The sequence below is a fragment of the Ruegeria sp. CDSA089 genome (assembly GCF_059612205.1).
The window spans coordinates 1-113,224 of sequence record NZ_JBXWQD010000007.1; the positions used below are offsets into that span (position 1 = coordinate 1).

The following is a 113,224-nucleotide window of genomic DNA, read 5'->3' on the forward strand; positions in this document are numbered from 1 at the left end:
ACCAGGATCGCGCCGTCCATCTGGGCAGCACCGGTGATCATGTTCTTGACGTAGTCGGCGTGGCCGGGGCAGTCAACGTGCGCGTAGTGACGGTTCTCGGTCTCGTATTCCACGTGGGCGGTCGAGATGGTGATGCCGCGCGCTTTCTCTTCCGGCGCACCGTCAATCTGGTCATACGCTTTGAAGTCACCGAAATACTTGGTGATCGCTGCGGTCAGCGTGGTCTTACCATGGTCAACGTGGCCAATCGTGCCGATGTTGACGTGCGGTTTTGTACGCTCAAACTTTTCCTTTGCCATGATGGCCTCCTTTTTCGGTAATGAAGGGAGCCCCTGACCGGAGCTCCCTCAAATCTTTGGTTATGCGTATTTCGCCTGAATCTCGTCCGAGATGTTCTGCGGAACCGGATCGTAGTGGTCGAACTGCATGGTGAACTGGGCACGGCCCGACGACATCGAACGCAGAGTGTTGATGTAGCCGAACATATTCGCCAGCGGAACGAACGCATCGATCGCGATCGCGTTGCCGCGCGGTTCCTGACCAGACACCTGGCCACGACGCGAGGTCAGGTCGCCGATGATACCGCCGGTATATTCTTCCGGGGTGATCACCTCGACCTTCATGATCGGTTCCAACAGCTTCGCGCCAGCTTTGCGCATGCCTTCACGCATACACATACGGGCCGCGATTTCGAACGCCAGAACGCTCGAGTCAACGTCGTGGAACTTACCGTCCAGCAAGGCAACCTTGAAGTCGATCACGGGGAAGCCAGCCAGCGGGCCGCTATCCATGACCGAGTTGATGCCTTTTTCAACACCCGGGATGTATTCCTTCGGAACGGCACCACCAACGATGCGGCTTTCGAACGAATAACCTTCGCCTGGCTCGGTCGGCTGGATTTCCAGCTTAACTTCACCAAACTGACCCGAACCACCCGACTGTTTCTTGTGGGTGTAGGTGTGTTCAACCGGCATCGAGATGGTTTCACGATAGGCCACCTGCGGTGCACCAATGTTCGCTTCAACCTTGAACTCGCGCTTCAGACGGTCAACCAGGATGTCCAGGTGAAGTTCGCCCATGCCCTTCATGATGGTCTGACCGGATTCCAGGTCAGTTTCCACACGGAAGGACGGGTCTTCGGCGGCCAGACGGGCCAGACCCTGGGACATCTTCTCTTGGTCGCCCTTGGTTTTGGGCTCAACTGCGATCTCGATCACCGGATCGGGGAAGGTCATGGTTTCCAGAACCACCGGATCCTTCGCGTCACACAGGGTGTCACCGGTGGTGGTGTCTTTCAGACCTGCCAGCGCGATGATGTCGCCTGCAAATGCTTCTTCGATCTCTTCCCGGTTGTTCGAGTGCATCATCATCATACGACCGATGCGCTCTTTCTTACCTTTGGTCGAGTTCAGGATCGAGTCACCCTTGTTCATGGTGCCCGAGTAGATCCGGGTGAAGGTCAGCGAGCCAACGAAGGGGTCGTTCATGATTTTGAACGCCAGACCCGAGAAGGCCATGTCGTCATCAGCACGACGGGCGATGTCACGAACTTCTTCCTCGTCGCCGGGTTTGAAGCCCATGTAATCAACAACGTCCAGCGGGCTGGGCAGATAGTCGATCACAGCGTTGAGCAGAGGCTGAACGCCTTTGTTCTTGAACGCCGAACCACCCAGAACCGGAACGAACGCGATGTCCAGAGTACCTTTGCGCAGCAGGGCGCGCAGGGTCGGAACGTCGGGCTCATTGCCTTCCAGGTATTCCATCATCGCGTCGTCGTCCATTTCGACGGCCGCTTCGATCATCTTGCCGCGCCATTCATCAGCCATGTCTTTCAGGCTGTCGCGGATCGGAGCTTTGATCCAGCTTGCGCCCAGATCTTCGCCCTGCCACAGCCACTCTTCCATGGTGACCAGGTCGATCAGACCTTCCAGCTCGGACTCGGCGCCGATCGGAATGCCAACCGGAACGGCGCGTGCACCGGTGCGGTCTTCGATCATGCGAACGCAGTTGAAGAAGTCTGCGCCGATCTTGTCCATCTTGTTGACGAAAACCATACGCGGAACCTTGTAGCGGTCAGCCTGACGCCACACGGTTTCGGTCTGGGGCTCAACACCGGCGTTTGCGTCCAGAACGCAGACGGCACCGTCGAGAACCGCCAGCGAACGCTCAACTTCGATGGTGAAGTCAACGTGGCCGGGGGTGTCGATGATGTTCAGGCGGTGCTTGGGGGTATCGGCGGTTTTACCGTCCTCGGTGCGCTCCCAGAAAGTGGTGGTCGCAGCCGAAGTGATGGTGATGCCGCGTTCCTGCTCCTGCTCCATCCAGTCCATGGTGGCTGCACCATCGTGCACCTCACCGATGTTGTGAGATTTACCAGTGTAATACAGGATACGCTCCGAGCAGGTGGTCTTACCTGCGTCGATGTGCGCCATGATACCGAAGTTACGGTATAGTTCGAGCGGATATTCGCGTGCCATTTTGGATAAGCCTCTGGATTACCAACGGTAGTGGCTGAAGGCTTTGTTCGCCTCGGCCATCTTGTGGGTGTCTTCGCGCTTCTTCACGGCAGTACCGCGGGACTGTACAGCGTCCAGCAGCTCACCGGCGAGGCGTTCTTCCATGGTGTTTTCGTTGCGACCGCGCGCGGCGGTGATCAGCCAGCGGATGGCCAGTGCTTCGCGGCGCTCGGGGCGTACTTCGACCGGAACCTGATAGGTTGCACCACCAACCCGGCGCGAGCGAACCTCGACCGACGGTTTGATGTTGTCGAGCGCTTCGTGGAACACTTCGACAGGTGCGCGCTTGATTTTGTTCTCAACGCGGTCAAACGCGTTGTAAACGATGCGCTCTGCGACCGACTTCTTGCCGTCGATCATCAGGTTGTTCATGAATTTGGTCAGAACCTTGTCGCCAAATTTGGCGTCAGGCAGGACTTCGCGTTTTTCGGCGGCGTGACGACGTGACATATCAGCCTCTCCTTCTTACTTGGGACGCTTCGCGCCGTATTTCGAACGACGTTGCTTACGGTCTTTGACGCCCTGAGTATCCAGAACACCGCGCAGGATGTGGTAACGCACACCGGGAAGGTCTTTTACACGGCCGCCACGGATCAGAACAACCGAGTGCTCCTGCAGGTTGTGGCTTTCACCGGGGATGTACGAGATGACCTCGAACCCGTTGGTCAGGCGCACTTTGGCAACCTTACGCATAGCCGAGTTCGGCTTTTTCGGTGTGGTGGTATACACACGGGTGCAGACGCCGCGTTTCTGCGGGCACTGCTCCAGGTGCATGGACTTCGAGCGTTTTACTTTGGGCTGCCGCGGTTTGCGGATCAGCTGTTGAATAGTTGGCATTCCGGTTTCTTCCCCGTTTTGCAACACACATGACATGCACGCGCATTGCGTGCGGTTAAACTTTGCTGCGCTCATGCGTCCACAAGCGCAAAACCCGCGAGCGTTCCCATTCCGAGGTGAACGTCGCGGTTGGTTATCAGAGGACGCGAACTGCAAAATTGTCCGGGTCTTGACCAGTCCATTACTGAGATCGGTTTTGGGGCGGCCCCCGGTACCGAGATGGGCGCGTAATAGGGGGAGTCGGCGCAAGTGTCAACAGTACACCGGACCCACCGCACGACAGGCCGCTTTGCGCTGATATATCCGGTCCGATTGTCGGCCGCCAGTACTGCTGACCGTTGCGAGTTTGCGACCGCAGGGGCATAGTCAGCCACAACGCCACGCACTACGGATGACCCATGCAAATCATCGGCCTGTGCCGCTTTTCCTACCCCGCTCATGGCGGCTTTCAGGTCGAACATGACACGATTGAGGAACGGCGCGCCTATCTCTACCACCCTACCCGGCTGGAAGAGAGGTTTCGCCTGTTCGAAACCACCACCCTGCCCTGTCTGCGCGAACAGACGGATGAGGATTTCCAATTGCTCATCGTGATCGGGGATTGCCTACCGAAACCCGCCTTTGATCGGCTGCACGACCTGACCACAGGCATGAAGCAGGTGCAGATCATCGCCCGTCGCCCCATGCGCCACCGCCGGGTGATGAAAGAGATCCTGAACGCTGCGCGTCACGACCCCAACGCGCCCTGTATCCAGTTTCGCCATGACGACGACGACGCCGTGTCGGTGGATTTCGTCGAACGGCTACGTATCGCCGCTGACGAAGGCGGTGCGCTGATGCGCAACCACAAAACGGTCGCCATCGACTATAACCAAGGGTTTCTGGCGCGGTTCGGGCCCGAGGGCATTCACGCCACGCAGGTATTTCAACCGCTGCTGGGGATCGGGTTTGCCATGTACGTTCGGGGTGGTAGCGATCTGACAATCATGAATTTCGGGCATCACCGGATCGGAAACTACATGCCGGTGATCAGCTATCCCGACGCGCCAATGTGGGTGCGCACACTAAATTCGTTCAACGATTCACCCCATGCCCGCAAAAGCAACACCCAGCTTGCCCCCCTGACCCTCGAACAAGAGGGCGAGTTCATCGCCCGCTTTGCCATCGATCAGGACGCCGTGCGCCGCGTTCACTCGGGTGGGTGAACGGCCCGCTCACGGAATAGGGTGAAAAGCCCGGCACCCACGACCAGCGCGGCACCTGCCATGGTTACAGCGTCTGGCCAGTCTCCGAACACGACCCAACCCAAACCCAGGGCCCAAAGCAAGCTGGAGTAACGAAACGGCGCGATGAACCCCACATCGCCCTCGCGCATAACCATGACGCTGAACAGATAGCCCATCAGTACAAACACCGCCGCCGTCCCCACCATCACGCCCGCTCCGGGCGAAACTGGCACCCAACCTGTTGATACGGTCGCAATCGAGGCCGAAACGGTGATGGTGACGCTTGTGGCCAGCGTCACAACCAGCGACGGCACCTCACTAGACATGCGCCGCGTGATTAGATCCCGCACCGTGACCGAGATCACGGCGATCAGCGCGTAAATCGCATAGATGCTAAACCCCTCCGGACCTGGTCGGACGATCAGCAGCATCCCCACAAACCCCATCCCGATAGCCAGAATGCGCCGCCACCCGATCTGTTCGCGAAAAAACAGAACCGCGCCCAAAGTCACGGTCAGCGGCAGCGCCTGCAAGACCGCCGTCACATTGGCAAGCGGCATATGCAACAGAGCGGTCAGGAAAAAGAACGTGGCCGACAACTCGGCCAGGCTGCGCGCTCCGATCAGCCACTTGTCATGCCGCGGGAAGTTCAGATGCAGCGCCCCCAGGTTGCGCGCCATGAGATACACAAGAACCGTCGCCAAAACCCCGCGCATGGCCACCATCTGGAACAAAGGCACTTCGGCACCTGCCAGCTTGATCAGCGTATCGTTGATGGTAAAGGCCGCCATACTGCCCATCATCAGTAGGGCGCCTTTTATGTTTGGGGTCATCCAAAGTATCCAAAACTTCCAAATAGAAGACATTGGCAAGATCACGTCAGTTCTTGTCAAGACGTCTTACCGCCAACCCATCGACGATATGCGAAGGAACAAAACACCTAGAAACTGGAAAATCATGTATACTGCTTTTGTTCAAACCGGTGCCTCGTAATGCGGAACGCTCGTCTGTTTGAAATCGGAGTAATCTCTGTCGGCGTTATCATTCTAACGCTCTCGATTATCTCGGCCGTTCTCTACTCAGTTTTGCTCGGAGCATTGCTGTGCATCCTGCTGACGGCTGCATTCGTATGGTATATCTATAACCACGACGCTTGGATCGTCAGCAGACTTTCTTCGGACGATAATCCGCTTATCCTGAATCTGTGCATGACGGGATTTGTTGGTCGGGTCCGTGCAATTACACGGTTTTTGCCGTCTTCACCCCGTTGTCGATTTTGCCTTGTGCCGTTTGAAGGATTGGGGAAAGCCCTTGGCATCAAACCTTCCTCCAAAAATCCCAACTTTTGCCAAAGCTGTTTCACAGCTTTGCCTGCCGTAACCATCAATCTTGAGGTCGGAATTCTATTCGCCGATCTTCGAGGTTTTACGGCCTGGTCTGAATCTCATGCCCCTGACGAGGTAACCCGCGTGTTAACACAGTTCTACGAGATCGCGACGCAAGAAATCACCCGCGATGACGCGATTGTGGAATATATCGGCGATCAGATTATGGCGATCTACCCCGTGCCATTGCCCTCACTAAGTGAGCACACGGCAGACAAGATGCTGGCAGCCGCAAAAAGGTTGGTGGCGGGTTTGGACAAAGGTAAGCTGCCACTTGATGTCGGGGTTGGCATGACACTGGGAACTGCAAACGTGGGTTCAATCCAGACCGGTGCAGCCAAAGACTTCACGGCGGTTGGTGACACTGTGAACATAGCCGCCCGCTTTCAAGCAGAAGCCGGACCGCGGGAACTGGTTTATTCCGAAGCCTTCTCTGAACATCTAACCAGTAAGCCTGAGATAGCCGAACAACGTACATTTAACCTCAAAGGCAAGGCTGATCCCGTTAAAGCGTATGTTTTGCGCGTTTGAATGAAGTCTGTCGCCTTCCAGCCCGACGCGTTTGCCGTTGACCCCAGAGGGCAAAAAAGGCCCCTGCAATTTTGCAGAGGCCTTTTCTACTTCTCTATTTTCTTGATTTATTCGCGGCTTTCGGGGGCGTCGACCACGATGTCCAGCTCATCCCCGACCATGTCGTCGTCGATAAGCGGCGCAGCCAAAGCAGCGGCGGCTTCGGCCTCTTCCCGGCGGGCTTCGATGACGACGTTATCGCGGGTCTGGGCGACCTGACGCACGGCCTGAGTGGCACCACCGGTACCGGCGGGAATCAGACGACCGACGATGACGTTCTCTTTCAGGCCAACCAGCTTGTCTTTCTTGCCCTGAACCGAAGCTTCGGTCAGAACACGAGTGGTTTCCTGGAACGACGCCGCCGAGATGAACGAACGCGTTTGCAGCGAGGCTTTGGTGATCCCCAGAAGGATCGGCTCGCCTTGTGCCGGACGACCACCGCGGGCGATGGTCTTCTCGTTGGCCGCGTCAAACTCTTGCTTGTCGACATGCTCGCCTTTCAGCAGGGTGGTGTCGCCTGAATCCAGGATCTCCCACTTCTGCAGCATCTGGCGCACGATGACCTCGATGTGCTTGTCATTGATCTTCACGCCCTGCAGACGATAGACGTCCTGCACCTCGTCGATCATGTAATCCGCCAGCGCTTCGACACCCATGATGGAAAGGATGTCGTGCGGAGCCGGGTTACCGTCCATCAGGTATTCACCCTTCTGGATGAAGTCCCCTTCGGCGACCGGGATGTGCTTGCCCTTGGGTACCATGTACTCGATGGTCTCCATAGAATCGTCCGCCGGTTCGATGCTGATGCGGCGCTTGTTCTTGTAGTCGCGGCCAAAGCGCACGTAACCATCGGCTTCTGCGATGATCGCGTGATCTTTTGGACGGCGGGCTTCGAACAGTTCGGCCACGCGCGGCAGACCACCGGTGATGTCCTTGGTCTTGGCACCTTCACGCGGGATACGCGCGACAACGTCACCGGCTTCGACGGTCTGACCGTCTTCGACCGACAGGATCGCATCCACCGACATCGGATAGTGAACCGGGTTGCCCGCATCGTTGCGGACCGGCTCGCCATCTTCACCGACCAGAATGATCTCGGGCTTGAGGTCGCTGCCTTTGGGGGCGGCGCGCCAGTCGATCACGATCTTCTGGGTCATACCGGTTGCTTCGTCGGTCTCGTCGCGGACAGCAAGGCCCGAAACAAGGTCAACGTATTTCGCAGTACCGGCTTTCTCGGCGATGATCGGCAGGGTGTACGGGTCCCATTCGAACAGCTTGTCGCCACGGGCAACGGTTGCACCATCCTTGACGAACAGCTTGGAACCATAGCCCAGCTTGAAACTGGCACGCTCTTCGCCGTGTTCGTCGTTGATAACCAGCTTCATGTTCCGGCCCATGACCAGGCTTTCGCCTGCGGCATTGATCAGAATCTGCGGGTTCTCGAACGCAACAACACCTTCCTGGTTGGCTTCCTGGAACGACTGCTGACCACCTTGCGCAACACCACCGATGTGGAAGGTCCGCATAGTCAGCTGAGTACCGGGTTCACCGATCGACTGCGCGGCGATGATGCCGACAGCTTCACCCGTGTTGACCATGGTGCCGCGTGCAAGGTCACGACCATAGCAGGTTGCACAGACGCCTTCCTCGGACTCACAGGTCAGAGGCGAACGGATGCGCATCGACGCAACACCGGCCTCGTCGATGGTGTCGGCCATACGTTCGTCGATCAGCTGACCTGCTGCGACGATCACCTCATCGGTGCCCGGACGCAGAACATCGTCAGCCGCCACACGGCCCAGCACACGTTCGGCCAGCGAGGCAACAACCTCACCGTCGTTCACGGCTGCTTCGGCTGTGATTGCACGTTCTGTGCCACAGTCGATCTCACGAACGATACAGTCTTGTGCCACGTCCACCAGACGACGGGTCAGATAACCCGAGTTCGCCGTCTTCAGAGCGGTATCCGACAGACCCTTACGGGCACCGTGGGTCGAGTTGAAGTACTCGAGAACGGTCAGACCTTCTTTAAAGTTCGAGATGATCGGCGTTTCGATGATGTCACCGTTCGGCTTGGCCATCAGGCCGCGCATACCGCCCAGCTGTTTCATCTGAGTGACCGAGCCACGCGCACCCGAGTGGGCCATCATGTAGACCGAGTTCGGTTCCTGCTCGGAGCCGTCCTCAGCCCGATCCGACGACGAGATCGTCGACATCATCGCCTCGGTGACGCGGTCGTTACACTTCGACCAGGCATCGACAACTTTGTTGTACTTCTCGCCCTGAGTGATCAGGCCGTCCATGTACTGCTGTTCAAAGTCCTTCACCTGACCGCGGGTGTCATCAACGATGCCCCATTTGTCATCGGGAATGACCATGTCGTCCTTACCGAACGAGATGCCCGCCTTGAACGCTTCTTTGAAGCCCATCGACATGATCTGGTCACAGAAGATAACCGACTCTTTCTGACCGCAATAACGGTAGACGGTGTCGATCACCTGCTGCACTTCTTTCTTCCGCAGCAGACGGTTGACCAGATCGAACGGCGCTTTGTTGTTCATCGGCAGCAAGGCACCCAGGCGCAGACGGCCCGGAGTGGTCTCATAGCGCTTCTGAACTTCGTTGCCTTCGTCGTCGATCTGCGTGATCCGCGCGGTGATCTTGGTGTGCAGGTGCACTTCGCCGGAATCCAGCGCGTGCTGAACTTCGTCGATCGAACCGAACACTTTGCCTTCGCCCGGCATGCCTTCACGTTCCAGGGTCACGTAGTAGAGACCCAGGATCATATCCTGCGACGGAACGATGATCGGCGCGCCGTTTGCAGGCGACAGAACGTTGTTCGTCGACATCATCAGAACACGGGCTTCCAACTGCGCCTCAAGGCTCAGCGGGACGTGAACGGCCATCTGGTCACCGTCGAAGTCGGCGTTAAAGGCCGAACAGACCAGCGGGTGTAGCTGGATGGCTTTACCTTCGATCAGAACCGGCTCGAACGCCTGAATGCCAAGACGGTGCAGCGTCGGCGCACGGTTCAGCATGACGGGGTGTTCGCGGATCACCTCGTCGAGGATATCCCACACTTCGGGGCGCTCTTTCTCGACCAGTTTCTTCGCCTGTTTCACGGTCGAAGACAGACCCTTGGCTTCAAGGCGCGAGTAGATGAACGGCTTGAACAGTTCCAGCGCCATCTTCTTGGGCAGACCACACTGGTGCAGCTTGAGTTCCGGACCGGTCACAATGACCGAACGGCCCGAGAAGTCGACGCGTTTCCCCAAAAGGTTCTGACGGAAGCGACCCTGCTTACCCTTCAGCATGTCCGACAGCGATTTCAGCGGACGCTTGTTGGCACCGGTGATCACGCGGCCACGACGGCCGTTGTCGAACAGAGCATCCACGGATTCCTGCAACATCCGCTTTTCGTTACGCACGATGATGTCAGGCGCGCGCAGTTCGATCAGACGCTTGAGACGGTTGTTCCGGTTGATGACGCGGCGGTACAGATCGTTCAGATCCGAAGTCGCGAAACGGCCACCATCCAGCGGAACCAGCGGACGCAGTTCCGGCGGAATGACCGGGATCACGGTCATCACCATCCATTCAGGCCGGTTGCCCGACTCGAGGAAGGATTCAACAACCTTCAGACGCTTGATGATCTTCTTGGGCTTCAGTTCGCCGGTTGCTTCGGCCAGATCAGCACGCAGCTGCTCGGCTTCGGCTTCCAGATCGATCTGGGCCAGCATCTCACGGATCGCTTCGGCACCGATATTGGCGGTGAACGCGTCCATGCCATAGGCATCCTGCGCGTCCATGTACTCTTCTTCAGTCAGCATCTGTCCGTAGGTCAGGTCGGTCAGACCGGGCTCGATGACAACATAGTTTTCAAAGTACAGAACGCGTTCCAGATCGCGCAGCGTCATGTCCAGCATCAGACCGATACGGGACGGCAGCGATTTCAGGAACCAGATGTGCGCAACGGGTGCTGCCAGTTCGATGTGGCCCATACGCTCGCGGCGGACTTTCTGCAGGGTGACTTCCACACCGCATTTCTCGCAGACAACGCCGCGATACTTCATCCGCTTATATTTGCCGCACAGACATTCGTAGTCTTTGATCGGGCCAAAGATACGCGCGCAGAACAGGCCGTCACGCTCGGGCTTGAACGTCCGGTAGTTGATGGTTTCGGGTTTCTTGATCTCGCCATAGGACCAAGACAGGATCCGCTCGGGCGACGCCAACGAGACCTTGATCTCGTCAAAGACCTTCGGGGGCGTCAGCGGGTTGAACGGGTTGTTGGTGATTTCCTGGTTCATTTGTTACCTCAAATCTTGCGGAAGGGGGGACGGGAGAAAGGGCAGCGCCCTTACTCCTCAACCTCCGCATCCAGGAGTTCCATATTCAGGCCGAGGCCACGGACTTCTTTAACCAGAACGTTGAACGATTCCGGTACGCCCGCTTCAAAGTTATCCTCGCCCTTGACGATCGACTCATAGACCTTCGTCCGGCCGGCGACGTCATCCGATTTCACCGTCAGCATCTCCTGCAGGGTGTAGGCGGCGCCGTAAGCTTCCAAAGCCCAGACTTCCATCTCACCAAAGCGCTGACCACCGAACTGCGCCTTACCACCCAGCGGCTGCTGGGTAACCAGGCTGTACGGCCCGGTCGAACGCGCGTGGATTTTGTCGTCCACAAGGTGGTGCAGTTTCAGCAGGTACTTGATGCCCACGGTCACGGGACGTGCAAACTGCTCACCGGTACGACCGTCGAACAGAACCGACTGACCGCTTTCCGAGAAGCCGGCACGCACCAGCGCGTCGTTGACGTCAGCCTCTTTGGCACCGTCAAAGACCGGGGTTGCGATCGGAACACCGCGGGTTACGTTGCCCGCAGCCTCGATCAGGCCATCCTCGTCCAGACCGGTGATGCCTTCTTCGTAGACATTCTCGCCATAGGCCAGCTTCATCGCTTCGCGCACAGGGGTCAGGTCGCCGGAACGGCGGTATTCACCCAGAGCTTCGTCGATATTCAGACCCAGACCGCGCGCGGCCCAACCCATGTGGGTTTCAAGGATCTGACCAACGTTCATACGCGACGGCACACCCAGCGGGTTCAGACAGAAGTCAACCGGAGTACCATCGGCAAGGAACGGCATGTCTTCCATCGGAACAACCTTGGAGATCACACCTTTGTTCCCGTGACGACCGGCCATTTTGTCGCCCGGCTGCAGCTTACGCTTCACGGCGATGAAGACTTTGACCATCTTCATCACACCCGGGGGCAGGTCATCGCCACGGCGGACTTTCTCGACCTTGTCTTCGAAACGGGCGTCCAGAGCGCGTTTCTGCACTTCGTACTGCTCGTTCAGAGCCTCAACGATCTGTGCGTCCTGCTCACCTTCCAGCGCCAGTTGCCACCATTGGCCGCGGGTCAGGGTTTCCAGCAGTTCCTCGGTGATTACCGAGCCCGGCTTGACGCCTTTCGGGCCTTTCACAGCGGTTTTACCCAGGATCAGGCCCTGCAGACGCGCATAGATGTTGCGGTCCAGGATCGCCAGCTCGTCGTCCCGGTCACGGGCCAGACGTTCGACTTCCTCACGCTCGATCTGCAGCGCACGCTCGTCTTTCTCGACGCCGTGACGGTTGAAGACGCGAACCTCAACGACCGTACCGTAGTCACCCGGTTTCACGCGCAGCGAGGTGTCGCGCACGTCAGATGCTTTTTCACCAAAGATGGCGCGCAGTAGCTTTTCTTCCGGGGTCATCGGGCTTTCGCCCTTCGGAGTGATCTTGCCGACCAGAATATCGCCCGGCTCAACATCCGCGCCGATGTAAACGATGCCCGCCTCGTCGAGGTTGCGCAGCGCTTCTTCACCGACGTTCGGGATGTCGCGGGTGATCTCTTCCGGACCCAGCTTGGTGTCACGGGCGGCGACTTCGAATTCCTCGATATGGACCGAGGTAAAGACGTCATCACGCGCGATACGTTCACTGATCAGGATCGAGTCTTCGTAGTTGTAACCGTTCCACGGCATGAACGCGACGACCACGTTCTTACCAAGCGCCAGTTCACCCATGTCGGTCGACGGACCGTCGGCAATGACCTCGCCCTTCTGGACGGTGTCACCCACCTTGATCAGCGGACGCTGGTTGATGCAGGTGTTCTGGTTTGACCGCTGGAATTTGCGCAGACGATAGATGTCAACGCCAGCGTCGCCCAGTTCCAGATCTTCGGTGGCGCGGATAACGATACGCTGGGCATCGACCTGGTCGATGATACCGGCGCGTTTCGCCTGAATCGCAGCGCCCGAGTCAATCGCAACCTTTTCCTCAATGCCGGTACCAACCAGCGGTGCCTCGGCCCGCAGCAGCGGAACCGCCTGACGTTGCATGTTCGAGCCCATCAGAGCGCGGTTGGCGTCGTCATTTTCAAGGAACGGGATCAGCGATGCAGCGACCGACACCAGCTGTTTCGGCGACACGTCGATCAGGTCAACATTCTCGCGCGGGGCAAGGGTGTAGTCACCGGCCTGACGGGTCGACACCAGATCGTTGATGAACTTGCCATCCGCATCCAAAGTCGCGTTCGCCTGCGCCACGGTGTGACGCATTTCCTCGGTCGCGGACATGTAGTGAACCTCATCGGTCACCTCGGCGTCTTTAACGACGCGGTAGGGCGTTTCGATGAAGCCATACTTGTTCACGCGGGCGAAGGTGGCCAGCGAGTTGATCAGACCGATGTTCGGACCTTCAGGCGTTTCAATCGGGCACATCCGGCCGTAGTGGGTCGGGTGAACGTCGCGCACTTCAAAGCCTGCACGCTCACGTGTCAGACCACCGGGGCCAAGCGCCGAGAGGCGGCGTTTATGGGTGACTTCAGACAGAGGGTTGGTCTGGTCCATGAACTGAGACAGCTGCGACGAGCCGAAGAATTCACGAACAGCAGCCGCAGCCGGTTTCGCGTTGATCAGGTCCTGAGGCATGACGGTGTCGATCTCGACTGACGACATACGCTCTTTAATCGCGCGCTCCATGCGCAGCAGACCGACGCGGTACTGGTTCTCCATCAGTTCGCCCACCGAGCGCACACGACGGTTGCCGAGGTGGTCGATATCGTCCACGTCGCCTTTGCCGTCACGCAGCTCAACCAGCGCCTTGATGCAGGCCACGATGTCTTCGCGGCGCAGGGTACGCAGAGTGTCAGGCGCGTCCAGTGCCAGACGCATGTTCATTTTCACGCGGCCAACAGCGGACAGGTCATAGCGCTCGCTGTCGAAGAACAGAGTGTCGAACAGGGCCGAGGCCGCTTCGACGGTGGGCGGCTCACCCGGACGCATGACGCGGTAGATGTCCATCAGCGCGGTTTCGCGGCTCATGTTCTTGTCCTGAGCCATAGTGTTGCGCATGTAGGGACCGACATTAACGTTGTCGATGTCCAGAACCGGGATGTCGGTGATGCCCGCATCCATCAGGTCCTTGACGGTGCCACCGATCAGGTCGCCGTCCTTGTCGTATTCCAGAGTCAGCTCATCACCGGCTTCGACATAGATCGCGCCGTTTTCTTCGTTGATGATGTCCTTTGCGACATACTTGCCGACGATGTTGTCGAAGGGAACTAGCAGGTCGGTGACGTTGCCTTCGTCTATCAGCTTCTTCACGGCGCGCGGCGTGACTTTCTTGCCCGCTTCGGCAATCACTTCACCTGATTTCGCGTCGATCAGGTCGTATGTCGGACGGGTCCCGCGCACACGCTCGGGGAAGAACGGCGTGACCCAGCCTTTCTTCTTGTCCAGCTTGTAGGACACGGTGTTGTAATACGCGTCCATGATCGCTTCCTGGTCCAGACCCAGTGCGTACAGCAGGGTGGTCACAGGCAGCTTGCGGCGACGGTCGATACGGGCGAACACGATGTCCTTGGCGTCGAACTCAAAATCCAGCCAGCTGCCGCGATACGGGATGATGCGACAAGCAAACAGCAGTTTACCGGACGAGTGGGTCTTGCCCTTGTCGTGGTCAAAGAACACACCGGGCGAGCGGTGCATCTGGCTGACGATTACACGCTCGGTGCCGTTCACGATGAACGTTCCGTTCGGTGTCATCAGGGGCATGTCGCCCATGAACACGTCCTGTTCCTTGATGTCTTTGACCGACTTGGCGCCAGTGTCCTCATCAACATCAAACACGATCAGACGCAGAGTAACCTTCAGCGGCGCGCTGTAGGTCATGTCGCGCTGCATGCACTCTTCGACGTCATATTTGGGTTTTTCCAGATCGTATTTCACGAACTCCAGCACGGAGGTTTCGTTGAAATCCTTGATCGGGAAAACCGACTGGAACACGCCTTTGATGCCTTCGCCATCTGTGGGCTGTTCTGCATCGCCGGAGCGCAGGAAAAGATCATATGAAGATTTCTGGACCTCAATGAGGTTCGGCATTTCCAAAACTTCGCGGATTTTGCCGTAATATTTACGAAGACGTTTCTGGCCAAGGAACGTTTGAGCCATGTCAGATGTCACCTTTCGATGTTCTCAGCGGGCAAAGACACCGTCGGGCCCCGGCATCTTGCACAATCGAGACGACACGTCCGGATCAATTCGTGGCCACCGTCCCGAAGGTGGCCTCCCGATCCGAAAACCGTGTCTTAGAAAACGCCCCAAGATATGAGGCCCTTTCTAAGACAGGTTCGGCTGGACCCGGATTTCTCTGGGCCCAGCCTGAATTTTCGGCGCATCAGCGATGCACCTGTCGATTGGCTTAGGCCAGCTCGACTTCGGCGCCAGCTGCTTCCAGCTTGGCTTTGACTTCTTCGGCTTCTGCCTTGTCAACGCCTTCTTTGATCTTGCCGCCAGCTTCAACCAGCTCTTTGGCTTCTTTCAGGCCCAGACCGGTGATGCCGCGAACTTCTTTGATCACGTTGATTTTCGAAGCGCCGGCGTTCTTCAGAACGACGTCGAATTCGGTTTTTTCTTCCTCAGCTGCGCCACCGGCGTCGCCACCAGCTGCAACCATTACGGCGCCGCCAGCTGCGGGCTCGATGCCGTATTCGTCTTTGAGGATGGTTTTCAGTTCTTGTGCTTCCAGCAGGGTCAGACCCACGATGCTTTCTGCGAGTGCTTTCAGATCAGCCATTTTATCAGCTCTTTCCGTTTACAGTGTGTGTTCCAACGTCAGGGAGTGTTCCCTACGCAGATCATTCAGTGCCAACCGCTTACGCAGCTTCCGCCTTCTCTTCGATGGTGGAAAGGATGCTTGCGATGTTGCTTGCAGGTGCGCCAATCGCGCCGGCGATGTTCGAAGCAGGTGCGCCAATGCAGCCCACGATCGAAGCAATAAGCTCCTCGCGAGACGGCATTTTCGAAACTGTTTCGACGCCTTTGCGGTCCAGAGCGTTCTCGCCCATTGCACCGCCAAGGATTTCGAACTTTTTGTTCTCCTTGGCGAAGTCCTCGGCCACCTTGGCTGCTGCCACGGGGTCCTCGGAATAGGTCAGAACGGTCATACCCGTCAGCAGGTCAGCGATGCTCTCACATGGCTTTCCGTCGAGGGCGATTTTGGCGAGCCTGTTCTTGGCAACACGCACGGCGCCACCCGCGTCACGAGCACGTGCGCGAAGGTCCTGCATCTCGGCAACTGTCAGACCGGCGTAGTGAGCTACCACTACGACGCCAGAGCTTTCGAAGATTTGGCCGAGTTCCTCGACCACTTTCTCTTTCTGGGCTCTATCCACAGTTCTCTCCAAGTTTGGGATGTTGGACATCCCGGCTCATATTTGCTGCGGTCGAAACCACAGCGTTCAGGTCCGTTGTTACGGGATTGGCCAAAATGCGCCCGAGGATCGCGACCCTCAGAATTCTTTGGTCTTACCCGTCTCAGGCAGGAGATTAAGGGGCCATATGGCACCACCCACCGTCTTGGACGAAACGAAATAAAGCGCACGACGAATCGCACGCTTTACTCCGCAAGTCTCTTTAGGGCAGATGGCGTGGGTTTCCAAGAGGTAAATTGCGGATTGGGCGCGGTTTTGCCATGGCATTGACAAGGGCTGCAACTGCCCGTCCATTGGGCAGATTATCAGACACGCCTGGACACGGTTCCCTCCAAGAATGCACCCTCTTTCGGACGAAGAATTTCACCGCGCCTCTCGCTATGTGGACGAGTTCGCCCGGCAAATCGGGGCCAATCCGGTTGGTGCGTTCGATTGCATCTACCGATCTCATGACTTTCCTGACACGCGTATGGTGATTAAACTGCGTGCTGCTCATGAGGTGTACGCCCTCAAGATCGACGTCGACTCCCCTGGCACCGGACGACTGAAACAGGAATTCGACCACCTCACCGCCTTGTCGGAGTATTTTTCACCTATGAAAGATTCCGACGTCGTGCACCCGGTCTATCTTTCGCCGTCTCAGGCGTTCTTTGTCACCCCCTTCATCGACCGACCAACCGCCGCAGACCTGATCCACAACAGCATAGATGACACCCAAGTCGCCCAGATCTATCGCCGCGCCGGCGCGTGGCTGAACGATCTACATTCTTTCCGTCCGTCCAAGGAGTACAGATTTCGCCCCAAATGGATGACTGACCTGATTGCAGAGTTAAACGCACAGGTTCCACCTTCGGTTCGAGCAGAAAGTGACGTCATGCTCAGGGTGCTGTTGGCCGAGATGGCTGGCCTGAGGGGCGCGCCCGAGACCCAGGTCCTGGCCCATGGTGATTTCCACAGCCAGAACCTGATTGTCGGGCAAGGGCAGATGGTCGGGCTGGATTTTACTGAAACCCGCGAAAAACTGGCGGTTTATGATATTGTAGACTTCTTGAAATCAGATGTATTCCGCAACGCGCCGACCGACGCCATTGACCGCAGTGGAATCGTGCAAGCCAACAAACAGATGTTCCTACGTCGATATCGCCATCCGTTCCGTATGGACGTCCTCGATTTCTGTCTGCGTGCCCGACTATTGATTGACTGGCTGTCCCTTTGGCAAGCTGATCACCCATATAGCGCCTATGATGAGGACAGGCGGCAAAGGCTCGGCGACCGGTTGCGTCTTGCGTTCCAAAAGCCCTGACTACACTGACGCTTTTTTGTAACGACATGGAAAGGTTTTGATATTTACCCTCTCGACCTGCACCAATATTTTGGTCCAGATTGCCTCGAAAAAATGATCCGTGATCCGGATCTTCAGCAGCTACAGGTGTTCGTATTCAATGGTACTTCGCAGCTTTTTTGCCCAGGATAGTGAAGCTCTGATCGTCACGTCCAGCCCCGACAGCTCGATTGAAGGCGATCCGATCATCAACAACTCGGACACCCCCGACGGAACGATTTTTGAATACTCCGGAGGCTTTGGCACCACTGTCACGCTGGATGACACCAGCGGAAGCCCTAACGTCTTCAACGATGACCAAGAAGCCGGGCACGTCATCACGGATGGTGGCGGTATCGTCGCCGACGGTACCCAGGTCGAATCCGAATCCATAATCGTTGTCCGCGCCCTCGACGAAAACGGAGTACCTACCGGCCCCGAGATCGAGATTTATGTCTTTTCGCAAAATGGCATCACCTCGGACGTTTGGGGGTTTGCAACATCCGAACCGCTGACACCCGGCACGTCCTACATCAAGATTTCCGGTTCCAACGCCGGGTCGTCTTCCTATGATGACTATATCCCTTGCTTTGGCCCCGGCACGTTGATCGAAACCGTCGATGGCGAAGTCGACGTAGCCCTGCTGAAAAAAGGTCAAATGGTCTGGACCCGCGACGCCGGGTTCCAACCCATTCTATGGATCGGCACAACCGAAGTGCAAGGCACCGGCGCCTTTGCCCCTGTCGTCATCGAAAAAGATGCGATTGGAAACAGCCGCAAGCTTATCTTGTCGCCACAGCACCGGGTACTCGTCTCGGCCCCCGTCACCGACATGCTGTTCGGCTCATCCGAAGTCTTCGTTGCCGCCAAACACCTGTGCGGCCTGCCTGGCGTTGAAATCTGCGAAATGGACAGTATCACCTACACGCATTTCATGTTCGACCGGCACCATATCGTTCGCTCGAACGGGGCACTGACTGAAAGCTATTTCTTTGGCGACACCGCCAAACACGCCCTGTCAGAGGCCCAACTGTCCGAGATTCTGACCCTGTTTCCAATGTTGAAATTCGGTGTCTCTGCTTTCGGCGAAACCGCGGCCGCGACCATCAGCGCTCGAGAAGCAGAGGTTCTGCGCGCTTACCTGTAAACGCAAAAAACCGGGCTGCATTTCGGCAACCCGGTTTCAAATCTGCATTGACGGAAGGGCTTATTCGCCCGACGCAGCCGCCACATCCAGGGTCACACCGGGGCCCATGGTCGAGCTCAGTGCGATCTTTTTCATGTAGGTGCCTTTAGCGCCCGACGGCTTGGCCTTGGCCACAGCCGAGACGAAAGCACGGACGTTTTCGGCCAGCTTGGCTTCGTCGAACGACGCTTTGCCAACGCCTGCGTGCACAACGCCGCCTTTTTCCGCCTTGAACTGAACTTCACCGCCTTTGGCTGCTTCCACGGCCGCTTTCACGTCCATGGTCACGGTGCCAACCTTGGGGTTCGGCATCAGGTTGCGGGGGCCCAGAACCTTTCCCAGACGGCCAACGATGGGCATCATGTCCGGGGTGGCAATGCAGCGATCGAATTCGATGGTGCCGCCCTGAATGGTTTCCATCAGGTCTTCTGCGCCAACGATATCCGCGCCTGCTTCTTTCGCTTCGTCCGCCTTGGGACCGCGCGCGAACACAGCAACGCGCATCGCTTTACCGGTGCCGTTGGGCAGACCGACAACGCCACGAACCATCTGGTCTGCGTGACGAGTGTCAACGCCCAGGTTCATCGCGATTTCGATGGTCTCGTCGAATTTCGAGGTTGCATTGGCTTTGACCAGGGCAACTGCATCTTCGACCGACAGGTTTTCCTTGCCGGCGACAGCTTCGCGCGCAGCGCGGGTGCGTTTACCAAGTTTTGCCATCTTACTTCACCTCGATGCCCATGGAGCGGGCCGAGCCCAGGATGATCTGCATTGCGCCTTCGATATCGTTGGCATTCAGATCTTTCATTTTGGCTTCGGCGATTTCGCGAACCTGCTTCGAGGTCACGGTGGCCACGGTCTCACGACCGGGGTTTTCCGCGCCGCGGGGGCGGTTCCGCTTGCCAACCGGCTTCAGGCCAGCCGCTTTTTTCAGGTAATAAGACGCGGGCGGCGTCTTGATGTCCATAGTGAAGGACTTGTCCTGATAATAGGTGATTACGGTCGGGCAAGGCGCGCCTTGCTCCATGTCTGCAGTCTTGGCGTTGAACGCCTTGCAGAATTCCATGATGTTGATGCCGCGCTGACCCAGCGCCGGACCAACTGGCGGCGACGGGTTCGCCTGACCTGCAGGAACCTGCAGCTTCATTGTACCAGCAAGCTTCTTGGCCATTTGGTTTTCCTTTCAACTCGGGTGAAACGCGTTTCACCCAGACTATGTTGCGTGGTCCGATCGGGATCGCGATCCCAGCAACCTCCCACGAGAGAATCTCGCCCGAAGACGATAGAGGCGGCATTTATAGTGGAATTGTGGGGTTGGCAAGTGGATGTCGCGCTATTGCCAGTTTGACTTTTTGTATTGACCGGACCTCAGTGGCTTTTGGGAACAGTCAAACAGAATAATTTATCTGAATACATAAGTTGCGTCAGAAAACAAGGCGGGTATCTTGGAGCAAATTGGCTACAAAAGAAGTGATCAGGGATGGCGTCATCTCGGCTAAACAAGGGGCTACTGATATGCGTGCTCTTAGCTATGTTGCCCGGATGCGGCAGCAAAGCGCAGGATCAGGGTGGTGCGTCCGGCGCAACTTCCCAAACCAGCGCGTCCAACACCGATGCTGCTTTCGCTGCGACAGGAATTGATCCCAGCACCTATTCGGGTCAGTTTCAGGTCAAGCTGACCAAGGAAGTTCCGCTGCGCGATATTCCGGTCCCCTTCACAGTCTACGCCGGCCTGGAGGAATCCAGCCCAACTCGGCTGCGATTGCGGGCGTTCATGGATTTGCGCGGATTGCAGGAAAAGGCACCGCAAATACTGACCGGTCCGTTGGAAGAAACCTGTAAGCGCCAGATCTATCTCGACATCCGAGACGTCACCGCCATCGGCGAAACCGTAAAGGTCGAGGGTTCGGCTCGGGCTCAATTCACGCGGTGCAAACGGAATGAAGAACCGGGCTTTCAATATTTTGGGGCCACGGTAGATGCAATTGCTGTCGCCAAGGCGGAAGTTAAGGGCCAATGCCTTACATTCAGTATCGAAAGCGCGGACCTCAGCCCGCGTGGGTTCATCGGAACTGTTACCAATCTTTTCGGGCTGACCGACCGCATCAACGAAGCGGTCCTTGAAAAGGGTGGAGAGTTTCTGGCAGCCAACCCGGTTTGCCCACCACTGCCAGAAGAATTCACGGTTCTTGATCCAATTTACGAGTCTGGTGGAACACGTGAAGTTGCACCCGGGGGAATGGGCGCTGCTGTTGTTGGATCAGCCGACGTAAGCGCCGAGACAATAGTCAAAGTTCTTGCGGGTCTAAAGAACCTTGGTGTTTTGGAGTTTGCTGAATGAGACTTTGGTTAATTATCCCAGTCTTGATGGCAGCCGTTGTAGGTGCCCGAGCCCCATACGCCCAACAGGTGGATTTTATCATCGACGCGACATTGCCAGTTCGCGATACGGATTTGCCCTACAAGCTAAATCTGACCCTAACTGCCGTTGACACTACACGGATAGGCGTCGGAGCATTACTCGACTTACGGGGCGCACAGAAAATTGTGCCCGAAAGACTGGCTGACAACGCGATAGTCGATAATTGCGGTCTGCAAGTCAGGCTAGATGACATAAGCTTTGGGGCCAAGGACGATGCAATTGATTTAGACGGCGAGGTTACTGTTACACTCTTTGAGTGCAGCCGCACCAGTGAGCGCGATTTTCAACGCGGCCAAGAAAAGAATTCCATTCTGGCGAACATGTCCACCGAAGCGACTGTCGAACTGCGCGACAATTGCGCCTACATCAAACTAATCGATCTCACACTCACGGCGCCGGAAGCGCAGCGCGAACAAATCTTGGAAGACGACACCCTCGAGTCCGTAAAAGAACTGATGCTGGCAGCTGTAGATCTTGTGCTCAACGAAACCCCATTGTGCCCGGAATTGCCGGCAGAACTCGCTTCACTTGATCCGGTCTACGAAAGCGGTGGCCCGCGCGAGATCGGAGACGGTGGACTTGGTATATTGCTTGACGGGTCTGTTGATGTCAGCCCGTCAACAATTCTGGATGTATTGACGGTGCTTCAGCAACAGGAGCTCATTCCCGGTCGGCCCTAACCTCGGAGTGTTGCAACCGTTTCTTGCCAAAAAGGCGCCGCAGTGTTTTGGGCAGAGCGGGCGTTCCATTTCCAGGCACTGAGCGTTTAGCCCTGCTTCGTAACCTGCGTAAAGTCCAGCTCCACCGGTGTTTCCCGACCAAAGATCGAGACCGAAACTTTCAGCTTCTGGATCTGGTCATCCACGCCTTCGACCATGCCATCAAAATCCTCGAATGGGCCGTCGTTGACCTTGGCCTTCTCGCCAACTTCACAGCTGATCATCAGTTTCGGCGCTTCTTCGCCTTCCTGAACGCGGTTGATAGAGTTCACTAGGTTATAACCCTGTTTCTGCATCGCGCCTCGGGAAAAACCTCCGCCAGCAAAGCAAATCCCCGCGCACCGATCACGTCTTGGCTATTGTGACACTGCACGAGGGGCAGTTGTGCTATAGTGACTGCAACTATACGTATTTGGCGGAGGTTTATTATGATTATTCGATTCATCACAACACTGGGCATCGCGCTCTCGCTTGCCATTACAGCTCCACAGGTGGCCCGAGCGGATGCGGGCGAAATTCTTGGCGGTGCCGTCGTGGGTGGCGTCATTGGCTACGCAATCGGTAAAGAGCAAGGAAAGAAGCAATCCAGCCGATCGACAACAACGCGGACTTACAGATCGGGTATTCCGTCCACCTCACAGGGGGCTCAAACACAGACTGCCCTGAACTATTTCGGCTACAATGCCGGACGAGTCGATGGCCAAGTCGGGGGCGGTACCCGCGCAGCGATCGAGCGATATCAGGCGTCGATGGGCTACCCGGTCAATGGCTATGACTTTCCCCCCTATCAAAGCGACTTTCTGAACCAGGCCTACTACTGGGCGACCAGCGGCGGGCAAGCGGCGACGCAACTGTCGGGTCAGCCACTTTTGTTTGCTTATCGTCAGCAGGTTCACAGCGGCGCCGCGCTGGCGGCTGCCCCGCAGCCCCAGGCACAGGCTCCGGCCCCGATCACTCCGGTTGTGACTGCCCAGCCCGAGACCACACCCACAGAAGCCCCAACCGAAACCGCATCGACGGGCAGCTTGCCCAGCCTCTTTGCCGGTGGCACAGCACGGCCCTCACTTGCCAACCGGTGCAGTGCGGTGATGCTGCAAACCTCGACCAATGGCGGGTACACAACACTGGCCAATATGTCGGACCCCGATTTCGCCCTGAGCGAGCAGTTCTGCCTGGCTCGCAGCTATGCCATGGCGCGTGGTGAAGAACTGATCCAGGACATTCAGGGCCTGACCCCCGATCAGATCAGCACGCAATGTGCCGCCTTTGGTGACACCCTGTCGCCGCAGGTGGTTGCGCTTTCGCTCAGCTCGAAAGCCGATGCGGAAAGCCAGATGCGCAAATTCGCTCTGGATACCGGGCTGAGCCCAGCCGATCTGTCCGCCACAAGCAAGGTCTGTCTGTCGCTCGGCTACCGTCAGGACAACATGGATACAGCAGTTGGCTCGGCACTGATGCTGGTCGCCTTGGGTGAGCCTGCCTACGGAGAACTGGTCGGCCACCACCTGCGCGAAGGCTTTGGCGTGCAGGAACGTCAGGACCTTGCAATGCAATGGTATGACGCAAGCCTGTCGGCGCTTGACGCCGGATCGCAAGCGGTGTTCCTGCCGTCGCAAACCGACCGCCCGCAGCTTTTGCGTGCGGCCATGGTGCAGGCGCAATAAGCGGAGCGTTAAAAACCAACTTTTGTGGCACTGAAAAGAAAAACGCCGCGTTGCTCATGGCAGCGCGGCGTTAGAAATTGCTGTGAAGGCTTAAATCAGCCCTGCTTGGTCACCTGTGTAAAGTCCAGCTCGACCGGTGTTTCGCGGCCAAAGATCGAGACCGAAACCTTCAGCTTCTGATTCTCGTCGTCCACGCCTTCGACCATGCCGTCGAAATCCTCGAACGGGCCGTCGTTGACCTTGACCTTCTCGCCGACCTCGAAGGAGATCATCAGCTTGGGCGCTTCTTCGCCTTCCTGAACGCGGTTGAGAATCTGGTTCACCTCAGCATCTCGCATCGGCATCGGGCGACCTTGCGGGCCCAGGAAACCGGTGACGCGGTTGATCGAGTTCACTAGGTGATAGCCCTGATCCGACATTTCCATGTGCACCAGTACATAACCAGGCATGAAACGGCGTTCGGTCGTGACCTTCTTGCCCCGGCGCACTTCGATCACCTCTTCGGTGGGCACCAGAACTTCGTCGATATCGTCCTCAAGGCCGTGTTCGGCCACCGACGTGCGGATCTGTTCTGCGATCTTCTTTTCGAAATTCGAAAGAACGCTGACCGAGTACCACCGTTTCGCCATGAACCTGTCGTCCTTGTTTGCCTTTGGGCCGCGACTGCGCCCGTCGTTTGAAATCAGTTACGTCATCCGGAATAAAAAGCGGCGCGCGGTCCGAATCGCCGCACGCCCATTCCGAAGAGTCCCGCGTGACCTACAAGGACATCGCGTGCTGTGCAAGGGGGAAGCTACGTTTCCACCCAACCCCAAACGGGTTTAGCCGAACGCACCAAGGATCAGTTGCAGACCCCCGCGAATGCCCAGATCGACCAATGCAAAAAACACAGCGGTAAGAGCCGCCATGATGAACACCATGACCGTGGTCAGCAGAACCTCGCGGCGCGTGGGCCACACGACCTTTGCAACTTCGGCGCGGACTTGCTGAATGAACTGGATCGGATTCATGGTAGCCATTTGGCGGTGTTCTCTCTGCTAGCGGATGGGCCGGACATAACCGGGCATTGCGGCAATTTCAAGGGCTGTCAGGGCTTGGGCTTGTCGTCCCATTCATCGCTGAGGATACGACGGGCGTCCCCCTCGGGATCGTCATACTGATTCGAGCGGACAGTATAGACAAACGCCACCAGCCCAACCCCGCCCAGAAAAAGGGAAATCGGTATCAGATAAGCCAAGACTTCCATCGCTTTACCTTACCCGCAACGCGTTCAAAGACACAGTGATTGATGAGGTCGACATCGCCAGCGCCGCGATCAACGGCGTAGCCAGACCAACCACAGCCAAAGGCACCGCGATGATATTATAGACGGTGGCGATGCGGAAGTTCTCGCGAATCCGTTTTGTGGCTTTGGCAGCGGTATCGCAGGCATCGGCGATAGGTGACAGGTCGTTGCCCAGCAGCACGATGTCCGAGGCCACCCGCGCCGCATCCAGTGCCGAGGCCGGTGAGATCGACACATGCGCCGCCGCCAGCGCGGCCGTGTCATTCAGCCCGTCGCCCACCATCAGCACATGATGGCCCTGATCGCGCAGCACCTCGACATGCGTGGCCTTGTCCTGTGGCAGGGCTTGCGCAATCCAGTTCTGAATGCCCAGCTTACCCGCCAGCGCCTGAACCGCGCCTTGCGTATCACCCGAGATCAGGATGACCCCTTTGCCCGCTTCGCGCAGTGCCTGCACTGCCTCCGCCGCGCCGGGGCGCAGAGCGTCCGAGAACAGGAACGCCGACGGTGCCTGACCTGCGATGGAAAGCCACGCGGCGGTTTGGTCGCCCTCTTCCGCGCCAGTCCATGCCGCGCGGCCCAGACGGACGCGTTGGCCGCTATAGGTGCCCTCGGTTCCGTAGCCCGGAACCTCGGTGACGTGTTTCAGCGTGGCGGGTTTGATCCCGGCCTCACGCGCGGCTCTGGTCAAAGCAACCGACAGCGGGTGCGCGGATGCCTCGGCCAGGGCCAGCGCGACCTCAAGATCCGCGCGGGAATGGTCGCCCAGATTGGTCAGTTCAGGGGTACAGGAGGTTAGCGTGCCGGTCTTGTCGAAAACAACTGTATCGACCTCGGCCAGACGCTCCAGCGCGGTGGAATGTTTGATCAGCATCCCCTTACGGAACAACCGCCCCGAGGCCGCCGTGGTCACCGCTGGCACAGCCAAGCCCAGCGCGCAGGGGCAGGTAATGATCAGAACGGCGGCGGCGATGTTCAGCGCCGTGCGCACGTCACCGGAATAGATATACCAACCCACAAAGCTGAGCGCCGACAGGATATGCACACCGGGCGCATAGAGCTTGGCCGCCTTGTCGGCCAGCGAGGTGTATCGCGAGCGCCCCGATTCCGCGATGGCCACAAGATCGGCCATGCGGTGCAGCGAGGTGTCCTCACCCACCGCCGTCGCGCGGATGGTCAGAGGGCCGGTCAGGTTGACTTCTCCAGCGCTGACAGTCGAGCCCGCCTCGGCGAACACCGGCAGGGTTTCTCCGGTCAGTAGGGACCGGTCGAGTTCGGACTGACCCGAGACAATCTCTCCATCCACAGGCATCCGCCCGCCGGGGCGCACAAGGATCAGGTCGCCTACGTTCAGCGTGGCAACGGCGACTTCTTCCTCGACGCCAACCGCGACCCGAATGGCGCGGGGGACTTCCAGCGCGGTCAGTTCCTCGGCCGCGGATCGGGCGGCAGCACGGGTGCGATAGTCCAGATAGCGCCCTGCCAGCAGGAAGAAGGTCAGCGTTAGGGCGGCGTCGAAATAGGCATGTTCGCCGCTGAGCGTGGTTTCCCAAAGCGATGTGACCAGCGCCAACAGGATCGCCAGCACGATCGGCACATCCATGTTCAGACGTCGCACACGCAAGGCCGACCACGCATTCGCAAAGAAGGGCTGTGCAGAGAAAGCGATCGCCGGCAGCGCAATCGCCGCCGATATCCAGTGGAACATATCCCGTGTGGCGTCGGACGCCCCGGACCAGACCGAGACGGACAGCAGCATCACGTTCATCGAGGCAAACCCGGCCACCGCCAGCCGCATCAACAGGTCGCGCCCCGCCTTGTCAGCCTGTGTGGCGGACAGGGCACCGGGGTCCAGCTCATGTGCCTCAAAACCCGCGTTTTCCAGCACTGGGATCAGATCGGCAGCACGCAGATCGGGCGCGGCTTTAATCATGGCGCGTTTCAGGGTCAGGTTGACGCGCGCATCCTCGACGCCGGGAGTGGCGTTCAGCGCGCGTTCCACCGTCGCGATACAGGCCGAGCAATGGATGCCCGGCAACGACAGAGCGATCTGTGTGTCCTGCGGAATGGGCCGTGCCGGTTCTGCCGGGGCCGCGATACAGCCCGGACAGGCCGCTGTGCCGGAACTGAGCTGCGCCACGATCCCCTACCCTTTCACATAAAGCGGCACGCGCTGCGCGAATTCCGCTCCGCTGTGGTCCTTGGCGACCAGACGGATGTTCCAGTTGCCCTTGCCCAGCGCCGCAGGGGTTGCATAGGCGGTACCGTCAAAGGTGAAATCAGGGGCGAAATCCTCTTTCACATGGGTGGCGCGGCCAACCACGGCCTGCAACTCGGCCACTTCGACCGGGGCACCGGTTTGATCGGTGATGTGCAGAACCAGCAATCCGCCCGAAACCTCGGCCCGGATGAACCATCCAAGGGCTTGTTGTTCCTGCAAACGCTCGTTGAACTCTTGGCTCGCGACGTAAGAGTTTTTGACCTCTAGCCCCGGAAAGGTTTTCACCGCGCTGTATGCCAGCACCAGATTGACGGCGATGATCACACCAAAGGCCGCGACAAACACGGCCAGCGCGTGTTTTCCGGTGAATTGACGTTCAGCCATGCTCAGTTCCCCCGTCCGTTAAACGTGGTGTCCTTATAGGCACGTTCGCCGCTTTCCAGATCCTCGACCCAGATGCGCACAGGCGTCACATCCGCAGCAGCAGGGCCGGTATCACCTGCGGTCACCACGTAGACACGGGTCAATTGTGCCGTATCTGCGGTGACATTGACAGTGTCTCCGTCGATGCCCTCGATCTGGATTTGCAAGGCCGGGTCGCCTGCCAGGGTCAGCTTGAACGGGCGTTCCTCACCATGTTTGTTGCGCAGACGCACGTCATAGGTGTTGCGGATTGTGCCATCTGAGAGGGTCACGAAGGTCGGGTTGCGCACAGGTGCGACGGTCAGGTCGATATCCGAGCGGATGAACAGCGCAAAAAGCAGCGCAAAACCAACCGCCGCCCACATGGCCGTATACATGATCGTGCGGGGCCGCAGAATGTGTTTCCAGACATTCTTGGGGGTCTCACCCGCCCGTTCGCGGGTCTCGTCACTCAGCGCCATGTAATCGATCAGACCACGAGGCTTGCCGATCTTGGCCATCATGTCGTCACAAGCGTCGATACAGAGCGCACAGGTAATGCACTCCAACTGCTGCCCGTCGCGGATGTCGATGCCCACGGGGCAGACGTTCACGCAGGCCATGCAATCGATGCAATCGCCCAACTCAGAATCCGCCGTGCGTTTGCCCTTGCCGCGCGGCTCGCCCCGCCATTCGCGGTAGCCGACGACCAGAGTATCCTCGTCCATCATCGCCGCCTGAATGCGGGGCCACGGGCAAGCATAGATGCAAATCTGTTCCCGCGCGAAACCACCAAACAGGAAGGTGGTGCCGGTCAGGATCAGCATGGTTGTGTAGGCCACAGGATGCGCATTGCCCGTCACCAGATCACGCAGCAATGTGGGCGCGTCGGCGAAATAGAACACCCAGGCACCGCCGGTTGCCAAACCGATCAGGAACCAGGCGGTCCATTTCGTCAGGCGCAACCGTGCCTTTCGCATATCCAGCTTTTCTTGTCGGTGCAGACGTAGGCGGGCGTTGCGGTCGCCTTCGATCCAGCGTTCGACGAGAATATAGAGATCAGTCCACACTGTCTGCGGACAGGCATAGCCACACCACACACGCCCCAAGGCCGAGGTGAACAGGAACAGGCCCAGCCCAGCCATGATCAACAGGCCGGCAACGAAATAAAACTCGTGCGGCCAGATCTCGATCCAGAAGAAGTAAAAGCGACGGTTGGCCAGATCCAGCAACACCGCCTGATCCGGCAGGCTGGGGCCACGGTCCCATCTGATCCACGGAGTGATGTAGTAAATACCCAGCGTCACTGCCATGATGATCCATTTCAGATTGCGAAACGGACCGGACACGCGCCGGGGGAAAATCGGCTCTCGTGCGGCGTAAAGGCTAGGGGCGGGATCGGAATCGCTCACGGGCTGGCTCCAGACTCACTTCTATTCTGCGCCTTGTCCCAGATCACACCACCCGGCACTTTGACATGGGTCAAAAGCGCATCGTACAGACACCTTTTGTCACAGGTCGCGCGCCTGACGCCTAAGCCACGCGACAAAGGTCTTTACGGCAGGACGCAGGGGCGCATCGCCCAGAACGATATGATAACCAAAGTCGCCGGGTTCCTGAAACAGTTCGACGATACGACCGGATGATATGTCGCCTTCGACAAAATGCCGCGCGGTCACGGTCACGCCCTGCCCCGCGCGCACCCCATCCAGCAGCAGGTTGCCCGGCAGCGCGATGCGCCCGGCGCCCGGTCCGTGATCAACACCTTGCCGGGCCAGCCATGTGGTTGCCTCGGTCGTTCCGAATTCCTCAAGCCAAGGTAACTGGCTCAGCTCCTTCGCGGTCCAGTCGGTCTTGCCATCCAGCAGGGAAGGTGCGGCGACGATGACCATGGGGCTGGGTTGCAGCATCTCGGCGCTGACACCCGGCCAGTCGCCCGCGCCATAGCGTATGGCCACATCCACCCCACCGGGTGTAAGGCTGACCAGCTTGGGCGAAGGGTCTAGCGCAAGATGGATATCCGGGTATTTGGCCTGAAACGTAGGCAGGCGCGGCATTAGCCAGGATGCCGCGAAGGATGAGGTCAAAGACACATGCACGGGCCGCCCCTGCCGGGCCTTGGTCAGATCAGCGATGGCCGTGCCAATCGCGCCAAAGCCCAGATGCAGGGCGCGGGCCAGCTCCTCGCCTTCCGGTGTCAGGGTCATGGATTTACCGGTCCGGTCCAGCAGGGCCACGCCCAGATGTTTCTCAAGCGCGCGTAATTGCTGACTGATGGCAGCGTGACTGACATTAAGCGCCGCACCAGCTGCAACCACATTGCGCCGCTCGGCGAAGGCAGAAAAGGCCCTTAGGGCCGCCAAAGGGGGCAGAGATAGCCAATCCATATGTAATTCAAACTTACACGTTAGAGTTTCATTTGAGTCGCATTTCAAAGCCCAAAGGTCAATCTTTAACCCATGATCGCAGCGTATAGGAGGCTGACAATGTTCACCGTTTTTGCACGAACTTTTCTGACCGCAACCCGCGTCGATGCCCCGGTCATCCGGGATGCGCCCAAGCCAAACCAGTCCAGGAAGGAGTAGTTGCCGGACAGTCATTGGTGGAAAGAACCGCTCCGCGATGTCGATCTGAACGATCTGTGATCGCTTTACCCAAGTTCTGGACCCGTCATGGGCGGAACTCTACGGTAGGGAAATAGCACCGGCTGTTCTGGAAACGCGCGAACAGATGGAACAGCCGGTGCTGCAACCTTCGGGCGGCGAACCGTCCGAAGGTATTCTTTTGGCCTTACTGGCCGCCGCCCAACTGGTGGACGTAAGCCGTGACAGCGCGGATCTGCGCATCGGTCAGGCGGTTTTCCCAAGCGGGCATCACGCCAAACCGGCTGTAAGTCACCGTCTCGGTCAGCGCCTCTTGGCTGCCGCCATAGAGCCAGATCGCGTCGGTCAGGTTCGGCGCACCTTGAAAGACATCGCCAGTGCCGTCTTCGCCATGGCAAGCCGCGCAATTGTCTTCGAACACAACCTTGCCAGCCTGCGCCGCCGCATCATCGCTTTGGGCATTCGTCAGCGACATCACGTATTGAACCACCTGAGCAATCTCTTCTTTCTCAAGCAGCTCACCAAAGGCCGGCATCTCGGAATAGCGCGCATCGTCGCTTTCTTCGTTCCGGATGCCATGGGCGATTGTGAACTCGATATCCTCAAGTGAACCGCCCCACAGCCATGCGTCATCCAGCAGGTTCGGGAACCCCGGAGCACCCTGCGCTCCCGAGCCGTGGCATTGCGCACACCAGGTGCGGAACACGGCACCGCCTGAGTTCACAGCGTATTGCTGCAACTCGGCATCGGCCGAAATCTCTTCCAGCGGGGTTTCCACCAGACGTGCGTTCCAGGGCGCGTTGGCTTCTTCGAAGGATACAATATCCTGCTGCACTTCCCCGCGCGAGGACCAGCCAGTGACGCCTGCGGTTGCCGACTGAACCAGCGGCCATGCTGGATACATGATCGTGTAGATCACGCCCCAGAAGATACAGGCGTAGAAGGTCCACAGCCACCAGCGGGGCATCGGATTGTCGAATTCTTCGATACCGTCCCAGCTGTGACCCGTGGTATTCGGATCGCCTGGCTGTTTATCAGGTGTCTTGCTCATGGCCGCGCCTCCTTGGATTCGGCGGGTTTATCTTGATGCCGGAAGGGGATGTTGGCGGTGTCCTTGTATTCCTTGCTGGCACCGGGGCGGAAAACCCAGATGATGATGCCGACAAAGACCGAGAACAGCAGCAAAAGCATCCAGCTATCCGCGAACTGTCTGAGGAGTGTGTATTCTTCCATAACGCCCTCCTTAACGGCTTGCGTCCGGGGTGAAGGTCGAGAAATCAACCAGCGTGCCCAGCATCTGAAGATAAGCCACCAACGCATCCGCTTCGGTCAGCTCTGGCTGACCGTCGAAATTGCGCACGCTGACCTTGTCGCCATAGCGTTCCAGCAGCCCATCATAGTCGCTGTCCGGATCGGCCTGCGCACGGAAGTCGGCCTCGGCATTGGCCAGCATCTCTTCGGTGTAAGGCGTGCCGACAACGGCGTTCGCCTTCATGATGTCACCGATATACTTGCCGTCCAGCTTGCGATGCTCGAGGAAGCCGTATTTCGGCATAACCGATTCCGGCACAACCGACTGCGGATCACGCAGGTGGTCCACATGCCACTGGTCCGAATAGCGACCGCCCACGCGGGCCAGATCAGGACCGGTCCGCTTGGAGCCCCACTGGAACGGGTGGTCGTACATCGACTCAGCCGCCAGCGAGTAGTGACCGTACCGTTCGACCTCATCCCGCATGGGGCGGATCATCTGGCTGTGGCAGACATAGCAGCCTTCGCGCAGATAAACCTCACGGCCCGCCATCTCGAGAGGGGTGTAAGGGCGCATGCCCTCCACCTTTTCGATGGTGTTCTCAAGGTAGAACAGCGGGGCGATTTGAACGATGCCACCAATGGTCACGACCAGAAAGCTGAACACCAGCAGGAGGGTCGCGTTGGTCTCGAGGATCTTATGTTTGTCGAGAATTGCCATTGCTCCGGCCCTCCTTATTCAGCCGGGACCGCGACGGTCAGGCTGGCCTCTTTGGCCGGTGCCTTCCGCACAGTCATCCACAGGTTGTAGCACATGATTACGGCACCAGCGACGAACATCACGCCACCCAGCGCACGCACCACATACATCGGGAACTTGGCTGCCACGGTGTCAGCGAACGAGTTCACCAGGAAGCCGTTGGCATCCACTTCGCGCCACATCAGGCCTTCCATAATACCGGTGACCCACATCGACGCGGCGTAGAGCACGATGCCGATCGTGGCGAGCCAGAAGTGCCAGCTGACCATCTGCAGCGAGTACAGACGCTCACGCTTCCACAGGACAGGCACCAGATAGTAGAGCGCACCAAAGGTGATCATACCGTTCCAGCCCAACGCGCCAGAGTGCACGTGGCCAATGGTCCAGTCGGTGTAGTGAGACAGCGAATTCACGGCACGGATCGACATCATCGGGCCTTCAAAGGTGGACATGCCGTAGAAACCGACCGAGATGACCATCATGCGGATCACAGGGTCCGTACGCAGCTTGTCCCATGCGCCCGAAAGGGTCATCAGACCGTTGATCATACCACCCCACGAAGGCATCCACAGCACGACCGAGAACACCATGCCCAGCGTCGAGGCCCAGTCAGGCAACGCGGTATAGTGCAGGTGGTGCGGACCAGCCCAGATATACAGGAAGATCAGCGCCCAGAAGTGGATGATCGACAGCTTGTATGAAAAGACCGGACGCTCGGCCTGTTTCGGGATGAAGTAATACATCATGCCCAGGAAACCTGCAGTCAGGAAAAAGCCCACGGCGTTGTGGCCGTACCACCACTGGATCATGGCATCTTGTACGCCCGACCAGACGATGACCGATTTCGAGCCCCAGATGCTGACAGGGATGGTCAGGTTATTGACCACATGCAGCATCGCAACGGTGACGATGAAGGCCAGGTAGAACCAGTTGGCGACGTAGATATGAGGCTCTTTCCGCTTGATGATCGTGCCCAGGTAAACGGCCAGATAGGCGACCCAAACGATGGTCAGCCACAGGTCAACATACCATTCGGGCTCGGCGTATTCCTTGGACTGTGTGCCACCCAGAACATAGCCCGTCGCGGCCAGAACGATGAACAGCTGATAGCCCCAGAACACGAACCACGCCAGGTTTCCGCCCCACAAGCGCGCGGCGCTGGTACGCTGCACCACATAGAACGAGGTCGCCAGCAGCGCGTTGCCGCCAAAAGCAAAAATCACCGCCGAGGTGTGCAGCGGACGCAAACGGCCAAAGTTCAGATAGCCCTGTGCCCATTCGAAGTTGAGCGCAGGAAAGGCCAGCTGGAACGCAATAAAGGTCCCCGCCAGGAACCCGATTACCCCCCAAAAGGCGGTTGCGATCACGCCATAGCGGATCACGCCATCCATGTATTCACCCGAGCGATCAACGAACGTTTCTGGCTCATCCGTGTTTCTAAGCGTCCAGATGAACAAACCACCGGCGATCAACATCACCAGAATTGCGTGCACCTGATACGCCAAATCGCGTGCGTAATTGGTTGCGATCGCGGCGAATACCGCAATCACACCAAGCACGATCAGCTTGATATAATTTGACATATTGCGTCCCTTTGCCATGCCCCGCGCGATTCTTTATGTGTCGCGAGACCTTTTTGACTGGCTGCTGTTTTCTACCACAGCGGTTCTAACTGCTTTGATCTGTGTCAAGACGAGTCGGCAGATATTGTGACTATGCTTCAGAAACGAATGGGCTGGAACGTCGCAGTTTGCCCCGCCCCGTAGGCAAGAGGTCAAGATGGCTTACAAATCACTTCTCACCGTGATGACAGAAACCAAACCCTCAGATGCGGCACTGGCGCAGATGGTAGCGCTGGCCGAAGCGCAGGACGCACATGTCGAGGCATTATGCCTTGGCGTGGATCGCAGCCAGACGGGTTACTACTATGCGGGGGCCAATGCGCTGATCCTGCAAGAAACGCTGAGCCGGGCCAATGCCGAGGCCGAGGAAGTGCTGGATTATGCAAAGGCCTTCCTATCCAAATCCGGCACGCGCTGGTCTGCCGAAAACGGTGTGGCCCAGATCGCCGATCTTGGGCGCCACGTGGCGCATCGCGCCCGGTTTTCTGATCTGGCGATTCTGCCACAGCCCTATGGCGAGGACCGCGGCGCCGAAGCAGAACCAATTGTCGAGGCTGCGATGTTCGAAGGTCACGCCCCGGTTCTGATCGTCCCCGACAAAGCGCAGCCTTTCAGCCGCCCTGGAACGATTCTGATCGGCTGGAACGAAAGCGTAGAGGCCATGCGCGCTATCCGTCGAGCCCTGCCATTTCTGAAGCAGGCCGATCTGGTGAGGATCGTGGTGATCGACCCGCCCCGCCATGGGCCGGATCGTTCTGACCCCGGCGGGATGCTATCACAGATGCTGGCCCGTCACGGGGTGCGATGCGAGATTGACGTTCTCAGCAAAACCATGACGCGGGTTTCGGATATCCTGAACCGTCACGCTTCGGACACCGAAGCCAACATGATCGTAATGGGCGCCTATGGCCATTCACGGTTCCGCGAAGCCATTCTGGGCGGTGCGACGCGGAACATGTTGGAACAATCTTCAGTACCGGTGTTTCTGGCGCATTAGCGCCGGTTACACTAGGAAGCCGCCATCCGAATCGTCCCCGGCCTCTTCCATCAGGCGTCCCATATCGGGAATCGTCACGTGGCGCTTGCCTTCCAGCAGGATAACCTCATCCTTCTTAAGCGCCGAAATCTGGCGGCTGACCGTTTCCAGAGTCAGGCCGAGATAGTCCGACATCGCCTCACGCGTGAGGGGCAGATCGAATACGATGGGGCCATCGCTACCTCTTTGACCGACCGAGGCATCCCTGCGGGCGATGATGGACAATAGGCTCGCAATCTTTTCGCGGGCGGTCTTACGACCGAGAACCAGCATCCATTCACGGGCGGCGTCCAACTCGTCCAGAGTCATCTGCAACAACCTGTGCGCGATATGCGGAGTCGTGTTCATCAACTCTTCGAAGGGCTTCTTTCGAAAGCAGCACATGACCAGATCTGTGGTCGCCTGAACGTCATACGGGGCCGAATCGCGCCCCGGACGGCCGACGAAGTCGCTAGGCAACAAAAGACCGACCATCTGGGTACGACCGTCTTCCATTGTTTGCGTCAGAGACGCAATTCCCGAAACGACCGAGCCTACAAAGTTCATCTGATCACCCGACCATATGATCGTCTGCCCGGCTTCGAAACTGCGATAATATTTAATGCCTTCAAGCTCTTCCAGCTCATCCGCGTCACAATGCGCACACACGGCCCGGTGGCGGATCGGGCAGTCTGCACAGTTCGTATGGTCGATCTTGAATGTGGGTGTCATGCGCGCTTCCACTTGATCTCTATCAAAGCATCTGTTCGTGGCGTCCTCTAACGGTACCGTCATGATAGTTAAACCACAACTGGCACAGCTTGGACTATTTGACGCGAAAGTCCCGCGTTATACAAGCTATCCCACTGCCCCGCACTTCAGCAACGACGTAGGGTCAAGCCTTTATGGCGACTGGATTTCCGGCATCAAACCCGGAAGTTCGATCTCGTTGTATATCCATGTTCCATTCTGCCGCAGACTGTGCTGGTTCTGCGCCTGCCGGACGCAAGGCACCCAAACCGACAATCCGGTCATCGCCTACGTGGATGTCCTCAAGGCCGAGCTGGACCTGCTGGCCGCGCGCCTGCCCGAGGGCGTGACCCTGTCGCGGCTGCATTGGGGTGGCGGCACGCCCACCTTGCTGAACCCCGACCTGATGCGCGATCTGGCCGCCCACATTCTCGACGTGGTCCCACTTGGCCCTGATGCCGAGTTCTCGGTCGAGATCGACCCGAACGAGATTGACGAGGCCCGACTGGATGCCCTGGCAGAGGCGGGCATGAACCGTGCGTCGATTGGGGTTCAGGACTTCGATGATGAAATCCAAAAGACCATCGGTCGCATCCAAAGCTATGACACAACACGCAAAGCGGCCGAGATGATCCGCGAACGGGGCATCCATAGTCTGAACGCCGATATCCTCTATGGTCTGCCGCATCAGACCAAAACGCGGATGACGGAAAGCGTACAGAAGCTGCTGTCGCTCAACCCCGACCGGGTTGCGCTGTATGGCTACGCCCATGTGCCGTGGATGGCCAAGCGGCAGCAGATGATCCCGTCCGATGCGCTGCCTACGCCTGAACAGCGTCTGGACCTGTTCGACACCGCCCGCCGCCTGTTCATGTGGGACAATTACGCCGAAATCGGCATCGATCACTTTGCCACTCAGGAAGACGGTCTGACCCGCGCCCTGAAGACCGGGAAGCTGAAGCGGAACTTCCAGGGCTATACCGATGATCAGGCCGAGGTTCTGATCGGTGTCGGCGCCAGCTCGATTTCGCGCTTTCCGCAGGGCTATGCCCAGAACGCTCCGGCCACGTCGGCGCATACCAAGGCGATCCGCGAAGGGCGGTTCTCGACCTCGCGCGGGCACCTGTTCAAGGGGCAGGACATTCTGAGATCACGCCTGATCGAAGCGCTGATGTGCGATTTCAAGATCAATTCGGCGGAGATTCTGCGCGACCACGACATCTCGGCCAGTGAGCTGAACCAGATGTATCAGTCGGCCAATGCCGCCTTCGACAATTTGCTCACCATTACCGAAGACGGGCTGTTCATCCCGCCCGAAGCGCGCCCTCTGACCCGAATGATTGCCCGCAGCTTTGATGCCTATGACCTCAGCAAGGCCGGGCACAGTTCGGCGATCTGACCCCTTTCCCGGTGGGTCCCTACGCGGGCCTGCCCATGCATACCCGCACAGGGGCTTGACGCAGGCCTCTGGTTTTCTCCACACTTGGGCTGTGCGTATCGCACCCTGAGGCAGGTGAATTCGCAGACAGTTCTTGCCGACGCGTCCGCGCCGGACAGCCCTTTTCGTGCAGGTATTTCTGCAACCTGAAAGAGGGACAGCACTCATGCGCGTTTTCACCGTCCTCGGCCCCAGCCAATCGGGCAAAACCACTCTGGTCGAGGCCATCAGCCGCCTCGACGGGCGGCCCACCACATTCGACGTATCCGGAACCGTGCATGTGCACGGTTTTTCTTACTTGGACGAGCCATGGTGCGCCATCGACGTCGACGGAGGCGGCGACAATCTGGGCTATGTCGGCCCCGCCATGGCCATTTCGGACGCAGCAGTGGTGGTCGTCCCACCCGACCCGGATGCAGCCGTCCTGTGTGCGCCCTATCTGCGCCTGGTGGAAGAGGCAGGCATTCCTTGTTTTCTGTTCATCAACCGCATGGACAGCCCCAATGGCCGCATCCGCGATATCATCTCGGCACTGCAGACCTATTGCACACACCACATCGCCTTGCGACAGGTACCCATCCGCGAAGGCGACACGATTGTCGGTGCGGTCGATCTGATCTCGGAGCGGGCGTGGAAGTATCAGGAAGGCCAACCCTCGGCCCTGATCGAGCTGCCGCAATCCGTTGAAGATCGTGAACAAGAGGCGCGGACCGAGCTGTTGGAAACGCTGTCGGACTTTGACGATCATTTGCTGGAGCAACTGATCGAGGACAAACAGCCCCCCAGTGGCGAGGTTTACGATCTGGCGGCACAGGTTTTGCAAAACCACCAACTGATCCCCGCCTGTTTGGGGGCCGCCAGCCACGGCAACGGCCTGACCCGGCTGATGAAGGCCCTGCGGCACGAAGCGCCCGAGTTCAACATCGCGGCAGACCGGGACGAGGCTGCCGAAAACGCGCGGGCCATTGCAGGGTTTGCTGATGTGAAAAAGCATATCGGCAAGATCATCGTGCTGCGCGGGCTTGGTGACGGCGTCAAGGCCCACGAAGCGTTGGGCGGCGAAACCGTCGGCAACCTGACGACGCTGGATGCCAAAACCCAGATCGCCACGCTGGAGGCTGGACAAATCGGATTGGCGGTGAAATCCGACCATCTGAATCCCGGTAATATCTATGACAGCAAGGGCGCAACCGCCCTGCCGGAATGGGCCTGGTCCCATCCGGCCGCGCATCGTCAGGTCGTCTCACCATCGCATGAGCGGGACGATGTACGCTTGTCCAACGCATTGGCGCGGCTGGTCGAGATCGACCCCGGCCTGCATCTGGATCAGGACGAGTTGAGCGGACATTCGGTACTGGGCTCGCAAGGTCCACAGCACATGCGCCGCGTGACGGCGAAGCTGGCCGAGGATTTCGGTATCGAGATCGAGGCCGACCCAGTCGAGACCGCCTATCGCGAGACTATCCGTGCGCCCGTCGAACATCGCCACCGCCACCGTAAGCAATCCGGCGGGGCGGGGCAGTTTGCCGATGTAGTGATCTCAATCGCGCCGATGCCGCGTGGCGCGGGGTTCCAGTTTGAAGAGGTGGTCAAAGGCGGCGCGGTTCCGCGCAACTACATCCCCTCGGTCGAGCATGGTGCGAAAGACGCGCTGGTGCAGGGGCCCGAGGGCTTCCCTGTTGTCGATGTCAAAGTCACGCTCAACGACGGTAAACATCATAATGTGGACAGTTCTGACTATGCGTTTCGTACAGCGGGCAAGAACGCAGTGCGTGAGGCGCTGCCACAGGCCAAACCCGTGGTGCTGCAACCCATCTTGAACGCCGAGATACACCTGCCATCGGATTTCGTCGGCGACCTGGTGCCCACAATCAGCTCGCTACAGGGGCAGGTTCTTGGGTTCGAAGGCAATCCCAACGCTTCGGGCTGGGAGATTTTCAACGCCCAGCTTCCCGCAGTGGCGCAGGACGAGTTGCACCGGAGCCTTGCCAGCGCCACGCGTGGCACAGGATGGGTCAAGCTGAGCTTTGATCACTATGAAGAATTACGCGGCCCGGTTCCAAAAGCAGCGGTCAGGGAAACAGCCAACGCCTGACACATGGCGCGGGCTGTTTTCAGCCCGCTGCCGCAATCAGTTCGCGGGTATACTCTGTCTGAGCATTCTCAAACAGGTCTTCAGCCGCGCCCATCTCGACCACGTCGCCGTTGCGCATGACGATCACGTTATGCGACATGGCGCGCACAACCTTTAGGTCGTGGCTGATGAACAGATAGGCCAGCCCGTATATGCGCTGTAGATCGCGCAGCAGATCGACGATCTGCACCTGCACTGTCATGTCCAGCGCGCTGGTCGGTTCATCCAGAACCAGCAGCTTGGGCCGCAGGATCATCGCGCGGGCAATGGCAATGCGCTGACGTTGCCCGCCCGAAAACTCATGCGGATAACGGTCCATCGCGGCAGGGTCGAGACCCACCTCGGTCATCACTTCGGCCACCAGATCACGGGGCGCGCGGTGCGGGTCGACCTTGTGGATCGCCAACCCCTCGGCAATGATCTGCATGCAGGTCATACGCGGGCTGAGGCTGCCGAACGGATCCTGAAACACGATCTGCATATCTTTGCGCAGCCGTCGCAACTCGCGCGTGGACCAGCGGCGCACGTCCTGATCACGGAAGGTGATCCCACCCTCTGACGCGATCAGCCGCATGATCGCCAGCGCTAGTGTCGTCTTGCCCGAGCCGCTTTCTCCCACGATGCCCAGCGTCTCACCCGCCCGCACGCTGAGCGTGGCGTCGTTCACGGCCTTCACATGACCCACGGTTCGTTTCAGCAAGCCGCGCTGAATCGGGAACCAAACCTTCAGGTGATCGGTCCGCGCAACCTCTTCGGCGTCTGTCGCCACAGGATCGGGATGACCCGAAGGTTCGGCGGCAAGCAATTTGCGCGTATAGGGATGCTGCGGGTTGTCGAAGATCTCGGATGTCACACCGGATTCCACGATCTCGCCATCCTTCATCACGCAAACCCGGTCAGCGATGCGGCGCACGATGCCAAGGTCATGGGTGATGAACAGCATCCCCATATTCTCGGATTTCTGCAATTCGGCCAGCAGTTCCAGGATTTGCGCCTGAATGGTCACATCCAGCGCTGTTGTGGGTTCGTCCGCGATCAGGATGTCAGGTTTGTTGGCCAACGCCATAGCGATCATGACCCGCTGACGTTGTCCCCCGGACAGTTGGTGCGGGTAGCTGTCCAAACGCTCGCGCGGGTCGCGGATGCCAACCTTGGTCAGCAACTCGACAATCCGTTCGCGCGCGGCGTCCCCTGTGACGCCCTGATGCAGCGCAAGCGATTCCGCCATCTGTTTCTGGATCGTGTGCAACGGGTTCAGCGAGGTCATCGGCTCTTGGAAGATAAAGCTGATATCGTTGCCGCGTACATCCATCAGCTTGGCTGGCGCGGCGCCGATCATCTCATCCCCGTCATAGGTGACCGAGCCTTCGACAATCGCGCTGTCGCCCAACAGCGACACGGTGCTGAGCGCGGTCACCGACTTCCCCGAGCCGGATTCGCCCACCAGTGCAACCGTTTCCCCGCGATCCACGGTGAACGACACGCCTTTGACCGCATCAGAGACCTCCCCGTCCTGCTTGAACGAGACCTTGAGGTTTTTCACATCCAAAAGGCTCATGAGAAGGTCTTTCTGGGATCAAACGCATCCCGCACGCCTTCAAAGATGAAGACCAGCAGCGACAGCATGATGGCAAAGGTGAAAAATGCGGTGAAAGCCAGCCACGGCGCTTGCAGGTTCTGTTTCGCTTGCAAAGTCAGCTCACCCAGCGACGGAGCCGAAGACGGCAGGCCAAACCCCAGAAAGTCCAGCGAGGCCAACCCGGCAATCGTACCTGTGACGATGAAGGGCATGAAGGTCAGCGTGGCTACCATCGCGTTGGGCAGCATGTGGCGGAACATGATGGTCATGTTGCCCACACCCAGCGCTCGCGCCGCCCGCACATATTCAAGGTTCCGCGCCCGCAGGAACTCGGCACGCACGACGCCGACAAGACCGGTCCAACTGAACAGGATCATCAGCGCCACCAGCAGCCAGAAACTTCGGCCCAGAATGGCGAACATGATGATGATCACGTAAAGCGAGGGCGTGGCCGACCAGATCTCGATCACGCGTTGGAAAATCAGGTCGAGCCAGCCACCAAAGAAGCCCTGAATGGCCCCCGCGAAAATACCAATGATGCTGGCCGCGCCGGTGACCATCAGCGTGAACAGGATCGACAGGCGGAACCCATAGATCACCCGTGCCAGCACGTCGCGCTTGGTGTCATCCGTGCCCAGCAGGTTCTGCCCGTTGGGCGGCAGCGGAGCCGCGCCGGGACGATCCACGCTGGTGTTGAATGAATAGGGGATCAGCGGCCAGATCGCCCAGCCACGCTCGAACCCTTCGGCCTCATATGTTCCGGCCTGAATTTGTTCGATGATACCTTCGGGATCGTCAAAGCAATCCTCGATCCCGCCGCTGTCGATCAGGCACTGCACCTCGGGGTCGCGATAGATCGCCTCAGTCTGGAAGTCGCCGCCAAAAGCCGTTTCGGGATAGAAATTGAAGATCGGCGTGAAATACTCCCCCCGGTAGTTCACCAGAATGGGTTTGTCATTGGCGATGAATTCGGCAAACAGCGACAAGCCGAACAGCACCGAGAAGATGATCAGCGACCAAAAGGCCCGGCCATTGCGGCGGAAATTGCGCCAGCGGCGCTGGTTGAGTGGGGACAGTGCCATTTACCCCTCCCGCTTTTCGAAATCGATGCGCGGGTCGACCAGCACATACATCAGGTCGCTGATGATGCCGACAACCAGCCCCATCAGACCAAAGATGAACAATGTCCCAAAGATCACCGGATAGTCGCGCGCCACTGCGGCCTCGAATCCCAGACGGCCCAGACCGTCCAGCGAGAAGATCGTCTCGATAATGATTGACCCACCAAAGAACACGCCAATGAACACTGCCGGGAAACCCGCGATCACGATCAGCATCGCGTTACGGAACACGTGACCATAGAGCACCCTGCGCTCGTTCAGGCCCTTGGCGCGGGCGGTCATCACATATTGCTTTTTGATCTCGTCCAGGAACGAGTTCTTGGTCAGCAAAGTCAGCGTCGCAAAGGCAGAGATTGTCAGAGCAATGATCGGCAAAGCGATATGCCAGAAATAATCCAGCACCTTGCCCACCGCGCTGAGGTCATCCCAATTGTCCGAGGTCAGCCCTCGCAGCGGGAAAATCTGCCAGTAGGAGCCACCGGCAAACAGCACCAGCAACAAGATCGCAAACAGGAAACCGGGGATGGCATAGGCCACGATGATTGCCCCGCTGGTCCAGGTATCAAAGGTCGAACCATCCTTCATCGCCTTGCGAATTCCCAACGGGATCGACACCAGATAAGCAATCAACGTTGACCACAGCCCCAACGAGATCGACACCGGCATTTTCTCCAGCACCAGATCAATCACGCTGATCGACCGGAAATAGCTCTCGCCGAAATCCAGCGTCAGATAGTTGCCCATCATGTCCAGAAACCGCTCGACCGGAGGTTTGTCGAATCCAAATTCTTTTTCCAACTCTTCAATGAACTCGGGCGGCAGCCCACGCGCACCGATATAGCGGTCATTCGCGCCGCCGGTTTGCTGCTCGATATCGCTGCCGCCGCCGGCAATGCCTTCGAACACATCGCCCCCACCTTCCATCTGGGCGATAATCTGCTCAATCGGGCCGCCCGGAACGAACTGAACCAGCGTAAAGTTGACGATCATAATCCCAAGCAAAGTGGGGATGACCAGCAACAGACGTCTTAGAATATATGCTCCCATGAGGGCGGATTACCTCAAGGCGCCCGAGGATTTCAACTCGGCTTCTTTATCGGCGTTGATCCACCACAGGTCCTCGACGCCCAGCGCATAGGGCGGCAGATTCGCAGGGTGCTCGTACATGTCCCAGTAGGCGACCCAGTATTTACCCAGAAACCAGGTGGGAACCATGATCCGCTTGGCCCGCAGCACACGATCCAGCGCCCGCACATTGGCGTGCAGTTCTTCGCTGTCAGTCGCGGCGACGATATTGTCGATCAGCGGTTCGATATCGGGGCCATGCGCGCCCGACGGGTTAAACACCGAATACGCGGCTGCCTCGGTCCCGAACTGCTGATAGAGCCCTGTGGATGGCTGCAACGAGGTCGGATAGCCGCCAAAGATCATGTCGAAATCCCGATCCCGACGGCGCAGTGTGAACTGAGCGTTGTCGACCCGGTTATAGGTCGCATCAATCCCCATGGCGCGCAGGTTGTCGACAAATGGTTGGATAATCCGATCCAAAGTGGGCTGGTCCGACAGAAACTCGATCTTCAGAACTTCGCCATTGTCATTGCTGCGGATGCCGTTGTCTCCGACTTTCCAGCCCGCCTCATCCAACAGTTGCATCGCAGCACGCAGGTTGCGGCGGTCATTCTGACGGGCCGGGCGCGAGTCATGGGCCGAGACCGGTTCTTCGGTCAGCACAGCAGGGTCCACCGCATCGCCTAGACTTTGCAGCACCTCAAGCTCACGCCCTTCGGGCAGGCCGGTTGCCTCAAGATGCGTGCCTTGCCAGAACGAATCGCGCTGCTGGAACAGGCCATATTGCAGGCTTTCATTGGTCCATTCGAAGTTATAGCCCAGTTGAACCGCCTCGCGCACGCGGGGATCCTGAAACTGAGGCCGGTCAAGGTTCATGATAAAACCAGAGGCCGACGGGACGTTGCCGTCCTCAAGCTCGACCCGCAGGACATTGCCATTTGCAATCGCCGGGAAATCATAGGCCGTCGCCCAGCTTTTCGAGTTGTTTTCCTGCCGAAGAGTGAATGTTCCGGCCTTGAACCCCTCCATCGCGGCAATCGAGTCGCTGAAATACTCGATGCGGATGGTGTCATAGTTGTTCCGACCCACATTCACATTGATCTCATCGCCCCAATAGTCGGGATTGCGCTTGTAAACGATGCGTCGGTTGATGTCGTAGCTGTCCAGAAGATAGGGGGCCGACCCGATGCCTGGTTCAAGGCGAGATTTGTCCAGACGGCGGTTTTCCGGGTCTGCCTCGAACCACGCCTTGGAAAACACCGGCGTGCCACCAACCTGAGAGATCAGCGCCCGGCGCGGGATATCAGGGGCAAAGTAGAATTTTACGCGATGTTCGTCCAATGCCTCGGCGCGGGGGATACGCTTGCGAACGGCCTCGGCGTAAGACTTCAAACCTTGATCTAAAAGCAGATTGTGAGAAAACACGACATCCTCTGCCGTGACTGGCGTTCCATCAGAAAACCGCGCCTCGGGCCGCATGTTGAAAATGACCCATTCCTGACTTTCCGGGTATTCGAGACTCTCTGCCAGCAAGCCGTAATACGAGGCAGGCTCGTCATAAGACTCGATCAACAGGGATTCGTATTGGTCTGCGGATCGTGCGCCCGCTCGCCCCTGTCGGGTGAAGGGGTTGAAACTGTCAAACGTACCCTGCGCGGCATAGGAAAGTTCTCCTCCGCGCGGGGCGTTCGGGTTGACGTAGTCGAAATGCGCAAAGCCTTCGGGGTATTTCAGATCACCAAATTCCGAGAAACCGTGACTTTTGATTATCGTTTCCTCGGCCCGCCCCGGCAGTGCCATCAACATCACCATGACCATACCGGCCATCAGAGCCCAAAGCCCGCCTCTGAAATCCAATACACGCGCCTGAACGATTTCCCGGTTGGACCTCATGTTGCTCATCCCCTGTTGCATCACGTGTTTTAATCTTGCGTTCGCCAGCTAAAATACCAGCACTTACAAATTCAAGTTTAGAATGCGTGAGCGCTTTGTGAAGTTCTGTTTAGATAAAAAAAAGCCGCTGCACGGGGCAGCGGCCTTTGTTTTTTCGGGTTATTCGCAGGATCAGTTGCCGATGGTCTGCAAATAGGCAATCAGGTCGGCACGCTCTTGCGGCTTTTTCAGGCCCGCGAAGCTCATGGATGTGCCGGAAATATAGGCGCTCGGGCGCTCAAGGAAGGCGTCCAGCGCTTCGGGCGTCCAGTTGCCGCCATGGGCCTGCATCGAGGCCGAGTAGCCGGTGAAGCCATTGGCCGACGCGACCGGACGGTCAACGATGCCATACAGATAAGGGCCTGTGCCGTTCGCGCCGTCTTCCAGCTTGTGGCAAGCGGTGCATTTACGGAAAACGCGTGCGCCTTTTTCCGGGTCGGCTGCGGCCAGCAGGTCTTCGAACACCACTTCCTCACCGTCGGCGCTTTCGCCTGCGCTTTCGGTTTCAATGATGTACGAGGCCGTCTCGCCATGACCATCGGCATGGTACAGGCCTTCGGCGGCCCATTTGGCCAGAAGCAGCACCAGGAAGGTGCCAAACAGGCCTGCGGCGGCCTTGGTAACTGTCATCGTGTCGAACATTGATCGCGAGTCCATTTCAGCTGTCTGCGGGGTGTCTAAGGCTTCCCCTGACAAGAGGCAAGGTATAGACACCGCGACTAAACGCCCAATTCTGGAACTTGTTGCACGGAATCGACCAAATGACCAAACGTATCGCATTTCAGGGGGAGCCCGGCGCCTATAGTCACGAGGCCTGCCGTAACGCACGCCCCGATATGGAGGCCCTGCCCTGCCGTACTTTCGAGGATGTGATCGAATCGGTGCGCTCGGGCGCGGCGGATCTGGCGATGCTGCCGGTTGAGAACACGACCTATGGGCGCGTGGCCGATATCCACCGCCTGCTGCCTCATAGCGGGCTGCACATCATTGATGAGGCCTTTGTCCGCGTCCATATCAACCTGCTGGCCGTTCCGGGTGCCACGCTGGACGATATTACCGAGGCCCATTCCCATCTGGTTCTGCTGCCCCAATGCGCGGGCTTTCTGAAACAGCACAACATCCACGGGCGCGTCAGCCCCGATAATGCCCGCGCCGCGCGCGAAGTGTCCGAACAGGGCGAACTTCACTCGGCCGCGCTGGCCAGCGAACTGGCCGGAGAGATTTATGGCCTCAACGTTCTGGCCCGACATATCGAGGACAATGACGACAACACCACCCGCTTCCTTGTAATGTCACGCGAGGAAGACCGCACGCGGCGCGGTGAACACGGAATGATCACCAGCTTCGTCTTTCAGGTCCGCAACATCCCTGCCGCGCTATATAAAGCGATGGGCGGGTTTGCCACGAATGGGATCAACATGACCAAGCTGGAAAGCTATATGGTCGACGGCTCATTCACCGCCACGCAGTTCTATGCCGATATCGTGGGGCACCCCGACGACCGCAATGTGCAACTGGCGATGGAAGAGCTGGAGCATTTCACCACAAATGTCGAAGTGCTAGGCGTTTACCCGGCGGCGGTCACAAGGTGAAGGATTTGCGGCGCGCGCCGTCAATTCGGCGGTAGTCCACGAACCCCATTGCCTGATAATAGGCCAGCCCTTCCGCATTGTTGACGCCAATCGTCGCGTCGATCGCCACAAGGCCTGCCGCACGGGCAGCTTTCAGGGTTTCCTGAAACAACGCCCGACCGACCCCGCGCCGAGCCGTCGAAGGGCGAATATGCGTGCCGATCAATCCCCAGCCGACAGGCGCGCCATAGGGGTTGCCCTCTACCGCTTACTTCAGCGATTGAAACCCCAGCACCTCGTCCCCGTCCAACGCCAGAAGGCACTGAATCTGACCGGGATGTGAGACATAGTGCGTTTCGGCGAACCCGGCATCTGCCGGTTTGCTGCGCTTGTCTGCCAAAACAAGGGCTTGCAACACTCCAGCAATACCCGGCGCGTCGTATGAGGTTGCCTGTCTCAGGATCAGATCGCTCATATCGGTTTTACGACCCGTGCAGGTGTCGTTCCTCCATCTCGCGGGCGAATTCGGTCAGTCGGGATTGGAACCGGGCCCGGAACCGCGATTTGCCCAGCCGCAGCGATTGCAGAAACAGCCGCGCGGGCAGGGATTTGGCCGTCAGCGTTACATCCACGCTTAACCGGGTTCGGCGTTGGGACAGAGCCAGAAGATCAACCTCTGTGACACCGCCGACCCCTTTGCCGATTGCCTCGAACCGCATTTGCGCGGGCGGGTCGCTGTGTGCCATTGTTATCTCAACATGGCGTGGCTTGCCCCGCAGGGTGAAATCGGCCTGCCATTTGGTGCCCGGCACCACCCCCGTGTGGCCGGACAGCCGCCGCACCTCGATCCCGCGGCGCATGGCCATACGTTCGAACCGTTCGAAATCGGCGACCATTTCGAAAACGGCGTTGATCGGTGCCTGAATATCTTCCTGTACTGCGAACTGCATTCCGACCTTTGGTTCGTTGATCTATTGCGTCTCTATTTCGTCAGTCCAGCGTATCTGCAAGCCAGTTCTGCAACAGGAAATGTGCAATGGCTCCTTTACGGGCAGGTTTCAGAACCGGGTGCTCACCGGCAAAGGCCTGCATCATCTCGGACTTGCTGACCCACATGGCATCTTCAATTTCAACGGGATCAATCGAGATGTCACGCGACAGCGCCTGGCCCGCGCAACCAAACATCAAAGAGGCCGGGAAGGGCCAGGGCTGGCTGGACAGATAGGTGACAGGGCCGACGGGCACGCCCGCCTCTTCGAACACTTCGCGGCGCACAGCAGCTTCGAGCGTTTCGCCGGGTTCGACAAAACCCGCCAGCAGCGAATACATCCCCTCGGGCCAACCCGGAGACCGCCCCATAAGTACCGAGTCCCCATGGGTGATCAGCATGATCACCACCGGGTCCGTGCGCGGAAAATGCTGGCCGCTGCACGTGGGGCAGCTTCGTTGCCATCCGGCCTGCGTCATCGCGCTGGCCGCGCCGCAGCGGGCGCAGAATTTATGGGTTTCGTGCCAGCCGATCACCGCCTTGGCGGTCGCCGCAAGCTCGGCATCACGCGGGGACAGCCATGTCATGATCCGGCGCAGTTCGGCAAATACGAACCCGTCTGGCAGGTCAGGATGCTGCTGTTCCGAACCATCCACGAAACCACCTACTTCGGACAAATCCTGCCCGTCAGGCTCCCAATTCGAGATATCGGCAGCAAAGACCGGGACACCATCCGACAGGCCCAGAAAAATCAGCCCATCCGCAACTCCGCCCGGTCCGTTTTCGACCAGCGCATGAGACACCGGGATCAGACCCAACCGATCCGAAGCCTCACCCTCTACAAGGGGTTTGCCGCGCCATATCAGCAGGCATTTGGCATTCGGGTCCGCCACCAGGCCAGCCAGCGCGTCGGCATCGCCCCGAATATGCGCCGCACGGTCCAGCCCTGATCCGCCGAACGTCACAAACTCTGCATTCTTCATTGCATGCCCCCCAGATTGTGCGCATAGGGCTGCCACGATGGTTCTGGGGTTGCAATGGGTATTCATGGAACTCCGAAAAAACACCCGCTGCCGCTGAAAGACCGCAGGTCCGCCTTGAAAATTGCACGCAACACTCTTTTTGTTGAAAATGATTAATATAAAACTGCCTAAAGTAGAGTAGTGCCGACTTTTCCTTCCTCTCAAACCGTCCAACTGCGGATTCTGGCCACGTCCGATCTGCATATGAATCTGACGGCATATGACTATTACACTGACAGGCACGAACCGACGATTGGCCTGACCCGGACCGCCGACCTGATCCGCAAGGCCCGAAGCGAGGTACAGGACGGGTTGGTTCTGCTGGTGGACAATGGCGACTCGGTCCAGGGCACACCGCTGGGCGACTGGGCCGTGGCTCAACACCCCGAGCGCCATGTTCTGATGCAGGCCTTCGACCTTCTGGGCTATGATGCCATTGGGCTGGGCAATCACGATTTCGGCTTTGGTCTGGACGTGCTGGACCGGATCATGCGGCACGCCCCCTGCCCTGTTCTGTGCAGCAATGCGCACAAATCCACCAGCCCGCAGGTCTGGCAGGAGCACACGATTGTCAGGCGTCAGGTCGATATCCAAGGGCACGCGCACGAGCTTGCAATCGGCATATTATCGGTCCTGCCACCCCAGACCGCAAAATGGGAGGCGCACAAGCTGGCAGGTGCGGTCCAGATCGGCGACATCCTTGACTGCGCGCGCCGCAAAGTCGCTGAACTGCACGAACTGGGCTGCGATATCGTTGTGGCGCTGGCGCATACGGGGTTCGGTCCGGCGCAAGACACGCCCGGCATGGAAAACGCGTTGGTACCATTGGCCGCCATCGACGGGATCGACGCCATTGCGGGCGGGCATTCCCATATGGTTTTTCCCAGCCCTGAACAAGAATACAGCGGCTATATCGACGTTGATCGCGGGCTGGTGCACAGCACCCCCGTCGTGATGCCCGGTGCGGCGGGGTCATATCTGGGCGTCATCGACCTGACCCTCGGCACATCACTGGACGACCAATGGCAGGTACTTCATGGACACGCGCAGGTGCGTTCGGTTTCGACAGAAGCGTCAGATGAAGACGCCGCACTGACGCAGCTACTTGCCACCGGTCACGCCGAGACGCGGCGGCGGGTGGCCGAACCTGTGGGACAGGTACAGCAGCACATGCACAGCTATTTCAGCTTTTGCGGCTATGACCGGGGCTTGGCTTTCGTGGCCGCCGCTCAAACCGCCGGGTTGCGGCCTTTTTTGAAGGATACGGACTATCGGGACTGCCCAATCCTGTCTGCCGTGTCCCCGTCGAAATTCGGCGGGCGTGCCGGGCCTCGGTTCTTTACCGACGTCCCGGCCGGGGAAATCTGCCTGCGCCATGTGACGGACTTGAACGTCTTTCCCGATGAGATGATGGCCGTCGCCGTCACCGGTTCGCAAATCGAAGACTGGCTGGAAATGTCCGCAGGCGTCTTTAACAGGATGATCCCCGGCCAACGATGCGATCTGCTGGCCTCGGACCGCGCAGGGCATAATTTTGACGTCCTGCATGGGCTGACATACCGGATCGACCTTAGCCAGCCCGCTCGGTTTGGCGCAGATGGGGCACTTTTGCACCCATCGGCCCGCCGCGTCCGCGAGATTCGTTTCGAAGGCCAACCCTTGGATGCAGAGCAGACCTTTGTGGTGGCGTTGAATAATTACCGCGCAAATGGCGGTGGGCACTTCCCCTTTGCCGGGCGGGCGACGCGCGTTCCGCTGCCGATTCTGCCCCTACAAGATCTGGTCAAAAACTACGTGACTGCCGGGCCTCATTCCGGCACTATGTTCGAGCGTCCGTTCCGTCTGTCCCCCGTGGCCGGGGCGTTGGCGGTTATGCGTACAGGCCACAAGGCCTGGCAGCATCTGGACGACATCACCGAATTTGCACCCAACATCGCTGGAGAGGACGAGGCCGGTTTTCTGCTGATCCATTTGACGCTCTGACGGGTTGTCATTTGTCCCGCACTTGCCTATATCGCGTGCTGAGAGGTTGGCGCGGGCGAGCGCCTCGCCAACCTGGTCAGGTCCGGAAGGAAGCAGCCACAACGAGCCCCGCTTGGGTCGATGTCCAACCTCTCACTTATCTACCACATGATCCTGGGCAATAAGATGCGGCCAGACCGCTGCGTTGCGGCGCGCGAACACGCCGATATGCCCGATCTCTTTCACCCCGAAATCGGACGGTGACAACGGCCGACGCCGCGCATTCGGGCCATAAAGCTCGGCCAGACGCCACACCGCTTTGGGCGGCACCACCTGATCGTCGTCGAATGCGATCAGATCGACCGGCACATCCTGCCCGGCCCAGTGCGCCTCGGGCAGGGTCTTGCCCAAATCGGGCAGGTAGTTTGTCGGTGCCGTGCACCATTTACGCCACTGCCAGTAGACCCGCGCGGGCAAGTCAGCCCCAAAGCCCAAAGCCCTGCCCGGCAAATACCCCGCCGCTTTGACAACCAGCGGCGCATGGCCATACCAGAACAACCCCGCCAGTGCCTTGTACGGCCACGGGTGATCAGACAGAGTGACCAGCCCAGAGCAAACACAGATCATGCGGTCAATCTGCGCGATATCCGGTTGAACCGGGCCCAACATTCCGCCAACGGAATGGCCGATGCTCCATTGTTCCGCGTCCGGGAAACGTTTGCGCATTTCTGCGCGGGCAGCGGGCATGTCGATCAGCGCCCAGTCCGCCATAGTTACCTGCGAGTCCTGCAATCGGCCGGTCAGGGAATGGCCGAAATCCCGATAATCATAGGTCAGACAAGCCATGCCCTGCTCGGCCGCCAGCCAATGGGCAAAATGCTGATAATAGTCGCGGGGCACGCCGGTCGCTGCATGGATCACCACAACTGTTTTGGGAGGCAAGGCAGGTAGATAGAGCCGCCCCGACAGCATCGCTGAACCAGACGGAAACTGGACATCTTCGGTCAAAACAGGATGCGTGTTGTCCAACATCGCCCGCGCCTCACACTCTAAACTGTTTAGTTCACCTGTGCAGTCGGCCCTGTTCCGGCATCAGAGTCAAGCCGTAGGGAGATTGACCCCGCGTCGCGCCGGGTTTCAATGGCGCTTGACTCGAAGCCCGCTCAACCGTTAGCGGTGGCGTGATGGTCCTCGTCCCCGGTCACGGGGCGGGATGAAAAGGGAACACGGTGCGATCCTGCCCGGCATTGCCGGAACGGATCAAGGCCGAGACTGCCCCCGCAACTGTAAGCGGTGAGCAATGCCGAGATACCACTGGCCAACAGGCTGGGAAGGTCGGCAAAGCCACGACCCGCAAGTCAGGAGACCTGCCATCGAACGAAAACCGAAACTCGGGCGGGGTGTCCGGGACAGGTCGTCAGCACGCTGTCACACCTGATCCATGCCCCTCGTCCAGCGCGCGGAGGGCGCATCATGATCTGGAAGACCAAGACCCACGAATTCACCGCGACGGTATGCCAAAAAACCGGCGCCCCCTGCCCGGCACTGGCCCGAATGGCACGCGCCCTGACGGATGCAATGGCCACGGCCCGTCCGGCAACAACCGATGCGTTCGAGATCGAAGGCAGCAGCGACTTGACCCATTGCGCCGAAGGGTGCTCGGCCCGGTTTCGCGCCCAACCCGATCAGATCCGGGTGTTCTGCGGTGTGGCCGCCGACACTCCGGCCGAGCGGCTGGATCGCTATGCGGATATGTTGTTCGGAGCAGATTTCACCGCCCACGCAGCCAGCCTTTTGCCGACACCGCCCTGCGCGATGATGGAAGTGGTTACCACGGCGCCCCAGCCAGCCGCGCCGACCGAACACCAGCTTTCAGCCTGAATTCAGCTGCCCGTCCGGGCCGCCGAAGTGGCCCAGACCATCTGCGCCTCGGTCTCGACGGCGCAGGGACGTACTGTCCGTAGCATCTGCAAAGCGGTATCTGCGGGCAGTCCGCTATCCGTCATCAACCGCAAAGCAACCATACCCGATCGCCCGCAGCCGCCCCGACAATGGACCAAAACGCCTCCGCCGCCGGACAGCAGCGCACGGGCCCGCTGGCTGACATTGGACCAAATGGCCTGTATCCGCGCATCCGGCGCACCAAAATCCTGGACCGGCAGGTGAGCCCATTCGACCCCGTGCCGCTCCAGATCGCCACCGAACGCCGCCGCTCCCAGGTTTTTCATCTCAGAGCTTGTGGTCATTGAAATCACCAGATCCGGTCGCCAGTCCTGCACCGCCTTCAGATCGGCCGCATAGGCACCTCCCGCGCCGGGCAGCGGAGATATCCCCAGACGACCCGGCCCCAGTCGCAGGGAATAGATGGCGAAATTATTCATGGCACGTTCCGATCAATCTGCACCGATGATGTATCGCCTGCGTCCTTGCTTGCAAATCGAATTTCCTGCGCTGCTGCTGTGGACGTAGGCGGCAGGGGTCACTACGCTGCATCGGACTCCGAATCCGACAGAGCAGATATGACCGACACGCCCAGCCCCGCCTATCAGGTTCTTGCCCGCAAATACCGCCCGGAAACCTTCGCCGATCTAGTCGGTCAGGACGCCATGGTACGCACGCTGAAAAACGCGTTCGAGGCGGATCGAATTGCGCAAGCCTTTATCATGACCGGCATTCGCGGCACCGGCAAAACCACCACGGCCCGTATCATCGCCAAGGGTATGAACTGCATCGGCCCCGATGGCGAGGGCAAGCCGACCACCGAACCCTGCGGCCAGTGCGAACATTGTGTGGCCATTATGGAGGGCCGCCATGTGGACGTGATGGAGATGGACGCCGCCAGCCGCACCGGCGTCAATGATATTCGCGAGATCATCGACAGCGTCCGCTACCGCGCGGCCTCGGCCCGCTACAAGATCTACATCATCGACGAGGTCCACATGCTGTCGACCAGCGCCTTCAACGCGCTGCTCAAGACGCTTGAGGAACCACCCGAGCATGTGAAATTCATCTTTGCTACCACCGAGATTCGCAAAGTACCCGTGACGGTTCTGTCGCGTTGCCAGCGGTTCGACCTGCGCCGGATCGAACCCGAAGACATGATCGGCTTGCTGCGCCGCATTGCCGAGGCCGAAGGTGCGCAAATCGCCGAGGACGCGATGGCGTTGATCACCCGCGCGGCTGAAGGCTCGGCGCGGGATGCGACCTCTCTGCTGGATCAGGCGATTTCACACGGTGCCGGGGAAACCAGCGCCGATCAGGTGCGTGCGATGCTGGGTTTAGCCGACCGTGGCCGAGTGCTGGACCTGATGGACATGATCCTGCGCGGCGACGCCGCCGGGGCGCTTACTGAGCTTGGCGCGCAATATGCCGAAGGCGCCGACCCGCTGGCCGTGCTACGCGATCTGGCCGAGATCACCCATTGGGTCTCGGTCGTGAAAATCACGCCGGATGCCGCCGAAGACCCGACCGTGTCCCCCGACGAACGCGCGCGCGGTCAGCAAATGGCAGAGGCCCTGCCGATGCGCGTCCTGACCCGTATGTGGCAGATGTTATTGAAGGCTCTGGAAGAGGTCTCAGCCGCCCCCAACGCCATGATGGCCGCCGAGATGGCCGTGATCCGCCTGACCCATGTTGCCGACCTGCCCAGCCCGGAAGAGTTGATCAAACGTTTGCAAGACACCCCGCCTCCGTCACCCAATGACGGACCCGGCGGCGGAATGAGCGCCCCACCGCACGCCGTGCAGGCCCCCGTGGCCTCTGCCTATGCGCCACACGTACGCGGCGGAGCAGGTGCACCGACGGCGGCACTGGCGCAGGATGTGCAGACGGCTCTGGCCCGCTACCCGACCTTCGAACATGTGGTCGAACTGATCCGCACCAACCGGGATGTGAAACTGCTGGTCGAGGTCGAAAACGGTGTCCGGCTGGTTTCGTACCAACCCGGACGGATCGAATTCACACCGACGGACTCGGCCCCAACCGACCTGGCCGCTCGCATGGGTACCGCACTGCAACGCTGGACCGGCAATCGGTGGGCGGTGACGATTGTCGCCAACGGTAAGGCAGCAACCATCGCCGAAATCCGCGACGCCGCCGATCTGGCGTTGAAAGCCGAGGCGGAACAGCACCCGCTGGTGCAGGCGGTGCTGGCTCAATTCCCCAAAGCCAAGATCAAACGCATCGAAACCCCCGAAGAACGCGCCGCCAAGGTCGAAACCGAAGCCCTGCCCGAGGTCGAAGACGAATGGGACCCGTTCGAGGAGGACTAACCCTCCCGCGCCCGCCATGGGCCATCGGCTGACGCCGATACCCCTGAGCGACCTTGGGCCCGGCAGAGCGCGGGCGTTGCCCGCGCTCTGCCGGGCCCAACGGGAGGAGAGGTCTTGCAAAAGACCGCGACGACGGGCGGGAGGGCACTGCCCCCTTGTGCCGCGCGGGCGCTATCCGTATCTAGGCGACAAACCGATTAGCAGGAGAAAACGTAATGCTCAAAGGACTCGGCGGTCTGGGCGATATGGCCAAGATGATGAAATCCGCGCAGGATCTGCAGACCAAGATGACCGACATGCAGGAAGAACTCAACAATCTGATGGTTGTCGGCGAATCTGGTGCAGGTCTGGTCAAAGCCACTGCCACCGCCAAGGGCGAACTCAAAGGTCTGGACATCGACCCCTCGATCTTCAACGGCGACGATAAGGAAGTCGTAGAAGACCTGATCCTCGCCGCCATCAAGGACGCACAGACCAAAGCCGCCGAACGCGCGCAGGCAGAGATGGCCAAGCTGACCGAAAGCATGGGTCTGCCCGCAGACATCAAGCTGCCGTTCTGATACACACTCCTGACGACCCAAAGGCCGGGCCCGCAAACTCGGCCCTTTTGCAGGAGCACACGCGTTGAGTTCGAACAGCGACATCGACAATCTGATCGACCTGATGGCCAAACTGCCGGGGCTTGGGCCCCGCTCGGCCCGTCGCGCGGTGCTGCACCTGATCCGCAAACGTGCGCTGCTGCTGACACCCCTGTCGGACGCCATGCAGCAGGTCGCCATCACCGCCCGCGAATGCTTGAACTGCGGCAACGTGGGCACCATGGACATCTGTGACATCTGCGACGCCGAGGCCCGCGCCACCGGAGAGCTGTGCGTAGTCGAAGACGTAGCCGACCTCTGGGCGATGGAACGCGCAGGCGTGTTCAAAGGCCGCTATCACGTGCTGGGCGGGACACTCTCGGCACTGGACGGCGTCGGCCCGGACGAACTGCGCATCCCGCGCCTCAAGGACCGGGTCACGGCCGAAGGAATCACCGAAGTCATCCTCGCCCTGAACGTCACCGTAGACGGCCAGACCACAGCCCACTACATAGTCGATCAGTTGGAGGGGCAGGTCCGCCTGACCTCACTGGCCCAAGGCGTGCCGATTGGGGGCGAGCTGGACTATCTGGATGACGGGACAATTACGGCAGCACTGAGGGCACGAAAAGAGCTCTGAACTTAGCAAAACGGCAGCATCCGGAACGCTTTGGCCCCTTCCGGCCACACACAAGCTTCGGTCTCATATGTCAGGTGTAAGCCCCCGACGAGTAGGTCAATTCGTAGGAATGGCTATAAATCTCGAAGACAATGCCAAAGGGGTCTTCGACATAGACCATACGGTAGGGCTTCTCACCGGGGTAATAATATCGAATTGGCATCCGCTGCTTGCCACCCGCTGCAACGATTTTTTCCACCAAGCCTTCGACATCCGGGTCTTGGACGCAAAAATGGAACGTACCATTCCGGCGAAAGTCGATATTGTTTTCCGGTACATAATTCCCGTCAAACTCGAAAAGCTCGAACCCAATGCGATCAGCAGTCGCGAGATGTGCAATACGTAGTTTTTTCCATTCCGGACCAAACACATCGGTACACATGACACCGATATCCGTATCGTCCTCTACTACATCGGTCGGCGGCATGATCACGTAGAAACCAAGGACTTCGGAGTAGAACTGTACAGCCTCGTCAACGTTTGGAACGGACAATCCGATGTGAGAGAAAGCTCTTGGATGTTGCGGCATAGCTCGCTCCTTGTTTTGTGAGACGAAAACTATTGTGCGACAGCCAAGTTTCAAGCGTTCCCTTGGCAAGGCAAAGCCGGGTTCCGCCATGCACATAGGTGTTCCTTCGCGGCGACATCAGTCAAGAATGGCCTTTGCCTGTCGCACGCGGCGTGTACTATGGCTTTGACCTTGTCCATTTGATTTTGGGAACTGTAATGAAACGCCTTTTTGCTGCCGCACTTGCCGCCTTTACAGCCACTACTGCGTTTTCGCAGCAGCTAATCGACAAAGGCTTTGTCGACGGCTGGAACATCATGATGGACCCCGCGCTCGGCAACGGGTGCTTGATCCAGACGGTGTATCAGGACCTCTCGGTCGTGCGTATCGGCTATGATGCGTTGGACAATCGCGGGTATTTTGCCGTCTACAACAAGGCTTGGGGTGATATCAAACAGGGCGAAAGCTATCCGATCCGTTTTGAACTGGACGGCCAGAGCTTTGATGCCACTGCCATCGGGTTCAACCAGCGCGATGTGCCCGGTGCCACCGTCTTTTTCACCGACCGCAGCTTTGTCGAGGCAATCGCAAAGAACAGGACGATGACCGTCTACAACCCAGCAGGCGAAGTTGTGATGGCGATTGACCTTAAAGGCACGGCCAAAGCGCTGGACTATGCGCGCGATTGCCAGAACCGCAAGCTCTAGCGAATCGGGTCGAACAACGCATCCTTGGCCGCGCAGTCGCGGATCACGTCCAGGCCACAGGGCACAGGCGACAGATCGCGGGACAGGCACAGGCGGACCTCTTCGATATAGCCCTGTTTGCAGGTGACGGTGATCATGTCGCGCTCCAGCGCGGGGTTGGCCTTGAGAAACGCCTCTTCCACCACCGAGGCGGGCAGCTTGACCGAAGCGTCCAATTGACGGAACACCTGTGGACGGGCGACGCCCTCATAAGCCCGCCGCGACAAGGCGTAGTAGTCCGCTGCAGACAGCCCCGAACAGGTGCCGTGCTTTTTCCACTGGTGCCACGCCAGCCCAGAGGTGCCTTGAATGTCCGCCATCTCTCGCGTCATCGCGCGCGACGGTGGCGCCTTGGCCGTCGGGCAATAAGACGGCCAGCCATTGTGGTATTGCGGCCAGAGCCCGTGCAGGATCCACCCGTGATCATGCCGCGCATCGCACTGGTCCGACCCGCGCGCATCGCCTTCACGCGCGCACCAGTTGGGCGACCAGCTGAGCGACAGGACGTAGTAGTCGAACTCGCCCGCCTTCTCGCCGTCGGCCAGTGCGATCAGACCGCTGAACACCCACAATACCAGCGCTAAAATCCCGTGGCGCATTCGCCTCTTCCCTTCTTGTCTTTGCGCGACTATATAGGCCCGAAGTTCCCCGACAACGGAAACCTGCCCCAAGATCACGGGGCCGCCGAATTCCGGCGACGGGACAGATGTATGCATTAGGAGGCAGGCTGATGGCAAAACCGCTTATGGCCAAAGCAACCGCCGTTTGGCTGGTGGACAACACCACGATCAGTTTCAAGCAGATCGCGGATTTCGTAGGAATGCACGAGCTTGAAGTGCAGGGCATCGCAGACGGCGACGTGGCTGCTGGCGTCAAGGGTTTCGACCCCATCGCCAACAACCAGCTGACCCAGGACGAGATTGACTCGGCGCAGAACAACCCGCTGCACAAGCTGAAGCTCAAGTTCAACGCCGCTGCGGCAGGTGAGGAAAAGCGCCGTGGCCCGCGCTATACCCCGCTGTCCAAACGTCAGGACCGTCCGAACTCGATCCTGTGGCTGGTTAAGTTCCACCCCGAGCTGAGCGATGGACAGATCGCCAAGCTGGTCGGCACCACCAAGCCCACCATCCAGTCGATCCGCGAGCGTACCCATTGGAACATCGCCAACATGCAGCCGATCGACCCGGTTGCGCTGGGCCTGTGCAAACAGTCCGAGCTGGACGCGATCGTCCAAAAAGCCGCCGCGAAGAAGGCCGCCGAAGGTGGCGTCATGAGCGATGATGAGCGCCGCAAGCTGGTTTCGACCGAACAGTCGCTGGAAATGGACGCCGCACCGAAAATCCCGACCGCCATCGAGGGGCTGGAAACCTTCTCGCTGTCCGATGACCCAGTCGAGGAAAAAGACGATGAGCCGATCATCGACGCCGACAGCTTCTTCAACCTGCCCAAAGGCGGCGGCAACGAGGAAGAAGACGAAGATCCGCGCTTCTGATACTTAATCAGCCCCGGTCCGAAACGGCCGGGGCTTTTTTGCACGAGATACCTATGCTGAATGCTTTGTCCTCTGTCTTCGGCCCGCACCGTGCGGTGTCGATCTATGCATTTCTGAAAACATGGGGCCTGCTGATGGTGGCGATCGTCGGCACAGTCTCGGTCGCAGCAGCGCTGCTGATACTCAACGATGACGGCGCGCATGAACACGACTCGTACCTGACGGTTGCGGTTCTGACGGCGACCCCGATGAATGGAGACTTGAAACACGGCGTCATCGCGTCGGTTCAACTGCCCGACGGGTCCACCATCTCGATCGACGAATCCAAGGAACACGTAGCTCGCACCGTCGGCGATACCGCCTGCGTCGAAAAACGCGTCTACGTCAAAAGCCAAGAGCCCCGGTACCGGTTCAAAATGCCGAGCCTCTGCGAGGCCAATCAATAAGCAAAACCGCCCGGAGGCATCTCCGGGCGGTTTTTCCTTTAGATCATCTGAAAGATAACCCCTGCGATGATCGCCCCGGTGATCCCCAGCCCAAGGTAGGTCGCAAAAACCCGTGGCTTGACCAGCGACCACACTGCCGCCATCGCTGGGATCGAGCTGACCGCGCCTGCGATCATGAACGACATGGCAGCGCCTGCGCTCATGCCCTGCTCGGTCAGCCCCGCCAGCAACGGCGGTGCGACGTAAGAGTTCAGATAGGCAGGCATTCCGACCAGCGCCGCGATGACGATCGGCACAATGCCTTCGCCCCCAACCACACGCGCGATCAGGTCGGCGGGCACATAGCTAACTAGAAGCGCCTCGAGTACATAGGCCAAAGCCAGCCACTTCAGCAGGAACATCCCGTTCTGGACAAATTCAGCTCGGAACCGCGTGCGGCGTTCCGGTTCCTGCCAGAATTTCCAGACCGGCTTGTCGTCCTGTTTCGGACCACAGCCGCAGCACCCGGCGGGTTTGTAAACGCGCAGAGGCTCCGCGAACGCTCCGCCACGCATCAGCGCGCGCACCACGAAGCCTCCGAACAGGCCCAAAGCAACGGCGGCGACGGCCTTGCCTATGGCAAACGGCCAACCCAGCGCGCCCGCCGTGATCAGCAGGGTCGGCGGGTCGATCAGCGGTGAGCTCAACCAAAACGCCATCACCGCCGACAAAGGCGCGCCCAGCGCCAGCAGACCGGCGATGAAGGGGATCACCTCGCATGAACAGAACGGGGCAAGGCCACCGAACAAAGCGGCGAGGAAAATCATCCGCGTCTCGCGCCCCTCAAAGGCACGCGCGACCATGACCTCGGCCCCGGTGGCTTTGAGGTAAGACAGTAACAACACGGCAAAGAGGATATACTGCCCGGTATGCGCCAACGCCTTGCCTGCAAACGTTACCACTTCGGTCCAATTGGCCGGGTCCAGAACGGCGACCCCAATCAGAAGGACCAAGATCACCGCCCAAGGTGTCTTGATCAGGTCCAGCGCAACTTTCGCCGGAACCTTCGGGTTTTGTGTTAGCTCAGCCATCGTTTGCGGCCTTTCCCACTTCGTCGGCGCAGCACTCGGACAGGATAAACTGCGCCAGTTTCCTCAACTCGTCATAGTTCGCGCGGTTGATCGTGGTTCGGCCGATCTTCTCCTGCTGCACCACCCCTCCGGCGGCCAGAAACCGCAGGTGATGTGCCAGCGTTGACGGTGCAATCCCGGTTCGGTCCTGGATCTCTCCAACCGTCAGACCGGCCTCACCGGCGCGGACCAGCGTTTTTAGAACCTTCAGCCGGGCCTCGGACCCCATGGCAGAAAATCCCGCAGCGGCGGCTTCCCACATTTCGCAACCCCATTAAACTAGATTTCTAGTTTTTTAGGTTATTCGCATCGCTTCGTCAACAGTCAAAAATGCGTAAGTCCAGATTGCTCCCCCCATAAGTCCACCCTATAAGATACGCATGGGTATTTCGGTCGACACTTTCTTTCTGGAACTCAACGGTCAGGGCACTCTGCAAGCGCAGATCCAGCAGATGATTGCCGAAGGTATCCTGTCGGGCCGTTTTCATGTGGGTGAGAAACTGCCCTCATCCCGCAAACTGGCTGCCCATCTGGGCGTCAGCCGGATCACGGTGACGTTGGCCTATACGGAACTTCTGGCCAATGACTATCTGACAGCCAAGGGGCGGTCGGGGTATTATGTGTCGGAAAACGCGCCGGTTCCCCCGAAATACACGCCCACCCCGCGCGGCGACGAGACTGTGGATTGGAGCACCGCCCTGGCGCGCAAATTTTCGGACGGGGACACTCTGACAAAGCCCAGCGACTGGCGCGATTACCGCTATCCGTTCATCTACGGTCAGGCCGACCGGTCGCTGTTCGATCATGCCAATTGGCGCCTGTGTGCGGTGCGGGCGCTGGGGCACAAGGATTTCGATTCCCTGACCGGGGATTATGTGGATCAGGACGACCCTCTTCTGGTCGAATTCATCGCCCGCCATACCCTACCCCGCCGCGGGATCGCCGCAAGACCCGAGGAGATTCTGATCACGCTGGGCGCGCAGAACGCATTGTGGTTGGCCTCGCGTATCTTATTGAACCGCAACCGAACGGCGGTGATCGAGGACCCTTGCTATTATGCTCTGCGCGATCTGCTGAACCATTCCGACTGCAAAGTGGCGCCGGTCGCCGTGGACCGTGACGGGCTGCCACCGGATGCGCTGCCCGAGCAGACCGATGTGATCTTTACCACCCCCAGCCACCAAAGCCCCACCACCGCGACCATGCCGATCGAACGCCGCACTGCGTTGCTGGAGCGCGCCCGCGCTTTGGATGCGATGGTGGTCGAAGATGACTATGAATTCGAGATGGCCTTTTTGGGTGCACCCTCTCCGGCGCTGAAATCCATGGATCAGGACGGGCGGGTGATCTATGTAGGCAGCTTCTCGAAGTCGCTGTTTCCCGGACTGCGCCTTGGCTACATGGTCGGGTCCGCGCCGTTCATCCGCGAAGCCCGCGCCCTTCGGTCGCTGGTTCTGCGCCACCCGCCGGGGCATGTCCAGCGCACGGCGGCTTATTTCCTGTCGCTTGGCCATTACGATGCACAGATCAGGCGCATGTCCAAAGCGCTGGCGTATCGACGCGCAGCGATGGACAAGGCGGTTGAACTCCATGGTCTGACCGTCGCCGGTCGGGGGATCATGGGTGGCTCATCTCTGTGGATGTCAGCCCCCGAGCATATAGACACGACCGATCTGGCCCGAGCCTTACAAGACCAGAGCGTGCATATCGAGCCCGGCGCGCCCTTCTTTTCTGGCGCAAACCGGCCGCGGAATTTCTATCGTCTGGGTTATTCTTCGATCCCACAGGACCGAATTGATCCAGGCGTGAAACGGATCGCCGAGAAGATCCGCAAAGCTTGACTTCGATCTGGACCTAACCCGCCCTGACTTCTGGCCCTAACGCGACCCTGTCCCTTGCGCCAAAACCATATCTAAAGGCGGGGCTGCCAGCCCGGCCAAACTCATATATGCGCGGAGATCAACCAGATGAAAATGACCACCGAAGAGGCCTTTGTTAAGGTTCTGCAAATGCACGGGATCGAACATGCGTTCGGGATCATCGGCTCGGCCATGATGCCGATCTCAGACCTGTTCCCCAAAGCGGGGATCATGTTCTGGGACTGCGCACACGAAGGCAGCGCCGGTATGATGGCCGACGGCTATACCCGCGCCACCGGCAAGATGTCGATGATGATCGCGCAGAACGGCCCCGGCATCACCAACTTTGTCACCGCTGTCAAAACCGCCTATTGGAACCACACCCCGCTGCTGCTGGTCACGCCGCAGGCCGCGAACAAGACCATCGGTCAGGGTGGTTTCCAGGAAGTCGAGCAGATGAAACTGTTCGAAGACATGGTCGCCTATCAGGAAGAGGTCCGCGATCCGACCCGCGTGTGCGAGGTTCTGAACCGCGTGATCATGCAGGCCAAACGCGCCAGCGCCCCTGCGCAGTTGAACATCCCGCGCGATATGTGGACTCAGGTTATCGACGTCGACCTACCCGCGATTGTGGAATTCGAGCGTCCCTCGGGCGGCGAAAGCGCCGTGGCGCAGGCGGCCGAGCTGCTGTCGAACGCCAAGAATCCAGTGATCCTGAACGGTGCGGGCGTGGTTCTGTCCGAAGGCGGGATTGAGGCATCCAAGGCACTGGCCGAGCGTCTGGATGCGCCGGTATGTGTCGGCTACCAGCACAATGACGCCTTCCCCGGCTCGCACCCGCTGTTCGCTGGCCCGCTGGGCTATAACGGTTCAAAGGCGGGTATGGAGCTGATTAGCGAGGCCGATGTGGTTCTGTGCCTCGGCACCCGTCTGAACCCGTTCTCGACACTGCCGGGCTACGGCATGGAATACTGGCCGGCGGATGCCAAGATCATTCAGGTCGACATCAACCCGGATAGGATCGGCCTGACCAAAAAGGTCTCGGTTGGCATCATCGGCGATGCGGCCAAGGTGGCCAATGGCATTCTGGCAAATCTCAGCGACACAGCTGGCGACGCCGGTCGCGATGAGCGCAAGGCGAAAATCGCTCAGAAGAAATCCGCGTGGGCGCAGCAGCTGTCCAGCATGGACCACGAGGATGACGATCCGGGCACCACATGGAACCAGCGCGCCCGCGCGGCCAAGCCCGACTGGATGAGCCCCCGCATGGCGTGGCGCGCGATCCAGTCCGCCCTGCCGAAAGAGGCGATCATCTCGTCCGATATCGGCAATAACTGCGCCATCGGCAACGCTTATCCGTCCTTCGAAGATGGCCGCAAATATCTGGCCCCTGGTCTTTTCGGTCCCTGCGGCTATGGCCTGCCGTCGATCATGGGTGCCAAGATCGGCTGTCCGGACGTGCCGGTTGTGGGCTTTGCGGGTGACGGTGCCTTTGGCATCGCAGTAAACGAACTGACCGCCATTGGGCGCGAAGAATGGCCCGCGATTACGCAGATTGTCTTCCGCAACTATCAGTGGGGGGCCGAAAAACGGAACTCGACGCTGTGGTTCGACGACAACTTTGTGGGCACCGAGCTGGACACCAAGGTCTCCTACGCCGGTATCGCGCAGGCGTGCGGCCTGAAAGGCGTGGTGGCACGTACCATGGACGAGCTGACAGCAGCCCTGAACCAGGCCATCGAGGACCAGAAGAACGGCACCACCACCCTGATCGAAGCCATGATCAACCAAGAACTGGGTGAGCCCTTCCGCCGCGACGCGATGAAGAAACCAGTGGCCGTTGCAGGCGTCACCGCCGATGACATGACCCCGCAGGCCGGGGCGTAATCCGCGTGAAGCCTCTGCGCGCCATTCTCGGGACGGCAAGCGCGTCGGACAAGATCATCGCCCTGTCCGAGGGCGACGATCCCCGCGTTGTCGAAGGGGCCGTCAAGGCCGTGAAAGAGAATGTTGCACGCATCATACTGATCGGAGACGGGGCCGAGGTGTCGGCCCTTCTCAACTCACACGAGGGATATGACCCGGATTGGATCGACATCCACGACCCGGCCACCTCTGACCTGACACCCGGCCTTGCGCAGGCCCTGCATGAGCGGCGCAAGCACAAGGGCTTGACGCTGGATGAGGCGCGCCAGCAGATTACTAACCGCCTGACCTATGCTGCCATGCTGGTGCAACAGGACATCGCCGACGGCACGGTCGGCGGCGCGGTCGAGACCACGTCGGACACTGTGCGCGCCGCGTTGCAGATCATTGGGACCGCGCCCGAGACGGCGATGGTGTCCAGCTTCTTCCTGATGCTGTTTTGTCAGGACCATCACGACGTCAAAGGCGCCCGCATCTTCGCCGATTGCGGTTTGGTCGTGGACCCCAACGCGCAAGAGATGGCGGAAATCGCCCGTGCCTCGGCCGATTCCTACACGACCCTGACCGGCGATACGGCGCGCGTAGCGATGCTGTCCTTCTCCACCTCGGGCAGCGCAGACCACCCCAAAGTTTCCAAAGTCGTCGAGGCCACACAGATCGCCCGCGCCAAGGACCCAACCCTGCTGATCGACGGAGAGCTGCAATTCGACGCTGCCTTCGTTCCCGAAGTCGCCGCCACCAAGGCCACGGACTCACCGCTCAAGGGTGAGGCAAATGTCTTTGTCTTCCCTAGCCTGAATGCTGGGAACCTCGGCTATAAAATCGCCCAGCGCATCGGTGGGGTCGAGGCCATCGGCCCAGTACTGCAAGGGCTGGCGAAACCCGCGAACGACCTGTCGCGCGGTTGTTCGTCCGAAGACATCCTGCACATGATCGCCGTCACCGCCGTTCAGGCGCAACACAATGATGCCGGGACGTAAGTCGTCTTAAGGTATGAAAACGAAAAAATTATTCCGATTTTTCGCAAAACGTGGGAATGATCGGGTCGCAAGCTGAAAAGGGGGCGCATTTGAACCAGCCAGTGATCGACACCTCGCCCAAGGTTTCCGACGAGGTCCGCAAGACCACCTGCTACATGTGCGCCTGTCGCTGCGGCATCAATGTCCACATGAAGGACGGCAAGGTTGCCTATATCGAAGGCAACCGCGACCACCCTGTGAACAAGGGCGTTCTGTGCGCAAAAGGCAGCGCCGGGATCATGCAGGTCAACGCGCCCTCACGCCTGCGCAAACCGCTGCGCCGAGTTGGCCCACGCGGCTCGGGTGAGTTCCGCGAGATCGAGTGGGACGAGGCAATCAGCACCGCTGTCGGCTGGCTGAACGAGCTGCATGAGACCGCCCCGCAGAAACTGGCCTTTTTCACCGGCCGCGACCAGAGCCAAAGCTTCACCAGCTTCTGGGCGCAGAATTTCGGCACTCCCAACTATGCAGCCCATGGCGGGTTCTGCTCGGTCAATATGGCGGCGGGTGGCATCTACACCATGGGCGGCGCGTTCTGGGAATTCGGCCAGCCCGATTGGGAGCATACCAAGCTGTTCATGCTGTTCGGCGTGGCCGAGGACCACGACAGCAACCCGATCAAGATGGGGATCGGCAAGATCAAGGCACGCGGCGCACGGGTGATCGGTGTGAACCCGATCCGCTCGGGCTATAACGCGGTAGCCGACGATTGGGTCGGGATCACACCCGGCACCGACGGTCTGTTCATCCTGTCGCTGATAAATGTGTTGATGAAAGCGGGCAAGATCGACCTCGATTATCTCAGCCGTTACACTAACGCGCCTGTTCTGGTGAACGCCGCCGAAGGCCCCGAGAAGGGGCTGTTCCTACGCGACGACGACGGCAAGCCACTGGTCATCGACCGCGTGACTGGCGAACCAACTGCCTTTGACAAACCCGGTGTCCGTCCGGACCTTTCAGCCACCTATGACAAAGACGGCGTTACGCACCGCCCGGTCTTTCACCTGATGGCCGAGAAATACCTGTCCGACGACCACGCCCCCGAAAAAGTCGCCGACCGCTGCGGCATCCCGGCCAAACGCATCCGCGCGATTGCGGCCGAAATCGCGCGCGTCGCCTTTGACGAGGCGATCGAGCTGGACCACGAATGGACCGACTTCCGGGGCGAAAAACATTCGAAAATGACAGGCCGCCCGGTCAGCTTCCACGCCATGCGCGGCATCTCAGCCCATGCCAACGGTTTTCAGACCTGCCGCGCCCTGCACGTGCTGCAAATCCTGCTGGGCACGGTCGAGGTCCCCGGCGGTTTCCGCTTCAAACCACCCTACCCCAAACCGGTCGAGGCGCACCCCACCCCGCACGGAGACCGCCGCCCCGGTCGCCCTCTGGAAGGCCCGCACCTTGGCTTCCCACGCGGCCCCGAAGACCTGCTGCTGGACGAACACGGCAACGCGCAGCGCATCGACAAGGCGTTCACCTGGGAAAACCCGATGTCGGCCCATGGGCTGATGCATATGGTGATCTCGAACGCCGCCGCTGGTGATCCCTACAAGATCGACACGCTGTTCATGTATATGGCGAACATGTCGTGGAACTCCTCCATGAACACCAAGGGCGTGATGGAGATGCTTTCGGCCAAAACCGAAGACGGCAAATATGTCATCCCCAAGATCATCTACTCGGATGCCTATTCCTCGGAAATGGTGGCCTATGCCGACCTGATCTTGCCCGACACCACCTATCTCGAACGGCACGACTGTATCTCGCTGCTGGACCGCCCGATCTGCGAGGCCGATGCCGCCGCCGACGCGATCCGCTGGCCAGTGGTCGAGCCCGACCGCGACGTGCGCGGGTTCCAGTCGGTTCTGATCGAACTGGCCAACCGCATGAGCCTGCCGGGCTTCACAAACGAAGACGGCACGCCCAAATGGAAGGACTACGCCGACTATATCGTCAACCACGAACGCAAACCGGGCATCGGACCGCTTGCGGGGTTCCGGGGCGAGGATGGCGACAAAGAAGGGCGCGGCGCGGTCAATCCAGACCAGCTGAACCGCTATATAGACAATGGCGGCTTCTTCGTCGCCCATATCCCCGAAGGTGCGGATTACTACAAACCGTGGAACACGGCCTATCAGGACTGGGCGGTCAGCATGGGCCTCTATGACAGCCCGCAACCCTATCTGTTTCAGCTCTACTCCGAGCCGATGCGCAAGTTCCAACTGGCCGCCGAAGGGCACGGAGACAAACAACCCCCCGAGCACCTGCGTCAGCGCCTCAAAGACACGATGGACCCGCTGCCCATCTGGTACGAGACCGACCAGCAGGGCAACGAAGGCTTCACCATCAACGCCCTGACCCAACGCCCGATGGCGATGTACCATTCCTGGGGCACCCAGAACGCGTGGCTACGGCAACTCCATGGACGCAACCCGCTCTACGTACCGACCAAACTGATGCGTGAACACGGGCTACAAGACGGCGACTGGGCCAAAGTCACCTCGCCCCACGGCGAAATCACCGTTCCGGTGATGGAGATGGCCGCGCTCAACGACAACACCGTCTGGACGTGGAACGCAATCGGCAAACGGAAAGGCGCATGGGCCCTGCAAGAGGACGCGCCCGAAACCACCAAGGGCTTCCTACTGAACCACCTGATCCATGAACTCCTCCCCCCAAAAGGCGACGGAATGCGCTGGGCCAACTCGGACCCGATCACCGGGCAGGCCGCGTGGTTCGACCTCAAGGTGAAGATCGAAAAGGCCGATCCGCCATCCGACGCCGAAAGCCAGCCAGAATTCGCCCCGATTCAGTCCCCAGTCGGCACCGGCCCCAAGGACTTGGCATGGAAGGTTGGCAAATGAGCAGGATCCAATCTTCATCTGGCCAAAAATATCCCGGGGAGCGCGAGGGGCTGGCCCCTCGCACCGACCCTCACCACCTGCGCGGAGGTCAAAGCACATGACCCAGCTCCCCTCATCGACCGACCGCAAAATGGGCCTCGTCATCGACCTTGACACCTGCGTCGGTTGCCACGCCTGTGTGATCTCTTGCAAAGGCTGGAACACCGAAAACTACGGCGCGCCACTGTCGGATCAGGACGCCTATGGGGCCGACCCCTCGGGCACCTTCCTCAACCGCGTGCATTCCTACGAGGTGCGACCCGCTGAAGGTCCCGCACAACTCATCCACTTCCCCAGGTCTTGCCTGCATTGTGAGGATGCCCCCTGCGTCACCGTCTGCCCCACCGGGGCCAGCTATAAACGGGTCGAGGACGGGATCGTTCTGGTCAATGAAAGCGACTGCATTGGGTGCGGGCTTTGTGCGTGGTCCTGCCCCTATGGCGCGCGCGAATTGGATCAGGCGGAGGGCGTGATGAAGAAATGCACCCTCTGCGTGGATCGCATCTATAATGAGAACCTGCCCGAGGTGGATCGCGTGCCGTCCTGCGTGCGCACCTGCCCCGCCGGCGCTCGTCATTTCGGAGACCTCGGCGACCCGGAAAGCGATGTCAGCAAGCTGGTCGCCGAACGCGAGGGCATGGATCTGATGCCCGAAATGGGCACCAAACCCGTCAACAAATACCTGCCGCCGCGGCCCAAGGACCAGATTGAGGACCAGATCGACATCCTCGCCCCGCTTCTGGCCCCAGTCGCTGAAGAACCCAAAGGCTTCCTTGGTTGGCTCGATAAAACACTGGAGAAGCTCTGATGCATCCAGCCCCTTCCGTCATCATCTTCACCACACTTTCAGGCCTGGGATTTGGGTTGCTGTTCTTTCTGGGCCTCGGGATGCCCGACGTTTCGGGCTGGGTGGCCTTTGTGTTTTTTGTCATCGCCTACGGCCTGTCGGTCGGAGGGCTGATGGCCTCGACCTTCCACCTTGGCCACCCGGAACGGGCTTTGAAGGCATTCACCCAATGGCGTTCCAGCTGGCTCAGCCGTGAGGGTTGGTGTGCTGTGATCGCTTTGCTCGTGATGGGGCTTTATGCCATTGGTCTTATTTTCTTTGGCCAGCGTTGGGGGTTTTTCGGCCTTATCGGCGCCGGATTCGCCTTGGCGACCGTTTTCACAACCTCGATGATCTATACCCAACTCGAAACGATCCCCCGCTGGAACATGAAACTGACACCAGCCATGTTTCTCAGCTTCAGCCTTGCAGGTGGGTCGCTCTTGGCGGGTCAGACGAGCCTCGCCGTTCCGCTTTTGCTGGCGGCGGCGTTTGTTCAGGCATTTTATTGGTGGCTAGGGGACAAAGCCTTTGCCACCTCTGGCACAGACCTTGGCACTGCCACCGGACTGGGTGCGCGTGGCGCGGTACGGGCCTTTGAACCGCCGCATACGGGAACCAACTACCTTTTGCGCGAATTCGTCTTTGTAGTAGGTCGCAAACACGCCGAGAAACTGCGCATCATCGCGTTTGTTCTGGCCTTCATGGTCCCGGTGTTACTGCTGGTTTTGCCGTTCAGCCATTTCTTTGCCGCCTTGGCGGTGTTGTCTCATTTGGCAGGAGTTGCGGTGTCGCGCTGGTTGTTCTTTGCGCAGGCCGAGCATGTTGTTGGCCTGTACTACGGCAAGCGATAGGGCACGAGGGGGCCAGCCCCCCTCTTGAGCCTGCGGCTCAATTCACCCCCGGAATATTTATGGCCAGATGAAGATCGGACCCGGGTTGAGGCCCGGCGTTACAGCAGGCCCGCGTGTTTCATCGCCGCCTCGATCGCGGCCTTGGTGCTTTCTTCCAATTCCGTGAGCGGCGAGCGGACCTCGGTGCTGCACAAGCCCAGTTTGGACAGTGCGTATTTGGCACCGACAAGGCCGGGTTCGATGAAGATCGCCTCGTGTAGGGGCATCAGACGGTCCTGATAGTCCAGGGCCTTGGCATAGTCGCCAGCGAGCGTGGCCTGCTGGAACTCGGCGCAGAGTTTGGGGGCTACGTTTGCAGTAACCGAGATGCAGCCGACGCCGCCATGGGCGTTGAAACCCAGCGCTGTGGCGTCCTCGCCCGACAACTGGCAGAAATCCGGACCGCAGGTGGCGCGTTGCTGGCTGACCCGTGCCAGATCGCCTGTCGCATCTTTGACGCCGATAATACGCGGCAACTTTGCCAGCTCGCCCATGGTATCGGGTGACATGTCGATGACCGAACGACCCGGAATATTGTAGATGATGATCGGGATATCTGCGCATTCATGCAACGCGCGGAAATGTGCGATCAGCCCGTTTTGCGTGGGCTTGTTGTAGTATGGGGTCACGACAAGAGCCGCATCTGCTCCAACCGTTTGAGCAAATTGCACAAAGCGGATGGCCTCGACCGTGTTGTTCGAGCCCGCCCCCGCGATAACTGGCACGCGACCGGCGGCAGCTTTGACGACCTCGGCCACAACGGTTTCGTGTTCATCGTGGCTGAGTGTGGGGCTTTCGCCCGTCGTGCCCACAGGGACCAATCCGGTCGAGCCTTCCTGAATGTGCCACTCGACCAAACGTTTGAGCGTATCCAAGTCCAACGCGCCGTTAGTGAACGGAGTGACGAGGGCTGGCATTGAGCCTTTGAACATGACACGCTCCTTGGTGTGCGGTTAGCAATTTTTTGCCTCGCGCGGCATCACAATCTTGGCGATGTGTGTTGATCCCGGCGGTGCAAGGTTTATCCTGAATGGCTCTATCCTTGGTTGGTTGGGAAATGCAAGGCATGACACGCGTTCTGGCGCTTTTGACAGCTGTGATTCTGATTTCATTCGGGCAAGCAAGGGCCGATGCGGTGGGTGATCTGCGCGCTGGGATGAATGAGATGCGCAAGGGTGACTGGAACGTAGCGCTGCGCGAAGCCGGTGCACGAGGATCGGTGTCGCGCGATATCATCGTCTGGCATTGGCTGCGTGAAGGCTTCGGGACCTCGGGCGATGTACTGGTATTTCTGGATCGACGTCCTGATTGGCCAGGCCTGGCCTGGTTGCGGCGCAAGAGCGAGCCGGCCTTTACCGGGGCTGATCCCGACCGGGTGGTGAAGTTCTATGACGACCTCCCTCCGCAAACCGCTGAAGGGGCGCTGAACTACGCCGTGGCACTGAAGGCCAAGGGACGCACCGGGGATGCGGAGGCCGATATCGTGACCGCATGGCGGACCATGCCCATGGGGGCGGGTCTGCAAAAAAACTATCTTGAGAATTTTGAGGCGATGCTGCGGCCTCATCACACGGCACGGCTGGATCGGATGCTGTGGGATGGCCATCTGGTCAGTGCGGGGCAGATGCTGCCTTTGGTTAGCGCCGATCAGCGCAAGCTGGCTGAGGCGCGGATTGCCTTGCAAAAACGCCAACCCGGCGTGGATGGCAAGGTTGCCGCAGTGCCTAAATCACTGGTGGATGCGCCAGGGCTGGCCTTTGACCGCTTTGTCTGGCGCGACAAGAAAGAGCTGGACGACAGCGCGATTGACCTGATGCTGGCGCGCTCGACTGGGCCGGATGCGCTGGGGGAGCCGGATAAATGGGCCGAGGGCCGCCGCCGGTTGGCGCGGCTTGAGATGCGCAATGGCAGCGCCTCGAAGGCCTACAAGATCGCGGCCAATCACCATATGACGCCCGAAAATGGGTATGGTTATGCCGATCTGGAGTGGCTGGCCGGGTTTCTGGCGCTGCGGAAACTGAATGACCCGGCAACGGCGGTGCGGCATTTCCAGAACTTCTCGGATGCGGTGGCGTCTCCGATCTCGAAAGGACGCGGCGGGTATTGGCTGGGGCGGGCCTATGCGGCGCTGGGGGATGCGGACAAGGCTTATGCGGCCTATGCGATGGGGGCGGACTATCAGACTTCGTTTTATGGTTTGCTGGCGGCCGAACAGATTGGGCGTCCATTTGACAGCGAATTGGCGAACCCGCGCCGGGCACCACATTGGAAGCAGGCGGATTTTGCCGATTCCAGCGTGTTAGAGGCCGGTTTATTGCTGTTGCAGGCTGGTGAGGACAACCTGTCGGAACGGTTCCTGACTCATCTGGTCGAAAGCCTGGACTCCACGCAAGCCAACCAACTGGGCGATTTGGCCATTGAACTGAAAGAACCCCATCTGGCCGTAATGATTGCCAAGCGCGCGGCCACAGTGGGCATTGTTTTGCCTGCGGCCTATTACCCGGTGCATCCGGTGGCTGATCTGGGCCTTCCGATGGCCAAAGAGATGACGCTGGCCATTGCCCGCCGCGAAAGCGAATTTGACCCCGTCGTGATCAGCGGCGCAGGTGCGCGGGGACTGATGCAGGTGATGCCCGCCACCGCCCAGAACGTGGCGCGGAATCTGGGCATCCTTAGCGGGCACAAGACCTCGAGCCTCACGTCGGACTGGCAGTATAACGCCAAGCTGGGGGCGAATTACCTGTCCGGTCTGGCCGAGGACTTCAACGGCAATGTGGTGATGATGGCGGCTGGCTATAACGCCGGGCCGGGCCGTCCGATCTCGTGGATGGAACGCTATGGCGACCCGCGGGCAGGCGAGATTGACGTGGTCGACTGGATTGAGACCATCCCCTTCAGCGAAACCCGTAACTACGTGATGCGCGTGGCGGAAAGCTTGCCGGTTTACCGCGCACGGCTGGGGCAGCCTGCCCTGCCGGTGCCGTTCTCGCAAGAGCTGACGGGTTCAACCCTGGCGGCGTTCGCGCCATAGGGTAAAGAGGCCCGCCGCAACGACCAAGGCTGCGCCCAGAATGACCTCGGCGCGCAGGGCTTCGCCAAAGATCGAGATACCGATGATAGCGGTCCAGACCAGATGAAAATAGGCAAAAGGTTGCACCGCGCTGGCCTCGGCCAGCTCATAGCATTTGATCAATAGCCAGTGACCCGAGACACCTCCGACGCAAAGCAGTAACATCCACGCCCAATCGGCACGGGCCATCGGCTCCCAGAACCACATGCCGACCAGGGTCATCGCCACTGCCCCGGCTATGCCGGTCCAAAAGAAACTGGTGGCCGCACTGTCCTTGCGGGCAGCATAGCGGGTCAGCAGGCCATACAACGCAAACAGAAAGGCCGAGATCAGCGGCACGATGGCCCACGGGTTGAACACGCCCATTCCCGGTTGCAGGATGATCAGAACGCCGACGCACCCCACCCCGATCGCCAGCCAACGTCGCCAGCCAACCTTTTCGCCCAGAACCGGCCCGCTGAGCGCTGCCACCAACAGCGGATAGCAGATGAACACGGCCATGCTGTCGATCAGGCCCAGCACTGTAAAGGCGAACACGGCCACGCAAACCTCGACCGCGAGCAAGACGCCCCGGAAGACCTGCAAGCCCAACTGGCTGGTCTGTGCCGCTGCCTTTAGCCCTCCGGGCGCGCGTGCGGCCAATGCGATCACAAAAGCCGCAAAGAACCAATAGCGGATCATGACGACCATGTAGGTGTTGTAGGTCGCCGCCAGATGGCGCGAGATCCCGTCCTGCAACGCAAACACAACCGTCGCCGCGATCATCAGCGCGATACCGGCGCGGATATTGTTCTGCTGGCTCATTCCTTCACCGCGCGGGTCATGTGACGTTTGCGGCCATATCCGGGGGCTCGGGCCACGGTGAAGCCCGCATCGGCCAGTCCGCGCCGAACAAATCCGGCCGCCGTATAGGTCGCCGCAGTGCCGCCTTTGGCCGTGTGATCCGCCACCTGTTGCATCAGGTCTGAGCCCCATAGTTCAGGGTTTTTGGCAGGCGAGAACCCGTCTAGAAACCACGCATCCGCTTGCCCGGACCACGCAGGCAGAGTCTTCCGCGCATCGCCTTCGATCACCTCCAGCCGCAGGGTGCTCAGATCACAAGCCCCACCCTGCCATGCGCTTAGAAACCGCTCGGCCCACGGAGTCAGATCGGGAAAGGCGTCCAGCGCGCGGGCCATGTCATCGCGACCCATGGGGTAGGCCTCGAAACTGGTGAAACTCAGCGGGGTTGTCTGGCCCGAGATCTCCCACGCAGACCAGACCGTCAGCATGTTCAGCCCGGTGCCGAATCCCAGCTCGGCTATGCGGAACCCCGGCGCGAACCGTGCAGGCAGATCATTGCCCGCCAGAAAGACATGCCGCGTTTCCTCCAGACCGTTCTGGAGCGAGAAATAGGGATCGTCGAAACGGTCCGAGACGGGGATTTGCCCGTCCCGCCATGTCAGTTCGGCACGCTGGTCTGCCATCGGGGAATCCTGTAGCTAAGCGGCGCGACACTGAACAAGGAAATGAGGTTTGGCAATGGTCGATGTGACGGTGCGTGGCGCGGGTATCTTTGGCCTGTCCATCGCGTGGACCTGCGCCCGACGTGGCGCCAAGGTGCAGGTGGTGGACCCGTTTGGCCCCGGCGCAGGTTCCAGCGGCGGGTTAGTGGGTGCGCTGGCCCCGCATGTGCCCGAGAACTGGAACGCCAAGAAAGCCTTTCAATTCGACAGCCTGATCATGGCCGAACCGTTCTGGACGCAGGTTGAGGCCACAGGCGGCGTCTCGCCCGGATATGGGCGATTGGGGCGGCTGCAACCCATCGCGGATCAACGCATGTTGGAACTGGCCCACGCTCGCGCGGTGACGGCGGCCGAACTATGGCAGGGTCGGGCCGAGTGGCGCGTGGTCGAGACCACTGAAGTAGGCGCATGGTGCCCGCCCAGCCCCACTGGATTTGTGATCCACGACACACTCAGCGCGCGGATGCATCCGCGCCGGGCCTGTTCCGCGTTGGTCGCTGCGTTGCAGGTGATGGGCGTGCGGGTTCAGACCGATGCGCCCGACGCGGGGCAGGTTGTCCACGCCACCGGGTTGGCCGGTTTACAGGAGCTCAATAACACCTTGGGCAAGACGGTCGGCAATGGCGTAAAAGGACAAGCCGCCCTTTTGCGATTTGATGCCGGAGAAGTGCCGCAGCTTTTTGCCGATGCCATTCACCTCGTCCCCCATGCGGATGGCACGCTGGCGATTGGGTCGACCTCCGAACGTGATTATGACGATCCAACCAGCACCGATGATGCACTGGACGACGTGCTGGACCGCGCTATCCGGGCTGTGCCGCTGCTGCACGGGGCTGAAGTGATCGAACGCTGGGCCGGGGTTCGCCCACGCAGCAAAAGCCGCGCCCCGATGTTGGGGGCACATCCGCTGCATCATGGACAGTTCATCGCCAACGGAGGGTTCAAGATTGGCTTCGGCATGGTCCCGAAAGTGGCCGAGGTCATGGCCGATCTGATGCTTGAGGGGCGTGATACCATCCCCGAGGACTTCCGCCCCGAAGCGTCACTCTGACCGAGGATGCGCTTCAGCCTGCATACATTGACGCCCGTCGGGACCACGCACCCACAGGTCGGATTCGTTCCGACACAAGGTTGCGGTTTCGAAATGCATCAGCGGCGACGACGCCCGGAAGGAAAACCGCGCCAAAGGTCCCATCTGTGCCTCGGCAAACAGCATCAGCAACTGCGCCAATAGCGGGCCGTGAACGACCAGCCCCGCATATCCTTCGACATCGCGCGCGTAATCCAGATCATAGTGGATACGGTGGCCATTGAAGGTCAGTGCCGAGTATCGAAACAGCAACGTGGTGTCGAAGGCGACTTGCTGCGTCTCGGTCTCATCTGTCCGCGCCTTCGGGGGTGTGGGGGCCGGGCCAGTTGGGTCTTCGCGGTAGACCAGATCCTGCCATTCGGTCAAGCACAGCCTGCCCCGCTGCGAGATCTCATGGCGCAGTGTCACAAATCCCAAAGGCCCGCTGCGTCCGGTTTTCCGCGCGGTGCTTTCGCAGACAGAGCGACGCTCGGCCCGCTCACCGGCGACCAGAGGGGTGTGGAAGCTCAGCCGCCCACCCGCCCACATACGGCGTGGCAGGCCCATATCGGGGATCAGGCCGCCCCGTTTCGGATGGCCGTCGCGACCCAGTCCTTGTGGCGGCTCGGTCGTCCAGAAGTAAAGCTGATGAAAAAAAGGCGGCAGCACCGTGTCTGTCGAGATGGAGGGCTTCTGACCCAGCGCGGCCTGCATCGCACAGGCGCGCACCGGGTCGATCATATCAGTCTGGATGTCCTGTTGCATGGGGCCAGACTAGGCATCCGGCCCGTCCCGAACAACCGGTCAGAGACCTGCTTCGGCGCGCAATTTTTGCATCAGGCTGTGCAGCATGTTCTCGTACCTGTCGCTGCGTAGCCGGCCAGCCTCGTCAAACTCATTCGAGCTGTCTGCCAGATGGAATTCGGGCCCTTGCAGAATGCGTGGCTGAAACGGCACCATAAAGCCGCGCAGCACCATCTGGGCGCGCTCACCCCCGGCGCGACCTGCGGCAGCCGACATCACGGCAACCGGCTTGTCAGCCCATGGTTTTGTCTTGGTGCGGCTTACCCAATCCAGCGCGTTCTTTAGAACACCCGACGGCCCTTTGTTGTATTCCGGGGTCGAGATAATCACCGCATGGGCCTGCGCGATCTGGTCGGACAGTGTTTGAACCGCTGGGGGAATACCCTCATGCGCCTCCAGATCACCATCATAAAGGGGAAGGTTCAGGTCAGCGTCAATGAAAGTGCCCGCCTCGAACAGGCGTGCCGCCTCGTGCAGCAGCTTGCGGTTGGTGGCGTCTTTGCGCAATGAGCCAGAGAGGCCCAGCAGGATCGGTTCGGACATGAGGAAACTCCGGGTTGTTCGTTTCCTTTTAGTTAGTCCAAGAATGCTGCGCGCCAAAGCATGGTTGACGCGCAGTCACTGTGCATAAATCGCTCTTATCAGAGCGGCCCCGTCAGTTGGGCGTGATCTCGATATCTACGCGTCGGTTTTGCGCTTTGCCCGCAGCGGTCAGGTTCGATGCGATCGGGCGGCTTTCACCCAGACCGATGGTGGTGATCCGCGATCCGTTCACGCCGTTGGCCTGCAGGATATCCGCGACCGAGCGTGCACGGCGTTCGGACAGACCCTGATTATACGACGCCTCACCATCGCTATCGGTATGGCCGATGACCTCAACATTCGAGTTGGGGTATTTGTTCAGGTTCTGCCCGACCTTTACCAGATCGGCCCGCAGCGCCGGACGCACCGTTGCGCTGTCGGTGTTGAACGTGATGTCGTTTGGCACAGTTACGATCAGGCGGTTACCGGCATTGACGATGATGATACCGTCATTGGCCAGTTGCTGGCGCAGCTCGGCGGCCTGCTGGTCCAATTGGTTACCAATCAGACCGCCGCCAGCGGCCCCGATGGCGCCACCGGCCAATGCGCCCAACAAGGGGTCGGAATCATTGGCAATCGCGCCAACGCCCGCGCCAACCAGACCACCCAAAATCGCGCCTTGCTTGGCGTTTTGATTGGGATCAGCGGGCAGGTTCAGCGTACCGGGGTCCGTACAGGCCCCCAAAACCAAAGCCGAGCTAAGCCCGGCGGCAACAAAAAACTTGGAAATCGTCATAAGTTCACCTTCTGCTCTGGCGCCCGTTTGCCGGGGCCACGTTCTTTCCCGCATTATATCGCGCCGCTTGAACGCAGGCTCAAGCAACAATCGGGTGAACGTGGCGGGATCACGCCGTTCAGTGCGGTGGCGTGGGATCAGTCCAAGGGTCCTGTTCCTGCCAGATCGAACGCAAAGGCGCGCCTTGCCCGCAAAAGTGATCCTCGGTCGGGGCGCAGGCCCAGATGCGGTCGGTGCGGAAATGGCGAAACCCGTTGCGCAGCTCGCACCACGCCGCCAGCATGGTGCATTCGATGTGGTAGATCAGCGCGACAGGCCGCACGATACGTTCGGTCCGCTGGCCTTCGGCGTTCACATAGGTGATGCGCAGTTTGCGTTCCGAACGGATCGCCTCACGGTAATTGACAATCGGGACACATCCCTTGGCAGGGTCATCCATTGGCGCGCCCCAGGGGGCCACTTGCAGCCAATCCGCAGGCGCACGCAGGGCTTCGATCTTGCGACACACCCGGTCGGCAGCCTGCTGCAGGGTACTGTCACCCGTCCGGGCCAGCATCGACAACCCAACCCACAGGGCCTCAACCTCTTCGGCGTCGAAATTCAGGGGCGGCAGGTCATACCCCCGCCGCATCATGTAACCGACCCCGGCTTCGCCCTCGATCGGAGTGCGTTGCGCCTGAAGCGCGGCGATGTCGCGGTACACCGTACGCACCGACACTTCGAGCTTTTCGGCCAGTGCCTCGGCTGTGACCGGCGCGTCTGTGGCGCGCAGGATCTGGATGATTTCAAACAAGCGGGTCGAGCGGCGCATCGGCGTCTCCGGGGTTGATCTGCTGACACCTTAACACAGCCCCCTGACAAGGTGGTGTCAGCAGTGACCCGCCAGATTGGACCTGCAACAAAGGAGGTCCCCATGCCAAGCCGCGACAATCATGTGATGATGACACTGCAATTGGGCCCGTGGTCCCAAGGCCACAGGCTGCGCGCCTTCGAGATCGAGCGCGAGATCATGGCCGCGCGCCAACCTTGCGCCCCGCGTCGGCGAAGAAGGCGCTTGTCTCTTGGGAACTTGAAACTGCTATGGGTTGGGCTGTTCTAAAAGTCTGCCTTGGCGCGAAACTTCATCGACGCGCTGCCATCGGGGCTTTTTAGCCTTAACTCCTCGGAATGCAGCATCAGGCGCGGGAAGTCCCGCGCCGGACCCTCGGCATAAAACGGGTCACCTAGAATGGGATGGCCCAACGCCTGCATATGCACCCGCAACTGGTGCGAGCGGCCGGTTTTCGGAAACAGCCGGATTCGGGTCGTCTGACCCTCATGTTTTACTACGCGCCAGTCGGTCACGGCGAGCTTGCCGGTTTCATGACACACCATCTGGCGCGGACGATTGGGCCAATCGACGATCAGCGGCAGGTCAACGGTGCCGGTCTTGTCAGCAACCTGCCCCCAGACGCGGGCGACATAAGTCTTGCGGGTCTGGCGCTTTTCGAACTGCATACTCAGATGACGCTGCGCATGCGGCGTCTGCGCAAACACCATCACGCCCGATGTATCCCGATCCAGCCGATGCACCAACAGCGCCTGCGGGAACGCGGCCTGAACCCGCGTCAGCAGGCAATCGGCCAGATGGTCGCCCCGGCCCGGCACGGATAGCAGCCCCGAAGGTTTGTTGACCACGATCAGGTGGGCATCTTCGTGCAGCACATCCAAGGGTGTCAGGGGGGGATCATAGGCGTCGCTCATGCGCGCCTGCCTATCCTACAGCGCAACCTCCCGCAACGTCGGGCTTGCCTGAACTCAACAGTTCAGCAAATCTGGCCCAAAGCGGAGGAGAACACATGCACCCCACAATCGCCCGCATGCAAGAGGTCGTCGCCAAAGGGGACGAAACCCTGATCCATGAATTGCTGGCCGAGGACGTGCGCTTCTCGCCCCCAACCTACTACAGCACATGGACGGGCCGCGAACCCGTGGCCGCCGTGCTGGGGCATGTGGGGCAGGTGTTTTCTGATTTCCGCTATCGCCGGATCATGGGAGAGGGCAAGGACTGGGCGCTGGAATTCCAATGCAAGGTCGGAGAACTGGATGCGGTGGGTGTTGACCTGATCACACTGAGCGACGATGGTCTGATTCAGGAATTCGAGGTCGTCATGCGCCCCTACAAGAGCGTTGGCGCCTTGCGCGAAGCGATGATGTCGCGCGTTATGACCGACGCGCGGTTCCTCAAGTTCAAAGACGCGCTCAGTTAAGATGCCCTTCGCCGCCGATCAATTGCTGCGGGTCCCGCTGCTGCCGGTCTTGGCGGCACAAGGGCTGGCCGTGCGGCGCAACGCGCGGCTGCTGCCCGAACCGACGGGCCCCCGTGCCGGGCGTTTCGGCCGCGGTCCGCGCCTGCGCTTGCTGATTGCCGGTGACAGTTCGGCTGCTGGGGTGGGCGCTGGCACACAAACGCAAGCTCTGTCAGGATGCGTGGTGCGCAATCTATCCCGTCACTACTGCGTCGAATGGCAACTGGAGGCCACAACTGGCCACACCACCGAAGACACGATCGCCCGACTGGAGGGCCTAGACGGTCCCTTCGACATGGCAATCACGGCCCTGGGCGTCAACGACGTGACCCGTCTTGTATCTGCGAAGGTCTTCGCAGACCGACAGGCCCGGTTGATGGAACTGTTGACCGGCCCACTAAGGGTGCGTCGCGTTGTTGTGACGGCGGTTCCACAGATGCACCGCTTTCCCGCGCTGCCCCACCCTCTGGCCTGGGTGCTGGGTCAACAGGCAGCCAGGCTGGACCGGGCGCTTCAAAAGGTTGTCGCACAATATGCGCAAGCCCGGCACCTGGCCCTCGACTTACCGGACGACCCTGCACTGGCCGCACCGGATGGCTACCATCCCAGTCCCAAAACCTATGCGATCTGGGCAGAGGCCGCCGCCCATCTACTGCATCAAGGCTGAGCGCGCATCTGCCGGATCATCGGGATCGAATAGATAACAAGTGCAGCCCAGATCATCGGAAAAGCGATCATGCGGCCTTGGTCGATCTGCTCGCCGAACATAGTGATAGCGGTGATGAAGATCATGGTCGGCGCGATGTATTGGAGAATCCCCATCGTAGACAGACGCACCAGCTTTGCCCCATTGGCATAAACCAACAACGGAATCGCGGTTACGATACCACAGCCAAGCAGCAGCAACGTATCCGAAGCCGACACCCCAAAGCGCCCCGTCCCCTGCGCGCCCAGCCACGTCACATAGGCTAAGGCCGGGATCAGCAGAATCAGCACTTCAAGCAAAAACCCCTGATTTGGCCCAATGGGAAGCGAACGTTTGAAGAAGGCGTAGAACCCCCAGCTCACCATCAATCCCAAGGCTGCCCATGGCAGGCTGCCCGCCTGCCAGATCAGTACCAAAACGCCCGTCGCTGCCAATCCTACAGCGACAAGCTGCGCACGGTTCAACGGCTCCCGCAGCAACACAGCGCCCAGCGCAATGCTGAATAACGGGTTGATGTAGTAACCCAGCGCCGCATCCAACGCGTTCCCGCTCGCAATGGCCCAAACATAAATCGCCCAGTTCACTGAGATCAGCGCCGCCGTCAAACACGCCATGCCCAACATCTTCGGATTGCCCAGCGCCGCCTTCAAATCTTGTGTTCGTCCCAACACGACCAGCAGCGCCCCGGCGACCGGTACTGACCAGATGATCCGATGCGCCACAATCTCAACCGGCCCGACATGCGCCATCGCTTTCATGTAAAGAGGCAGAAAGCCCCACAAAACATAGGCCGTTACTGCTAAGGCCAACCCCTTTGGCGTATCTTCACGGTTCATTGGTGTGGGGGTATCTGCCACGTTTGGTCTCCGGTTGGTGCCCATTTCCTCTATGGCAAATCAAATGGTTTTTGGAACCAAGAAAACTGTGAAGAACCCTATCAAGAAATCTGATACGTCGCACCAAAGTCTGCGCATCAAGATGCGAGGCTCTGCCTCGCGCTCCGGGATATTTATAGCCAGATGAATGAAGGATTCCTGCTTCATTTGGCCTCAAATATCCCGGGGGAGTCGCCCGGAAAGGGCGGCGGGGGCAGCGCCCCTAGCTACGGCTCAAACTTTTGTACGCTCGGACTTGGGATCATACATCGGCTTCAGGGATGCTTCGGCTTTGACCTTCACGCCGCAGACGTCGATCTCATAGCAAGAAGCCAGGACATCGGCAGCCTTTTCACCCACGCACGGCACATACCCTAGGCCGATTGCCGCGCCCAGCGTGTGACCGTAGTTGCCCGAACTCAGATAGCCTACATATTCGCCATCCCGCAGAATGGGTTCATTGTGGAACAACAGCGGCTCAGAGTCGGTCAGTTTGAACTGAACCAACCGGCTTTGCGGTCCACTTTCTTTACGGGCAATAACCGCCTCACGACCGATGAAATCACTGCCCTTGTCGGTTTTCACGGCAAAACCCAGCCCCGCATCGACCACGTGATCCTCGCAAGTAATGTCATGGCCAAAATGGCGAAAGCCCTTCTCGATCCGGCAAGAGTCCATCATATGCATCCCGCAGAGTTTCAGACCCATATCTTGCCCGGCCTCGTAGAGGGTTTCGAACACGTGGCCCGCCATGTCGGAGGAGACGTAGATCTCCCACCCCAGTTCACCCACATAGGTGACGCGATGCGCGCGGGCGAGGCCCATGCCGATCTCGATCTCTTGCGCTGTGCCAAACGGGTTGGCCGCGTTCGAGAAATCGGCAGGCGAGACTTTTTGCAGCAACGTGCGTGCGTTGGGACCCATGACGGCCAGAACGCCCTCGCCTGCCGTGACATCAGTGATGACCACGTTGAACCCACCCGCGTGGCGTTGCATCCAGGTTTGATCGGCCAAGCGCGTGGCTGCGGGGGTGACCACCAGATAGGCGGTCTCGGTCAGACGGGTGACGGTCACGTCTGCCTCGATCCCACCGGTGCGGTTCAGGAACTGGGTGTAGACGATCTTGCCATTGGGCACTGAGTAATCGCCACCTCCAATGTAGTTCATGAACGCCTCGGCATCCGGCCCTTCGACGCGGATTTTGCCGAAAGAGGACATGTCATACATGCCGACATTCTCACGCACCGCGCGGTGTTCGGCGGCAGAGTTTTCGAACCAGTTCTGACGTTTCCAGCTATAGTGGTATTCGCGTTCCTGACCTGCATTGGCGAACCAGTTGGCGCGCTCCCACCCGGCCAGTTCACCCATGACGGCACCGTGTTCCAGCAGGAGATGGTGGAACGGCGTGCGCCGCACGCCACGCGCGGTGGCCTTTTGGCGATAGGGGTAATGGTCGGCGTAAAGCAGGCCCAGCGTTTCCTTGGACCTTTCAAACAGATACTTCTTGTTGCCCTGAAACGGCTGCATCCGACTGATATCCACATCGCCCAGATCAAACGGCTTCTCACCGCTATCCATCCACTCGGCCAGCGCCATGCCTGCGCCGCCTGCGGATTGGATACCGATCGAGTTGAACCCGGCAGCGACCCAGACATTGTCCATCTCAGGCGCGAGGCCCAGATGATAGGCGTCGTCGGGCGTGAAGGATTCCGGCCCGTTGAAGAAGGTATGAATCCCCGCCTCGGCCAGCATTGGCATCCGATTGACCGCCGCCTCAAGGATCGGCTCAAAGTGGTCGAAATCCTCGGGCAACTGGTCAAACTCGAAACTGTCGGGGATGCCCACCATCGCCCAGGGTTTTGCGTTGGGTTCAAACGCGCCCAGCAGGATTTTACCCGCGTCTTCCTTGTAATAGGCGCACTCATCCGGCACGCGCAGAACCGGCAGCTGGGTCAGGCCGTCAATGCCTTCGGTCACGATATAGAAATGCTCACACGCGTGCAGCGGGACGTTCACGCCTGCCATGCGCCCGACCTCATGCCCCCACATGCCCGCGCAATTCACCACCATATCGCATTCGATATGGCCCGAGGAGCTGCCGTCATCGGCAATCCAGTCAACGCCCGTGACTGTACGCCCCTGCTTGACGATCTCGGTGACTTTCACCCGTTCCTTGACGATCCCGCCGCGTTGCCGCGCGCCCTTGGCCAGCGCCAGTGCGATATTGGCCGGGTCGCCCTGCCCGTCCAGCGGCAGATAGACCGCGCCCTTGACGTCTTCGACATTCAGATGTGGGTACATCTCCTTGACGCGCTCGTTCGAGATTTCTTCGACCTCGACCCCAAAGGCGCGGGCCATGGCAGCCTGACGATAGATCTCTTCCTTACGCTCCTCGGTCAAAGCTACGGTGATCGAGCCGCAGCGTTTGAACCCCGTGGCAACACCGGTTTCTTCTTCGAGCGAGCCGTAAAGTTCCTGACTATATTTCGCCAGTTTGGTCATGTTCGCCGTCGCCCTCAGCTGTGCGATCAGACCGGCGGCATGCCATGTGGTGCCGCTGGTCAGCTGCTTGCGCTCCAGCAGAACGACATCACTCCAGCCCTTCTTGGTCAGGTGATATGCGACCGAGCATCCGATGACGCCGCCGCCGATGATGACCACACGGGCCTTTGGGGGAAGATCAACCATCCTGAAATCTCCGCACTGTCAGGTTTGGGCCAAAATGCCACGAAGGATCGACAATAAATGCACTAAAAGCGTCACAAAACGAGTAATTTTCACCGATGTGTCGCGCGCTTTTCGCGACGCAGAACAAAGGGCGTGACGCCGAAAAAGCTTTTGTAAACAGACGAAAACCCGTTCGGGAACCCACAGGCCAGGCCGATCTCGCGCACGCTCATGGTGGTGTTGAGAAGCAGGTTATTGGCCTTGGCCAGCCGCATCTCGCGGTAGAACCCGTTGGGGGTGGTGCCGAAGAAGGTCTTGAACTTGCGCTCGAGCGAGCGGTTGGACAGATGCAGTTCCTCGACGATCTGATGGATCGGCAGAGGGTCTTCGATATTGGCCTGCATCAGCTTGATGCACTGGTCCAGCTTGGCATCCCCGGTGGCGGTCAGACGTGTGCCGGAAAACGGCTGCATCGAGGAGAAATCGCGGATGTTTTCGTGCAGCATGATATCAGCCACGGTCATCTTGGCGGGTCCCGAGATGTGACGGCCAATCACCGACAACGCCACATCCGTCGTCGCCTCCATCCCCGCACATGTCACCACAGCACCTTGCTGAGTGGCGATGGAGAGCTTGGCCTCGAACCGGGCACCGCGTTCGCGCAGGAATGAGGCGTTTTCCCAATGGGTTGCCATATCCTCGGTGCCATTTTCGTCGATATAGCGGCTGGCGGCTTCAGCCAGCAAAAACACCTGTGCGCCACGATAGGTGTAATCCGACACCACGCGGCCCAGCGAAAGGTCGGGATGGTCAGGGTCGGTATTGCCGATGACAAACAGGTAATCCGCCTTGGGCTGGGTGCTGACAGCCTCGGTCTGGATCATCGCGTCGCTGCTGGAAGGGACCGGGCCGCCCTTCAGGGATGTATACGCATAGGTAAAGGGCGGGTGCGGACAGACGCGATTGGCCAGACGCAGCACCTCGACCAGCGACGCCAGTTCCAGCAGCACATAGCCAGGGGCGACGAGGATATCGAAATGCTGCTGTGCCGCCATCGCCCTAGACGATCCGGTGTCGGGCGGCGTGCAGCGCGTGGGCCAGCGCCTCGATATGATCGGGGCCGACCTCGCAGCAGCCGCCGACAATAGTGGCCCCGTGTTCGACCCACTTCATCGCGAAATCGGCATAGGCTTCGGGGGTCAGGTCACGACGTTCTTCCAGCGCATCAACAGTGGGGGCGTCTTCCAAAAACCCTTGCGTGATGCCAGTGAAGCCATTGGCATAGGCCCCGTAAGGGCGGCCCATCGTTTCAAGGATCATCAGCGCGGGCATCACCGATTCCGGGCGAGTACAGTTGATCAGAACCGCATCGGGCGCGAAGCGATCGACCAGCGGCGCAACCTGCGCCAGATGCTCACCCGAACGCAGGCGGGTGCCGTCATTGTCCATCACTGACAGCGCCAGCCAGACGGGTTTGGTTGCGCTTTCCGTCCCGCGCAACGCGCCTTCGGCCTCTTGCAGGGACGAGACGGTTTCCAGCAGGAATAGGTCCACCCGGTCGTTCATCATCTGCACCAGTTCGGAAAATTTCACCGCTGCATCGTCTACATCGGGCTTCAGGTCTGGTCTGTACGACGCCAGCAGAGGCCCCAGCGCCCCCGCAATCCGTTTGTGGCGTGATCCGCGCGCACGTTCGGCCTGGGTCAACGCTTGGTCAATCAGATGAGGCAGTTGATCCTCGATCCCTTCCCGCACCAAGCGCGAGCGGTGGACGGCATAGGTATTGGTGGTGGCAACCGTCGCGCCCCGTTGGAAGTAATCCGCGTGGACCTGACCCACCAGGTCGGGTTGGTCGATCATCACGCGCGTCGACCACAGAGGTGTGGGTTTTTCGCCGCCGCGTTTGACCAATTCCTGCCCGATCGAGCCGTCCAACAGGGTTATATCCGCCATAGCCTTACCTTTCCTCAGGGAATGAGAACCAGTTTTCCCGCAAATGTTTTGGACTGAAAGTCCGCTTGCGCTTTGGTGATATCTCTTAGCGGATAGGTTTTTGAGATCAAAGGTTTGATCCGGCCTGCATTCATCAGTTCGACTAATCGTCCGAAGACCTCGAACGCCTGATGGGTGCAGCCGTGGATGGTGATGTCGCGCAAATAAATGTCGCGCAGATCGGCCTGAACGATGGGGCCGGCGATGGCACCAGATACCGCATACTGCCCGCCGGGCTTCAGCGACAGGATCAGGTCGGGCCACGCGGGACCGCCGACGACGTCGATCACCACATCGAACATGTCTTTCGGCAAGGGCGCGTTACGGTCAAACGTATCCGTTGCCCCTTGATCTTTGACCACATCGGCTTTGGCTGGGCTGGTGACACCCCACACGGTCGCTCCGCGCAGCCGGGCCAGTTGCACAGCGGCCAGACCGACCCCGCCCGAGGCCCCGGTGATCAGAACCTTGTGGCCTGTAGTCACGCCTGCACGGGTCAGAAGGTTCTCGGCCGTTCCAAAAGCGCAGGGAATGGCCGCGATCTCGGCATCAGATAGCGGAGACGCTGAGACGTCGTACAGGTCCGACGCTTCAACCAGGCAATATTGCGCGAAGGCCCCGTCGATCTCAGACCCCAGCGCGATGAAGCCGGTCGGATTGCCGGGGCGTGGGCGCGGCAGGTTGATCGGGCAGGTGACGCGCTGACCGGGTTGGAACCCAGTCTCGGGTCCGGCAAGTTCAACGATGCCGCACAGATCGCCGCCCTGAATGCGCGGGAACTCAAGCGCACCGCCCCAACCGCCCGCGTCGACCTCCTGATCCACAGCATCTGTCGCGCCGGTCACATCCGGGGAATACCAGCCGACGCGCGTGTTGATGTCGGTGTTGTTCACCCCGGCTGCCGCGACCCGGACCAGAACCTGACCGGGTCCGGGTTGCGGCACGGGAATATCCGCGCGAAATTCCAGCGCCTCGGGCCCGCCGTGGCGGGTTAGGTGAACGCCCTGCATAACGCGCGGAACAGCCATGGTCAGGCCCGCAGCCGGTCGTTGGCCGGATCCCAGAGGGGTTGATCCTCTTGCACCACAGCGGGGTATTTCTGACCGTAGATTTCGACCTCCAACGCAGTGCCCGGATTTGCCAGTTCCGACTTGATCATGCCCAGCGCGATGGATTTGCCCACGCGATAGCCCCATGCGCCCGATGTGGTCTCGCCCACGATCTGATCGCCTTGCCAGATGCAGGACATGTAAGGCGCGTCGCAGTCTCCGGCCTCGACCGTCAGGGTCACGAAGGACTTCTTCACCCCCTGCTGCTTTTCGTTCAGGATCGCGGCCTTGCCGGGGAAATCCTGCGGCTTGTCCAGTTTGACGAAGCGCCCCAGCCCGCCTTCCAGCAGAGAGTAATCGGTCGACAGGTCGCCCTTCCACGCGCGGTAGCCTTTTTCGATCCGCAGCGAGTTCAGCGCATACATGCCAAACGGCGTGGCACCAGCCTCAAGGATCGCGTCATAGATCGCAGGCATGTCGTCGTTCAGAGCGTGAACTTCCCAACCCAGTTCGCCAGCAAAGGATACGCGGATCAGATAGGCGGGTTTCCCTGCCACAGTGGCGGCCTGATGGGTCAGCCAGCCCAGCGACAGATCGGCATCGGTCAGACCCGAAAGAATGTCCCGCGATTCCGGGCCAGTGACGATCAGCGTGTCGCGTGTGGTTGTCACGTCCTCGACACTCACGCCCGAGGGCATCGCCGCCATCAGGATATCGCGGTCATGCCATTGCGCGGTGGCGGCGGTAATCATGACGAACTCATCCTCACCCAGACGCAAGCAGGACATCTCGGTCAGGATGCGGCCCCGGTCGTCGGCGATATAGACCAGATTGATCCGGCCCACCTTGGGCAGACCACCCGTCACCAGCCCGCGCAGCGCCTCGGCCGCGCCTTCGCCCTTGACCATGAAGCGCGAGAAACCCGGCAGGTCCAACACGCCGCAATGATCGCGCACGGCCTCGCATTCTTCTTTGATCCGCTGCTCCCACGGGCCGGACCGGCCCCATGTATGCGTCGCGTCCAGCGAGGTATCGTCGCCCGGCTTGGCAAACCAGTTGGCGCGCTCCCAGCCGTTATAGGCACCCATCACGCCGCCCAGTTCCTTAATCTTGTCATGGACCGGAGACAGCTTCTTGTCGCGCGCTGCAGGCCATTCATGATGCGGGAAGTGCATGGCGTATTCGTTGCCGTAGACCTCCATACCCTTCTGGTTGCAGTAGTCCTGATCGGTGTAGTCGGTGTAACGACGTGGATCGACAGCCCACATATCCCATTCGGTCGCGCCATCGACGATCCATTCGGCCAGCACCTTGCCTGCGCCGCCGCCCTGCGCGATGCCAAAGGTGAAGGTGTGCGCCTCGAACGCATTTCGAACACCGGGCATCGGCCCGATTAGGGGCAGGCCATCCGGCGCATAAGGGATCGGTCCGTTGATCACCCGACCAACGCCCGAGGTCGCCATCAGCGGCACCCGCTCCATCGCGTCGGTGACGATGTCTTCGATCCGGTCCAGATCGTCGTTCCACAGCTGGAAGCTGAAATCCTCGGGCATCGGATCGTCTTCGGTCATCCAATGGCCCTTGCAGTTAGGCTCGTAGGGGCCAAGGTTGAAGCCGTTCTTTTCCTGCCGCAGGTAGTACGAGATATCCACGTCGCGCAGCAGTGGCAGCTTGCCACCGTTTTCCTTTGACCATGCCTCAACCTCCGGAATTTCATCGGTCAGCAGGTACTGGTGGCTCATGACCATCGCAGGCACCGTGCGCCCACCAAAGGGTTTGAACCATTCGCCCACGCGCTGCGCATAGTACCCAGCGGCGTTGACCACATAGTCACAGGCGATATCGCCCTTTTCGGTATGCACAGTCCATGTGCCATCGTCGTGCTGAGTAACGCCGGTCGCCGGGCAGAAACGAATGATCTTTTGGCCCATGTCCCGCGCGCCTTTAGCCAGCGCCTGCGTCAACTGCGCCGGGTCGATGTCACCGTCGGTCGGGTCATACAGAACGCCCTCAAGGTCATGGGTTTCAAGGAACGGATAGCGCTCTTTGGCCTCTTCCGCAGTCCACATCTCCATCGGAATGCCCTGATAGCGACCCATGGAAAGGGCGCGTTCGAACTCCTGCATCCGTTCCTTGCTGTGCGCCAGACGGATCGAGCCCGAGACGTGGTAGTTCATCGGGTAATCGACCTCATCCGCAAGGCGCGAATACAGCTCGGTCGAATAGCGCTGCATGTTCATGATCGCCCACGAGGTCGAAAAAGTCGGAACGTTCCCTGCCGCGTGCCACGTCGAGCCTGCGGTCAGTTCGTTCTTTTCCAGCAGAACACAGTCGGTCCAGCCCTTCTTGGCCAGATGATAAAGCGACGAACAGCCGACGACACCGCCGCCGATGATGACCACACGGGCCTTGGTTGGAAAATCACTCATGGTTTTGCTTCCCTGTTAGTATGCCCGCTGGGGCAGATCGTCCTGAATGTCGTAGTAGTCGCCCTTGTCGGCGACAAAGATGTGTTGGGCGAGCTTCAAGCCGGTGGGCTCGTCCAAAGACCCTACCGAAACCGCAATCGTGTCCTCATCGTTGTGCTGCCAAAACAGGAACGAGCCGCAGGCGCTGCAAAAGCCGCGCTTGGCGATGTCCGAGGCGCGATACCAACCCAGCGTCTCGCTGGAGGTAAAGTTGAGGTTGTCTTCATGCGTCTCGCAGGAGGCCCAGAGATGCCCAGATTGCCTGCGGCACTGTCCACAATGGCAGGCGTTGGGTGCGGCGAGGTCTCCGTCAATGGTGAACGCCACCTTGCCGCAGAGGCAGGATCCTTTGTGCATGTCTTTACCCCCTTGCTGTAGGCGCTGCGCTGGTGCCCAGCAACACGCCGTAGATGATGAAACAGGTCGCCATCACGCGGCGGACCCAGATGTTGAACACAGCCCCCAGCGCAGCCTTGCCCATCAGCGCGCCCAGCAAGGTGAACCCGGTATAGCTGAGCGTTGTGATGACCAACGCGGTGGGCATGATCACTCCCATCTGCTGCCAGACCGGAACCTCGGGCTGCACGAATTGCGAAAACGCTGCCAGATACCCGGCCACGCTTTTGGGGTTGATCGTCGCCACCGCCAGCGCGTGCAGATAGACGTGGCGCGCGGGTCGCTCAGAGGCTGGCGCGGGTTTGCTGGCATTGATCCAGCCGCGGATGCCCATCCAGATCAGGAACCCCGCGCCGATCAGTTTGGCGATGAAAAACCCGGTGGGTGAGGCCGCAATCAGCGCCGTGACGCCCAACGCGGACAGAATCAGAAAGGCGCTGGCCTGTGTCAGGATCGCCAGCACGCCCAGCATCGCCTTGGGAAAGGGCAGGCTCATCCCGTTTGAGATACAATTGACCGCATTCGGTCCCGGTGTGGTGACGAACACCACCCAGAACAGGGCGAATATGGTCCAAGCCTCGAAGCTCATTCAATACACCGGCGGGGCGATGACCCAGATGGCCACGGCGGGCTCATCATAAGGGTTCGCCCAATGATAGGGTTCGTGTTTGATGCGGAAACTGTCCCCCGGCCCGACCGAGAATTGCCGCCCTCCAATCGTCAGGTCCAACCGCCCCGAGATCATATAGCCCACCTCTTGCGTCGGGCGATTGGCAGGGGTCTGCATCTGCGAGCGGGGCTCGAAGGTGGAATGCACCATCTCAAAATCATCGGTCAGATCGGGTGAGAGCAATTCCTCGATCAGTCCTTCCTCACCCGATCCCATTGGACGGCGCGAGCCTGCGCGGACGACATATCCCTGTTCGGCCGCCGGGGCGGCAGAATGGGCAAACAGCATCGACATGGGCACGCCCAGACAATCGGCCATCTGTCGCAGGTCCGAGATGGACGGGTCAGACATATCCCGCTCGACCTGGCTCAGCCACCCGACCGAGCGGTTCAGCTTTGCCGCAATCTCGCTCAGCGTCAGTCCGCGCGCTTTGCGCAAGGCGCGGATATCGGCACCGAGGGTCGCGCTTTGGGGGGCCTGCGAGTTCAATTGCCGCTCCGCGTTGTCGTGAAATTTCATCCCTGTTTTTCACGATGGCGCGAATCGATGAAAAAACCAAGCGTTTTTTCACTTGGGTCACGCGGCCGGGTTCGGTATCGGTCACGCATGTGGATAGCAGTGATGTATCTGTGGGCGATCAATACCCTGACTCTGCTGGCCTTTGGCTGGGACAAACTTCGCGCGCGGCGGCGCAAGCGCCGGGTGCCGAAACGCCGCCTTTTGTGGCTGGCGGCGCTGGGTGGCGGCCCCGGAGCCGTGGTTGGGCGCTGGATTTTTCGCCACAAAACCCGCAAAGGCCGGTTTTCAGCATGGCTGTTTGCAATTCTGATAGTTCAGGCCGCTGCTTGCTATGCGGCCTTCACCTATCTGCCCCCGTTGCTGGGCTAACCGACCTTAACGCGCAAACACATCGCGCAAGATGGCAGCGAGCTCATCAGCATCCGCTTGGGTAAACGCATCTGGTAGATCGCTGTCGATATCAAACACCGCGATCACCTCACCCTGCGAGTCAAAGACAGGCAGTACCAGTTCCGACCGGGTCGAGGACGCACAGGCGATATGACCAGGAAAAGCCTCCACATCGGGTACAATTTGCACTTCTCCGGTGCGGGCTGCTGCTCCACAGACGCCGCGTGCAAACGGGATCACCAGACAGCCATGTCCGCCCTGATACGGCCCGATCTTCAACACCTCGGGCTCGGTCACGCGATAAAACCCGGTCCAGTTGAAGCGGTCATCGCTGTGATGCACCTCGCAGGTGACAGTGGCCATCAGGGCGACCTGATCCGTTTCGCCTTCGGTCAGGGCGGCGATGGTTTTTGCGAGGGTGGAATAGTCAACGGTCATGGCAACACTTTGAGGCAAGGGTATCAGGGGGCGCTGCCCCCTCATGAGCCAGTGGCTCAATTCACCTCCGCCGTATTTGAAACAAGAAGAATGGTCAAACGCGTTCTATGGCAATGGCGGTGCCTTCGCCACCCCCGATGCAGATGGCCGCAACGCCGCGTTTGAGGTTTCGTTTCTCGAGCGCATTCAGCAATGTGACCATGATCCGCGCGCCGGATGCGCCGATGGGATGGCCCAGAGCGCACGCGCCGCCATTCACGTTCACCTTGTCGCGCGGCAAACCCATTTCGTGCATGAAGGCCATGGGCACGACGGCGAAGGCCTCGTTCACCTCCCACAGGTCCACATCATCAGTGGTCCAACCGATCTGCGTCAGCAGTTTTTGCGCGGCAGGCACCGGGGCAGTCGTAAACAGGCCGGGGGCCTGTGCGTGGCTGGCATGGCCCAGAATACGGGCGCGGATGGTCAGGGCTTGCGCCTGGGCGGCTTCCTCCGACGCCAGCACCAAGGCCGCAGCCCCGTCCGAGATCGACGAGGCATTGGCCGCTGTCACCGTTCCATCCTTGCGGAAGGCCGGTTTCAGGGTCGGGATTTTCTCGGGCCGGGCCGAAAGAGGTTGCTCGTCGGTGGATTGTGTGACGTCCCCTTTGCGCGTTTTCAGGGTAACAGGCGTGATCTCATCCGCAAAGGCGCCGGTTTCTTGTGCCTCCAGCGCGTTCGACAGAGACTGCAGCGCGTAGTCATCCTGTGCCTCGCGGGTGAACTGATAGGCCTCGGCACAATCCTCGGCGAAGGTACCCATCAAACGCCCCTTGTCATAGGCGTCCTCGAGCCCGTCCAAAAACATGTGGTCAACCACCTGCCCATGGCCGATCCGGGCGCCGCCGCGCATTTTGGGCAACAGATATGGGGCGTTGGTCATGCTCTCCATCCCGCCAGCAACCATCGTGTCTGCGTGCCCCAAGGCGATCTGGTCATAGGCCATCATCGCAGCCTTCATTCCCGACCCGCACATCTTGTTGAGGGTGGTCGCGGGAACCTCTTCACCCAGACCGGCGGCGAAACCTGCCTGCCGCGCAGGGGCTTGGCCCTGACCCGCGGGCAGGACGCAGCCCATCAGCACCTCGTCCGCAGTATCGGCCCCGGCGCCCTGCAAGGCGGCGCGGATTGCCGTTCCGCCCAGATCAGCGGCGCTGACGCCATCGAACATCCCTTGAAACCCACCCATCGGGGTCCGTGCTGCACCTGCGATTACAACTTGCTTCATCGGGAGGCTCCTTTTCTGCTTTTCCGTATGGATGGATACCGAATGGTAAGAATTGGCGTCTAGCGTATTTCTACGCATGATTTGCAATTCAGAGGACCGGCGCGCATGAGCCTGACCAGCAAAACAACCGACTCGGCCCAGATTATCACGGTGCATTCCGACCGGATCGACGCCGCCATGGCCATCCAGTTCAAGGAAGAGATGCGGCAAGAGGCCGAAGGCGGTGCTGCGCGGGTGGTGCTAGATCTGACGAGGGTGGAATTCATCGACTCCAGCGGTCTCGGGGCGATCGTCGCCGCCATGAAACAGCTTGGCAGTGATCGCAGGCTGGATCTGGCGGGGTTGCACCCCTTTGTCGAAAAGGTTTTTCGCCTGACCCGTATGGACACGGTTTTCAAGCTATACCCGACGCTGGGCGACGCGCTTGCGTCCGCCGCCGACTGAGCCCGCAGATCGAATGAATAAGCGCCCTGCCCATGTGTACCGGTAACTGCCTGGATCTTCAGTTCTCAGCCACAGCGTCCGATGCCAGCGCGGGCATCGCTCAGCTCAGCGCCTGCCTGAAAGCGCAAGGCCTGCCCGCGCACAAGGCGGGGGACGTAAAAATCGCGCTAGCCGAGGCAATCAACAACGTGGTCGAGCATGCCTATGCCGGGGTCACACCCGCTCAGGTCAAGGTGCGGTGTCGGCTGAACCAAGACTGGCTTGAAATACTGATTTCGGACACCGGCAACCCTCTGCCCGGATTTCGGGTGCCCGAAGGCATGCCGGCGGCGCTGGGGTCATCGCGCGACGAACTGCCCGAGGGCGGATTTGGCTGGTTCCTGATCCATGAATTGACCAGCGATATCCGGTATGAGCGCAGCAACGGCTGCAACTGGCTGTCCCTGCGCTTTGATTTCCCGGACGCCGAGTGAAAGGTAAAAGGTCACAATAACGCCCAAATCGAACCATTGTCGCGCCGCAAATCAGGGTCATACATTTACCTGTAGCTCAGATAGCTTCCCTCGGCGCCAAGTGTCACAGCCCCCACCCAGTGAACGGCGCCGAGGAATTTCCCCTTGATTTGACTGGACAATAGATCGACGCGCGATACCTTCGGCGCGAGATGTTGGGGAATACTGTTATGCGCGATTTTCACGTTCCGGGTCGGTCCGAAGTCCTGTCAACGGAAGGCATGTGCGCAACATCGCACCCGCTGGCTGCGCAAGTTGCGATAAGCATTCTGGAACAGGGCGGTAATGCGATGGATGCCGCGATTGCGGGCGCAGTTCTGCTGGGACTGTGCGAGCCACAGATGACCGGATTGGGCGGAGATTGCTTTGTCCTGTTCAACCGTGCTGGCGAAACCAAAATCCGCGCCCTTAACGGATCAGGCCGCGCTCCCGCGATGGCCAATGCGGACGCCTTGCGCTCACAGGGTCTGCATGCGGTTCCCCTGACCTCGCCCGAGGCGGTGACAATACCAGGCGCGGTCGATGCCTTTTGCCACCTGGCCGAAACCGAGGGCCGGATCGGGTTGGATTCGGTCCTTAGCCCTGCCATCCACTATGCGGATACCGGCGTGCCTGTGGCCCCGCGCGTGGCTTTGGACTGGAATATTGGAGCAGCCACGCTGCAAGGGTCCGCGCGAGATCACTACCTGATCGACGGCAAGGTCCCCAAAACGGGGCAAATCTTCCGCTCTCCGGGTCAGGCAGAAGTTCTACGCCAAATCGCACAACACGGGCGCGATGCGTTTTATACCGGCGACATTGCCGAGGACATGGTTGCCGCACTGTCGCAATTGGGCGGTGTTCACACGATCGAAGATTTTCGGACCACCCAATGTACCGTCACCCTACCAGTCAACAGCAGCTACAACGGTGTCGAGATGTACGAACACCCCCCCAACGGTCAGGGGGCGACGGCGCTTTTGTTGTTAAATATCCTGAAAAATTTCGACCTTTCCGGGATGGAACCGTTCAGCGCGGAACGTATTCATATCGAGGCCGAGGCCTCAAAAGTGGCCTATGACGCGCGTAATCGCTTTATCGCCGATCCTGATCACGCCACGCAGGCTGAAAAGTTCACCGATCAGGCGCTGGCAGATCAGCTCGCCGCCCTGATCGATCCTAAGCGGGCGATGCCAGCCGCCGCTCCGCTGACCGAGGCGATCCACAAGGATACGGTTTATATTACCGTCGTCGATCGGGATCGGATGGCCGTGTCTCTGATCTATTCGATCTTTCACAGTTTTGGGTCGGGCATCGCCTCACCGAAATACGGGATACTGCTTCAAAACCGGGGCGCTGGCTTTACCTTGCAGGCCGGACATCCGAATGAGATGGGGCCGGGCAAGCGCCCGATGCACACAATCATTCCCGGTATGCTGAAACAGAACGACCGCATCACCATGCCATTCGGCGTAATGGGCGGATCGTTTCAACCCACCGGACACGCACGCCTGTTGTCCAACCTGACGGATCACGGGTTGGGATTGCAGGACAGCATCGACGCCCCGCGCGCCTTCGCCGATGGAAACGTTATGAAACTGGAACGCGGAATTCCGCCCAGCGTCGTGCAACAATTGTCAGATCTGGGCCACAACGTTCAAATCCCGGAAACGCCACTGGGTGGAGCGCAGGCTATCCGAATCCGCGATGACGGTGTTCTGGAAGGTGCCAGCGACCCCCGAAAAGACGGTTGCGCTCTTGGCTACTGATCCTGAACGCGCACGATGCGCCGATCAGTTTAGGTGGAAATGCAGCGGGTATGCGCCGTTTTCAAACGGGCCGAACATGTCTGGAATATCAGGATGTTCCACCGGCTCGCCGGACTGATCGGCAACCAGATTTTGTTCAGAAACATAAGCAACATAGAAGGATTGGTCGTTTTCGGCCAACAAATGATAGAACGGCTGATCCTTGATCGGGCGGCTATCTTCGGGGATGGCCTGATACCATTCTTCGGTGTTCGAGAATTCCGGGTCCACGTCAAAAATCACCCCTCGGAAGGGATGTTTCTTGTGACGGACCACCTGGCCCAATTTGTACTTGGCATGTGTCTTCAGCATATCTTCAGCCCCCAAAGAACTTACTACTCTTTTCCCGGCGGAAATGCCAATCAATGATCGGATTTTAAGGGAAACAGTCTGTGAACCTTCTACTAACAGTGTTCGAAATTGCGGCTCCGGTCTTTCTTTTGGCCGGGATCGGATTTGCGTGGGTCAAGCTGGGGTTCGAATACCGGTTGCAATTTGTGACCCGTCTGGGCGTTACGCTGGCGGTGCCCTGTCTGATCTTTGTCGCCCTGATGCAGACCGAGATCACAGCCACCGAGTTGACGCGGTTCACGTTGGCGGCCATCACCGGACATGTGGTGCTTGCGGTGGCCTTTGGCCTGTTCGTGCGGCTCAGCGGCTTGGATCGCCGCACATTTCTGGCCCCGCTGATCTTTGGCAACACAGGCAATCTGGGGGTGCCGCTGTGCATCTTTGCCTTTGGGCAGGCGGGGCTGGGATTTGCGGTGGTTTTTCTGGCTGTAACGGCGCTCTTTTCCTTTACCTATGGGATCTATCTTGTGGCGGGCAAAGGTGCGTTCGGCAAAGCCGCGCGCGAACCGATGGTCTGGGCCACCCTGCTGGGTGCCCTGTTCCTGTGGCGCGATTGGGAAACGCCCGTTTTCCTGACCAATACGCTGGACCTGCTTGGGCAAATGGCCATCCCCCTGATGCTGATCACGCTGGGCGTGGCGATCGCGCGGCTGACCTCGCGCAGTTTGGGACAGGCGCTTTGGCTGTCTGCGCTGAAACTGGCGGTGTGCTTTGGGCTGGGCTGGGGCATCGCGCTGGCATTTGACCTGGATAGCGTCGCGTTTGGCGTTCTGGTCCTGCAAATGTGCACCCCGGTGGCTGTGACCTCGTACCTGCTGGCCGAACGGTTCGAAGCGGACGCAGACGCCGTCGCAGGCCTGGTTATGGTGTCAACTGTCCTGTCTGTGGGCGCGTTGCCTTTAATTCTAGCTATTGTGTTGTAGCGATTGTGATTTCCTAAAGGCTCAATCTGCGCTAGAATAAACAAAAAAGGCACGAGGCACATGAGCAGAATTCTTATCGTACTCTTCGGGGTGCTGCTTTTGGCATCCTGTAGTGGTGGCTCCAAACAGCCGCCCAGCAAGCTAAATGACGCGTGCAGCATTGCGCGTGAACGTCCTGATTTTATCAAAGCCTTCAAAAGCACCGAGCGGAAATGGGGTGTCCCCGTCCACGTTCAGATGGCGACGATCTATCAGGAAAGCCGCTATCGCCACGATGCGCGCACCCCGCATAAATACGTGTTGGGTGTCATCCCGATGGGCCGTCAAAGCAGCGCCTATGGGTTCAGTCAAGCTTTGGACGGCACGTGGGAGGAATACCAGCGCGAAACCGGCAAGCGCCGCGCCAAGCGCGACCGTATCCGCGACGCGTCGGATTTCATCGGTTGGTACATGAACAAAACCAACCAGCGCAACGGCATCCAGCTGCATGACACCCGCAACCAGTATCTGGCCTATCACGAAGGCCATACCGGCTACGCTCGTGGGAGCCATTACAGCAAAACATGGTTGTTGAACGTGGCCAATGATGTGGACGCGCGCGCCAAACTCTATCAGGCACAGCTGGCGGGCTGCCGAATTTAACAGCCCAGCGGGTCAGCGATCGCCTGACCCGCTCCGCGTCCTTTTCGTGAACAGGTCGCTGTTCAGCTTGCCATCAGTTTCCAGCTGACCCAGCAGAACGGTCGTTTGGCTGCCTGCGTTATCGTGGATCACCCATTTGCGCAGTTCGACCGGATCACCGGTAAACATCAGCTCGATCCGACCCGAATCCGGGTTCTTGGGATCCTGCGCCGTCACGACCGTGGCGGTACCGTCAAAATCGTGACCGACCACCATATTGGCCTGTCCCAGATTCACATTCCGCGCCAGCACCAGCGACAGGGGCGTACGTTTTAGTGGATATTGCTCAGCCGGCTGGTTGGACTTGGGATCAAATATCTGAACGGTTCCAGCCCGCGCCAGTACCACTGCGCTGTTGGGCGGATCATATTCGAACCGCATCTTGCCAGGGCGTTCGATCCACAATTTCCCGGTGCTGAGCGAGCCATCATCGTTGATCTGCGTGAACGTGGTCTCAACGGTTTTCAGCTCGTTCAGGTAGTTTGATATCTGCGATAGCGGCAGCTTGTCCGCCGCCCACGCGGCGGGTGCGGACAATGTCAAAGCAAGGGCAAAAGCAATCTGTTTCATGAGGCACAGATAGGCCTTCTGCCCTTGTTATTAAATATCCTATTGCTCGGGGACGAGGATTTCGCGCTTTCCGACGTGATTGGCAGCGGAAACAACGCCTTCGTCCTCCATCTGCTCAACCAGACGCGCGGCTTTGTTGTAACCGATGGCAAGTTTCCGCTGGATATAAGAGGTCGAGCACTTGCGATCCTTGATCACAATCGCCACAGCCTGATCATAGAGAGCGTCCTCGCCATTGGTGTTGCCACCGGTATTCAGGCCAAGAACTGCATCGATATTGTCGGCCTTTTCCTCGGCCGGACCATCGACGACACCGCTCATGTAATCGGGCGGGCCGAACTGTTTCAGGTGGTTGACGATTTCTTCGACCTCTTCGTCCGACACGAACGGGCCGTGGCAACGGGTGATCTTGGCCCCGCCGGCCATATAGAGCATGTCGCCCTGCCCCAGCAGTTGCTCGGCACCCATCTCGCCCAAAATGGTGCGGCTGTCAACTTTCGAGGTCACCTGGAACGAGATCCGGGTGGGGAAGTTTGCCTTGATCGTGCCGGTGATCACATCAACCGAAGGCCGCTGCGTCGCCATGATCAGGTGAATACCCGAGGCCCGCGCCATCTGCGCCAGACGTTGAATACACGCCTCGATCTCTTTGCCCGCGACCATCATCAGGTCGGCCATCTCGTCGACGATAACGACGATATAGGGCATCGCCTCGGGTGCGAATTCTTCGGTCTCGAAGGTGGGTTCTCCGGTCTCGTCGTCAAAGCCCGTTTGGACCGTGCGGCTGAACATCTCGCCCTTGGCCAACGCATCCTTCACACGGCCATTATAGCCCGCGATATTGCGCACGCCCATTTTGGACATCTTGCGATAGCGGTCCTCCATCTCGCCCACGACCCATTTCAGGGCGACAACCGCCTTTTTCGGGTCAGTCACAACGGGCGACAGCAGATGCGGGATGCCGTCATAAACAGACAGTTCCAGCATCTTGGGGTCGATCATGATCAGGCGGCATTCATCAGGCGTCAACTTATAGAGCAGCGACAGGATCATCGTGTTGATCGCCACCGACTTACCGGACCCCGTGGTCCCTGCGATCAGCAGGTGAGGCATCTTGGCAAGGTTTGCCACAACGGACTCGCCGCCGATATCCTTACCCAAAGCCAGCGGCAACGCGTGGTTGCCGTCGCCGAAATCACGGCTGGCAAGGATTTCACGCAGCACCACCATCTCACGGTTTTCATTAGGCAGTTCGATGCCGATGACCGAGCGCCCCGGTAGGGTCGAAACCCGTGCCGACAGCGCCGACATCGAGCGTGCGATATCGTCGGCCAGACCGATCACACGACTGGCTTTCAGGCCGGGCGCGGGCTCCAGTTCGTACATAGTGACAACGGGGCCGGGGCGAACACTGACGATCTCACCCTTGACGCCATAGTCATCCAGAACGTTTTCCAGCATCCGGGCGTTTTCCTCCAACGCTTCATCGCTGAGATGATGGCGCTGAATGTTCGCCGGGTTGGCCAGCAGGCCCAAAGGCGGCAATTCGAAATCGGAATGCTTGTCCTCGAACGACAGCGCAGGCTGCGCTTCGGCCTGCGCGCGGCGCGAAGGCTGAGGCGCGCGGCGCACAGGTTGCGCGACAACCGGTTTGCGCGGCTCCGCCACGGGGATTTTCATCGCGGGCCGAGACTGCAGCGCAGGCTCGGGCGTGTCCTCGAATACGGCGTCGTCATAATCCGGCTCGGGCGCGAAGTCCTGATGTAAGGGCTCCTGCCATTCGGTCGGTTCTGCAGTCAGCGTCGGCTCGGGCGGCAAACCAGTCGAAGTCATCGGCGGTTCCGGCGGCAATTCTCCCGCACCAGAGTTCAGGATCAACGGATCAGGCCCACGCCCCCGCCCCTTGGTCAGCGGCAGGTTCGGGTCATGTTCGGGCGCCATCTCACCCGCGGCGACCTTGCGGTTGCGCACAGCGGCGGAAATCTTCGACCGGATGCGGTCCTCGCCCGGCATCTCGTCAACATCGACCAGAGATTCCCGGTCAATGAGTTCGGGCTCGGGCATCGGATCGGGGCGGCGGATCAGATCGGGGATGCGTGACAGCAGGCCCGATTTCGCGGGCTCGGGCGCGGTTAGCGGCGGTTCGTCAAAGACCGGGTCGGCGTAGGCCAGTTCATCCTCGAACACAGCCTCCGCGGCCTCGGCGCGTGCGACCTTGCGCTCATCCCATTGCGCGCGGCGATCACGGGCGGCCTGCGCGGTCGCGGCGGCCCCACGACCCAGCAGGTTCATCAACCCGTCATAGGACATAACCAAACCCAGCAGAAACGCCCGGAATCCTTTGCGCACATCGTCGCGCGTGAAGCCCAGAACAAAAACGCCCAGCGCCAGCATCCCGAGCGCCATGGCCAGTGACATCAGCTTGACCATGAAATGCGATGCGACCGGCAACAGGGTCAGCAACGCGCCCATGACCGTGTCGCCAAAAAGCCCTCCTAGGCCGAAACTATGGGTCGAACGCCAAGCCTCATCGGGCACCAAAGTCGCTGCATAGACCGAGACGACGGCAATCCAGATCGGCGCAAAGATCAGCCGGGCAATCGCGCGATCTTCGCCAAAATGCCCGGCAAAGCGCACGCCCCAGCCGATCAGGACCAAGGCAATGCTCCAGCTGCCCCAGCCCACGATCATGAACAAGGGCGCCGCGATCGAGGCCCCAATCCGCCCCATCCAGTTCTGCACCGGCGCATCGGTCGAGACCATCCAGTTCGGATCATCCGGCGTGTAGGACCAGATCATCGCCGCCGAGGCCAACCCCAGCAGAATCAAGGCAATCCCGATCAGCTCTTTACTGCGCCGTTCAATGGCGGCTTGCGTTGTACTGTCCAGCAATGGATCGCGGTTGCGCGCGTTCAATGATGCCATTTTGCCCTCGTACCTCACGAATAGATGCAGTCGCGGAGCGTGATTAGCCCCTGCTGCAACTCTGTTTTTGGAGCCACAAGCGCGGCCCGTATAAAATGCTCGCCCGGGTTTTGCCCCGGATCGCCTTGGGAAAGATATGCGCCCGGCAGAACCCGAACCCCGGTTTCACGCCACAGCTTCAATGCGGTCTCTTCGCCGTTGTCGACCGGTAGCCACAGGAAGAACCCGGCCTCGGGTGACATGTAACCTTGCACGCCCGCAAACACCTCATCCGCGATAGCGTATTTTTCCTGATAAAGCGCGCGGTTTTGGATGACATGCTCTTCGTCGGCCCAAACACGTGCAGCGGCGGCCTGCAACGGCAGGGGCAGTGGCGATCCGGCATAGTTGCGCAGCTGCTTGACCTGTTTGATCGTATCCGGCCCGCCCGCAATCAGACCCGAGCGCAACCCTGCCAGGTTCGACCGCTTCGAGAGTGAGTTGAACAGCACCACACGTTCGGGGTCTGCGCCCATCTCTTGCGCGACGGTCAGCGCGCCGACCGGTGCCTCGTCACGGTAGATCTCGGAATAGCATTCATCCGCGAAGATGCGGAAATCGTATTTTTCAGCCAACCCGATCAGTTCAGCCCAATAGTCGCGCGAGGCCACAGCTCCCTGCGGGTTGGCGGGCGAACAGATATAGGCCGCGACGGTGCGGTTCAGCACATCCTCGGGCAGACCTGCATAGTCGGGCAGATGGCCAGTGGCAGCAGTGGCCGATACAAAAACAGGTTCCGCCGCGACCGAGATCGAGGCCACCATATAAACCTGATAGAACGGGTTCGGGCACAGGATGACCGGTTTCTGACCATGTTTTTCCTCGGGGCACAGCGCCATGGCCGCGTTGTACAGCCCTTCGCGCGTGCCGTTCAGGGCCATCACGTTGGTGTCGGGGTCCATCGTCACGCCATAGCGGCGCGCGATCCAGTCGGTGATCGCGCCACGCAGCTCGGGTGAGCCTTCGTTGGGCGGATAGCCTTGAAATCCTGCGGCATTCTCAGCGATCACATCCGTCACCCAAGCCGGGAAATCATGCATCGGAGCGCCGATAGTCATGTGAATCACGTCTCCGCCCGGCTGGTGGTGGTCCAACAGAGTGCGCAGACGCGGAAACGCGTATTCCGGTAGGTTCGAAAACCGCTCGGGGAAATTCATATCTACTGCCTCAAGTTCGGGATCATATCGCCCCGTTTTCAGGCAGGTTACAGGCCACACCCCACTTCGTCCAGACAAAGTGGCGGCGAATCAGGGGATTGTGGCATTCAGGCCAATGCCGCCTCGGCCGCTGATCCGATCCGTAGCAGAGCCTCCTCGGACCCCGGATAGCCCATCATCATCAACCCGCAGCCCGGTGTTCCTGTCGGCAAGGTCAGCGCGGCCAGACCCATCAGGTTGCCGATCCGCGTGTTGCGCAGGGCCAGCAGGTTTTCGGTGACGTAGTAGTCGTGATCGGTCAGCAAACGCTCCAGATTGGGCGGCAGAATCGGCGCTGTTGCAGCCAGAACAGCATCAAACCCGGATGTGGCCGCATCCCAGGCAGCGCGAGAGGCCTTCAGCTTGGACCACGCCGCGATGTAATCCGCACCCGAGACATTCTTGCCCGTGCGGAACCGTTCGAGGATTTCTGGATACATCGCATCCGGGTTGGCTTCGATCACATCGCGCCACAGGCCATAGGCCTCGGTCGTGTAAAGCACACCAGACAGCGCCATCGCATCCGCCAGTTCGGGCACTTCCAGCGGCACGATCTCGGCCCCTGCATCGCGCAGACGCTCCAGCGCGCTGTCGTAGGCGGCACGAGGAGCGTCGCGCAGGTCATCCTTGGCGATGTTTTGCAGATCGGCAAAGCGGCGGCCTTTCAAGCCAGCGCCACGCAGGTCGGCGGGTGTGCCGCCTTCCAACAGGGCTAGCATATGCGCCGCGTCCTCAACCGACCGGGCCAGCGGGCCCACAGTGTCGAAGCGCAGGCACAGTGGTACCGTGCCTTCAAGGCTGACCCGCCCTGCGGTTGTTTTCAGACCCACCAGATTGTTCCATGCGGATGGAATACGAACCGAGCCTCCGGTGTCGGACCCAATCCCACAGGCCGCCAAGCCCCAAGCGACCGATGCCGCCGCGCCCGAGGATGACCCGCCCGGCACGGCATCCACATCATCAATGCAGGGCGGTGTGTCGGTGATGGGGTTCAGACCAAGGCCCGAGAAGGCCAACTCGCTCATATGGGTTTTGCCCAGACACACCGTGCCCATGGCCGTGGCGTTGCGCACGACAACCGCGTCCGCCTGCGGCACACGGCCTTTCAGCAGGGCTGATCCGGCCTCGGTCCCGGTACCAGCGGTATCGAACAGGTCTTTCCAGCTGATCGGCACCCCGTCCAGCAGCGACCGGCGCAGACCCAGCGCGGCGCGATCCTGCGCGGCTTTCGCCTCGGCCCGGGCGCGATCATGGGTGACGCGCGCATAGATGCGGTCGCGGTAGGGATGGGCGTCGATGGCGGTCAGATAGGTCTCGGTCAGCTCGACCGGGTCAATCTGGCCCATGCCGATCCCCCGCCCCAGATCACACGCCGTCATGGTCAGCCAGTCCTGCATCCCTACCCCCTTGGAAATTCTGCTATGAGGCGACGGTAGCGACAGGACCGCACATGGACAATCCCGAAAGGGCGCGCATATTGCGAGGCATGGAACACAAGACCGATATCCTGATCGTAGGCGGCGGGCTGAACGGCCCGGCTTTGGCTTTGGCGCTAGCCCAAACAGGGCATTCTGTCACCGTGATCGACAGCTTGGCCCAGAAAGTCCGCAAGAACGCTGCGTTTGACGGGCGTGCCTATGCACTGGCGCTGGCCTCGCAACGGCTGCTGGATGCTGTGGGCGTGTGGGATAAGGTCTCTGGTCACGCCCAGCCGATGCTTGAAATCAAGGTCACGGATGGACATGCGGGCGTGGGCCCCTCGCCGTTCTTCATGCATTTCGACCATGCCGAGATCGAAGAGGGCCCGATGGGCTACATGGTCGAAGATCGCGACCTGCGTCGTGCCTTTCTGGACGCCATGGCCGACGAGACCCGGATCACGCAGATCAACGGACGCACGGTTGTCGCGCAAGAGGCTGACGCGACCGGCGTGACCGTGAAACTGGATGATGGCGCGACCGTGACGGGCGGGCTGCTGGTGGGCTGCGATGGCCGCCGCAGCGGCACCGCTGCGCGCGCGGGCATCAAGCGGACGGGGTGGGATTACGGCCAAACCGCGCTGGTGTGTGCGATTGAACATGACCTGCCCCATCACGGTATCGCGCATCAGTTCTTCATGCCGCCCGGCCCGCTGGCCATCCTACCGCTGACTGGCAATCGCAGTTCGATCGTCTGGAGCGAACGGTCCGAAGCTGCCGAGCGCATCAATGCTCTGTCCGAGGCCGACTATATGCAAGTTCTGCGCCCCCGCTTCGGCGATTTTCTGGGCGACATCCGGCTGCAAGGTGACCGGTTCACCTATCCGCTGAACTTGACCATCGCCAATTCCTTTATCGGCGACCGCATGGCGCTGGTGGGCGACGCCGCCCACGGTATGCACCCAATCGCAGGGCAAGGCCTGAATGCCGGTCTGCGCGATGTGGGCGCATTGGCCGAGGTTCTGACCCTAGCTGGGCGACGGGGTGAGGATATCGGATCGGTGCTGGTGTTAGAGCGTTATCAGGAGTGGCGGCGCTTCGACACGGCCTCGCTGGCGATGGCGACAGACGTGTTCAACAAGCTGTTTTCCAACGACAATCCGCTTCTGCGTGCAGGCCGCGATATCGGGATGGGAATCGTCGGATCGCTGCCAGGCCTACGACGCGGCTTTGTGCGCGAGGCTGCCGGGTTGACCGGGGACCTGCCCAAATTGCTGCAGGGTCGCGCGATTTAGTCCAGCTCGCGCGCCTCATCCACCAGCATCACCGGAATGCCATTGCGGATCGGAAAGGCCAGACCGGCGGCTTTCGACACCAGTTCTTGTTTGTCCGCATCATAGTGCAGGGTCGTGTGGGTCTGCGGGCAAATCAGCGCCTCGAGCATGTGACGGTCAAACGCGTGTTCAGTCATTGCAAATGTTCCTCGCTCGATCCGCCGCGCATGGCGAATTCGATCAGTGTTACCAACGTCTCGCGCCGGGTCCGTAAGCACGGGGCCTCAAGCAGGGCTTGTTTCTCTTCAGGGTCGAAATCCAGCAGCATGGACAGCGAATTTACCAGCAACTCATCATCCGCGTCTTTCAGCATGTCCCAATCGGTCGAAAGATGCTGCGACGAAAAGAATTTTTCCAACAGATTCAAAAAGCGCGGGCGATTGAACCCGTCATCCTGTTCGGTTTTGCCCAAGTCCCGGTCGAACCCGTCCCATGACACCGCGCACCGCCGATAAGGGGTAAAAGCGTCGAGTTCAGATTTCACACGAAACCGGGAAATGCCGGTCAGCGTGATCAGATAGCGCCCATCCTCGGTTTCAGAGAACTGCGTGACGCGTCCGGCGCAACCGATCTGATGCAGTTTGGCTTCGTTGCTCTGACAGGGGTTCGGCTGCACCATTCCGATCAACCGCTCAGGCGTTTTCAGGGCATCGTCCAGCATCTGCAAATAGCGCGGCTCGAAAATGTGCAGCGGCAGGCGCGAACGGGGCAGCAGCAACGCCCCGGGCAAAGGAAAAACGGATACCGTTTCCGGCAGGTCGGCGGGATGCATCATAAAACGGAGTGTAGCTCTGTTCAGAAATTAGGCAAATATCATCGAACTAAGCTTGCGCCGCCCATTCAAAACAATCGGGTCATTTGGCTTGAGCGCATCAAAAATCGTGAAGAGCTGCGCCTTGGCCGCACCGTCATTCCATTCGCGATCGCGGCGAAACAGGTCCAGCAATTGCGCGACGGCCTCTTCCACGTCCCCGTTCGCGTGCAGCGCCTGCGCCAGATCGAACCGGGCCTGATGGTTGTCGGGGTCGGCCTCAACCGCCGCCTTCAGCTCGGCCACGGGGCCGGCATCGGCGGCTTGTTTGGCCAGTTCCAACTGCGCATGGGCGGCTTCCAATTCGGGCGCGTTGGAAATCTCGGCCGCAGCGCCATTCAGGATCGCTTCGGCCTGCTCCAGATCATCCGCAGCAATATGGGCGCGCACCAGCCCGCCATAGGCACCGGCATGGTTGGGGTCTTCGCCCAGAATGGCGGCAAAGGTCTGGGCGGCATCCGTGGCCGCGCCCTCGGCCAGCATTTCCTCGGCTGCGGCGACGGCTTCGTCCAACTGTCCACCGGGGCTTTCGCCACCCGCCGCCTCGATCACCCGGTCAATGAACGCTTTGATCTCGGACCCCGGGAGCGCGCCCTGAAACCCGTCGACAGGCTGACCCTTGAAAAAGGCATAGACCGTGGGGATCGACTGAATGCGCATTTGCGAGGCGATCATCTGCGCCTCGTCCACGTTGATCTTGACCATCTTGGCCGCGCCCTTGGCGGCGGTGACGGCCTCTTCCAGCATCGGGCCCAGCGTTTTGCACGGGCCGCACCACGGGGCCCAGAAATCGACGATGACCGGTACCTCTTGCGAGGTTTCCACGACGTCGGCCATGAAGGTGGCCTCGGACCCTTCCTTGATCAGGTCGGCAGCGGCAGAGTCGGGGGCGGTATTCAGAAGATCCATGGCAGTCACTCTTTCGTTCGTACTTGCGCCCTATATGCAACCGCAACAGGCAGAAACCAAGGGCTGACTTGCGCGATTACAGGTCGAATGTGGCAAAGACCGGGGCGTGGTCGCTGGGTTTCTCCCATCCGCGCGCGTCGCGCAGAACGCGGCTGGAATGTCCCGCGTTCGAGATATCGGGCGTGGCCCAGACGTGATCCAACCGCCGCCCCTTGTCCGCCGCATCCCAGTCACGCGCGCGATAGGACCACCAGCTATAGAGCTGCCCTTCGGGGATATCCTGACGGGTTACATCAACCCAACCGCCTGCATCTTGCGTCTCGGCCAGCGCCTCGACCTCGATCGGGGTGTGCGAGACAACCTTGAGCAGTTGTTTGTGCGACCACACGTCATCTTCGCGTGGGGCGATGTTCAGATCGCCGACCAGAATGGATTTTTCGGGCTTTTCAGCGCGGAACCAATCGCGCATGTCGGCGAGGTAATCCAGCTTTTGCCCAAACTTTTCATTCACCTCGCGGTCGGGCACATCGCCACCTGCGGGGACATAGAAGTTCTGGATGGTCACGCCATTTTCCAGCCGTGCTGCAATGTGGCGGGCATGGCCGAGACCGGCGAAATCCTTGTCGCCCACTTCCTCCATCGGGATGCGTGACAGGATGGCGACGCCGTTGTAGCCCTTTTGCCCCCGCGCGACCATGTGGGTATAGCCCAGTTCGGCGAAACCTTCGGTCGGGATCTTCTCGACCGGGGACTTGCACTCTTGCAGACACAGCACATCTGGGGCCTCTTCCTGCAACAATTTCAGCACGATAGGCTCGCGCAGGCGGACCGAGTTGATGTTCCAGGTGGCAAGAGTAAAGGGCATAGGGGACTCCTCTGTCGCGGTTGGGCGCGACGTTAACGCGGTGCGTGGCGGGGTGCCATCGGAAAAACCGGTATGTCAGAGCCGGGATGGCGCCGCATTCAGCAGGGCTTGCGCCTCGTTGAATATCTCATGGACGATCTGTGCGGCGGGCATCACCTCGCGCACCATCGAAACGCCTTGACCGGACCAAAGCGACATTGCCTCGACATCGCCCTGTGTTTCGGGCAGCGGAGTATAGCTTTGGTACCGCACCACGGCCTCACCATCAGGACGGCGGCCGATAATTTCCTGTTCGTTGGGGCGTTGGCCCGGCGCGGCGGACCCTGCGTCTTTCCACTCTTGTGCGGTGGAATTGGCCAGCGCCCGATGCGGGGCTTGCGGCCATTTCACATCATAAAGGTCGTAGTACCATTCGGTCTGCGCCTCGGTCGCGTTCAGGATGCGGCGGCGGTATTCGTCATGGATCGTGGCCTCAGCGCTGGCCAGAAACCGGGTGCCGACCCAAACGGCCGAAGCCCCCAGCATCAACGCAGCCGCCATGCCGCGCCCATCCGCAATGCCCCCCGCCGCAACAACCGGAACCGAAACCGCGTCCACCACCGACGGGATCAACGCCATGGTGGCAACCTGGCCCCAGACGTGGCCTCCGGCCTCCCACCCCTGGGCGACAATGATATCTGCGCCAGCCTCTTCCGCCGCCTTGGCCTCGGTTGCGTTGCCGACGCTGGCCATCACCAGCAAGCCGCCCGTTTTGGCTTTGGAAATCGCCTCAGGTTCCATCCCCCAGAACAGTGAAACCGCGTGAACCTGTTTGTCGATACAGGCCTGAAGCTGTTCCTCATACGGAAATTCAAGGTTGATATTGACCGCAAAGTTCCGGTCCGTCAGAGCACGCACCGCGTCAATGCCACTTGTAACCTGCGCCGCAGGCTTTCCCCACAAAGGGATGACGCCATAGCCGCCCGCATTGCAGACAGCCGCCACCAGATCCGGGCCCGCCGCGCCCCCCATCGGCGCTGACAAAATTGGCTTTTCAATCTTCAGCAATTCACAAATGTCACTAGACAAATCTCATCCCCCCAAAAGATGGGCCGAGTTGGCACCGCGAACGGCGGTGAAGTCAAGCGCATCAGAAATTTGGATGGTCACGGACATGTAAGCCGGGCGTCAAACAGATCCGTTCCACAAAAAAAGGCCGGGCCATCAGGCCCGGCAGTCCAACAGGGAGGTGCATGTCATAACCCGGACATGCGCGGGTTGGGAGTAACCTAATGATGACTTCAGGGTATCACTTTGATCCACATCAATCCACCGGCAGTTAAGAGACCAGACGATATCCACCCGATTCTGTGACCAAAAGGCGTGCATTGGACGGATCGGGCTCGATCTTCTGGCGCAGGCGGTAGATATGCGTTTCAAGCGTATGGGTGGTGACACCGGCGTTGTAACCCCACACTTCGTGCAGCAGTACGTCGCGGGCAACCACACCATCCGCCGAGCGGTAGAGGAACTTGAGGATGTTCGTCTCTTTCTCGGTCAAGCGGATTTTGCGGTCTTCTTCGGTGATCAACATCTTCATTGCAGGCTTGAAGGTGTACGGCCCCAGAACAAAGACGGCGTCTTCGGATTGTTCGTGCTGGCGCAGCTGGGCACGGATACGGGCCAGAAGAACAGGGAATTTGAACGGCTTGGGGACATAATCATTCGCACCGGCATCCAGGCCCAGGATGGTGTCGGCGTCACTGTCATGACCGGTCAGCATCAGGATCGGGCTTTTGACACCCTGCTTGCGCATCAGGCGGCACAGCTCGCGCCCGTCAGTATCGGGCAGGCCCACGTCCAGAATGACCAGATCGTAAATCGCTTCGCGGGCACGTTCCATGGCCGAGGTACCATCTGACGCTTCGAACACGTCAAAGTCTTCAGTCATGACGAGTTGCTCACTCAGCGCCTCGCGCAGATCTTCATCATCATCCACCAGCAGGATTTTCTTAAGCTGTGCCATCACCGGTCCTCCTAAGCCTTTCCGGACACTTGCGCGTCGAAGACGCATTCAACAAGGTTTGCTGCAATCGTCTCACGTCCTCGTGTCCGGCGAGTAGGAATTGTTTCACATTTCCCGCGGATCAGGATACAGAAAGAGGCTGATCGTTACAGGGTAACACGAATGAGTCTGATCCCCGACATATCGGAATTGCTGGCCCGCGCCCGTGCGGACCTGCGAATGGGTGTCCCGGTCGTTCTGACGGATGATAGTGGCTTTAGCGTGCTGGCCATCGCCTCGGAAACTCTAAGCGCACAACGGCTTGCGGATTTGCGCAGTCTTGGCGGCGACCCGGTGGTGGCCATCACCGTGCGCCGTGCGGAAACGCTGAAAGCGCGGGCCTATGACGGCGATCTGGCACGAGTGGTCATTCCGGCGGATGCCGATATCGCGTGGGTTCAGGCCGTCGCCGACCCCTCGGACGATCTGAACGCCCCGATGAAAGGCCCCCTGATGTCCGAGCGTCAGGGCAACGCCAATCTGCATCGCATCGCCATTGCGTTGACCAAATCCGCGCGCCTGCTGCCCGCAGCCGTCGTAACACCTGTCGAGGACGGGCGCGGTTTTGCATCGTCTCACGGACTGACCTGCATCGACCACACTCGCGCCGCACCACATCTGGCTGATCGCAGCCATCTGAATGAGGTTGTTGCCGCGCGCCTTCCGATGGAGGTCTCTGAGGCAGGCCGGTTGCATGTGTTCCGCCCTGAAGATGGCGGTGAAGAACATTACGCCATCGAAATCGGCCGCCCGGACCGCAGTAAACCGGTATTGGCGCGTCTGCATTCAGCCTGTTTCACCGGCGACCTGATGGGCAGCCTGAAATGCGATTGTGGCCCTCAGTTGCGGGGGGCACTGGCGCAGATGGGTTCGGAAGGCGCCGGTGTGCTGCTCTACCTCAACCAAGAGGGACGGGGCATTGGGCTGGCCAACAAGATGCGCGCCTATTTCCTGCAAGATCAGGGGTTCGACACGGTCGAAGCCAACCACCGGCTGGGTTTCGAGGATGACGAGCGCGACTTCCGGCTGGGTTCGGATATTCTGAAATCACTGGGGTTCAGCTCGGTCCGATTACTGACGAACAACCCTGCCAAGATTGCGATGATGGAGAAAACCGGCATCGCTGTGACCGAACGTGTACCGCTGAAGGTGGGCGAAACCGCGCATAACCGCGGATATCTGGCAACCAAGGCGGCCAAGTCCGGCCACTTGCTGTGACCCCGCAAGATCTGGTTCTGACCCCGCGCGGCGTTCGGTTTGCCGGGCGTATGTTTCCTTGCTCAATCGGTAAAGGCGGGCTGAGCAACGACAAACGCGAGGGCGATGGGGCGACCCCGACCGGCATTCATCACATCGTCGGGCTTCTGTACCGACCGGATCGTGTTGTGGCGCCGATCTCTTGGGCGATCCCGACTGGACCGCAGGATCTGTGGTCCGATGACGCAAGCGATTCTCGATATAATCAATTGGTACGTGCGCCCTACCCGTTCAGCCACGAGAGACTGCGCCGCGCTGATCCGCTCTACGATGTTGTGCTGCTGACGGATTGGAACTGGCCCAATGCAGTTCCGGGTCGTGGGTCGGCCATTTTTCTGCATCAATGGCGGCGACCCGGATTTCCGACCGAAGGTTGCATTGCCTTTCGGCGCGATCATCTGCACTGGATCGCGCAAAGGGTGCTGCCCGGGACGCGGGTAGTTATTCCTCGGGCCTGAAGCGTTCGCCAAAGATCGCCGAGCCGACACGCACATGAGTTGCACCTAAGGCGATGGCCTTTTCGAAATCGTCGCTCATACCCATCGACAGCCCCTCAAGCCCATTGCGGGCGGCGATCTTCGCCAGCAATGCAAAATGCAGTGCGGCTTCTTCATCGACCGGAGGGATGCACATCAGCCCGACGACCGGCAGATCCAGCGCCCTGCATTCGGCAATAAACGTGTCAGCTTCGGATGGTTTAATGCCAGCCTTTTGCGCCTCTTCCCCCGTGTTGACTTGAATGAACAGGTCAGGGCACGCGCCCACTTCTTGCGCCAACCGTGCGAGTGTCTTGGCCAGCTTGGGGCGATCAACTGAGTGTATTGTGCTGAACAGCTCGGTCGCCTGACGGGCTTTGTTGGTTTGCAAAGGGCCGATCAGGTGCAAATCGACATCGGGATATATTTCCATGAAACCGGGCCACTTTCCGGCCGCTTCCTGCACCCGGTTTTCCCCAAAGCACCTGTGGCCCTGCGCCAGAACGTCCAGTACGCGGTCGTTCGGCTGGACCTTGGACACCGCGATCAGTTTAACACAGCCAGCAACGCGTCCTGCGGCAGCCTCGGCCTTGGTGATACGGGTTGAGATATCGTGCAGCGGCATGGGTTCCCTCGAATTGACCTGAGCGCAGGAAAACACCATGTCGGCGCAAAAGAAAAGGGCAGGCCCGAAGACCTGCCCTTAAACCTTGCGGTTCAGCTCAACTTAGAAGTTGAAGCGAGCACCGAAGTCTGCGCGCAGAGTCGAGTCTTCGCAGATGTCGCAGTCGCTGTTGCCGATACCACCTTGCAGCGATGCACCGCCACCCAGGTCGTAGATCGCGCCGATACCGTACTGCTGAGTGTCAGCATCTGCGTTACCGTCACCGTAAGCTGCGGTCAGGGTCAGAGCGGAGCCAACATTGTAGGCTGCCGAAACACCCCATGCAGTGCCGTCGGTTGCGTCGATTTCGGTTTTATCGTCAGCGATGAACACGGTACCCGAGAAGTCGCCGAAGTCAGCACCCAGGGTCAGAACCAGCAGGCTCGGATCTTCGAGGCCGAGGTCACCAGCGTCGGTTTGACCATAAGCGATCGCCGCGGTGATGTTGTTGAAGGTGTAGGTCGCGCTGATGTCCCAGCGGTCCAGATCAATCGCTTCGCCATTCAGACCACCGGTCAGCTGGTCGTAAGACGCGCCGAACGCGAAGTCACCAACAGCATACTGGAAGAACACAGCGTTCGAACCTGCGCCGGTCGACGAGAAGGCCAGGAAGTCATAGTTCACGCCCGAGTACTGGCCGATGAAGTTTTCCAGACCAGGCTCGTTACCGTAGTAGTTTGCCAAGTTGTCGAAGGCGCCCGATACGTTGCCCGCGTCAACACGCAGACCACCGTACTGAACGGTGAAGCGTGCACCACTCAGCTGAGCTTCGCCAGCTTCGCCGTTACCGGCGTTTTCGTCAGCTTGCAGACGAACACGAGCCGAGAACTCAACGCCGCCATCGGTTTCAACGATGCCGTCGATGTTCAGACGGAAACGCGAGATCAGGATCACGTCGTCGGTGTCAACAACGGCAGTGCCGGTGCCAACATTGATTGCACCA

At 59.7% G+C, this 113,224-nt stretch carries 109 protein-coding genes, 1 other RNA gene, 1 pseudogene and 1 riboswitch (1 of these 112 cut by a window edge); of the genes and pseudogenes, 40 read left to right on the plus strand and 71 right to left on the minus strand.

Annotation, left to right across the window (positions count from 1 at the left end):
- The 4 genes from AC2FJ6_RS16215 to rpsL all read right to left on the minus strand — a co-directional run.
- A partial coding sequence (locus AC2FJ6_RS16215) for a GTP-binding protein (protein WP_496669525.1) occupies positions 1–299 on the minus strand: 299 nt, incomplete at its 3' end.
- A 60-nt stretch (positions 300–359) separates the two neighbouring features.
- Positions 360–2,477 (minus strand): elongation factor G, encoded by a 2,118-nt coding sequence (gene fusA / locus AC2FJ6_RS16220; protein WP_170774631.1) that lies wholly within the window; start codon positions 2,475–2,477, stop codon positions 360–362.
- An 18-nt stretch (positions 2,478–2,495) separates the two neighbouring features.
- Positions 2,496–2,966 carry a 30S ribosomal protein S7 gene (gene rpsG / locus AC2FJ6_RS16225; RefSeq protein ID WP_039529242.1) on the minus strand — a complete coding sequence of 157 codons (471 nt, stop codon included), beginning with the start codon at positions 2,964–2,966 and terminating at the stop codon, positions 2,496–2,498.
- A 15-nt stretch (positions 2,967–2,981) separates the two neighbouring features.
- Positions 2,982–3,353 carry a 30S ribosomal protein S12 gene (rpsL, locus tag AC2FJ6_RS16230; RefSeq protein ID WP_005621086.1) on the minus strand — a complete coding sequence of 124 codons (372 nt, stop codon included), beginning with the start codon at positions 3,351–3,353 and terminating at the stop codon, positions 2,982–2,984.
- A 398-nt stretch (positions 3,354–3,751) separates the two neighbouring features.
- On the opposite strand from rpsL, the gene AC2FJ6_RS16235 reads away from it, so the two are divergent.
- The gene (locus AC2FJ6_RS16235; protein ID WP_170774632.1) at positions 3,752–4,558 is read left to right on the plus strand and encodes a putative rhamnosyl transferase; all 807 of its coding nucleotides are present in this window, start codon (positions 3,752–3,754) and stop codon (positions 4,556–4,558) included.
- Here the strand turns inward: AC2FJ6_RS16235 and AC2FJ6_RS16240 are convergent.
- Positions 4,543–5,412 carry a DMT family transporter gene (locus AC2FJ6_RS16240; RefSeq protein ID WP_170774634.1) on the minus strand — a complete coding sequence of 290 codons (870 nt, stop codon included), beginning with the start codon at positions 5,410–5,412 and terminating at the stop codon, positions 4,543–4,545. The two genes, AC2FJ6_RS16235 and AC2FJ6_RS16240, sit on opposite strands and share 16 nt — an antisense overlap.
- Before the next feature lie 159 nt (positions 5,413–5,571).
- Here AC2FJ6_RS16240 and AC2FJ6_RS16245 point away from each other — a divergent pair, with 159 nt between their 5' ends.
- Positions 5,572–6,495, plus strand: coding sequence for an adenylate/guanylate cyclase domain-containing protein (locus tag AC2FJ6_RS16245; RefSeq protein WP_170774636.1), 924 nt, complete (start codon positions 5,572–5,574; stop codon positions 6,493–6,495).
- A gap of 107 nt (positions 6,496–6,602) precedes the next feature.
- Here AC2FJ6_RS16245 and rpoC read toward each other — a convergent pair whose 3' ends face one another.
- The 4 genes from rpoC to rplJ all read right to left on the minus strand — a co-directional run bounded on the left by rpoC (position 6,603) and on the right by rplJ (position 16,254).
- Complete coding sequence (rpoC, locus tag AC2FJ6_RS16250) at positions 6,603–10,844, minus strand: DNA-directed RNA polymerase subunit beta' (RefSeq protein ID WP_170774638.1); 4,242 nt, start codon at positions 10,842–10,844, stop codon at positions 6,603–6,605.
- 50 nt (positions 10,845–10,894) lie between these two features.
- The gene (gene rpoB / locus AC2FJ6_RS16255) at positions 10,895–15,031 is read right to left on the minus strand and encodes a DNA-directed RNA polymerase subunit beta (RefSeq protein WP_170774639.1); all 4,137 of its coding nucleotides are present in this window, start codon (positions 15,029–15,031) and stop codon (positions 10,895–10,897) included.
- A gap of 250 nt (positions 15,032–15,281) precedes the next feature.
- Positions 15,282–15,656 carry a 50S ribosomal protein L7/L12 gene (gene rplL / locus AC2FJ6_RS16260; protein ID WP_480697906.1) on the minus strand — a complete coding sequence of 125 codons (375 nt, stop codon included), beginning with the start codon at positions 15,654–15,656 and terminating at the stop codon, positions 15,282–15,284.
- Between the two features lie 79 nt (positions 15,657–15,735).
- Positions 15,736–16,254 (minus strand): 50S ribosomal protein L10, encoded by a 519-nt coding sequence (gene rplJ, locus AC2FJ6_RS16265; protein ID WP_170774641.1) that lies wholly within the window; start codon positions 16,252–16,254, stop codon positions 15,736–15,738.
- A 376-nt stretch (positions 16,255–16,630) separates the two neighbouring features.
- On the opposite strand from rplJ, the gene AC2FJ6_RS16270 reads away from it, so the two are divergent.
- Positions 16,631–17,596 (plus strand): phosphotransferase, encoded by a 966-nt coding sequence (locus AC2FJ6_RS16270; protein ID WP_170774643.1) that lies wholly within the window; start codon positions 16,631–16,633, stop codon positions 17,594–17,596.
- 139 nt (positions 17,597–17,735) lie between these two features.
- Positions 17,736–18,761, plus strand: coding sequence for a Hint domain-containing protein (locus AC2FJ6_RS16275; protein WP_170774645.1), 1,026 nt, complete (start codon positions 17,736–17,738; stop codon positions 18,759–18,761).
- A gap of 60 nt (positions 18,762–18,821) precedes the next feature.
- On the opposite strand, the gene rplA is transcribed toward AC2FJ6_RS16275, so the two are convergent.
- The gene (gene rplA, locus AC2FJ6_RS16280) at positions 18,822–19,520 is read right to left on the minus strand and encodes a 50S ribosomal protein L1 (RefSeq protein ID WP_170774647.1); all 699 of its coding nucleotides are present in this window, start codon (positions 19,518–19,520) and stop codon (positions 18,822–18,824) included.
- Between the two features lies 1 nt (position 19,521).
- Positions 19,522–19,971, minus strand: a complete 450-nt coding sequence (rplK, locus tag AC2FJ6_RS16285) for a 50S ribosomal protein L11 (RefSeq protein ID WP_170774649.1) — start codon at positions 19,969–19,971, stop codon at positions 19,522–19,524.
- A 360-nt stretch (positions 19,972–20,331) separates the two neighbouring features.
- On the opposite strand from rplK, the gene AC2FJ6_RS16290 reads away from it, so the two are divergent.
- Together AC2FJ6_RS16290 and AC2FJ6_RS16295 are read left to right on the plus strand one after the other, a co-directional pair.
- Complete coding sequence (locus tag AC2FJ6_RS16290) at positions 20,332–21,141, plus strand: hypothetical protein (protein WP_170774651.1); 810 nt, start codon at positions 20,332–20,334, stop codon at positions 21,139–21,141.
- On the plus strand, positions 21,138–21,902 hold the full coding sequence (locus AC2FJ6_RS16295; RefSeq protein WP_170774653.1) for a hypothetical protein: 765 nt from the start codon (positions 21,138–21,140) through the stop codon (positions 21,900–21,902). The genes AC2FJ6_RS16290 and AC2FJ6_RS16295 overlap by 4 nt, the downstream gene beginning before the upstream one ends.
- An 86-nt stretch (positions 21,903–21,988) precedes the next feature.
- Here the strand turns inward: AC2FJ6_RS16295 and AC2FJ6_RS16300 are convergent.
- Positions 21,989–22,237 (minus strand): annotated as a pseudogene (locus AC2FJ6_RS16300) (transcription termination/antitermination protein NusG); the annotation flags it as partial.
- A gap of 132 nt (positions 22,238–22,369) precedes the next feature.
- On the opposite strand from AC2FJ6_RS16300, the gene AC2FJ6_RS16305 reads away from it, so the two are divergent.
- Complete coding sequence (locus tag AC2FJ6_RS16305; protein ID WP_170774655.1) at positions 22,370–23,605, plus strand: peptidoglycan-binding domain-containing protein; 1,236 nt, start codon at positions 22,370–22,372, stop codon at positions 23,603–23,605.
- A gap of 95 nt (positions 23,606–23,700) precedes the next feature.
- On the opposite strand, the gene nusG is transcribed toward AC2FJ6_RS16305, so the two are convergent.
- From nusG to ccoN, 11 genes are all read right to left on the minus strand, one after another.
- Positions 23,701–24,234 (minus strand): transcription termination/antitermination protein NusG, encoded by a 534-nt coding sequence (gene nusG, locus AC2FJ6_RS16310; protein ID WP_170774657.1) that lies wholly within the window; start codon positions 24,232–24,234, stop codon positions 23,701–23,703.
- A 192-nt stretch (positions 24,235–24,426) separates the two neighbouring features.
- Entirely contained in the window at positions 24,427–24,624 is a 198-nt protein-coding gene (gene secE / locus AC2FJ6_RS16315; RefSeq protein ID WP_058272489.1) for a preprotein translocase subunit SecE, read from the minus strand.
- A gap of 68 nt (positions 24,625–24,692) precedes the next feature.
- Positions 24,693–24,851, minus strand: a complete 159-nt coding sequence (gene ccoS / locus AC2FJ6_RS16320) for a cbb3-type cytochrome oxidase assembly protein CcoS (RefSeq protein ID WP_170355309.1) — start codon at positions 24,849–24,851, stop codon at positions 24,693–24,695.
- Between the two features lie 4 nt (positions 24,852–24,855).
- Positions 24,856–27,033 carry a heavy metal translocating P-type ATPase gene (locus tag AC2FJ6_RS16325; protein WP_496669581.1) on the minus strand — a complete coding sequence of 726 codons (2,178 nt, stop codon included), beginning with the start codon at positions 27,031–27,033 and terminating at the stop codon, positions 24,856–24,858.
- Positions 27,034–27,036: 3 nt separating this feature from the next.
- Entirely contained in the window at positions 27,037–27,495 is a 459-nt protein-coding gene (locus AC2FJ6_RS16330; protein WP_170774659.1) for a FixH family protein, read from the minus strand.
- A gap of 2 nt (positions 27,496–27,497) precedes the next feature.
- The gene (gene ccoG / locus AC2FJ6_RS16335) at positions 27,498–28,925 is read right to left on the minus strand and encodes a cytochrome c oxidase accessory protein CcoG (RefSeq protein WP_170774660.1); all 1,428 of its coding nucleotides are present in this window, start codon (positions 28,923–28,925) and stop codon (positions 27,498–27,500) included.
- Between the two features lie 99 nt (positions 28,926–29,024).
- Entirely contained in the window at positions 29,025–29,900 is an 876-nt protein-coding gene (locus AC2FJ6_RS16340; protein ID WP_170774662.1) for a LysR family transcriptional regulator, read from the minus strand.
- Positions 29,901–30,303: 403 nt separating this feature from the next.
- The gene (gene ccoP, locus AC2FJ6_RS16345) at positions 30,304–31,167 is read right to left on the minus strand and encodes a cytochrome-c oxidase, cbb3-type subunit III (RefSeq protein WP_170774665.1); all 864 of its coding nucleotides are present in this window, start codon (positions 31,165–31,167) and stop codon (positions 30,304–30,306) included.
- Positions 31,164–31,349, minus strand: a complete 186-nt coding sequence (locus AC2FJ6_RS16350; protein WP_170774667.1) for a cbb3-type cytochrome c oxidase subunit 3 — start codon at positions 31,347–31,349, stop codon at positions 31,164–31,166. The genes ccoP and AC2FJ6_RS16350 overlap by 4 nt, the downstream gene beginning before the upstream one ends.
- 10 nt (positions 31,350–31,359) lie before the next feature.
- The gene (gene ccoO, locus AC2FJ6_RS16355; protein ID WP_170774668.1) at positions 31,360–32,088 is read right to left on the minus strand and encodes a cytochrome-c oxidase, cbb3-type subunit II; all 729 of its coding nucleotides are present in this window, start codon (positions 32,086–32,088) and stop codon (positions 31,360–31,362) included.
- Between the two features lie 14 nt (positions 32,089–32,102).
- Positions 32,103–33,710: a cytochrome-c oxidase, cbb3-type subunit I gene (ccoN, locus tag AC2FJ6_RS16360; protein WP_170774670.1), complete on the minus strand. Its 1,608-nt coding sequence runs from the start codon at positions 33,708–33,710 to the stop codon at positions 32,103–32,105.
- Positions 33,711–33,906: 196 nt separating this feature from the next.
- On the opposite strand from ccoN, the gene AC2FJ6_RS16365 reads away from it, so the two are divergent.
- Entirely contained in the window at positions 33,907–34,746 is an 840-nt protein-coding gene (locus AC2FJ6_RS16365; protein ID WP_170774672.1) for a universal stress protein, read from the plus strand.
- A gap of 6 nt (positions 34,747–34,752) precedes the next feature.
- Here AC2FJ6_RS16365 and fnrL read toward each other — a convergent pair whose 3' ends face one another.
- On the minus strand, positions 34,753–35,496 hold the full coding sequence (fnrL, locus tag AC2FJ6_RS16370; RefSeq protein WP_170774674.1) for a transcriptional regulator FnrL: 744 nt from the start codon (positions 35,494–35,496) through the stop codon (positions 34,753–34,755).
- 61 nt (positions 35,497–35,557) lie between these two features.
- Between fnrL and hemN the strand changes: the two genes are divergently transcribed.
- A complete protein-coding gene (gene hemN, locus AC2FJ6_RS16375; RefSeq protein WP_170774676.1) occupies positions 35,558–36,913 on the plus strand; it encodes an oxygen-independent coproporphyrinogen III oxidase in 1,356 nt (451 codons plus the stop codon).
- A gap of 205 nt (positions 36,914–37,118) precedes the next feature.
- Positions 37,119–39,047, plus strand: a complete 1,929-nt coding sequence (locus AC2FJ6_RS16380; RefSeq protein ID WP_170774678.1) for an elongation factor G — start codon at positions 37,119–37,121, stop codon at positions 39,045–39,047.
- Positions 39,048–39,066: 19 nt separating this feature from the next.
- Here AC2FJ6_RS16380 and AC2FJ6_RS16385 read toward each other — a convergent pair whose 3' ends face one another.
- The 5 genes from AC2FJ6_RS16385 to AC2FJ6_RS16405 form a co-directional block, all read right to left on the minus strand.
- Positions 39,067–40,644, minus strand: a complete 1,578-nt coding sequence (locus AC2FJ6_RS16385) for an ABC transporter ATP-binding protein (RefSeq protein ID WP_496669526.1) — start codon at positions 40,642–40,644, stop codon at positions 39,067–39,069.
- Positions 40,641–41,747 (minus strand): ABC transporter permease, encoded by a 1,107-nt coding sequence (locus AC2FJ6_RS16390; protein ID WP_170783025.1) that lies wholly within the window; start codon positions 41,745–41,747, stop codon positions 40,641–40,643. Before AC2FJ6_RS16390 ends, AC2FJ6_RS16385 begins: the two co-directional genes overlap by 4 nt.
- Entirely contained in the window at positions 41,748–42,833 is a 1,086-nt protein-coding gene (locus AC2FJ6_RS16395; RefSeq protein WP_170774684.1) for a microcin C ABC transporter permease YejB, read from the minus strand.
- Between the two features lie 9 nt (positions 42,834–42,842).
- The gene (locus AC2FJ6_RS16400) at positions 42,843–44,747 is read right to left on the minus strand and encodes an extracellular solute-binding protein (protein WP_237217550.1); all 1,905 of its coding nucleotides are present in this window, start codon (positions 44,745–44,747) and stop codon (positions 42,843–42,845) included.
- Between the two features lie 171 nt (positions 44,748–44,918).
- Entirely contained in the window at positions 44,919–45,428 is a 510-nt protein-coding gene (locus AC2FJ6_RS16405; RefSeq protein ID WP_170775003.1) for a c-type cytochrome, read from the minus strand.
- 119 nt (positions 45,429–45,547) lie between these two features.
- Here AC2FJ6_RS16405 and AC2FJ6_RS16410 point away from each other — a divergent pair, with 119 nt between their 5' ends.
- The gene (locus AC2FJ6_RS16410) at positions 45,548–46,378 is read left to right on the plus strand and encodes a prephenate dehydratase (RefSeq protein WP_170774687.1); all 831 of its coding nucleotides are present in this window, start codon (positions 45,548–45,550) and stop codon (positions 46,376–46,378) included.
- Here the strand turns inward: AC2FJ6_RS16410 and AC2FJ6_RS16415 are convergent.
- From AC2FJ6_RS16415 to nudC, 4 genes are read right to left on the minus strand one after another with little or no spacing between them, the layout of a single operon-like run.
- Entirely contained in the window at positions 46,368–46,583 is a 216-nt protein-coding gene (locus AC2FJ6_RS16415) for a GNAT family N-acetyltransferase (protein WP_496669528.1), read from the minus strand. The two genes, AC2FJ6_RS16410 and AC2FJ6_RS16415, sit on opposite strands and share 11 nt — an antisense overlap.
- Positions 46,584–46,625: 42 nt before the next feature.
- Positions 46,626–46,832 carry a GNAT family N-acetyltransferase gene (locus AC2FJ6_RS16420; protein WP_237218063.1) on the minus strand — a complete coding sequence of 69 codons (207 nt, stop codon included), beginning with the start codon at positions 46,830–46,832 and terminating at the stop codon, positions 46,626–46,628.
- A 7-nt stretch (positions 46,833–46,839) separates the two neighbouring features.
- On the minus strand, positions 46,840–47,307 hold the full coding sequence (locus AC2FJ6_RS16425; RefSeq protein ID WP_480877107.1) for an SRPBCC family protein: 468 nt from the start codon (positions 47,305–47,307) through the stop codon (positions 46,840–46,842).
- 40 nt (positions 47,308–47,347) lie between these two features.
- The gene (gene nudC / locus AC2FJ6_RS16430) at positions 47,348–48,328 is read right to left on the minus strand and encodes an NAD(+) diphosphatase (RefSeq protein ID WP_480877110.1); all 981 of its coding nucleotides are present in this window, start codon (positions 48,326–48,328) and stop codon (positions 47,348–47,350) included.
- Positions 48,329–48,508: 180 nt separating this feature from the next.
- Between nudC and AC2FJ6_RS16435 the strand changes: the two genes are divergently transcribed.
- A complete protein-coding gene (locus tag AC2FJ6_RS16435; protein ID WP_496669530.1) occupies positions 48,509–50,350 on the plus strand; it encodes a bifunctional 2',3'-cyclic-nucleotide 2'-phosphodiesterase/3'-nucleotidase in 1,842 nt (613 codons plus the stop codon).
- 39 nt (positions 50,351–50,389) lie between these two features.
- Positions 50,390–50,488, plus strand: an RNA gene (ffs, locus tag AC2FJ6_RS16440) — signal recognition particle sRNA small type.
- Here ffs and AC2FJ6_RS16445 read toward each other — a convergent pair.
- Positions 50,483–51,361 (minus strand): alpha/beta hydrolase family protein, encoded by an 879-nt coding sequence (locus AC2FJ6_RS16445; protein ID WP_496669532.1) that lies wholly within the window; start codon positions 51,359–51,361, stop codon positions 50,483–50,485. The genes ffs and AC2FJ6_RS16445 overlap by 6 nt on opposite strands.
- Before the next feature lie 136 nt (positions 51,362–51,497).
- Positions 51,498–51,718: riboswitch (cobalamin riboswitch) on the plus strand.
- Between the two features lie 84 nt (positions 51,719–51,802).
- Between AC2FJ6_RS16445 and AC2FJ6_RS16450 the strand changes: the two genes are divergently transcribed.
- Positions 51,803–52,210: a hypothetical protein gene (locus AC2FJ6_RS16450; protein ID WP_170774699.1), complete on the plus strand. Its 408-nt coding sequence runs from the start codon at positions 51,803–51,805 to the stop codon at positions 52,208–52,210.
- Between the two features lie 2 nt (positions 52,211–52,212).
- Here the strand turns inward: AC2FJ6_RS16450 and AC2FJ6_RS16455 are convergent, their stop codons facing one another.
- The gene (locus AC2FJ6_RS16455; protein ID WP_496669534.1) at positions 52,213–52,710 is read right to left on the minus strand and encodes a protein-tyrosine phosphatase family protein; all 498 of its coding nucleotides are present in this window, start codon (positions 52,708–52,710) and stop codon (positions 52,213–52,215) included.
- Positions 52,711–52,848: 138 nt separating this feature from the next.
- On the opposite strand from AC2FJ6_RS16455, the gene AC2FJ6_RS16460 reads away from it, so the two are divergent.
- From AC2FJ6_RS16460 to recR, 3 genes are all read left to right on the plus strand, one after another.
- Entirely contained in the window at positions 52,849–54,600 is a 1,752-nt protein-coding gene (locus AC2FJ6_RS16460) for a DNA polymerase III subunit gamma/tau (RefSeq protein ID WP_170774703.1), read from the plus strand.
- 215 nt (positions 54,601–54,815) lie between these two features.
- Positions 54,816–55,160, plus strand: coding sequence for a YbaB/EbfC family nucleoid-associated protein (locus AC2FJ6_RS16465; protein WP_170355334.1), 345 nt, complete (start codon positions 54,816–54,818; stop codon positions 55,158–55,160).
- 64 nt (positions 55,161–55,224) lie between these two features.
- On the plus strand, positions 55,225–55,818 hold the full coding sequence (gene recR, locus AC2FJ6_RS16470) for a recombination mediator RecR (RefSeq protein WP_170774705.1): 594 nt from the start codon (positions 55,225–55,227) through the stop codon (positions 55,816–55,818).
- 70 nt (positions 55,819–55,888) lie between these two features.
- Here recR and AC2FJ6_RS16475 read toward each other — a convergent pair whose 3' ends face one another.
- A complete protein-coding gene (locus AC2FJ6_RS16475) occupies positions 55,889–56,386 on the minus strand; it encodes a lactoylglutathione lyase family protein (protein WP_170774707.1) in 498 nt (165 codons plus the stop codon).
- A 197-nt stretch (positions 56,387–56,583) separates the two neighbouring features.
- On the opposite strand from AC2FJ6_RS16475, the gene AC2FJ6_RS16480 reads away from it, so the two are divergent.
- A complete protein-coding gene (locus AC2FJ6_RS16480) occupies positions 56,584–57,072 on the plus strand; it encodes a hypothetical protein (RefSeq protein ID WP_170774709.1) in 489 nt (162 codons plus the stop codon).
- On the opposite strand, the gene AC2FJ6_RS16485 is transcribed toward AC2FJ6_RS16480, so the two are convergent.
- Entirely contained in the window at positions 57,069–57,710 is a 642-nt protein-coding gene (locus AC2FJ6_RS16485) for a ribonuclease T2 family protein (protein ID WP_170774711.1), read from the minus strand. The genes AC2FJ6_RS16480 and AC2FJ6_RS16485 overlap by 4 nt on opposite strands.
- Positions 57,711–57,841: 131 nt before the next feature.
- Between AC2FJ6_RS16485 and AC2FJ6_RS16490 the strand changes: the two genes are divergently transcribed.
- Together AC2FJ6_RS16490 and AC2FJ6_RS16495 are read left to right on the plus strand one after the other, a co-directional pair.
- The gene (locus AC2FJ6_RS16490; RefSeq protein ID WP_170774713.1) at positions 57,842–58,603 is read left to right on the plus strand and encodes a DUF1013 domain-containing protein; all 762 of its coding nucleotides are present in this window, start codon (positions 57,842–57,844) and stop codon (positions 58,601–58,603) included.
- Positions 58,604–58,656: 53 nt separating this feature from the next.
- Positions 58,657–59,049: a hypothetical protein gene (locus AC2FJ6_RS16495; protein WP_170783039.1), complete on the plus strand. Its 393-nt coding sequence runs from the start codon at positions 58,657–58,659 to the stop codon at positions 59,047–59,049.
- Positions 59,050–59,087: 38 nt separating this feature from the next.
- Here the strand turns inward: AC2FJ6_RS16495 and AC2FJ6_RS16500 are convergent, their stop codons facing one another.
- Together AC2FJ6_RS16500 and AC2FJ6_RS16505 are read right to left on the minus strand one after the other, a co-directional pair.
- Entirely contained in the window at positions 59,088–60,119 is a 1,032-nt protein-coding gene (locus AC2FJ6_RS16500; protein WP_480505329.1) for a permease, read from the minus strand.
- Positions 60,112–60,420, minus strand: a complete 309-nt coding sequence (locus AC2FJ6_RS16505; RefSeq protein ID WP_480505327.1) for an ArsR/SmtB family transcription factor — start codon at positions 60,418–60,420, stop codon at positions 60,112–60,114. Before AC2FJ6_RS16505 ends, AC2FJ6_RS16500 begins: the two co-directional genes overlap by 8 nt.
- Positions 60,421–60,538: 118 nt before the next feature.
- Here AC2FJ6_RS16505 and pdxR point away from each other — a divergent pair, with 118 nt between their 5' ends.
- From pdxR to AC2FJ6_RS16535, 6 genes are all read left to right on the plus strand, one after another.
- Positions 60,539–61,999 (plus strand): MocR-like pyridoxine biosynthesis transcription factor PdxR, encoded by a 1,461-nt coding sequence (gene pdxR / locus AC2FJ6_RS16510; RefSeq protein WP_480877134.1) that lies wholly within the window; start codon positions 60,539–60,541, stop codon positions 61,997–61,999.
- 126 nt (positions 62,000–62,125) lie between these two features.
- Positions 62,126–63,904 (plus strand): sulfoacetaldehyde acetyltransferase, encoded by a 1,779-nt coding sequence (gene xsc, locus AC2FJ6_RS16515; protein WP_496669537.1) that lies wholly within the window; start codon positions 62,126–62,128, stop codon positions 63,902–63,904.
- A gap of 5 nt (positions 63,905–63,909) precedes the next feature.
- Complete coding sequence (gene pta, locus AC2FJ6_RS16520) at positions 63,910–64,923, plus strand: phosphate acetyltransferase (protein WP_496669539.1); 1,014 nt, start codon at positions 63,910–63,912, stop codon at positions 64,921–64,923.
- A 56-nt stretch (positions 64,924–64,979) separates the two neighbouring features.
- Complete coding sequence (locus tag AC2FJ6_RS16525; RefSeq protein WP_170774728.1) at positions 64,980–67,826, plus strand: molybdopterin oxidoreductase family protein; 2,847 nt, start codon at positions 64,980–64,982, stop codon at positions 67,824–67,826.
- Positions 67,827–67,923: 97 nt separating this feature from the next.
- On the plus strand, positions 67,924–68,673 hold the full coding sequence (locus tag AC2FJ6_RS16530) for a 4Fe-4S dicluster domain-containing protein (RefSeq protein ID WP_170774730.1): 750 nt from the start codon (positions 67,924–67,926) through the stop codon (positions 68,671–68,673).
- The gene (locus AC2FJ6_RS16535; protein ID WP_170774732.1) at positions 68,673–69,545 is read left to right on the plus strand and encodes a dimethyl sulfoxide reductase anchor subunit family protein; all 873 of its coding nucleotides are present in this window, start codon (positions 68,673–68,675) and stop codon (positions 69,543–69,545) included. The genes AC2FJ6_RS16530 and AC2FJ6_RS16535 overlap by 1 nt, the downstream gene beginning before the upstream one ends.
- 98 nt (positions 69,546–69,643) lie before the next feature.
- On the opposite strand, the gene dapA is transcribed toward AC2FJ6_RS16535, so the two are convergent.
- Positions 69,644–70,516: a 4-hydroxy-tetrahydrodipicolinate synthase gene (dapA, locus tag AC2FJ6_RS16540; RefSeq protein ID WP_170774734.1), complete on the minus strand. Its 873-nt coding sequence runs from the start codon at positions 70,514–70,516 to the stop codon at positions 69,644–69,646.
- 134 nt (positions 70,517–70,650) lie between these two features.
- Between dapA and AC2FJ6_RS16545 the strand changes: the two genes are divergently transcribed.
- A complete protein-coding gene (locus AC2FJ6_RS16545; protein ID WP_170774736.1) occupies positions 70,651–72,615 on the plus strand; it encodes a lytic transglycosylase domain-containing protein in 1,965 nt (654 codons plus the stop codon).
- On the opposite strand, the gene AC2FJ6_RS16550 is transcribed toward AC2FJ6_RS16545, so the two are convergent.
- A complete protein-coding gene (locus tag AC2FJ6_RS16550) occupies positions 72,589–73,458 on the minus strand; it encodes a DMT family transporter (protein ID WP_170774738.1) in 870 nt (289 codons plus the stop codon). The genes AC2FJ6_RS16545 and AC2FJ6_RS16550 overlap by 27 nt on opposite strands.
- On the minus strand, positions 73,455–74,120 hold the full coding sequence (gene mnmC2, locus AC2FJ6_RS16555) for a tRNA (5-methylaminomethyl-2-thiouridine)(34)-methyltransferase MnmC2 (RefSeq protein ID WP_170774740.1): 666 nt from the start codon (positions 74,118–74,120) through the stop codon (positions 73,455–73,457). The genes AC2FJ6_RS16550 and mnmC2 overlap by 4 nt, the downstream gene beginning before the upstream one ends.
- A 55-nt stretch (positions 74,121–74,175) precedes the next feature.
- On the opposite strand from mnmC2, the gene AC2FJ6_RS16560 reads away from it, so the two are divergent.
- On the plus strand, positions 74,176–75,210 hold the full coding sequence (locus AC2FJ6_RS16560; RefSeq protein ID WP_170774742.1) for an NAD(P)/FAD-dependent oxidoreductase: 1,035 nt from the start codon (positions 74,176–74,178) through the stop codon (positions 75,208–75,210).
- On the opposite strand, the gene AC2FJ6_RS16565 is transcribed toward AC2FJ6_RS16560, so the two are convergent.
- From AC2FJ6_RS16565 to AC2FJ6_RS16580, 4 genes are all read right to left on the minus strand, one after another.
- On the minus strand, positions 75,202–75,993 hold the full coding sequence (locus AC2FJ6_RS16565) for an HTD2 family dehydratase (protein WP_170774744.1): 792 nt from the start codon (positions 75,991–75,993) through the stop codon (positions 75,202–75,204). The genes AC2FJ6_RS16560 and AC2FJ6_RS16565 overlap by 9 nt on opposite strands.
- Before the next feature lie 39 nt (positions 75,994–76,032).
- A complete protein-coding gene (locus AC2FJ6_RS16570) occupies positions 76,033–76,575 on the minus strand; it encodes an NADPH-dependent FMN reductase (RefSeq protein WP_170774746.1) in 543 nt (180 codons plus the stop codon).
- Positions 76,576–76,687: 112 nt separating this feature from the next.
- A complete protein-coding gene (locus tag AC2FJ6_RS16575; RefSeq protein WP_170774748.1) occupies positions 76,688–77,350 on the minus strand; it encodes a YiaD family glycine zipper/OmpA-like lipoprotein in 663 nt (220 codons plus the stop codon).
- 118 nt (positions 77,351–77,468) lie between these two features.
- A complete protein-coding gene (locus AC2FJ6_RS16580; RefSeq protein ID WP_170774750.1) occupies positions 77,469–78,161 on the minus strand; it encodes a helix-turn-helix transcriptional regulator in 693 nt (230 codons plus the stop codon).
- 102 nt (positions 78,162–78,263) lie between these two features.
- Between AC2FJ6_RS16580 and AC2FJ6_RS16585 the strand changes: the two genes are divergently transcribed.
- Positions 78,264–78,449, plus strand: coding sequence for a hypothetical protein (locus AC2FJ6_RS16585; RefSeq protein ID WP_170774752.1), 186 nt, complete (start codon positions 78,264–78,266; stop codon positions 78,447–78,449).
- Here AC2FJ6_RS16585 and AC2FJ6_RS16590 read toward each other — a convergent pair.
- The gene (locus tag AC2FJ6_RS16590) at positions 78,446–79,093 is read right to left on the minus strand and encodes an RluA family pseudouridine synthase (protein WP_170774754.1); all 648 of its coding nucleotides are present in this window, start codon (positions 79,091–79,093) and stop codon (positions 78,446–78,448) included. The two genes, AC2FJ6_RS16585 and AC2FJ6_RS16590, sit on opposite strands and share 4 nt — an antisense overlap.
- 95 nt (positions 79,094–79,188) lie before the next feature.
- Between AC2FJ6_RS16590 and AC2FJ6_RS16595 the strand changes: the two genes are divergently transcribed.
- Entirely contained in the window at positions 79,189–79,599 is a 411-nt protein-coding gene (locus AC2FJ6_RS16595) for a nuclear transport factor 2 family protein (RefSeq protein WP_170774756.1), read from the plus strand.
- A 1-nt stretch (position 79,600) separates the two neighbouring features.
- Positions 79,601–80,305 (plus strand): SGNH/GDSL hydrolase family protein, encoded by a 705-nt coding sequence (locus AC2FJ6_RS16600; RefSeq protein WP_170774758.1) that lies wholly within the window; start codon positions 79,601–79,603, stop codon positions 80,303–80,305.
- Here AC2FJ6_RS16600 and rarD read toward each other — a convergent pair.
- The 9 genes from rarD to AC2FJ6_RS16645 all read right to left on the minus strand — a co-directional run bounded on the left by rarD (position 80,296) and on the right by AC2FJ6_RS16645 (position 90,980).
- A complete protein-coding gene (gene rarD / locus AC2FJ6_RS16605) occupies positions 80,296–81,180 on the minus strand; it encodes an EamA family transporter RarD (RefSeq protein ID WP_496669583.1) in 885 nt (294 codons plus the stop codon). The genes AC2FJ6_RS16600 and rarD overlap by 10 nt on opposite strands.
- A 273-nt stretch (positions 81,181–81,453) precedes the next feature.
- Positions 81,454–83,907 (minus strand): GcvT family protein, encoded by a 2,454-nt coding sequence (locus tag AC2FJ6_RS16610; protein WP_496669541.1) that lies wholly within the window; start codon positions 83,905–83,907, stop codon positions 81,454–81,456.
- Between the two features lie 89 nt (positions 83,908–83,996).
- The gene (locus AC2FJ6_RS16615; RefSeq protein WP_170774762.1) at positions 83,997–84,941 is read right to left on the minus strand and encodes a GlxA family transcriptional regulator; all 945 of its coding nucleotides are present in this window, start codon (positions 84,939–84,941) and stop codon (positions 83,997–83,999) included.
- 4 nt (positions 84,942–84,945) lie between these two features.
- Positions 84,946–85,839, minus strand: coding sequence for a homocysteine S-methyltransferase family protein (locus tag AC2FJ6_RS16620; RefSeq protein ID WP_170774764.1), 894 nt, complete (start codon positions 85,837–85,839; stop codon positions 84,946–84,948).
- Between the two features lie 14 nt (positions 85,840–85,853).
- Positions 85,854–86,906 (minus strand): zinc-binding dehydrogenase, encoded by a 1,053-nt coding sequence (locus tag AC2FJ6_RS16625; protein ID WP_170774766.1) that lies wholly within the window; start codon positions 86,904–86,906, stop codon positions 85,854–85,856.
- Positions 86,907–86,908: 2 nt separating this feature from the next.
- Positions 86,909–89,356: a GcvT family protein gene (locus AC2FJ6_RS16630; protein WP_496669545.1), complete on the minus strand. Its 2,448-nt coding sequence runs from the start codon at positions 89,354–89,356 to the stop codon at positions 86,909–86,911.
- A gap of 15 nt (positions 89,357–89,371) precedes the next feature.
- The gene (locus AC2FJ6_RS16635; RefSeq protein WP_170774770.1) at positions 89,372–89,752 is read right to left on the minus strand and encodes a GFA family protein; all 381 of its coding nucleotides are present in this window, start codon (positions 89,750–89,752) and stop codon (positions 89,372–89,374) included.
- Between the two features lie 4 nt (positions 89,753–89,756).
- Positions 89,757–90,380, minus strand: a complete 624-nt coding sequence (locus AC2FJ6_RS16640; protein ID WP_170774772.1) for a LysE family translocator — start codon at positions 90,378–90,380, stop codon at positions 89,757–89,759.
- Positions 90,381–90,980: a helix-turn-helix domain-containing protein gene (locus AC2FJ6_RS16645; protein WP_237217553.1), complete on the minus strand. Its 600-nt coding sequence runs from the start codon at positions 90,978–90,980 to the stop codon at positions 90,381–90,383. It abuts the gene before it with no gap.
- A 102-nt stretch (positions 90,981–91,082) separates the two neighbouring features.
- Here AC2FJ6_RS16645 and AC2FJ6_RS16650 point away from each other — a divergent pair, with 102 nt between their 5' ends.
- Complete coding sequence (locus AC2FJ6_RS16650; RefSeq protein ID WP_496669548.1) at positions 91,083–91,349, plus strand: DUF1294 domain-containing protein; 267 nt, start codon at positions 91,083–91,085, stop codon at positions 91,347–91,349.
- 6 nt (positions 91,350–91,355) lie between these two features.
- Here AC2FJ6_RS16650 and AC2FJ6_RS16655 read toward each other — a convergent pair whose 3' ends face one another.
- Both AC2FJ6_RS16655 and AC2FJ6_RS16660 read right to left on the minus strand, forming a co-directional pair.
- Positions 91,356–91,808 carry a GAF domain-containing protein gene (locus AC2FJ6_RS16655; RefSeq protein WP_170774774.1) on the minus strand — a complete coding sequence of 151 codons (453 nt, stop codon included), beginning with the start codon at positions 91,806–91,808 and terminating at the stop codon, positions 91,356–91,358.
- Positions 91,809–91,902: 94 nt separating this feature from the next.
- A complete protein-coding gene (locus tag AC2FJ6_RS16660) occupies positions 91,903–93,075 on the minus strand; it encodes an acetyl-CoA C-acyltransferase (RefSeq protein ID WP_170774776.1) in 1,173 nt (390 codons plus the stop codon).
- 105 nt (positions 93,076–93,180) lie between these two features.
- On the opposite strand from AC2FJ6_RS16660, the gene AC2FJ6_RS16665 reads away from it, so the two are divergent.
- From AC2FJ6_RS16665 to ggt, 3 genes are all read left to right on the plus strand, one after another.
- Positions 93,181–93,519, plus strand: coding sequence for an STAS domain-containing protein (locus AC2FJ6_RS16665; RefSeq protein ID WP_170774779.1), 339 nt, complete (start codon positions 93,181–93,183; stop codon positions 93,517–93,519).
- A 32-nt stretch (positions 93,520–93,551) separates the two neighbouring features.
- Positions 93,552–93,992 (plus strand): ATP-binding protein, encoded by a 441-nt coding sequence (locus AC2FJ6_RS16670; RefSeq protein WP_170774781.1) that lies wholly within the window; start codon positions 93,552–93,554, stop codon positions 93,990–93,992.
- A gap of 209 nt (positions 93,993–94,201) precedes the next feature.
- Positions 94,202–95,779: a gamma-glutamyltransferase gene (gene ggt, locus AC2FJ6_RS16675; protein WP_170774784.1), complete on the plus strand. Its 1,578-nt coding sequence runs from the start codon at positions 94,202–94,204 to the stop codon at positions 95,777–95,779.
- Between the two features lie 24 nt (positions 95,780–95,803).
- On the opposite strand, the gene hspQ is transcribed toward ggt, so the two are convergent.
- Complete coding sequence (hspQ, locus tag AC2FJ6_RS16680; protein WP_170774786.1) at positions 95,804–96,130, minus strand: heat shock protein HspQ; 327 nt, start codon at positions 96,128–96,130, stop codon at positions 95,804–95,806.
- Positions 96,131–96,210: 80 nt separating this feature from the next.
- Here hspQ and AC2FJ6_RS16685 point away from each other — a divergent pair, with 80 nt between their 5' ends.
- Both AC2FJ6_RS16685 and AC2FJ6_RS16690 read left to right on the plus strand, forming a co-directional pair.
- A complete protein-coding gene (locus tag AC2FJ6_RS16685) occupies positions 96,211–97,092 on the plus strand; it encodes an AEC family transporter (RefSeq protein ID WP_170774788.1) in 882 nt (293 codons plus the stop codon).
- A 60-nt stretch (positions 97,093–97,152) separates the two neighbouring features.
- Entirely contained in the window at positions 97,153–97,734 is a 582-nt protein-coding gene (locus AC2FJ6_RS16690; protein ID WP_170774790.1) for a transglycosylase SLT domain-containing protein, read from the plus strand.
- A gap of 12 nt (positions 97,735–97,746) precedes the next feature.
- Here AC2FJ6_RS16690 and AC2FJ6_RS16695 read toward each other — a convergent pair whose 3' ends face one another.
- The 4 genes from AC2FJ6_RS16695 to AC2FJ6_RS16710 all read right to left on the minus strand — a co-directional run bounded on the left by AC2FJ6_RS16695 (position 97,747) and on the right by AC2FJ6_RS16710 (position 103,900).
- A complete protein-coding gene (locus AC2FJ6_RS16695; protein ID WP_170774792.1) occupies positions 97,747–98,343 on the minus strand; it encodes a LolA family protein in 597 nt (198 codons plus the stop codon).
- A 39-nt stretch (positions 98,344–98,382) separates the two neighbouring features.
- Positions 98,383–101,268 (minus strand): DNA translocase FtsK, encoded by a 2,886-nt coding sequence (locus AC2FJ6_RS16700; RefSeq protein ID WP_170774794.1) that lies wholly within the window; start codon positions 101,266–101,268, stop codon positions 98,383–98,385.
- 14 nt (positions 101,269–101,282) lie between these two features.
- Positions 101,283–102,464 carry an aminotransferase class I/II-fold pyridoxal phosphate-dependent enzyme gene (locus AC2FJ6_RS16705; RefSeq protein ID WP_170774796.1) on the minus strand — a complete coding sequence of 394 codons (1,182 nt, stop codon included), beginning with the start codon at positions 102,462–102,464 and terminating at the stop codon, positions 101,283–101,285.
- A 107-nt stretch (positions 102,465–102,571) separates the two neighbouring features.
- The gene (locus AC2FJ6_RS16710) at positions 102,572–103,900 is read right to left on the minus strand and encodes an amidase (protein WP_170774798.1); all 1,329 of its coding nucleotides are present in this window, start codon (positions 103,898–103,900) and stop codon (positions 102,572–102,574) included.
- Between the two features lie 53 nt (positions 103,901–103,953).
- Here AC2FJ6_RS16710 and AC2FJ6_RS16715 point away from each other — a divergent pair, with 53 nt between their 5' ends.
- Positions 103,954–105,216 carry an FAD-dependent monooxygenase gene (locus tag AC2FJ6_RS16715; protein ID WP_496669551.1) on the plus strand — a complete coding sequence of 421 codons (1,263 nt, stop codon included), beginning with the start codon at positions 103,954–103,956 and terminating at the stop codon, positions 105,214–105,216.
- On the opposite strand, the gene AC2FJ6_RS16720 is transcribed toward AC2FJ6_RS16715, so the two are convergent.
- The 6 genes from AC2FJ6_RS16720 to AC2FJ6_RS16745 form a co-directional block, all read right to left on the minus strand.
- The gene (locus AC2FJ6_RS16720) at positions 105,213–105,392 is read right to left on the minus strand and encodes a Trm112 family protein (RefSeq protein WP_170355381.1); all 180 of its coding nucleotides are present in this window, start codon (positions 105,390–105,392) and stop codon (positions 105,213–105,215) included. The two genes, AC2FJ6_RS16715 and AC2FJ6_RS16720, sit on opposite strands and share 4 nt — an antisense overlap.
- The gene (locus AC2FJ6_RS16725; RefSeq protein WP_496669553.1) at positions 105,389–106,030 is read right to left on the minus strand and encodes an LON peptidase substrate-binding domain-containing protein; all 642 of its coding nucleotides are present in this window, start codon (positions 106,028–106,030) and stop codon (positions 105,389–105,391) included. Before AC2FJ6_RS16725 ends, AC2FJ6_RS16720 begins: the two co-directional genes overlap by 4 nt.
- 27 nt (positions 106,031–106,057) lie before the next feature.
- On the minus strand, positions 106,058–106,975 hold the full coding sequence (gene trxA, locus AC2FJ6_RS16730) for a thioredoxin (protein ID WP_170774801.1): 918 nt from the start codon (positions 106,973–106,975) through the stop codon (positions 106,058–106,060).
- Positions 106,976–107,051: 76 nt separating this feature from the next.
- On the minus strand, positions 107,052–107,840 hold the full coding sequence (locus tag AC2FJ6_RS16735; RefSeq protein WP_170355384.1) for an exodeoxyribonuclease III: 789 nt from the start codon (positions 107,838–107,840) through the stop codon (positions 107,052–107,054).
- A 75-nt stretch (positions 107,841–107,915) separates the two neighbouring features.
- Positions 107,916–108,908 (minus strand): NAD(P)H-dependent flavin oxidoreductase, encoded by a 993-nt coding sequence (locus tag AC2FJ6_RS16740; RefSeq protein ID WP_496669555.1) that lies wholly within the window; start codon positions 108,906–108,908, stop codon positions 107,916–107,918.
- Positions 108,909–109,158: 250 nt separating this feature from the next.
- Positions 109,159–109,845: a response regulator transcription factor gene (locus AC2FJ6_RS16745; protein WP_480697991.1), complete on the minus strand. Its 687-nt coding sequence runs from the start codon at positions 109,843–109,845 to the stop codon at positions 109,159–109,161.
- A 162-nt stretch (positions 109,846–110,007) separates the two neighbouring features.
- Between AC2FJ6_RS16745 and ribA the strand changes: the two genes are divergently transcribed.
- Positions 110,008–111,102 carry a GTP cyclohydrolase II gene (ribA, locus tag AC2FJ6_RS16750; protein ID WP_496669557.1) on the plus strand — a complete coding sequence of 365 codons (1,095 nt, stop codon included), beginning with the start codon at positions 110,008–110,010 and terminating at the stop codon, positions 111,100–111,102.
- Positions 111,099–111,599 carry a L,D-transpeptidase family protein gene (locus AC2FJ6_RS16755; protein ID WP_496669559.1) on the plus strand — a complete coding sequence of 167 codons (501 nt, stop codon included), beginning with the start codon at positions 111,099–111,101 and terminating at the stop codon, positions 111,597–111,599. The genes ribA and AC2FJ6_RS16755 overlap by 4 nt, the downstream gene beginning before the upstream one ends.
- Here AC2FJ6_RS16755 and AC2FJ6_RS16760 read toward each other — a convergent pair.
- A complete protein-coding gene (locus AC2FJ6_RS16760) occupies positions 111,583–112,242 on the minus strand; it encodes a YggS family pyridoxal phosphate-dependent enzyme (protein WP_170774809.1) in 660 nt (219 codons plus the stop codon). The genes AC2FJ6_RS16755 and AC2FJ6_RS16760 overlap by 17 nt on opposite strands.
- Before the next feature lie 102 nt (positions 112,243–112,344).
- Positions 112,345–113,224 carry the 3' portion of a porin gene (locus tag AC2FJ6_RS16765; RefSeq protein WP_170774811.1) on the minus strand. It continues 155 nt past the right edge of the window, so the window shows 880 of its 1,035 coding nt (coding positions 156–1,035); its start codon lies beyond the right edge, outside the window — the gene reads right to left on this strand; it ends in the stop codon at positions 112,345–112,347.

Bases quoted from the DNA above. Each gene is read 5' to 3' on its own strand.
- fusA (WP_170774631.1), bottom strand. From the start codon at position 2,477: ATGGCACGCGAATATCCGCTCGAACTATACCGTAACTTCGGTATCATG.
- rpsG (WP_039529242.1), bottom strand. From the start codon at position 2,966: ATGTCACGTCGTCACGCCGCCGAAAAACGCGAAGTCCTGCCTGACGCC.
- rpsL (WP_005621086.1), bottom strand. From the start codon at position 3,353: ATGCCAACTATTCAACAGCTGATCCGCAAACCGCGGCAGCCCAAAGTA.
- AC2FJ6_RS16235 (WP_170774632.1), top strand. From the start codon at position 3,752: ATGCAAATCATCGGCCTGTGCCGCTTTTCCTACCCCGCTCATGGCGGC.
- AC2FJ6_RS16240 (WP_170774634.1), bottom strand. From the start codon at position 5,412: ATGACCCCAAACATAAAAGGCGCCCTACTGATGATGGGCAGTATGGCG.
- AC2FJ6_RS16245 (WP_170774636.1), top strand. From the start codon at position 5,572: ATGCGGAACGCTCGTCTGTTTGAAATCGGAGTAATCTCTGTCGGCGTT.
- rpoC (WP_170774638.1), bottom strand. From the start codon at position 10,844: ATGAACCAGGAAATCACCAACAACCCGTTCAACCCGCTGACGCCCCCG.
- rpoB (WP_170774639.1), bottom strand. From the start codon at position 15,031: ATGGCTCAAACGTTCCTTGGCCAGAAACGTCTTCGTAAATATTACGGC.
- rplL (WP_480697906.1), bottom strand. From the start codon at position 15,656: ATGGCTGATCTGAAAGCACTCGCAGAAAGCATCGTGGGTCTGACCCTG.
- AC2FJ6_RS16270 (WP_170774643.1), top strand. From the start codon at position 16,631: ATGCACCCTCTTTCGGACGAAGAATTTCACCGCGCCTCTCGCTATGTG.
- AC2FJ6_RS16275 (WP_170774645.1), top strand. From the start codon at position 17,736: ATGGTACTTCGCAGCTTTTTTGCCCAGGATAGTGAAGCTCTGATCGTC.
- rplA (WP_170774647.1), bottom strand. From the start codon at position 19,520: ATGGCAAAACTTGGTAAACGCACCCGCGCTGCGCGCGAAGCTGTCGCC.
- rplK (WP_170774649.1), bottom strand. From the start codon at position 19,971: ATGGCCAAGAAGCTTGCTGGTACAATGAAGCTGCAGGTTCCTGCAGGT.
- AC2FJ6_RS16290 (WP_170774651.1), top strand. From the start codon at position 20,332: ATGTTGCCCGGATGCGGCAGCAAAGCGCAGGATCAGGGTGGTGCGTCC.
- AC2FJ6_RS16295 (WP_170774653.1), top strand. From the start codon at position 21,138: ATGAGACTTTGGTTAATTATCCCAGTCTTGATGGCAGCCGTTGTAGGT.
- AC2FJ6_RS16305 (WP_170774655.1), top strand. From the start codon at position 22,370: ATGATTATTCGATTCATCACAACACTGGGCATCGCGCTCTCGCTTGCC.
- nusG (WP_170774657.1), bottom strand. From the start codon at position 24,234: ATGGCGAAACGGTGGTACTCGGTCAGCGTTCTTTCGAATTTCGAAAAG.
- secE (WP_058272489.1), bottom strand. From the start codon at position 24,624: ATGGCTACCATGAATCCGATCCAGTTCATTCAGCAAGTCCGCGCCGAA.
- ccoS (WP_170355309.1), bottom strand. From the start codon at position 24,851: ATGGAAGTCTTGGCTTATCTGATACCGATTTCCCTTTTTCTGGGCGGG.
- AC2FJ6_RS16330 (WP_170774659.1), bottom strand. From the start codon at position 27,495: ATGGCTGAACGTCAATTCACCGGAAAACACGCGCTGGCCGTGTTTGTC.
- AC2FJ6_RS16340 (WP_170774662.1), bottom strand. From the start codon at position 29,900: ATGGATTGGCTATCTCTGCCCCCTTTGGCGGCCCTAAGGGCCTTTTCT.
- ccoP (WP_170774665.1), bottom strand. From the start codon at position 31,167: ATGAGCAAGACACCTGATAAACAGCCAGGCGATCCGAATACCACGGGT.
- AC2FJ6_RS16350 (WP_170774667.1), bottom strand. From the start codon at position 31,349: ATGGAAGAATACACACTCCTCAGACAGTTCGCGGATAGCTGGATGCTT.
- ccoO (WP_170774668.1), bottom strand. From the start codon at position 32,088: ATGGCAATTCTCGACAAACATAAGATCCTCGAGACCAACGCGACCCTC.
- ccoN (WP_170774670.1), bottom strand. From the start codon at position 33,710: ATGTCAAATTATATCAAGCTGATCGTGCTTGGTGTGATTGCGGTATTC.
- AC2FJ6_RS16365 (WP_170774672.1), top strand. From the start codon at position 33,907: ATGGCTTACAAATCACTTCTCACCGTGATGACAGAAACCAAACCCTCA.
- fnrL (WP_170774674.1), bottom strand. From the start codon at position 35,496: ATGACACCCACATTCAAGATCGACCATACGAACTGTGCAGACTGCCCG.
- hemN (WP_170774676.1), top strand. From the start codon at position 35,558: ATGATAGTTAAACCACAACTGGCACAGCTTGGACTATTTGACGCGAAA.
- AC2FJ6_RS16380 (WP_170774678.1), top strand. From the start codon at position 37,119: ATGCGCGTTTTCACCGTCCTCGGCCCCAGCCAATCGGGCAAAACCACT.
- AC2FJ6_RS16385 (WP_496669526.1), bottom strand. From the start codon at position 40,644: ATGAGCCTTTTGGATGTGAAAAACCTCAAGGTCTCGTTCAAGCAGGAC.
- AC2FJ6_RS16390 (WP_170783025.1), bottom strand. From the start codon at position 41,747: ATGGCACTGTCCCCACTCAACCAGCGCCGCTGGCGCAATTTCCGCCGC.
- AC2FJ6_RS16395 (WP_170774684.1), bottom strand. From the start codon at position 42,833: ATGGGAGCATATATTCTAAGACGTCTGTTGCTGGTCATCCCCACTTTG.
- AC2FJ6_RS16400 (WP_237217550.1), bottom strand. From the start codon at position 44,747: ATGAGGTCCAACCGGGAAATCGTTCAGGCGCGTGTATTGGATTTCAGA.
- AC2FJ6_RS16405 (WP_170775003.1), bottom strand. From the start codon at position 45,428: ATGTTCGACACGATGACAGTTACCAAGGCCGCCGCAGGCCTGTTTGGC.
- AC2FJ6_RS16410 (WP_170774687.1), top strand. From the start codon at position 45,548: ATGACCAAACGTATCGCATTTCAGGGGGAGCCCGGCGCCTATAGTCAC.
- AC2FJ6_RS16420 (WP_237218063.1), bottom strand. From the start codon at position 46,832: ATGAGCGATCTGATCCTGAGACAGGCAACCTCATACGACGCGCCGGGT.
- AC2FJ6_RS16425 (WP_480877107.1), bottom strand. From the start codon at position 47,307: ATGCAGTTCGCAGTACAGGAAGATATTCAGGCACCGATCAACGCCGTT.
- nudC (WP_480877110.1), bottom strand. From the start codon at position 48,328: ATGAAGAATGCAGAGTTTGTGACGTTCGGCGGATCAGGGCTGGACCGT.
- AC2FJ6_RS16445 (WP_496669532.1), bottom strand. From the start codon at position 51,361: ATGTTGGACAACACGCATCCTGTTTTGACCGAAGATGTCCAGTTTCCG.
- AC2FJ6_RS16450 (WP_170774699.1), top strand. From the start codon at position 51,803: ATGATCTGGAAGACCAAGACCCACGAATTCACCGCGACGGTATGCCAA.
- AC2FJ6_RS16455 (WP_496669534.1), bottom strand. From the start codon at position 52,710: ATGAATAATTTCGCCATCTATTCCCTGCGACTGGGGCCGGGTCGTCTG.
- AC2FJ6_RS16460 (WP_170774703.1), top strand. From the start codon at position 52,849: ATGACCGACACGCCCAGCCCCGCCTATCAGGTTCTTGCCCGCAAATAC.
- AC2FJ6_RS16465 (WP_170355334.1), top strand. From the start codon at position 54,816: ATGCTCAAAGGACTCGGCGGTCTGGGCGATATGGCCAAGATGATGAAA.
- AC2FJ6_RS16475 (WP_170774707.1), bottom strand. From the start codon at position 56,386: ATGCCGCAACATCCAAGAGCTTTCTCTCACATCGGATTGTCCGTTCCA.
- AC2FJ6_RS16480 (WP_170774709.1), top strand. From the start codon at position 56,584: ATGAAACGCCTTTTTGCTGCCGCACTTGCCGCCTTTACAGCCACTACT.
- AC2FJ6_RS16485 (WP_170774711.1), bottom strand. From the start codon at position 57,710: ATGCGCCACGGGATTTTAGCGCTGGTATTGTGGGTGTTCAGCGGTCTG.
- AC2FJ6_RS16490 (WP_170774713.1), top strand. From the start codon at position 57,842: ATGGCAAAACCGCTTATGGCCAAAGCAACCGCCGTTTGGCTGGTGGAC.
- AC2FJ6_RS16495 (WP_170783039.1), top strand. From the start codon at position 58,657: ATGCTGAATGCTTTGTCCTCTGTCTTCGGCCCGCACCGTGCGGTGTCG.
- AC2FJ6_RS16500 (WP_480505329.1), bottom strand. From the start codon at position 60,119: ATGGCTGAGCTAACACAAAACCCGAAGGTTCCGGCGAAAGTTGCGCTG.
- AC2FJ6_RS16505 (WP_480505327.1), bottom strand. From the start codon at position 60,420: ATGTGGGAAGCCGCCGCTGCGGGATTTTCTGCCATGGGGTCCGAGGCC.
- pdxR (WP_480877134.1), top strand. From the start codon at position 60,539: ATGGGTATTTCGGTCGACACTTTCTTTCTGGAACTCAACGGTCAGGGC.
- xsc (WP_496669537.1), top strand. From the start codon at position 62,126: ATGAAAATGACCACCGAAGAGGCCTTTGTTAAGGTTCTGCAAATGCAC.
- AC2FJ6_RS16525 (WP_170774728.1), top strand. From the start codon at position 64,980: ATGATCGGGTCGCAAGCTGAAAAGGGGGCGCATTTGAACCAGCCAGTG.
- AC2FJ6_RS16530 (WP_170774730.1), top strand. From the start codon at position 67,924: ATGACCCAGCTCCCCTCATCGACCGACCGCAAAATGGGCCTCGTCATC.
- AC2FJ6_RS16535 (WP_170774732.1), top strand. From the start codon at position 68,673: ATGCATCCAGCCCCTTCCGTCATCATCTTCACCACACTTTCAGGCCTG.
- dapA (WP_170774734.1), bottom strand. From the start codon at position 70,516: ATGTTCAAAGGCTCAATGCCAGCCCTCGTCACTCCGTTCACTAACGGC.
- AC2FJ6_RS16545 (WP_170774736.1), top strand. From the start codon at position 70,651: ATGACACGCGTTCTGGCGCTTTTGACAGCTGTGATTCTGATTTCATTC.
- AC2FJ6_RS16550 (WP_170774738.1), bottom strand. From the start codon at position 73,458: ATGAGCCAGCAGAACAATATCCGCGCCGGTATCGCGCTGATGATCGCG.
- mnmC2 (WP_170774740.1), bottom strand. From the start codon at position 74,120: ATGGCAGACCAGCGTGCCGAACTGACATGGCGGGACGGGCAAATCCCC.
- AC2FJ6_RS16560 (WP_170774742.1), top strand. From the start codon at position 74,176: ATGGTCGATGTGACGGTGCGTGGCGCGGGTATCTTTGGCCTGTCCATC.
- AC2FJ6_RS16565 (WP_170774744.1), bottom strand. From the start codon at position 75,993: ATGCAACAGGACATCCAGACTGATATGATCGACCCGGTGCGCGCCTGT.
- AC2FJ6_RS16570 (WP_170774746.1), bottom strand. From the start codon at position 76,575: ATGTCCGAACCGATCCTGCTGGGCCTCTCTGGCTCATTGCGCAAAGAC.
- AC2FJ6_RS16575 (WP_170774748.1), bottom strand. From the start codon at position 77,350: ATGACGATTTCCAAGTTTTTTGTTGCCGCCGGGCTTAGCTCGGCTTTG.
- AC2FJ6_RS16580 (WP_170774750.1), bottom strand. From the start codon at position 78,161: ATGCGCCGCTCGACCCGCTTGTTTGAAATCATCCAGATCCTGCGCGCC.
- AC2FJ6_RS16585 (WP_170774752.1), top strand. From the start codon at position 78,264: ATGCCAAGCCGCGACAATCATGTGATGATGACACTGCAATTGGGCCCG.
- AC2FJ6_RS16590 (WP_170774754.1), bottom strand. From the start codon at position 79,093: ATGAGCGACGCCTATGATCCCCCCCTGACACCCTTGGATGTGCTGCAC.
- AC2FJ6_RS16595 (WP_170774756.1), top strand. From the start codon at position 79,189: ATGCACCCCACAATCGCCCGCATGCAAGAGGTCGTCGCCAAAGGGGAC.
- AC2FJ6_RS16600 (WP_170774758.1), top strand. From the start codon at position 79,601: ATGCCCTTCGCCGCCGATCAATTGCTGCGGGTCCCGCTGCTGCCGGTC.
- rarD (WP_496669583.1), bottom strand. From the start codon at position 81,180: ATGAACCGTGAAGATACGCCAAAGGGGTTGGCCTTAGCAGTAACGGCC.
- AC2FJ6_RS16610 (WP_496669541.1), bottom strand. From the start codon at position 83,907: ATGGTTGATCTTCCCCCAAAGGCCCGTGTGGTCATCATCGGCGGCGGC.
- AC2FJ6_RS16615 (WP_170774762.1), bottom strand. From the start codon at position 84,941: ATGGCGGCACAGCAGCATTTCGATATCCTCGTCGCCCCTGGCTATGTG.
- AC2FJ6_RS16620 (WP_170774764.1), bottom strand. From the start codon at position 85,839: ATGGCGGATATAACCCTGTTGGACGGCTCGATCGGGCAGGAATTGGTC.
- AC2FJ6_RS16625 (WP_170774766.1), bottom strand. From the start codon at position 86,906: ATGGCTGTTCCGCGCGTTATGCAGGGCGTTCACCTAACCCGCCACGGC.
- AC2FJ6_RS16630 (WP_496669545.1), bottom strand. From the start codon at position 89,356: ATGAGTGATTTTCCAACCAAGGCCCGTGTGGTCATCATCGGCGGCGGT.
- AC2FJ6_RS16635 (WP_170774770.1), bottom strand. From the start codon at position 89,752: ATGCACAAAGGATCCTGCCTCTGCGGCAAGGTGGCGTTCACCATTGAC.
- AC2FJ6_RS16640 (WP_170774772.1), bottom strand. From the start codon at position 90,380: ATGAGCTTCGAGGCTTGGACCATATTCGCCCTGTTCTGGGTGGTGTTC.
- AC2FJ6_RS16645 (WP_237217553.1), bottom strand. From the start codon at position 90,980: ATGAAATTTCACGACAACGCGGAGCGGCAATTGAACTCGCAGGCCCCC.
- AC2FJ6_RS16650 (WP_496669548.1), top strand. From the start codon at position 91,083: ATGTATCTGTGGGCGATCAATACCCTGACTCTGCTGGCCTTTGGCTGG.
- AC2FJ6_RS16655 (WP_170774774.1), bottom strand. From the start codon at position 91,808: ATGACCGTTGACTATTCCACCCTCGCAAAAACCATCGCCGCCCTGACC.
- AC2FJ6_RS16660 (WP_170774776.1), bottom strand. From the start codon at position 93,075: ATGAAGCAAGTTGTAATCGCAGGTGCAGCACGGACCCCGATGGGTGGG.
- AC2FJ6_RS16665 (WP_170774779.1), top strand. From the start codon at position 93,181: ATGAGCCTGACCAGCAAAACAACCGACTCGGCCCAGATTATCACGGTG.
- AC2FJ6_RS16670 (WP_170774781.1), top strand. From the start codon at position 93,552: ATGTGTACCGGTAACTGCCTGGATCTTCAGTTCTCAGCCACAGCGTCC.
- ggt (WP_170774784.1), top strand. From the start codon at position 94,202: ATGCGCGATTTTCACGTTCCGGGTCGGTCCGAAGTCCTGTCAACGGAA.
- hspQ (WP_170774786.1), bottom strand. From the start codon at position 96,130: ATGCTGAAGACACATGCCAAGTACAAATTGGGCCAGGTGGTCCGTCAC.
- AC2FJ6_RS16690 (WP_170774790.1), top strand. From the start codon at position 97,153: ATGAGCAGAATTCTTATCGTACTCTTCGGGGTGCTGCTTTTGGCATCC.
- AC2FJ6_RS16695 (WP_170774792.1), bottom strand. From the start codon at position 98,343: ATGAAACAGATTGCTTTTGCCCTTGCTTTGACATTGTCCGCACCCGCC.
- AC2FJ6_RS16700 (WP_170774794.1), bottom strand. From the start codon at position 101,268: ATGGCATCATTGAACGCGCGCAACCGCGATCCATTGCTGGACAGTACA.
- AC2FJ6_RS16705 (WP_170774796.1), bottom strand. From the start codon at position 102,464: ATGAATTTCCCCGAGCGGTTTTCGAACCTACCGGAATACGCGTTTCCG.
- AC2FJ6_RS16710 (WP_170774798.1), bottom strand. From the start codon at position 103,900: ATGCAGGACTGGCTGACCATGACGGCGTGTGATCTGGGGCGGGGGATC.
- AC2FJ6_RS16715 (WP_496669551.1), top strand. From the start codon at position 103,954: ATGGACAATCCCGAAAGGGCGCGCATATTGCGAGGCATGGAACACAAG.
- AC2FJ6_RS16720 (WP_170355381.1), bottom strand. From the start codon at position 105,392: ATGACTGAACACGCGTTTGACCGTCACATGCTCGAGGCGCTGATTTGC.
- AC2FJ6_RS16725 (WP_496669553.1), bottom strand. From the start codon at position 106,030: ATGATGCATCCCGCCGACCTGCCGGAAACGGTATCCGTTTTTCCTTTG.
- trxA (WP_170774801.1), bottom strand. From the start codon at position 106,975: ATGGATCTTCTGAATACCGCCCCCGACTCTGCCGCTGCCGACCTGATC.
- AC2FJ6_RS16735 (WP_170355384.1), bottom strand. From the start codon at position 107,840: ATGCCCTTTACTCTTGCCACCTGGAACATCAACTCGGTCCGCCTGCGC.
- AC2FJ6_RS16745 (WP_480697991.1), bottom strand. From the start codon at position 109,845: ATGGCACAGCTTAAGAAAATCCTGCTGGTGGATGATGATGAAGATCTG.
- ribA (WP_496669557.1), top strand. From the start codon at position 110,008: ATGAGTCTGATCCCCGACATATCGGAATTGCTGGCCCGCGCCCGTGCG.
- AC2FJ6_RS16760 (WP_170774809.1), bottom strand. From the start codon at position 112,242: ATGCCGCTGCACGATATCTCAACCCGTATCACCAAGGCCGAGGCTGCC.